Here is a 115,343-nt window from a genome sequence, read left to right as displayed (position 1 = left end):
GATCCCGACGAGGTCGAGAACAAACAGCGCGGTGCCGACTACGAGCGGAACCTCGAGTCTCACTTCGAGGGCGAGCGAGGCGACGTCGAACGGGCGTTCGATCGAACGGACGACGACCGGGTGATCGAGACGGAATGGGAAACACCGTACCAGTCACACTGTGTCCCCGAACCCCACACGACGATCGTCCACACGGACGAGGACGACCGGTACTCGTTCATCACCGCGACGCAGGTTCCGTTCCACACCCGTCGGCAGATCGCGCATCTGTTCGACGTTCCCATTCGCGACGTCCGCGTCACGAAACCGCGCATCGGGGCCGGGTTCGGCGCGAAACAGGAGATGGCGATCGAACCGATCGCGTTCGCACTCCATCTGGCGGCCGACCGGCCGGTCAAGCTGGAGATGACCCGCCGCGAGGAGTTCTACGCGCTCCGGTTTCGCCATCCGATGCAGATGCGCATGCGGACAGCGGTGGACGAGGACGGAACGCTCGAGGCGATGGAGCTGTACACGCTGTCGAACTCGGGGGCGTACGGCACCCACGGGATGACCGTCGCGACCAACGTCGGAACGAAACCGCTCCCGCTGTATCCGCGCGTTCCGAACGTCAGGTTCGAGGGCGACGTCGTCCACACGAACCTGCCGATGGGTGCGGCGATGCGCGGATACGGCGCCCCGCAGGGCCATTTCGCGGTCGAGTCGCACATGGACGAGGTCGCGCGCCGGCTGGACTTCGATCCGATCGAGTTCCGCAAACGCAACGCCGTTCGAGAGGGCGATATCGACCGGAACGTCACCATACTGAAAGACGGCGAGCGGTTCAGCCGGGAGATACGGTCGTGCGGACTCCGCGAGTGCATCGAGCGCGGGAAGGAGGCCATCGGCTACGACGATATCGAGCAGCCCGCGGAGCCACACCGCCACCGTGGCGTCGGAATGGCGATGATCGCCCAGGGCAGCGGCGTCGCCGGGCGGGAACTCGGCGCGGCCCAGATCAAGATGAACGAGGACGGCTCGTTCCACCTCCAGGTCGGCGGCGTCGACACCGGCACCGGCTCCGACACGATGTTCAGCCAGGTCGCCGCGGAGGTTCTGGGCTGTGAGCCCGCGGATATCGTCGTCATCTCCTCGGACACCGACCTGACGCCGTTCGACTACGGCGCGTACGCCTCCTCGACGACCTACATCAGCGGTCAAGCCGTCAAGGAAGCGGCCGAGGACGCGCGGGAGCGGCTCGTTCACTGGGGGTCGAAGATGCTCGACGAATCCGTCGAGAACCTGAAGACGGGCGACGGGCAGGTGTACAGCGAGGTGACCGGCGACGGCGTGTCGCTGGAGGAGATCGGGTACGAAGCGACGTACGGCCACGACGACCGCGAACACATCCTCGGCAAGGGTAATCACTCGACGGACGAAAGTCCGCCGCCGTACGGCGCCCAGTTCGTCGACGTGACCGTGAACGAAGAAACCGGCGAGTACGAGATCAACGAAATGGCGTTCGCCGCCGACTGCGGCGTTGCAATCAACCCCGCGCTCGTCGAAGGGCAGATCGAGGGTGGTGAGCACATGAGCCTCGAGTACGCCACCAGCGGCGGACTGGAGTTCGACGACGAGGGGAATCCGGAGGTGCTCGGTTTCCGGCAGTACGGAATGCCGCGAACGACCGATCACCCGCCGATGGAGACGATTATCGTCGAAACGCACGAACCGACCGGGCCGTTCGGCGCGAAGTCGATCGCCGAGCTCCCCACGAACGGCGTTCCGCCGGCGCTCAGCAACGCGATCCGTGACGCCGTCGGCGTCCGCGTCGACTCCCTTCCCGTCACGGCCGACGACATCAAACGGGCCCTCGACGAACGCGACGACTAGTCGCCGTTAGTACGACGCTGTCTTCCGAAATACCGTCTCCCGCCCCGAATCTCTCGAGGCGTACCGGAGTCGTCCGAACTATTATTATCGCTACTCCGCTATGGTAGAGCATGGCTTCCATCGGGATTCTACTGACCGGCGGGCCCTTCGACAGCGAGCGCTGGCGAACGGCGTACGAACTCGGAAAGGCGGCGCTCGGGAAAGGCCACGAAGTTTCGTTCTTTCACTACCTCGACGGGGCACTCGTGCCCGTCGACGGACAGACGTTTCCCGACTGTTCGGACACCGGCCTCTACGACGAGATGCCGACGGAGAAGTTTCAGGAACTCATCGCTGATGGAGCCGAAGTGATCTGTTGTGGCCTCTGCGTCGACGCCCGCGGTATCGACGCGCCGGACGACTATCCGGACGGCGTCGAGGTCGGACTCCTCCCGGATCTGGCGGACATGATCGGCGACGCGGACCGAGTGATATCGCTATGAAACGCGACGTCGTCGTGTTACTGACTCGAGCGCCGTACGGACGCGTGCACGTCCCGGAGGGGCTGCGAGCGGCGCGGGGCGTCGCCGCGGGGTTCGACCAGCACGACGTCACGGTCGTCTTCACGGAAGACGGCACCTACGCCGCCCGAAGCGACGTCGACCGAGACGCGCTGAACATGCCGGGCCACGTCGCCGATCTGCGGGAACAGGACGGAACGATGATCGCCGACGCCGCCGCGATGACGGAGCGCGGTATCTCCGCCGACGAGATCGCCGACGACGTGACCGTTCGCGCCGGCGACGAGGTTTCGGCGCGCATTCGGGACGCCGATTGCGTTCTGGACTTCTAACCATGCTATACCTGATAGACGAACCCATGGCGGATATCGGACTTCGAACTGCGGCGGACGACCCGGAGGCACGCGTCGTCCTCGTACAGGACGGCGTGTTCCTGTCTCCGGCGCTCGACGCGGAACTCTACGCCGTCGAGAAAGACGTCGCCGTCCGCGGCGTCGACCTCCCCGAGGAAATCGAGGAGATCACGTACGACGATTTAATCGACCTGATAGTCGAGAACGAGGTGAAAAACTTCGTATGAGCGTGTTCGAACGAGTCACCGAACTGGTCGACGACGGCGAGCCGGCTGCGATGCTGACGATCGTCGACAAGGACGGGAGCGCACCCAGGGACGTCGGGGATCGAATGCTCGTCACCGCGGACGGCGACTACGGCACGATCGGCGGCGGAACGGTCGAACACCTCGCCGTCGAGGACGCGCGAGCAGTGCTGGACGGTGAGGTCGACTCCGGCGTTCGAACGTACGAACTCGAGCCCGGCGGGAACACCGGCATGGTCTGTGGCGGCTCGATGGACGTCTTCATCGAACGAATTCGCGGACGGGCACGCCTCTACATCGCCGGTGGCGGCCACATCAGCGTCGAACTCGCGGCGCTGGCGGAGCAGTTGGGGTACGACGTTACGGTGATCGACGACCGCGAGGAGTACGCCGACCCTGATGCGTTCCCGAACGACACGAACGTCATCCACGGAGAGTACGGGGAAACGCTGTCCGAGCTCCCGATGACGGCCGAAACATCGGTCGCGGTGGCGACGCGCAGCGGGACGTTCGATCAGCGCGCCGTCGCGGCGGCGCTCGACGGAAACGCCGGCTACGTCGGCCTCGTCGCCAGCGACACGAAGGCGGAACACGTCGTCGATTCGCTCGCCGAGGAGGGGTACAGCCGGCGACAACTCGCGCGGGTCAGGGCACCAGTCGGGCTCGATCTCGGCGGGAGCGGCCCGGAAGACGTCGCGCTGGCGATCCTCTCGGAGGTGAACATGGATCGGTACGGTGCTGACGGACAGCGCGCGACGCGACTGAATCTCGACGACCTCGTCGTCGTCCGGGGCGGCGGCGACCTCGGAAGCGGCGTCGTCTACCGACTGCACCAGGCCGGGTATCCGGTCGTGGTGACCGAGGTCGAGCGACCGACCGTCGTTCGACGGAAGGTGGCGTTCGCGGCTGCGATGTACGAAGACGAGGTTTCGATCGAAGGCGTCGTCGGCCGCCGAGCGGCCGACGTGGACGAGGCGATCGAGATACTCGAGGACGATGCGGTACCGGTCCTCGAGGACCCGGAGGCTTCGATCGCGGCGACGCTCGATGCGGCCGTGGTCGTCGACGCGATACTGGCGAAAGGTCGGACCGATACGGGCACCCGCCGCGACGACGCGGACGTGGTCGTCGGTCTCGGTCCCGGATTCGAAGCCGGCGAGGACGTCGACACCGTCGTCGAGACGGACAGAGGCCACGAGTTAGGTCGCGTTTTCTACGACGGCCGGGCGAGTCCGTACGACGGCGAACCGGGCGAACGGCGCGGCTACACGCACGAACGGGTCCTCCGCGCGCCGGATGAGGGGCTGTGGGAGCCCGTGGTCGAAATCGGCGATCTCGTTTCGGCGGGCGAGACCGTGGGTCACGTCGGCAACGCCGACGTGGTCGCGGAAATCGACGGCCTCGTTCGCGGTCTCGTCCACGGCGGACTCGAGGTCAACGAAGGGACGAAACTCGGCGATATCGATCCGCGCGGCGACGACGTCGACCCGGCGAAAATTTCGGATAAAGCGCTCTGTCTCGGCGGCGGCGTCCTCGAGGCCGTCCTGAAACTCCGCTAAGGGCGGTCAGTTGTCTCGTTTCTCCCGGCTGATCGGTTCTATCGTCGGATCGCGCAACGTCACGTCGTCGCCGTCGGTGACGCGTCCGATACGACGGTAGAAGACGTCAGCGTCGTCGAGACGGGACTCGAGCGTCGGAGTCCGCGACTCGGGGACCGACAGGAGCAAGCCGCCGCTGGTTTCCGCGCTCTCGCCGTCCTCGAGGCCGTACCCGAACAGCCTCGAGAGGTCGTCGGTTCCCTCGATGATCGGCAGCTTAGTTACCTCGATCCCCACGTCGGCGTTGTCGGCGAGGACCTGCACCTGTCCGACGAGACCGAACCCGGTTATATCGGTTGCCGCGGTCGCGACGTCGCGACTGGCCATTGCAGCGGCCCGGTTCGGGGTCGTCATCCAGGCGAGCGCTTCGTCGCCGATCGTTTGAACCGACCGTTCCGTGGCCGCTGCGACGACGTCGGCGAACTCGTCGTCCGAAACGCGCAGTCCTCCCATCGCCGACTGCGTTCCGAGCGGTTTCGTGAGGTAGAGAGAGTCTCCGGCCGTCGCCTGCCGCGACGGCAACAGCGCCTCTGGCGGTGCAGTCGCAGAGATGGCACCGCCGGCGAACGGCCACGGGCTGACGATCGTGTGGCCGCCCGCGATCACGCCGCCCATGTCGTCGATCGCATCGGCGATACCGGCCAAGATCCTCGGGGCGGTGTCCGTCAATTCCTGTGGGAGCCCGAGGACGACGAGACAGTCGAGGTTGTCGACGGCCCCCGTCGCGAACGCGTCGCTCGCGGCGTTACACGCTGCGACGCGACCGAAGTCGTAGGGGTCGTCGATGATCGGCGTGAAGAAATCGACCGTCGAAACGAGCGCCAGATCGTCGGTCAGTCGCCGCGCGGCGGCGTCCTCGCCGACGCCGAACAGCAGTTCGTCTCGAGATTCGGTCAGCCCCGCGTCCCGAAGGAGATCGTCGAGATCGCTCTGACCGACCTTGCAGGAGCAGCCGTGGAGGTCGGCGTACTCGGTGAGCTGTACGGTGCCGTCGTCGGAACGGTCGCTCATCGACTACGCCTCCGGAATCTCGGCGTCGTCGGTCACTTCGATGCGCAACTCGAACGCGTTCTCGTCGCTTCCGTCCTCGGTCTTCGCGACGGTGAACCCGCGTTTGCGACACATTCGACAGAGGTTCCGTTCCGCCGGGGGGTAATCGCCTCGCACGAGTAACTCGTCGCCCGTCTCCAGTTCGGCGAGCTGCTGGCGGACGATCAGCGCCGGCCGCGGACAGATTTCTCCGCGCACGTCTACTCGCGTCATGCGTCGACGTATGCGAGTGAGTCGCAAAACAGTATCGGCTCGATCTACTCCGCGGCTCGCACTCCGATGAGGCAAATCTATTTTCGCTCTCGTCGCACAGTGACGGTATGGAACTGTCGACCGCGCTGGGCCTCGGCGACCGAGCGCTCGTCGCGTTCGTCGGTGCCGGCGGCAAGAAGACCGCCATGCACCGACTCGCGACAGAAGGAACCGAGCAGGGGTACGGCGTCGGGTTCACGACGACGACACAGATGCCGCCACCCGATCTGCCGCTGACGGTCACGAACGCCGAGCGACTGCCGGACGCGCTGCTCGAAGTCGAGCCACCGGTCGCGTTCGCGAGCGAATGGGTCGCCGATCCCGAACGAGTCGACCGGAAAGTTCGCGGGTTCGATCCCGAGCCGCTGACGTCGGTTCTCGATCGTGGGTTCGTCGACTGGCTCCTCGTCAAAGCCGATGGAGCTCGACGGCGGGAGTTCAAGGCCCCCGGAACCGACGAGCCGGTGGTTCCAGACGAGGCGACTCACGTCGTCCCCGTTGCCTCAGTGCACGCCGTCGGCGAACCGCTCGCCGAAGCCGTCGTTCACCGTCCCGAACGCGTCGCCGCGATCACCGACCTCTCCGTCGGCGACACGATCACGCCCGAAACGATCGGCACCGTGCTCGCAAGTCCCGACGGGGGACTACGACACGTGCCCGATACCGCAGTCGTCACACCCGTAATCAACAAGGCGGACACGCCGGACCACCAAGAGACGGCGCGAGCGGTACTCGAGCACGCGCTCGAGGAAACGACTCGATTCACCCGAGGCCTCGTGACGTCGTTCGACCGAGACGTCTGCCTCCCCGTCGAGAGCGAGTCGTCGTGAGAGAGGGTCGAACTATCGGTGCTGCGTCTCTCGAGCGTACTCGCTGTCAGGGTGCAAGTCGACAGAGATGGCGACGGGAAAAGAACCAGTACGGTCCGTCACGAAATGGTCGTATGGCAGATCGGTCAGACACGGCTCGGGCTGTCGACGGGCCGGATGGCGGTAATGAAGCCGATACTATCGGTGGTGTGATCCTCGCGGCGGGGAAGGGGACCCGGTTCGAGGGAGGGAACAAACTCCTTGCGGACGTCGAGGGGACACCCATCGTGAGACGTGCGGCGGAGACGCTGTGTCGGTCGTCCGTCGACGATATCGTCGCCGTCGTCGGTCACGAGGAAGACCGTGTGGCGGCGGCTCTCGCCGATCTCGATCTCTCGATCCACTCGAACGAGAACTTCGCGTCGGGACAGAGCGCGTCGGTCCGAATCGGCGTCGACGCCGCACGCGACGCGGACTGGGACGCTACCGTTTTCATGCTCGGTGATATGCCGTTCGTTCGTCCACAGACCGTGGACGCGTTGCGAACAGCGTACGCGACCGGCGACGGGAGCATCGTCGCCCCCACGTACGAGGGTCGGCGTGGGAATCCCGTCCTGTTCGGTCGACAGCACTACGACGCGCTGTCGACCGTTTCCGGCGATCGAGGCGGTCGAGACATCATCGAGAACCACGAAGGAACCGTCTTCGTCGATGTAGACGATCCCGGCGTGACGAGAGACATCGATTCCCAGACGGATTTGGAGCGGACCACCGACTGACGCCTCTTCTAGATGAAAACGATTCGGCACCCGAGGGGGACGGCGGTCCAGCATCAGACGGGGAAACCGTCCGGGACCACAGTAACGACTGCCGGTAGAGCGCCATTGGCCGCATGTGTCAGGCGTTGCCACGAGCGTCTGGCGGCGTGTCCGTTCGAGTAACTATATACCTCGATTCCGACTGTACTGTCGACAGCCGCGGATTCCCGGCAGCGTCCGGACTGCAAACCGTGGCGTCAGGAGAAACTATGCGCGAAAACTCGAGTCCAACTAGCGGCGTGGTACGGTCGAGTACAGCGTCGGTAACCGAAATCGACGACGAGGAGCGACGGACCGTCTACGAGTACGTCGTCGAACACGGTCCAGTTCGTCCTCGTCGCCTGCAGGAGGCACTGTACCCCAACGACAGGCGCGCAATCGATCATCATCTAGCGCTCCTCGAGCAAAACGGATTGCTGGTCGAGACTGACGACCGGGTCCGTGTGACCGCCGATCTGAAGCGCGCGGCGGAGCCGAAAACGGTCGGCCTCGCGAGTTTCGATTCGCCCGTCGAGTTTCGACCAGCGACCGAGAACGATGAGGCGGAACTGGTCGACGTCATGCGGTCGATGACCGACGAACAGCCGTCTGTCGAAACGACGTCGACCGGGGCAACGGTGACGGATGACGGGACGCTCCACTGTCGTGACTCGACGGGCGAGTGCGCAGTCTACGTGGCAACCATCGAGGACGCGGTCTGTGGGTGGGTTCACATCGAGGCGACGGACAGAGCGCAAACCGCCCACACGGCGACGGTGACCGGTGGCGTCGCGGAATCGCGACGCGAGGCGGGACTCGGGACCAGACTGTTGGCGTACACACGGCAGTGTGTCGACCGCTGTGGCTACGAGAAACTGTATCAGCACCTCCCCGAAACGAATCAGGCGGGAATCGATTTCCTCGTCGATCGGGGCTGGACCGTCGAAGCCACGCGCGACGATCACTATCTGCTGGACGGAACCTACGTGGACGACGTGATCCTGTCCGCTGCGGTCGACCGGTGAGCGACAGCGCGTCAGAGCTCACTGACGCTATCGTCGGGAACCGACCTCCGGTCGACGTCAGGGCCCTGCTCCCCGGCTTGCTCCGACACCGTCACGTCCACGTACTGGCCGTCCGTGACGTCAACGAGGCCGTTGTTCGTGAGCCGATACGTCGGAATTACCTCGAGAGCGAGGAAAGAGAGTTCCATCAGCCCGGTTTCCGCCATTCCGATCCGCGAAGCGTGGGACTCTACGGTTTCGAACTGATCGTAGACGGTTTCTATCGGCTCGCTCGACATCAGACCCGCGACCGGGAGCGCGAGCGAAGCGAATTCGTCGCCGACTGGGTCGTACGCGACGATGCCGCCGTCTAATTCTTCGAGTCTGTTTGCCACCGCCGCCATAGAGGCGTGATCGGCACCGGCGACGACGCAGTTGTGCGCGTCGTGAGCGATCGTCGACCCGATAGCACCGCGGTCGAGTCCTAACCCGTGAACGAAGCCGCGGCCGATCTCTCCGTTCCCACCGTGTCGTTCGATGACAGCGAGCGAGAGCAGGTCTTCGTCCGGATCCGGCTGTAGCGTCCCCTCCCGTACGGGGACCTCGGCGATCATGGGTTCGGTCTGGAGGCCGCCGATGGCGTCGATGACACGAACGCGGGCGGTGCGACCGCGGCCGTCGGGAGCCGTGATCGCGAGGTCTGACGCCGAGACCGAGGGGAACTCGACCGTGTCCGTCGGGATGTTGGTCGGGGACGGGGTAGTCCCGTCCTCGGTCGGATTCAGTTCGCCGTCGATGAGCACGTCGTCGACGCGCCAGGAGTCCAGATCCTCGAGCAACACGAGATCCGCCGGTGCACCCGGTTCCACTCTTCCGAACGGGAGGTCGTAACTCTCCGCCGTGTTTATCGTCGCCATCTGTACGGCGTCGACCGGGTCCGCACCTTCCCGGATCGCTTTCCGAACGGCGAAGTCGACGCCGCCTTCGTCGACAATATCTGTGACTTCACGGTCATCCGTACAGAGCGAGAGCCGGCGTGTATCGACCTCTTCGGTGAGCGGCAAGAGCTCGACGAGATTCTTGCTGGACGACCCCTCGCGCAGGTAGACGCGGAGACCGACATCCGCTTTCTCGCGGGCTTCGGCGAGCGTGATACTCTCGTGGTCGTTGTCCAGATACCGTGCAGCCTCGTGTAGTTCGTCGCCCGTGACCTGTGGCATGTGTCCGTCCACAGTCAGTCCGCGCTCCCGTGCGGCGCGGATCTTCGCGTGGATTTCCTCGTCCCCCGCGACCAATCCGGGGACGTCCATTACTTCGCCGAGCGCGATGACGTTCGGTTCCTCGAGTAGATCGGTCACCATTTCGGCGGGGAGTATCGCCCCGCAGTCCTGGAGGTCCGACGCTGGGACGCTGGAAGGGACGGTGAATCGAGCCTTCAACGGCGTCTGTTCGGCGTCTTGAATGACGGCGCGCACGCCCGCGGCACCGACCACGTTTGCTATTTCGTGGGGATCGTGGACGATGCTCGTCACGCCGTTCGGGACGACCGCTTCCGCGTACTGTGGAAGCGTCACCATGCTCGATTCGACGTGCATGTGAGCGTCGATGAGTCCGGGCGTGACGTAGTTCGCGTGGAGTTCACGTTCGGCCGGGCGCTCTTCCAGCGCGACGATGATCCCGTCGTCGATCGCTACGGCGCGATCCTCCACGTTTCCGGTGTTCACGTTGACTAACGTCCCGCGGACGAGGGTGTCAACGCGTTCGGTCACGATACATCACCCCGTTCCAGAACATTTCATCCGCCGCGTCTTCGCGGAATCGGCGATGAGACCGTTCGGTGACTGCGTACGGGTTGAACTGCATAGCGGAATGTCCAGTGCGATCGTGAAATAGATTGCCATGGTGTGGCATGACTGGCCGACTGGCGGTACACGTTACGTGTGAGCACACCAGACTATTGCGAACGGAAGCGATATGCCGCCTAGACGGCAGTAGATGGCAAAGAACCCCTGTTTCAAAGAAACGAAATTGTCGTATTAATCTTCTGAGGGTCCAACTGCATCGGTACCCAGGCCTTCGTCGAGATCACCCGTCGTGGCTGCATCCTGGAGATCGGCTTCCGTCTCGCGCGGGACCAGCGTGTTGAGCAGGACCGCCGTGATGGCAGTCATGATGATCGCGTTTCCGAAGAAGATCGTCGCCTGGTCCGGCAACGCGCTGAGCGCGTCGGGTCGGACCTCGACGCCCAGTCCGGCCCCGATCGAAGTCGCGATGATGACCATGTTCCGTCGGTTCATCCGTTCGTTCAGGAAGATGAGCCGGAGCCCGCTCGCCATCACCATTCCGAACATAACCAGCACGGCGCCGCCGAGTACCGCACTCGGAATGGTCGTCACGATGGCGCTGATTTTTGGCACGAAACCGAGAATCAGCAGTACGGCACCGCTGATGCCGACGACGTAGCGACTCATAACGCCGGTGAAGTTGATGAGGCCGACGTTCTGAGAGAACGTCGTGAGCGGGAACGCGCCGAACAGTGCGCCGATCGAGCTGCCGATTCCGTCGACGAAGAGTCCGCCCGTCACCTCGTCTTCGGTCGGGGTGCGCCCTTCGGCGGACGTGATGCCGGAGATGTCCCCGACGGATTCGATCGCTGCGGTGATGTGAATGGCGGTGAACGTCAGGATGGCCACCGGTTCGAAGGAGAACCCGAACCGACCCGGGACGGGAACGGCGAACCAGCCCGCATCCGCGACCGGCGAGAAGTCGACGATACCGATCGCGATCGCAGCCACGTACCCGACCATGAGCCCGGCCAGGATACTCAGTGTCCGTAAGGCGCCGTCCGTGAAGAGATTCAGTCCGACGGTTACGGCTATGACGAGCAAGCCCAGCCCGAGGTTGTGGTACGCGCCGTAGTCGGAGGCGCCAACGCCACCCGCGAGGTAATCCATCCCCACCGGAATCAGGTAGAGGCCGATGATCATGACGATAAGGCCGGACACCAGCGGCGGGAAGAACCGTTTGACCCGACTGAACTGCCATCCGATCAGTACCTCTACCAGCGCCGCGATGACGATCGCGCCGAAGACGGCATCGAGACCGTATTGGCTTCCGATGGCTATCGCCGCGCCGACGAACGCGAAGCTCGTCCCCATCACGACGGGTAAGCGGGACCCGACGGGACCGATAGGGAACACCTGCACGAGCGTCGCGAGTCCAGAGAACACGAGCACCATCTGAACCAGGAACGCCGTGTCAGCTGAACCGACCCCGACGCTTCCTCCGACGATGAGTGCTACCGCCGTCGCCGGAACGATCATGGCCGCTACGTGCTGGACACCGAGAAAGAGCGCCTTGATCGCCGGTGGTTTGTCTTCTAATCCGTACGCCAGTTCGATGGATCCGTCACTCTCTGACATGTGCTGTCGATTCACATAGACATGGGTTTGGCATAAATAGCTTATTGAATATATATTTTCGTACATAAGTGGCTCCTGTCTTTAGATAGCGGTTCGGCACGACGAAATCGTGCGAATGGTCGATAACGGTACGCTGGCTCGAATCAAACGTGGCGAGTGCGATGGTAATTGAATGACCTGTTGGCGGCCTCTCTTCCCGTTTCGAGGAGTGGCTCCCGTTAGGAGAGAGTTCCCGTTCGGCTGGAAAACGGACGAAAGGGGTTTGTGATAATATACCCAACTCATTGGTATGGCTCACGACCACGAATCGATGCTATCTCGTTCCGAGGCCGTGCGGGAGGTTCTCGACATCCTCGACCGAGCGCTGTCGAACCGCGAGACGAGAGAGTTGAGCGTCGGAGACGGCGTCGCCGAACGGTTTCTCGCAGAGTCGATAACTGCTCCCCGAGACCTTCCGCCTCACGACCACGCGACCATGGACGGATTCGCCGTCGACGCGACCGAGTCGTATCCCCTCACGGTCAGTGACGGAGAGATATTCCCGGAGGACGAGCCACCGTCGCTAGCGGCCGGGGAAGCTGTCCGCATCGCCACGGGGGCACCGCTCCCAGAGCGCGCAAACGCCGTGCTGAAGATCGAGGAGGCATCCGTCGAAGCGGGTGAACTCAGGGGGAGTACTCTCCTGCCGGGTACGTACACTTACGAACGGGGAAGCAACGTGTCAGCTGGTGAAGTGCTGTTTCGGCCCGGTGAACGGATTTCTGCGAAGGATCTGATTCTGCTCAGAGACCTCGGTATCGAACGCGTCAGCGTGTACGAACCATTCTCAGCGGGGTTACTGGCAACCGGATCCGAGATTCACGAGGGGAAGACCGCCGATCTCGACTCCCCGATGCTGGCCGCGCTCGTCCGTTCGTGGGGGCACAGTGCTACGATAGAGGGAACGGTTCCCGACGAATACGAGAGGACGAGAGACCGAATCGCGCAGTTGGCCGACGAACACGATGTGGTCATCACGACCGGCGGAACGAGCGTCGGCAAGAAGGATTACGTTATCCGAGCCCTCGAGGCGTTGGGCGAGGTAGCGTTCCACCGCGTCCGGATTCGTCCCGGCAAACCGATCGCAGTCGCGCGACTCCCCGGTCACGATGCGGTCGCCTTCGCGATTCCGGGAAAACCAGTCGGCGCGCACACGGTTGCGACACTCGTCATGCGTTCGTTCTTCGTCGGCGAGACGGAACCGGTCCCGACGATCGATGCGACCCTCACGAGCGACGTCGGTATCGGAACGGCCGGATTCGAATACGCAGTGCCGGTGACGGTTGACGACGGGAACGCTATCCCCTTGGGCCACGTTGATTCCCCGCTCGAAGTGTACGAGGAGACGTTCGATCCGAGCGTCCTCTCTTCGAGTACGCGCGCGACGCGAGCCGACGGTATCGTCATAACGGAGTCGGATCTCGCGGCCGGGGAGTCGGTACGCGTGATACCGTATCCGGTCATCGAGTAGACGGTGCCGTGACCGAACGATGGGGAACCGTGTGATCTCTTCGTCGCTATCGGCGATTGAGAACTAGAAACGCGAGTACACCGCCGACGAGCGTGGCCGCCCCCCAGAACAGCAACGAAAAGCGATACCCGGTCACCGGTTCGTCGAAAGCGGCGCCCGCGAAACCGGTGAACGCGATCGGTCCGACGGTCTGTCCGAGCCAGAGCATACTCGTCAGGACCCCCATCATGCTCGCGCGGAGCTGGCCCGAGACGAGGCTCACGACAGTCGTATCGAGGGAGGGTAGCACGAGCCCGAATCCCAGGCCGAAACAGAGTAACATCGCACCGATCAGTATCGGCGTGGAAGCAGCCCAGACGCCGAGGAGGCTGACACCGAATCCGACGAAACCGAGGGCGATCAACTGCCGTGCGTCGAAGTACTGGGAGATGCGCCCGTACTGAGACGCCGTGGTCGCGTTGGCGATGGAAACCATGCTGAATAGCAAGCCGATCTGTCCAGCGGAAAGGCCGTGAACGTCGCTCAAAAGCAGAGAGAGAACGGTTAGAATGCACCCGTAGAACAGGAAAAACGTGAGAAACGCTGCGGCCCAGAGACCGAGCGCTCTCGAGATGAGGACCGCAGAGATCACCCGCGATACGTACGTTCCGATCGCGGGCGGATCGGCTATCGCGGGTTCTTCGAGGGTGAAGAGAGCGATAGTACCGACGACGAGACTGAGGCCGAAGAACGCGAACGGAATGTTCCAGCGGATAGCGGCTAGCGCTCCACCGAGCAGCGGATACGTGGCGGCACCGATGCCGATGGCACTGCCGTTTACGCCCATGATCTTATGCCGTCGTTTTCCCCCGTAGAAATCGCCGATGAGCGTTATCGCCAGTACCATCAGTCCGCTGCCGCCGATCCCCTGAATGAACCGAAGGGCCAGCACTCCACGAAACGACGGCCCGAGCGCGATACCACCGCCGGCGAGGCCGAAGAGGACCAACAGAGGGAGAACGACCGTCCGGCGTCCCAGACGGTCGGATAACAGGCCGATAAACGGCGTCAGAAACACGCCGGGGAGCGTATACGCTGTGATCACGAACCCAATTTGCGCGTCGCTGATCTCGAATACTGAGCGGAGGTCCGGTAGAATGGGACTGATTAGGGGAACACCCATCACGCCGATGAGCGAACACGCCAGCACCGTCTGAAAGATCGTAGAGGTCCACGGAACGTCTCCTCGTGTTTGCCGTGAGGACACAGGTGTCATGTAAGGCCGAGATATCCGCGCTATCGAGGTGGTGGGGTCGTCTGTCGTCTTCCCGGGACATCGCTCTCAACCGTCCGAAACGAGCGCCGCGATAGCTATCCCATCACACCTCCGGCAGTCACGTAGAAATAGAGGATAAACGCTCCCGCGAGCACCCACTGTGCAGTGTGGATGTCTTGGTGGTCCCCTTGGGCCGCTTTGACGATCGGATAACTGATGATCCCCGCCGCGATACCGTTGGCGATCGACGCCGTCAGCGGCATCATCACCATCGTCAGGCCACCGGGGATCAGCCAATCGGACTGTTCCCAGTTCACTTCGGTGATGCCCTCGAGCATGATCAGACCGACGACGACCAGTGCTAAGTACGACGCGTACGTCGGAATGGCAGCGACGATCGGAATCGCGACGAGCGAGAGTAGGAACAGGAGGCTGACGACGAGAGCGGTCATCCCGGTCCGGCCTCCCTCTTCGATCCCCGTGGAACTCTCGACGTAGGTCGTGACAGTCGTCGTTCCGACTATCGCTCCGAAGGTCGTCGCGATCGCGTCCGCCATCAGCGGCTTTTCCATCTCCGGTAGGTTCCCGTCGTCGTCCAGAAACCCGCCGAACTGGGAGACGCCGATGAGCGTTCCAGCCGTGTCGAAGAAGTCTACGAAGAAGAACGTGAATACGACGATCACGAACGTGACCGGTTCGATGTTCTGGAACCCTTGCAGGAATGCGCCGAACAGCGGCGTAATATCGTAATGTGGTTCGGGGACGGAACCAGGGGTGAGGAGACCATCGTTGACCACGCCGGAGATCGTCAGCCCCCAGCCGGCAACGGCCGTGGTGAGGATCCCGATGATAATCGAACCGGTCACGTCACGCGAATAAAGGATGAGCGTAAACGCCAGGCCCACGAGGGAGAGGATAGCGACCGGATCGGAGGCGACGTCCCCCAAGGTAACCAACGTCGAATCGTGTGCGGCCGCGACGTTCATCTCGATGAGTCCCAGCAAAAGGAGGAACAGCCCGATACCAGCCCCGACGGCGAACTTGACCGGTTTCGGGAAGAACTCGATGATGTACCGCCGCGCGCCGACCGAGGACATCGCCATGAAGATGAGTCCCTCGACGAACACCGCCGCGAGCGCAGTTTGCCACGGGACACCGAGCGTGATGACGACGGTGAACGCGAAGTACGCGTTGAGTCCCATTCCGGGTGCGAGTCCGAACGGGCGGTTCGCGTAGAAGGCCATGACGGCCGTTCCCACGACCGCTGCGAGAATCGTCGCGATCGCGATCATCTGGAACACCTCTCCGTCGGAGTAGCCGTCGATGCTGATCGCCGCTGAGAGGATCACCGGATTGACGACGATGATGTACGACATCGTCAGAAACGTCGTTACCCCGGCAATGACCTCCGTTTTCGTGTCGGTGCCGTACTCCTCGTAGCCGAAGAACGATGCCACCGTCGACTGTTGCTCGTTAGATTGTGTCATACGTGGGGTGGTGTGACACGAACTGATAGTACTTCCGGATAACATAACTAGCAACGACGGACAACCGCCGTCGTCGCAGTGCCACAGTTTGCCAGATCTGTGTGCTGGGTTCGAACCACAGCCGCAAATTGTGTCGGGAGCCACCCGACACCAGAACGCGGAGATTGATGGTGTCGTACCGGTAACCACGAGAGTGAATCGCCATGCGAGTCATCGTACCCTTCGACGGTCGGGACCCGAAAACGAGGCTGTCGGCGCTCCTCGATTACGGCGACCGGAACGAGTTCGCGCGGGCAATGCTACGAGACGTCGTCTCCGTCGTTCGGGACACCGGACGGGACCCACTCGTTCTCTCTTCGACGCCCCTCGAGATCGGGAACTGTCCCGTATCCGTCGACGAACGGTCGCTTTCGCGTGCCGTCAACGAACGACTGCAGGCCGCTTCGTCAGCGGTAGCTGTCGTCATGGCCGATCTGCCGTTGATTACAGACGCAGCGCTCGAGCGACTGTGCACCAGGGAGGGGGATGTCGTGCTCGCGCGCGGCATCGGGGGCGGGACGAACGCGCTCGTATCCCGTACGTCCGACTTCGAAGTCGATTATCACGGTACCTCCTATCTCGCCCATCGGTCCGCAGCGCGCGAAATAGGCGCCGCGGTGGCGGAGATCGATTCGTACCGTCTCGCGACCGACGTCGATGAACCGGACGATCTCGCAGAAGTACTGCTTCACGGAGAGGGACACGCGACCCAGTGGCTGCGCGATCAGGGTTTTCGGCTCGCATCGGGAGCCGGCCGGACCACCGTTCGGCGCACAAACGCCACACACGAGCCATCCCAGTAGTCGTCTCCCTTGTCGGAGAATACTATTAAGAGGCAAGCCTGGGACTCTCTCCGTATGAAGCGAGTTATCAGCTCGAACGATGCTCCAGAGGCAGTCGGTGCGTACAGTCAGGCGACGACCGATGGCGACCTCGTGTTTACCGCCGGTCAGATACCGATGACGCCCGACGGTGAGTTGCTCTCCGACGAACCGATCGCCACGCAGGCCGAACAGTCTCTGTCCAACATCCAGGGCGTTCTATCGGCTGAGGGACTGGATATGAGCGATATCCTGAAGGTGACCGTGTTCCTGGACGATATCGACGATTTCGACGAGATGAACGACACCTACAGCGAATTCTTCGACGACGAACCTCCTGCCCGTAGTGCAGTCGAGGTTGCAAACCTCCCCAAAGGAGTCGGTGTCGAGATCGAAGCGATCGCGTCGAGCGAGTGAACTGACGGTCAGAGACCCGCTCGCGGAACCCCGCTTCCGGCTCGAGGACCCGAACTGATTCCGTGCCGGTTCGTCACGATTTTGCCGCGCTGGTCACGCGGATTCGCAGCGCGAACTCCGACTCGGAGTCCGTGGTGGACGCCGTCGATACGCCGTACCCGTGTTTGTGACACGAGCGTCGGATGCTCCGCTCTGCCGGCGGATAATCCCCGACGACCGTGAGTTCGTCACCGGGCTCGAGTTCCTCCAGACACCGTTTCACGATTAGCACCGTCCGGGGGCACACTGTGCCACTCACGTCGATCTCCATATGACACGACAGCGCACACACACCCATAACGTTGTCCCAGCACCGAAACGGCACGAAGTGGCACACCGACTATCCGCTGGGGTCTCCTCCGGAAGATTGCTGTCACGGCAACCTATTCATACTCCGCTCGAGATAGATAGGATCTGTGACCACTGTTAGAACGAGACGGGCAGTTCTCGGATCGGTTGGGACCGGCCTCGTCGGCGGTTGCCTCCAAACCGGACAGCGCTCCCCGACGCTCACTATGGGAGTCATTCCGGACGTCGACCCCGACACGGCTATCGAGCAAAATACCGAACTCGCCGCGTATCTCGAGTCCGAACTGGACGTGTCAGTCGACCTGCGCACGACGTCGGATTACGCCGGCCTCGTCCAGGCGATGACGGCTGAACAGGTCGACCTCGGCTACTTTGGGGGCGTCTCCTATATTCTCGCTCACCAGCGGGTGAACGCGACACCGATCGTCGTGGGGAGCAAAAGCGGGAGGACCGACTGGCACTCCGTGTTCCTCGCACACGAGTCGACGGCCGTCACCTCGATGGACGACGTGAAGCGGACCGCCGATTCGGTAGACCTGGTTTTCGGCGACCCCCTCAGTACTAGCGGAACGGTGATGCCGACCTATTATCTGCGCAGGCGTCACGACCTCTTTCCGGATCGAGCATTTAAATCGGTCACCCACGTCGGAGCCCACGATGCCGTCGCGGAAACGGTGTCCGGCGGTAACAGCGATATCGGCGCGCTCAACGCCCGTATTTACGACCGACTCGTCGAGACGAGTTCCGTCGACGAGACGGTCACCGAAGTGTGGCGGACGCCCGGGTTCGCCGACTACCCGTGGGCAGTCAACGACACCCTGGACGAGGAAACCGTTTCGGGAATCAGTGACGCCTTCATCAGTCTCGATGAGAAAGGGAGAGACGCCATCCTAGACCAGCAGAACGTCGACAAGTACGTTACGACCGGGCACGAGGATTTCGAGGCGTTAGATGACGCTGTCAGGATGATGGGGCTGCTGAACGATGACAGCGACTGAGCAATACCGCGAGTTACGATTCGACGGGGTGACCAAAACATTCGACAGCGACGTCGTAGTCGACGACGTGACGCTCAGCGTCACTGCCGGAGAGCGGGTCGCCATCGTCGGTCCCTCGGGCGCCGGAAAGACGACGCTGCTTCGACTCGTGAGCGGTGCAGTGGCCCCGGACAGTGGTACCATTCGACTCGACGACGACTACCTACGTTCCGCAGACGTCGCACACGTCTATCCCGGTCACACGCTCGTCGACCGGCGGACTGCGCTGGCCAACGTGCTTGTCGGCAGTAGTTCGTCTCGCTCCTGGTGGCGCGGGTTGCTCGAACCGCTCGCGCCGCGAGATCCGACCCCCGCACTCGAGTTGCTCGACCGCGTTGGGATCGGCGAGAAGGCAGACGCGCGAGCTGATACGCTCAGTGCGGGCGAGCGCCAGCGAGTAGCGTTCGCTCGAGCGCTGATGCAGGACGCACCCGTCATCGTCGCGGACGAGCCGACGGCCAATCTCGACCCGTCGTCGAGCACCACCGTCCTCGGCGTCCTCGAGGATGTCGCGGGGAGCCGGACTGTGATTACCGTCCTCCACGACATGGACCTCGCAGTCGCTCACTACGACCGGATCGTCGGAATCGTCGACGGCTCGGTTCGATTCGATCGTCCGACGGGGAGCACCACAGCCGCCGAATTGGAGGAGTTGACCGCCCGGGACGATGCGAACACGCCTGCAGTTTACGCTACCGAAAATCGGTCGCTCGCAGACGCAAATGCGCCGAAACAGGGTACGGAGAAGTGGTCCGGGCCAGCGAGATACTGGAAATAACGGTTAAGCGCGACGCGGTGCGTTTGTCGCCGCGAAACTCGACGATCCCCGATTCGTGGCCGGCTGCCACGGTGTCACGTACTCGACCAGGAGGCTAGTTTAGTCGCGATCGAGAGCGACCCACAGCGGTCGAGAGCAACCCACAGCGGTCGAGAGCAACCCACAGCGGTCGAGAGCAACCCACAGCGGTCGAGAGCAACCCACAGCGGAAACAGTCGTCCGGAGTCACGGTTTCACTTCCTTTGCCGCCTCCCGGTGAGACTCGAGCGAGAGTCCGACATCGTCTGCCTGCTGGCGAATGGTTTCTGCATCGACGGTCGTTACTTCGCCGTTTTCGACGAGGACGTCGCCATCGACCATCGTGAACATCACGTCCTCCCCGTGAGCGCCGAACACGAGATGAGAGAGAACATCGTGTAACGGCGTCGCACGCGTGATGTCCGTCCGAATGCCAACGATATCGGCTCGCCATCCTTCTCGGAGTGCTCCGAGACGGTCGAAGCCAGCCGCTTTCGCGCCGTTTATCGTGGCCATTTCGAATATTTCGCTGGCAGGAGTGGCAGTTGGATCGAGGCGATCCACTTTCTGCAGGAGGCTCGCCTGTCGCATTTCCGTGAACGGATCGAGAGTGTTGTTACAGGGCGGCCCGTCGTTGCCGAGTGCGACGTTGATATCTCGGTCGAGGTAGTCCCAGATTGGGGCGATGCCGCTCGCGAGTTTCATATTCGAGGACGGACAGTGGGTGACGTGAGTCCCCGTTTCTTCGAGGACCCGTCGTTCGCTTTCGTCCGTCCAGACGCAGTGGGCGAGGACGACATCGTCACCGGTGAGGCCGACCTCGTCTAGCCAGTGAATGTTTCGCATTCCGGTATCTTTCTTGACGGTTTCGATTTCACTCTGATTCTCGCTCGCGTGCGTGTGAATTCTGACGCCCTCGTACTCGTCGGCGAGTTCGCGAGCGCCGCGCAGACACTCCTCGGTACAGGAGACGGCGAACCGCGGGGTGACGGCATACCGAATGCGGTCGTCGAACGAACCGTGGTACTTCTCGATGAGGCGTTCCGACTCCGCTAGTGCCTCCGACGTGTCTTCCAAGAGGCCCTTCGGTGAGCGACGATCCATCAGTACTTTGCCGAGGACCCCCCGAATGCCGATCTCTCCCGCGGCCTCGAACGCCTCGTCCGCGTGGTCGACCGAGAGGTGGTCCACGCACGTCGTCGTTCCGCTTTCGATCATCTCGAGGTATCCGAGCTTCGCCGCCACTTCCATCTCCTCGGCCGAAAGCGACGCTTCCATCGGTAGAATATAGTCGAACAACCAGTCGAGGAGTTCCGTATCGTCGGCGATTCCACGACCGAGACTCTGTACGGAGTGAATGTGCCCCCCGACGAGGCCGGGCAGAAGAACGTCGTACTCCCGTTGCTCGTGATCGGGATACCGGTCAACGAGATTATCTCGGTTTCCGACGCTCTCGATGACCGAATCATCCACGACGACGGCACCGTCACGGATGATGGTACTGGAGTCGACGATTACCGTGCCAGTGATTAACATCTGTTAGCAGCAACCACATATATCTCCAAAAATCTTTCTTCCTTTTCTCTTCGAGACGGTCGAGTCTCGATGACGCGGCCGGATCCCAAGGGATCGAACGTATAGAGTGTGTAGCTGTTTCGTATCGAATGTGTGGCTTCGCCGTCGTGTACTCGTGACCCGTGGAAACTGTTCTCCTGATACCGTGGATTAACATGCTTAGTCTATTAAACAGTGGTCGGCGCGTACGGACCGCGATTGGATGTTCCGTTCTCGATCGGACGTTGATACGCAGTCGTCCGTCAGCGCAAATTCTCCCGAACGAGCGAGCGAAACCGATGGTGGACAGCATTGATATACGCACGACTGCGCCGATTCTGAAGGGTGGAGCAGTTCACGAATACGTGCACAAAATCGGCACAGGACGCGAACTGGACGAAAGTCAGATCCAGAATCGAACTCCGAAAACAAGTGGCGTCGGATTAGTTTTCGGCCCGCTTTCGGGTTATGTACCCAGCTATCCTGTTTCTGATCCGTGTCGACCCGACGTTGGTCATCTTCGCTACTACCTGATTATTCGTACTGAAGTCGTTCGTGAACGATTCGGGATGCTGACGTAACAGGCGATCTCCGATGCTGATAATATCTTCTGGGTCTGCCGTCATCAGTTACCGTCTTCGGTCATTTTATTCTTAAGTCCTTTGGTCGAACGGGCGTCTTACCGGTTCTTCAAGCGGAAATCGACACATTCCCGTTATTTTCGATAGCCTGTGTATGGCTCTTCACGTTGGCGACAATCATAAGGAGTTTTATAGTTATTGCCGGAATCGTTAGGCGGAAACCGAGCCGCTGGCTCTGTGATCAGTGAGTCGGACGTCGTAGTATTCGACGAATTTGATCAGGTCGTACTGTACGAGCTCTGTAGCGATTTCGGGATCAACCCCGGCCGTGATCTCGTTCTCGATCGTCCGTAGAAGACAGTCTTTCGCTCGTTCCGACAGTTCGTCGAAGTGGCAGACCCGAGTCTGTTCGGTGGGCGTTTCTCTACTAGTTATCGTGACGCTTCGTGTCATGGGAATTTCTCACATCCTCCTTCTGACTAGAGGGCAATTAATATACCGGCGACACATGCCACTCCGAAGATCGACAATCCCTGGCTGCGAAGAGTTGGATTCCACAATCGGAATCACAACTGCGTCTGCTCGCAAAGTCACTCGTTATCAACTACCAACACAAAGTTTGCCAAAGAACTATTGTCAATGCTATCGTGCTATCACTATGCCCTCGAACGCCAACGAAATCATGTCTATCGGTGATTCGTTAGTCGAACAACATCCCAGCACTTTTACCGACGACTTCGAGGAGAACAAGGTTCGTGTCGAACAATTAACCAGCGTAGAAGCCAAGCGGGTGAGAAATCGAATCGCTGGTTACATTACCAGAAAGATGAAAGAGCGCAACTTATAGTACGATCGCCGCTGGTCACTCCCGATCGGATTCAGGCGATTCAGAGGGAAAATCTGTCCTGCGTCTTTTGCGATTTAATCGACAAATTTCCCAAGAGTGTTACGACTGACAGCACCGAAGGCTATGGATCATACCGGATCACGCCATCACAATTCCCGCGACGCTCGTCGATCTGGCCCAGGCTCGAGGTTGGACTTCACCATCACAGATTCCGATTGCAGGACGCAGGGCATGTCTATCAATTATCTAAATTACATGTACTCTTGTATATGTATCCGTATACTACCTAGTACAGAAAGAGTTTGAGAATGCTAATCAACGACTACCGAAACGTGGTTGCAGATTGATGTGAGGTGTGTGGCAAAATCTATAGAGGTAGAAACACTGGCAAAATGATCGTTTAAAAGACTCATTTTAGGCTAGTATGATAGCGATATTCACCGGACGTGAGACGCTCATTCTAATAGTTGTGCATATTTTCGTGGCGCTGTTTCGGTAAGCGTGAAAAGTGAGGCGGTACGATTTTGTGGTTCTCTATGCCAAAAATTCACCGCCTCAGTGGGTGTAGCGATTGGATCGATTTGAGTTTTGTGGAGCGAGAGCGGACACCGCTTCAACTGATGGAGCTCGGTATTCGACTCCATCTCGCTGATCTCCCGCTTTCGAATACCGTTCGGGAATTAGAGGAGTTCGGTGTCAAACGTAGTCGTAAAGCAGTCCAATACTGGGTTCACAAGTGCAATCTAAGCCGGCAGTTGATGAGAATCCGAATCACGTCGCGTCCGACGAAACGGTGATTCAACTTGACGAACATCGCTATTGGTTGTACACTGCCGTCGATCCTGGATACGAACAATATTCTCCATATACGGCTGTATTCGACGACTACTACCCATTGGCGGAACGGTTTCTCCACGAACTTACTGAGAAACATGACCTCGACGATGCCGTGTTTCTCGTCGATGGAGCAAAACATCTTCAGACTGCACTCCGTCGATCTGGGCTCCGATTTCGATACGAAAAACATGGAAATCGGAACGCTGTTGAACGTGTCTTTCGAGAGATAAAACAACGAACCTCCTCGTTCTCAAACTGTTTCAGACACGCACAACCGTCGACAGCCGAATCATGGCTCCAAGCCTTCGCCGTCTGGCACAATGCTACAAACTAAACACGACCATTTTCGTGAGGTTGGAGATGGCGGCAATAGGTGCGATAGCTACCTCCTCAGCAGTAGGTCTAACAGGACCGCCAATCAAGAGAAACAGTTATTTTCTCGACATTGGCGACCGACGATGGGACCGATTATCGAAATGCTCGAGAAGAGAAGTCGGCTGTCGACGACGACCGAGGTGGTGAGCGAGCGATGAAGAGTGGAACCGGAAGCGAACCGTTCGCGGACGGTGGGGACGATAATCCGCCGGATGAATCGATCGGTGAGGGTTCCTGGCTTCGGCGGCGTCGTTTCACCGGCGTCGACCGCGTCGAACTCTTCAGCCGTGATCCGAGTGAAGTTCGGCATCGCCTCCTGCAACGGCTGTCCAGGATTGACCACGTAGGTGGCCGTATTCAGATTCTCGAGGAGTTGCCAGTCGACGTCGAATCCCACGAGCCGTCCATTTCGTTAGTCGATGTCGATGAGGAGAGTCACACGCAATTCGACGTCGACGTTCCCGATCCAGCGGGACCAGACGGTACTCGCCACCTTCGCTCATGGTTGACAGCATCTTCGAGGAAGTTTCGGGCAGAAGAAGGATGGATTTCGGCTCACAGGTTCACGAGTTCGCCGAGGACTATGCGCTCGGCAAGGCGTGACTCCTGCCAGTGACGACGAAGAACGCACCGAAGCGTTCTTCGACAATCTTCCGGGAGAGCTGCGCGCCGAGGAGTACGCCTACATCCCGCTCGAGAGCCCGCGTCCGTGCGAAGTTCATCGTTCGTGATTCGGAGAGGGGACGGACTCTTGCAAAATAACACTTGATTATTGAGCTAATCAAGTGTGTAGTCCATTATGGTGTATTCTGCCAATGTTAGCCGTTTCAGGGCGTTAGAGATAGAATCTTGACTCAATAAACCATTGGGTGCTATATAGAACGCATACGGGTGAAGTTGAGACTACAACTGGTTTCGCGGAGCTGTGATGCGTGGATTCGGCCGAATTAGTGAACGGAAACTGCTCCGAACCGTTTCTCACCCACCAGTTCCTGTTGTTTTAGAAACTATTCGGGCGACTTTCTGAGACCAGCAGCAGCGTTGCCACTCAAACATCAGCGCTCACCGAGCTAAAGCGTCTTTCTACCCGATTCCCGTCTTTTTCTTCAACAGCGTCAGCATATTATCTGCCGTCACGATCGGCGCATGTTCGTACTCTCCAGTTAATTCGACCTGCACGAGCAAATCCACTGCTCGCCAGATCGAGTACAACAGACAGGCGAACGCGAAGTAGAAGAACCGGAGCCCAAAATTCTTCGAGGTCGTCGCAGCCATGAACCGCTTGATCGATTTGTACCCGCTCTCGATCTCCCAGCGATAGCCGTACTCAGTGAGGTGCCCGCTCCCCCGATTCGTCATGAACACCGAATACTGCCGGTGATCGTCGTGTTCAAAGTTCTCTTTCCGGCGGTAGATCAGCGACGTGTGGTGCCACTCGTTGTCGCCGAGATGCAGCTTCCGCTCGGTCTCGTACCGATCCTTTCCGCGCTGGAGCAGTCGTTTCGCCTGAGCTTTCTCACTGGTCTGCATCCGCTTGGGCACGACGTACGAGAGCCCACGCTGGCTAAGCATCTCCAGGACATGCTGGCTGTCGAACTCCCGGTCCATTAGCACGTTATCGACGTGAATCATCTCCTCAGCCGAATCCAAGAGGTCCTCAACGATTTCTAGTCGGGACTCTCCTTTCCGAACTGGCCGCGCGTCCAGCACAATCGGCACTGTATTGCCGACTAACTGGACTGTCGCCCACTGGTAGGTGTACTCGTCGGTCTTCTCCTTTGTTCCGATGATCTCGTCTTCGTAGCCCGTTCTATCACCGGTAAACGGGTCAGCTTCGGTGATGTCAATTGCGACGATCCCCGCTCGGAAGAACTCCTCTGTCCTACCAACTTCGTTTAGGAGCCTCCTGACGGCCTGTCGGTACATCACGCGAATTTTCGCGATGGAAAGGTCACGAATCTGGTCGCGATGGATGTGCCCTAACGGTGTCCGGTCACGCGTCGATTCGTAGACGAAACTGCGAGCGCCCTCGTTGGCAGCGAGATTCTCACGGAGCCCCAGATGGGTCTGTAAGCCCCAGTAGGCGTTCTCGTGGATTTCACAGCCCTCACCACGGTCCAGCGAGAATACTGGGAAGACGACCCGACTGACGTGGTCCGTGATCGTCTTCGCCTGCTCCAAGATGCCCTGCTCGTCCGGGGTCGAATCTCCGTCGTCGCTGTCTAGGTGACGGACCGTCCGCTCAGGATCACGCGGAACCTCGACCCCCGCATCCTGGGCTTTGATGAGAATCGTCCGCGCAGCCGCCTCAACTGTCTTGCGAAGGTCAGCTTCGAACCGCTTGTGCCAACTGCGCCACAGCGTCGATTGGTCGGGTACTGTATCCAGACCCAGTTGCTCACCGAGGTCAGCGTGGTGATTGAGGTACTCGACGAATGCTGTTTCGTGATTCCAGCCGTAGAGTTCTTTGAGCAGAAACACCCGAAAGAGCTGAGACATCTCGTACCGCGTTGCACCAGAATATCGGTCTTTCGGCTGGAAATCGACGTATGCCAGCGGGTAGTGGCAAACGAATTCCTCGACCGACTCGTGAGTATCATGATCAAACCAGACCGGTGCAACGGTTCGAATGTCCGCTTCGAGACCATCGAGTGAGCTCTGGTCGTACAGCGGTGATGAATTGTAGACAGGCCACTCGGAGTAGGGCGTCTGTGCGATGGTCCGGAAGATTGCGCGTCGAGATACCTGCGTTGATGGCACTAGCTGGCACTAAAACACTACAGCATCAAGAACTCGTCTAAGGGTGCCCGAGATACGTTAGTCTAAACTAAGTTAGTTCAGACCCCTTTAGAGGAACAGTTTTACGTGTCCCCTTCGAAGCGGGCACAATGACTGGATTTGTAAATCGGAAACGGGAACTGAAACGCCTCGGTAAACTCTACGAGAGCGATACCGCAGCACTGGCGGTAGTTTGGGGACGACGGCGGATGGGAAAAACGACGCTTGCGATCGAGTCGATCCGAGATCGCAACGACGCCGTCTACTACCAGGCGACTAGAGGGACTGCAGACCAGCAGATTTCCTCGTTCATCAACGACGCTGCCGAAGTGTATCCAGGGATCACGCGGATCCGTGAAGAGTGGGAACCCCTCTTCGAATTTCTTGCCGAGCAGGATGCAGTCATCATCGTCGACGAGTTCCCGTACCTCGTCGAGCAAACGGACGCACTCCCGTCGATCTTGCAGCGCGTCTGGGATCATACCGCTGAGAAAACTGCAACGACCTTCGTGCTGACCGGGTCCGCTATCGGAATGATGCACGAGTACGCCCTTGAAGGAACAGCGCCGTTGTACGGTCGCGTCGCCAAGAACCCGAACGGGGAGATTGAAGTTGGCCCGCTCCGCTTCGGGGCGGCGATGTCGTTTTTCCCCGACTATTCCCCCGTTGAACAGGTGATGACCTACGGTGTCTTCGGCGGGACGCCAGAGTATTTGCGAGCCGTCGAAGACGACGAGACGCTCGAGAAGAACGTCACGAGAACGCTGTTACGGCGTGACGGAGGGCTCCACGAGGAGCCCGAAAACGTGCTCCACCGGGAACTGGACGAGGTCGACCGTTATTTTGCGATATTGAAGTCGCTTGCGGAAGGAAACCGAGTCAAGAACGAAGTCGCCCAGGGTGCCGGAATCAGTAATAGTAGTGTCGGCTATTATCTCGACCGACTGAATGACTTGCGCATTATCGAACGAAACTACCCAGTCACCGTCGATCCGGATCGGAGCCGGAAAGGTCAGTATTCGATCACAGATCCATTGTTCCGGTTCTGGTTCAGATTCGTCTATGGGCGGACAGCGCGGTACGAGGTATATGGCGAGGACGCTTACACCGACCTCATCGACCCAGAACTGCCGGACTTCGTCAGTGGGACGTTCGAGCAGTTATGCCAGCATGCTGTCCTGTACGCGTTCGGCGACGAGTATCGCTTCGTAGAGGAACCTGGGAACTGGTGGGATGGTAGTGGAAGCGAGATCGACATCGTGGCTCCGACGAATGGAGAGATACTCCTCGTCGGTGAGGTGAAGTTCCGACAGGACGCGGTTGGATACGATGTCCTCAGTCAACTCGAATCTGAAGCCCCGAAAGTAGACTGGCATCCAGACAGCGGTGGTGACCCAGAGTACACGTATGCGCTATTCAGTCGGTCTGGATTCTCGTCCGCAGTCAAGGAAGCCGAATCGGAACGGGACGATCTTCACCTGTTCACTGTCAATGACGTCGTCGGACTGATCACGGAGTAGCGATCGAAGTGAATTGAATTGCTACCAGCTATGCATTGAGAACACCAGCCTCAACTTCTGATTCCGGTGAAGGGAGACCCTACAGTAGGTTCAACAGATCTGTGATGTGAGAGTTTTGGACAAATCCGTAGTCAGAAGTGCCTCGGAGCCTTCTCAAGTAGGTGATCTTGTTGCAGTTTCAACCTTTCGGCGAATGTTCCTTCGACTTTCGATAATGCTTCACTCGGAATTCGGCTATTACCCATGCTGAGCGACTATCTGCACGATATAGGGGACTCCCTCTTCAATAACGGATGCGTGTTGTCTGCGGTAATTAGCGGTGATAGTTATACTCGCGGCCAACTCAACCTGTATAGCCCTGCTCCCCAAAGTAAGTACTGTGGTCAGTTCGCCACTACGGTGATACTGCTCGCTATGAGCGCACGTATCATACTCCCGGCATCAGCACTGAAGTTTAAACTGGAATCACTGGCTATAGACCTCATCGTAGTCACAATCGACGGTGTGTGTTATGCTTTGTATGCAACCGACGCTTGCTCAACTACCCAGTTGAAGACACTAGAGAATGTTTATAGTGTGATTTGTCAGTGTCGTTTCCTTCTCATTCAGCCATTGTAACGATTACCGGCGTTTCAGCACTGAGCAGGACGGACTGCGTGACACTACCGAAGAGTACCTTTCCGGTTGGGCTGCGTTTTCGACCACTGATAGCAATATAATCGGCGTTGACGGAGTTAGCCTCTGCGATGATCTCCTCGGCTGGTTCTCCGTGCGCTCGTTTCGGTCGAATTGTTGCTCCGCCCTCTTTGAGGAGTGAGATCACCGTCTCCATGCTCTCCGGGAAATCAGTTTCGTCGTAGAACTGGTCCGAAGAAACCTTCGTTCCCTCGTCGGCAACATCGAACTCGGTGAAGACGTTCAGAACGATTACCTCGAGTTCGCTGGTCTCTCCAGGGAGATCCAATACTGCCTCAGCGACCTGTCGGGCGCGATCCACATCTTCGCCGACCGGTAATAATACGACAGTCATGTGCTATCATTAGCTGATATCTACTAAGATGTTTGGATCGACGCAATAGCGCTGCTTCGTTGAAGCGTGAAAAGTGAGACGGCACAATTTCAGATACTGTCTTAACAGATGGAACCCGGTATTCGCCTCCATTTTTCTGCCCCTTGATTTCGTATCTCGTTCTATAGTTAGAGAAGTTAGGCTCGATCCAGCCGAAAAGATGTCCACGATTAGGTTTATAAGTCCGATCTACAGGCGACAGTTAAGATGATCTGTATCACATCACACTTGATGGGACGGGGATTCACTTGATGAACATCGCTGAGTTGCTACACTAGACAATCGGTACAGAAATGGATCTCCACCGGAACCATACCGCGAGTTTCGGAATCAGTGATACAGAACTAGAAGCGATTGATTCCTCAATGAGGACGCGCGGGCTACACAGATATCCCATCTAAACCGGTGCAACAACTGCTTTCGGCGATCTAATCACTGCATTGCCTCCAGCGGGAGTAACCAATAGATATTTTTCTCTGGTGAAAGTTGGCGTTCGGGATCGGAGTGAAACGAGCGTACGACGGTGAGGAGAGTCAGCTATGAATCGAACGTCACCCGGTCCAATCAATCGAATATTGGGCCTCGTGACCAGAAACGATAACTACATGGGACGGGTTCGAGTTGTGTATGGACGCTCGACCGTTAGCAGATATTACGCTCGTAGATGCCTCACAGGGAGTCGCTGGTCCGACAGCTGGTGTCATCTTTGCAGATCTCGGTGCAGACGTCATCGCTGTAGAACCGCCAGGCGGAAAGACCGCACGACACTATCGCGGTGGAATCCCAATGCCGAACGTCGCCCGAAACAAGCGATCGGTGGTCCTCGACCTGAAGACACCTGAAGGGGTCGCAGCCCTCCACGACCTTGTTGAAGACGCCGATGCATTCATCCACAACAACCGTCCAGAGAAGAACGCTGAACTGGGCTGTGACTACGGTACGCTCGCCGATATCAACCCCCAGCTGGTCTACTGCTCAGTTACCGGCTACGGCGAGGCTGGGCTCTACAGCGACCGACCTGCGGTGGATCCGCTCGCCCAGGCGATCTCTGGTATGATGTGGTCGACCGGTGAGCCTGACCGGACCCCATCCCGGATTAGCGTCTCCGTCGCCGACTACGCGACCGGTATCTACGCGGCGTTCGCGATGCTCACGGCCATCCGCCACGCACGACGAACCGGCCAAGGGCAAAAAGTCGAGACCTCGTTGTTCGACACCGCCGCGGGCTTCATGGGCCACTGGTACACGCTCTACGATAAGACGGGCGAGCAACCACACCGCCAGGGCGATTCGTGGGACACCTACGCCCCTGCCGGCATCTTTGAGACCGCAACAGGGCCAATCTACCTCGCCACGCCGTTCCAGTTCCTCTGGGAGCGGGTTCCCGAGGCGATCGACCGACCAGACTTGCTCGAAGATCCTCGATTTGCCTCGAATGAGAAGCGCCTTGAGCACCGCGACGTTCTCACCGAGGAACTCGAGTCGGCATTCGTCGAGTACGACCGCGAAGAACTGCTGGAGCGACTGCTGGCGGCGGACGTCCCCGCATCGGAACTCAAGACGGTAGCCGAGGCCACCCATGACGAACATCTTCACGAGCGCGGAACGCTCAAGCGGATCGAGGATGTCGACGGCAAGGAGGTGATCGCCACAATCAGTCCAGTGCGGTATAGCAAGACTCCGGTCGAAGTCGAGCATGGGCCGCCCCAGGTCGGCGAACACACCCATGAGGTGCTCTCGGAGCACGGGCTTTCCGAGGAGGAAATCGACCGGTTGCTCGAGTCCGATGACTGAGACCGAATGCGGGAGATCGAGAAGAAAATCCGGAGAGTGAGAATTGACCCGAGACTCTTCGATTATAACCGGCCACGGTTATGGTGATGAGTAGGTTCGTACTCCAGAGAACGACGGCTGGATGAGCATTTCTCCAGCAGGCTTATTCCGCGTTTACCGTTTCGCTATTTGGCAAATTTCCTTCCTCGTGTCACTGATCGGTCAGTACTCTCAGCAAGTCGAAACGAACCACCGTTTCAGATAGTATCGAAGCAGTCGTGTTCAGCAAACCTTTTCAGCAAGACCTGCTGACAGAATGATACTTGCTCTAAACGACGAGATGGCCGGAGATTGTCTCAAGTTGCCATGCCCATTGAGGTAATGGTAATGAATTAATTCACTGGAATCCATATACGGTATCGTGGTGCTTGCTGGAAACGGGACTAGCCGATAGCGGTGGTTTGCGGTTCACAATTCCGCATCACCAGTCTGAAGATTGATTTCGATCATGTTTGCAGCCTCTACCATTCGTTCCGGATACTCTTGCTCGAACGTGTCGCCCTTGAGTCGGCTCGTTGGCCCAACGAGACTGATCGCCCCCACGACACCGTCATCGGCACCCAGAACGGGCGCACCGATAGTGCGGACTCCGTTCATCTCTTCTTCTCGGCTCAACGCGAAGCCCTGCTCTCGGACGACTTCCAGCTCGCTCCGTAACTCGTCCGGATCCGTGATCGTGTTCGACGTAAACTCGACGAGGTCCTGCTCCTCGAGGATCGTCTCGAGGTGTTCCTCGGGCAAGTGAGCGAGGATCGCTTTTCCGCTGGCGGTGCAGTGGAGATACTTCGTCGCCTCTGCCCGCTTCTCGATGTGGTATGATCGACCGATCGCGTTATCACCGAATCGCTCGTGAATGACGAACAGTTTCCGGTCGTGTTCGAGGTGTAGGCTAGCAATTTCACCGGTTTCGTGGGCGAGTTTATCGGCAACTCCTTTCCCGGCCTGTATCAGACCGCTGTTGTTGCGGATATGTGCGCCGTATAGCAGAAAGTCAGGACCGAGTCGGTAGGTTGTCCCGTCTTGTTGAACCATATTCTGCTGTTTCAGAGTTGTCAGATGATTGTGCACACCGCCGGGAGTAAGCCCGACGCGGTCAGATAGTTCTGTGACCGTCAGACCACCAGACCCCCGGAGTTCATTGAGGATCGTACAGGTGTGTTCGACGGCTTTGATCGTTTTTGGGGGAGTGCTGGTCATTGGAAGAGTAATAGGCCGCATCGACCATATATTTTCGTGTGGTAAAAACCATACGTCAGAAGAGAGAATCGAATATCGTTCGGATAATGGAATTCTGCCCCGCAAACAGGCCACTCTGAACGATATCCAGAAGTAGAGCTCGACGAGAGGGGTTTCACATGGGCCCCCTCGAGAGCTGCAGTGACTTTGCGACCGACTCTCGTTCTCTGTGTGATTAGCTAACGACGCATAATGGAAATCTCAACCTTCTTTCGGTCGCCAACGGCACTTTCTTCGGGTACGCCGCCATTCGGTCTGCCCGGTGGGCCCGCTTTCACGGTGAACGACAATCGGCCCTCATCATCGGCCGTAACGACACCTGGATTAACACTCGATGTCTTCCCGTCGGCAGTGATAGCAAAACGGCCCTGGGGCTCGTAGAACCCTGGTGTAACGAATTCAATCTTGCCTCTCCCAGTGACGGTAAACCTGTCGGCAGTCACGTTCTCAAGGTCGAGAAACTCGGCAGTCTCTCGAGTGAGTGCTGGACGATTGACCTGCCAATCCCACACGTCGAAGCATGGCTCGATGGATCGGTAGTTGAAGCCCGACGGATCGACGGGGTCGCGCTGGAATACATCCAGGAAGTCGTCCTGTAAGCGTTTGATATCCTGGTGTGTCCATTCGTAGCTGTGACCACGGTCGTGGTTAACGTAGAAGTCGTGCTCGACGTTCGCAGCGTCTAGCCGTTCCACGAGTTCGACGCCGAATTCATACGCCCGCGGTTCGATGGGCCCGTCGTTGCCAACGGCGATATGGACTCGGGTATTTTGGAGGTTTTCCGTAATGTACTGCGCGTTGTGGCCCTTCCAACGCGTCTCTTGTTCGCGTGGATCTCCCCAGGCTCCGAGTCTCCCTTCCATTCCTGGCCCCCAATCGCCTGATTCGACTACCTCTTTCGCGTAGTCTAAGAGATAAGGTGTCCCAGAGAGGGCGTACACGCCGGCGTACAGATCCGGGTGGCGAGCCCCCAACGTCAACGAACCCACCCCGCCCATCGAGAACCCAGCCGCGATCCGGCCTTGCCGGGTTGATCGTACCCTGAACTCGTTCTCGATGAAGGGGATGAGTTGCTCGACGTGGTACGTCTCCCACTTCGGCGGTCCAAACGCTCCGTCGTTGTACCAGTCGGAGTGCCAGCCATCCGTCCCATCCGGCATTACGACCACGATATCGGCGTCGAAGTAATTTTGCAGCGGTCCAGGGCCGCTGTCATCTGTTGTCCAATCAGCAGCTGATCCCGGTCCCCCGTGGAACAGGTACAACGTCGGATACGTTTCTTCTGACTCGTGGTATCCGGAGGGTACGAAGACTCTCGTGTTCGTCTGGTCGAGTGGAGGGTCAACTAATGGGTTATCGAACGTGTATTCCACGAGCCGGTCACTGAGCCACTCTTCGTCGACTACATCTAGCGATTGGGCCTCCGGGTCGTCATTTCCGTCCTTGGCGCCGGCCGAGGGAGGTCCGCTGCGTGCGGACACGGACCCCACGAGGCCGAGTCCTGCAACGGTACTCGCAGTTGCCATGAACCGTCGTCGATCGATACGATAGTCTCTACTAACCGCATGTGGGTTTTGTCCACCCATATCACACTCGAGAATGCTCTGTCTATTAATTGTTGTGGGGACTATCAGATTGTGATCTTTTGTGGGTTAGCCGATTGTTAGGTTGGATACTCATATGGGCTGGAACTGATCGCGCTCTCCCAATGGTGGGGTCGGCACGACGATTGATTCTCATATATTTCCGACGCTTGAGTTTCGATAGGCGGTCCTTCGTTGTCTCATCCGGACCTAACGTATCGGCGTCTGATTGCCCCGGTGCTCAGTACACAACCGAGATGACTACCCTGATTGAACCCGCTCCTGAGAGTAGAATACCAAGCCGTTAGCAGTATCATGCTTATAGACGCGTTTCACGGCGTCGAGAGCTGCTCACGATCGTGATGATCTACTGCCACCCGATGTGGTCAACTGATCCAAACTGTTTTGTTGATCTATCAGCTATATCGTGCCATGTCCGAGAACCCTTTAGGGGACATTACAGTTATCGATCTGACACAGGCCGTTGCGGGCCCGTGTGCAACAAGTTTGCTGGCAGATTTCGGCGCGGACGTTGTTTCGATCGAACCACCGGGCGGCGGTTCTGAACGGGAATACGGCGGCGGGTCAACGATGCCGAACTTCGGCCGGAACAAACGGTCTCTCGTGTTGGACCTCAAGACTGCCGAGGGAACCGATGTCCTCCACCGCCTCGTCGAGGATGCCGACGTTCTCGTCCATAACAACCGGCCGGGGAAGATGGCTGACCTCGGTGCCGACTACGAGACTCTCGCTGAGATCAACCCCCAACTAGTCTACTGTTCGATCACTGGCTACGGCGAGGAGGGCCCCTACCGCAACCGACCGGGGTTCGATCCGCTCGCACAGGCAATGTCCGGACTAATGTGGGTGACTGGCGAACCCGATCGGAAGCCTTCGCGTATCGGTGCGTCGACGATCGACATCGGAACCGGAATTTATGCTGCCTTCGCTATCTGGCCCGCACTCCGACATGTGCGTCAGACTGGAGAAGGCCAGAAAATCGAAGCCTCGCTGTTCGATACTGCGGCCGTATTCATGGGTCACTGGTACACCCAGTACGACAAAACCGGCGAGCAACCCCAGCGTCAGGGGCACTCTTGGGAATTATACGCCCCTTCTGGCATCTTCGAGACTGGAACCGACCCGATCTACCTATCAACGCCTTTCCAACACCTCTGGGAGCGCGTTTGTCACGCCGTTGACCGCCCAGACTGGATCGACGATCCACGATTCGAGACGACCGAAGATCGGTTAAAAAACCGAAGCGAACTAATCGCTGCACTCGAGTCGGAGTTTCACGACTACACTCGCGACGAACTAATCGACACGCTTCTCGAGGAGGGGGTGCCGGCAGCAGAACTCCAGACAGTGGCCGAAGCCGCCAGAGACGAACACCTACAGCAACGTGGGACGCTCACGCAAATCGAGGACGTCGACGGGGAGGAGGTGACCGCCACCGCTACGCCCGTCGTCCTCTCGGAGACGCCGGGTACCATCGAGCGGGGCCCGCCAGCACTCGGCGAGGATTCGGCAGACATTCTGCTCGAGTACGGCTTTGACGACGAGACAATCGACACGCTCCTCGAGCAGGAGGTCATCCGTGATGGGAAACGCGGGGGCGAGTAGGGATAGCTGACGGCTCGCGAGAAATTAAATCACTGACGGAACACACCCAAACAATTTTGACAGCTAGGATGAAAGCGACGGTATGGGTCAGACACCACTGACAGCGACGACTGTACTTGACCTCTCGCAGGGGATCGCCGGCCCGATGGCAGCGACACTGCTCGCCGATTTTGGCGCCGATGTTGTCTCCGTAGAACCGCCGGGCGGTGCGACCGAACGGAAACTCTCTGGCGGCGCGGCATTTCCGAACGTCAGTCGAAACAAGCGCTCGATCGTGTTAGATCTCAAGAGCGAGGAGGGGACTGAGGTCCTCCACCGCCTCGTCGAGGATGCTGACGTCCTCATCCACAATAACCGGCCAGGGAAGATGGCTGACCTCGGTGCCGACTACGAGACTCTCGCTGAGATCAACCCTCAACTAGTCTACTGTTCGGTCACCGGCTACGGAGAGGAGGGCCCCTACCGCGACCGACCAGGAATCGATCCACTGGCGCAAGCTGCCTCGGGGATGATGTGGACGACAGGGGAACCCGACCGGAAGCCCTCACGTATCGGCCCCCCGACGATTGATTCCGGGACCGGTACCTACGCCGCCTTTGCCATCGTCATGGCGCTGTGGCACGCGAACCAGACCGGTCAGGGCCAGAAAGTCGAAGCGACCCTCTTCGACACCGCAGCTACGTACATGAGCGACTGGTACACCCAGTACAGCATGCACGGTGACGTCCCAAGTCGGCGTGGTCACTCTTGGGAGCAGTACGCGCCCTCAGGCGTGTTCGAGACAGCCACCGACCCGATCTACTTGGCCACGCCGGCTCAGCCGCTGTGGGAGCGGTTCGCGAACGCCATCGACCGACCCGACTGGATCGACGACTCGCGATTTGAGACAAACGAGAAGCGACTCGAGAATCGCGAGGTCCTCTTCGAAGCGATCGAGGAAGAGTTCGCCTCCCAAGACCGCGCGACGCTGCTGGAGCAGTTACTTGAGGCGGGTGTGCCGGCCGCAGAGCTCCAGACGGTGGCCCAGGCCGCAATGGACGAGCACCTCCACGAGCGAGGCACCCTTCGTCTGATCGAGGACGGCGACGGCGACGAAGTGATCGCCGCGACAACGCCCGTCAAGCTCTCGGAGACGCCGGGAGAGGTGATGTCGGTCTCGCCAGACCTAGGCGAACACACCCGCGAGGTGTTGGCGGAGTTCGCGTACAACGACGAGGAGATCGACCGCTTGCTCGACGACGGAATTGTACAGGGAGAGTAAGATCGATCCCAGTTACTCCTCCTCGCACACCGTCTCACCCGAGATGCTGCCGCGTTCGACCATGAACGATCGCGCGCGGCCAACCCACTGTCGCCGGTAGAACACGATGCCGACGAGACACGTCCGACAGATGTAATCCGCCACGATTGCCGCGTAAACAGCGGTGACACCGTATCCGAGTCTGATGCCGCCAATGTATGAGATGCCGAGTAAAAAGACGCTGGTCCCGGTCAGCCGTGAGAGAAACGGCGTCACGGTATCGCTGCCGCCTCGCAGCGACCCGGCCATGACGACCGCGGCCGCGATGAGGAAGGCCGTGATGGCGTATATTCGAGTAAACTGGACGGCGTAGTCGAACGTGCCGGTGTCGGTCGAGAACACCCCCACGAACCCCTCGGCACCGAAGTAGAGTCCGATTCCGACGAGGCCAATAGTTCCGACGGCCAAAAGCGTCGTCGTCAGACCATCGGCATAAGCTTGGACGGGGTCGTCACGGCCGAGAGCCTGGCCGACGAGAACGTTCGCAGCGACGCTGTACCCCCGTGACAGTGGGGCAGCAACCTGCTGGTACAGTCGTTGGCCTATGTGGTAGGCCGCGTTCACCTCTGTACCGAAGACGAGTAGGATCGCATTGAACGGGAACTGGGCGGCAATCTCCGAACAACCCTCCGCGATACGCGGGCAGGCGAGCACAAGGAGTTGTTTTGTCAAGACCATCTGGGTGGGTGCCACAAACGTGAACGGACTCTGCGGGCGATAGATGATGCCGAGAAAGAGCGTCGCGGCGACGATATCGGACACCGCGCTTGCGACGGCGACGCCGACGATCGACAATTCGGGTGCTGGGCCGACGCCGAACGCCAGTGTCATCGATCCGATGATGTTGAGGACGTTCGCGAACGCGTTGACGAGCATTGCCGTATACGTATCCCCCGTTCCTTGTATCGCGCGCGCACCGATCAGCGTCACGATCGACGCGGGTGCAGCGGCCATGATAATCGTGAGGTACGCCGCGCCAATCCGGACCACGTCAGCCTCGGAACCCATCACAGCGATTGCCTCTGCGCTGAACGCGAGGCCGAATAATGAGAGCGGCAGCCCGAAGACGGTGCCGAGGAGCAGCGCCTGGGTGATCGCTTCGTCACGGTTGGTCGTCGCGTCGCTGCCTGTGTCCTGACTCGAGAGGACGATTGCACTATCGCCGATTCCGAGTCCGATCTGAAGCGAAATCCGCGCGTATAGGTCGGCAAGACCGACCGCGGAGATGGCTGCGGGAGAAAAGAATCCGGCGATGACGATATCTGTCGTCCGCATCAACGTCCTGAGAACCTGCTCGGCCATCACCGGAGATGCAAGAGCGAAGACGCGTCGCCACTGCTGTCCGAGCATTCGAAGCCAAGTCTCTCTTTCCGTCACTACAGTGTGCTCACGAGGAGTCCAGTTGATTATTTTGGTTTTGGTATCACTGTTGTCGCCGACTTTCGGTACGTCGTTTGGGGCATTTACCATCGCTCGTACCCTCACTGTCACCACGCTGTGCGGAGAGGGGCCAGAAGCTGAGGAGACCGGTGACTTTCTCGGTACCGACTCGACATCCGCATCGGCTCTCAATAGAGTCTGGTAATCCCATCGACCAGATATCCCTGAATAGTATTCACCATGGGTAAAACGCTCATGGAGAGCTAGCGAGCGGATTCGAAGTCATTTACACACATACATCTGTAATACAGTTACGCTTCATCTGGTATAGAGTTTGCATTGCTGTATGATAACGATGTTAAGGTGTCGGAATTCACCCAATTGGGACTCAGTAACGTACCATCGTATTGATTTACCCCTCGTAAAAATCGACTAGGATATGTTGGACTCCGTTACATTTCTTGGAAAGAGGATCACTGTCTTGAGCATCAAGCTTTGTGCCGATTTGAACGTTCGAATCCAAATCGTGGAGATTCACCGGCCTACTGGTCTGACGAGGGGGTCCTCGAGTTACGGGAGTCAAGTACCCCTCGGGGATTCACCACTAGAAAACCCATACGTGACAGGTATTACTCGACAACGAAGAGGATAACCTCACGAGCCAGTTCCTCATCGAGATCCCTGTGCATCTCCGGGGTTGTGGATTTTCTGTAAGTACTGGACGCTGGCAAACGGCTAGATGGTTGGTGAGCAGTCAAGGACGACTGTCACTATGGAAATGTATGAAGTGCGGGCCTACGAACTGCAGGGAAATGGTGAATGAAGAAGATGTTGAAGTTCCACCTCACGGTACCCGCGCACTGATTTTGTACGCGCGCGTTTGCGTGCGTATCAGGGGATCACCGCTTGCTACATTTGACCGAGAGCATCGCGCAGACTCTGTTGGGCAGTCTGCTGTCCAGTTGTGACGTCTCGTTCGAGGTCACCGGTAAGAATCTCGAGGCTGACCAGCCGTATCGGGCAGCAGCGTTCACTGTCACGCTGGTCTACGGTGTCGGAACGACCGTGTAAGTAGTCTCCAGCTTCCAAAAACTCCAAAAAGTGCGCGTTAGATCTATCAAGACGACCGATCATGTCTTCGAGCCGCGTTCATCGCGACCATCTTCTACCTAATGGTGTCAGTTTCTAAACCTGAAATCAATCGATAGTCACTAGGAATCAGCGAACGCTGCGAGGAAACCTCTAGAGGGCCAGGTTTGATACTGAGGCTATCGGAGATCTCGTTCAGAACGCTATCGTTGTTACCTATGTAACAGCAAATGTCTGGCTGAATACCGTCATTAGACACCATGTTCAACCGATCACAATATTTATTGTGGTACATCATCACAGTAGCAGTAGAGCATACAATGAACCGCGATAACTATTCACTAGTGAGTCGTCGTAACGCTCTTCGAACAGTAGGTGCAGCTGGTATCGCTTCCATCGCTGGTTGCAGTTCTGGCGGCGGGGGATCCGAGAACTGGGTGATGGGGACAAGTGAACAGGGTTCTTCAACGTTCTCGATAGGGCAGGCCCTCCAGAGCGTTATTCGAGAGCACAGCGACCAAGTCAATCTCTCCGCCCAATCCTCGGGCGGACAGGTAGCCAATGCCCGATCGCTTGGGAATGAATACGATCTGGCCATTATTTCGAATAACCTTCATTATGATGCCCTCCAGGAGACGGGCCCCTTTGCGGAACAACCCCCAAGTAATCCACTTTGGACCGGTTTCTCCGTTACTGGTGCAGAGTGTTTCATGCTGACCACTGCTGACAGTGACATCGAAACGTACGATGACCTCACGGGCCGAACAATCACAACCTTCGGAACTGGTTCCGCGCTCTATCAATTGACGATGACCGTGTTCGAAGAGCTCGGTATTCAAGGCGACTACGAGCATCGTGAGATTCCACTAAATGAATTTGGATCCGCGCTGGAAAACGGCCGTATTGAGGCCTGTGGTGGTTATACCACACTCCGCGGTACTTCCGCATCCGGTGGTATGCAAGAACTGATGAATCGAGTTGACCTGAAAGCTGTCAAGATGACTGACGAACAACGGGAACAGGTCTCTGGCCTCACGTCTCCACCGATCGAAACAATTCAACCAGAACCGTTCGGAAATGTAGACGAAGTTACTGCTTGGACCGACACTGCAAATATTATTTATGGCAACCACCTTTCCGAGGATCTTGTCGAACATGTGACGGAGACTTGGATTGAGAACTGGGATCAAGTCAAAGAAACTTACAGTGGTGTTCTAGATGCAACCGACGAAGCCCTCGTAAGTGGTTTCCTCCCCAACTTTACTATCCATCCTGGTGCAGCGGCATACCTCGAAAGCCGAGGTATTTCTCTTGACGAATGGTCAATTGGATCCCAGTGACTGTTCAATTACATATCGTATACATCCCAAATTAGTAAATAAGATGATACCGCCTGAGGTTAAACCGTAATAACATAATGAGTTCCTCAAAACAGTCAGCAAAATTTGCATCCCTGCAATCGATACCTCGGATTGCTGCAATTCAGTATATAATTGCCATTGCCTTCTGGGCATTCGTATCTTGGCAAACAATTGAACAGGGACTTGCAAGGCCCCTATTCGGTGTTATCGTGCTTGGGGGCGCAATTACGGCTTATACTATCGAAAATACCCACGAAGCTAGACAGAAAGAACAGACTGGTCGGACTGTAGCTCTGGTTATCTCACTAGTAGCTAATATAATTACCACTGTGTATGTGATTACGAATTTCCAAGAGCTCCAGACAGTCCGTGTAGGATACGGTACTCAGGTCGATTATGTCATTGCAGCTGTGTTTATCGCTACCATTCTCTACCTAACCTACGACGCATACGGTACAGCGTTTGTAGGAATGATTATTGCAGTCATTCTCTACAGTCAGTTTGGGTATCTCTTCCCATCTTGGCTCTACCACGGTGGCCTAAGCATCGAACGTGGCCTTCAGGTGGGAATGCTGGACTTTCAAGGAATCTATGGGTCCCTCACTCAAATCATGGGAACGATGGTTGCACCATTCCTTTTACTAGCCGGCTTACTCCGTAGTTTCGGCGGTTTCGGGCTGATTGTCCGCGGCGCATTCTGGCTTTCAAGTCGGGTGAAAACCGGCGTCGGCCAGATGGCCGTCGTCAGCAGTCTGTTAATTGGATCGATCAATGGCAGCGCCTTGGCGAACACAACAATCACCGGATCCTTCACGATCCCGGTTCTGAAGAGTACGGGCATCAAGAAAGAACAGGCTGCTGCAATAGAAGCTGTCGCATCCTCGGGTGGACAGATTATGCCTCCAGTGATGGGTGTCGCTGCCTTCCTTATGGCTGACATCCTCGCCCGGCCCCTTCTGGATATTTTTGTGGCCGCTGCTGTCCCAGCATTGATCTTCTACCTCACAATCTCCATATCTGTCTACCAGATCAACAAACAAGAAACAGACACCCAGTTACTCTCGCGATCCCGCGTTATTGAAGAGATTCCCGAGATGCGGGATTGGCTGGAGACAGAGCATCCCCGCCAGGACGCATTTGGTTATCGCCTTCTTGAGGTTCTACAATTCCTCATCCCAATTGGGGTTCTCTTCTATCAATTAGGCGTCGCTCGAACGACTGTGATGCGTGCAGGGATGTTCGCTGCAGGTACAATGGTTCTCACTGGGTTTGTATTCCTGATTGTAAGCAATCTCCTTGACCCGACAACGGAACTCAATGCAGTTCCGCAATCAGCACTTTCACAGTTCGGAACCGGGATCCGAGATGGCATGGAGTCGCTCGCCCCACTTACAGTCGTCGTTGCGGCGATTGGACTGATGGTCGATACGTTGTTCACCACCGGATTGCCTGCTACTCTTGCGTTTGCTCTCATTGACATATCTGGCGGTGTATTACCTATTTTGCTAGTCATGACGATGGTCCTCTGTATCATCCTTGGGATGGGTATGCCAACAAGTGCATCATATCTCGTCGTTGCACTACTCATCGCGCCTAACCTGATTGAGTTCGGTATCCCAGAACTACCAGCACACTTCTTCGTGCTCTACTTTGCGATTTTGGCTGCCATCACTCCACCAATTGCCCCAGGAATTGTTATTGCCAGTGGAATTGCTGATGCTGACTTTTGGAAAAGTTGTGCCGAAGCGATGAAAATAGCAATTCCTGTATTTATCCTTCCCTTCGCATTCATTTATAACCCTCAACTGGTTTCACCAAATGTCACACTGAACACCATCGTAACGGCGGTAGCAGTGGTCATCGGTACGGCTATACTCTCTATTGGTCTCAACTCGAAGGGATTCAGCTCTCGGTTGTCATCAAAAGCAACGCCAGTAGTCGGCAATCTCGCTCAGATAGGGGTGATTCTCGTCGGGATCGTGATTATGGTAGTTCCAAAATAATTGGGATGAGCGCTGTGGATTCTGTGAATTCTCCGGTCTCTCCGGATTCTTCGATGAGAGTAGTGTTTATTTTGTAGCATTGTGCTAGACGCCGAAGGCTTGGAGTCACGATTCACCTGTTGACGGATCTGCGTGGCTAAAACAGTTTGAGAGCGAAGAGGTATGTCGTTTTATCTCGTAAAAGATACGTTCACCAGCGTTCTAATTCCCATGTTCTCGTATCGAAACCGTAGTCCAGGTCGACGGAGTGTCATCTGGAGATATTTTGTGCCATCGACGAGAAAGACGGCATCGTCGAGGTCATGCTTCTCAGTGAATTCCTCTAGAAACCGTTGTCAACGTGGTTGTAATCGTCAAAAATAGCCTTATGTGGAAGATTATATTCGTTTCTAGATCGACCGCAGTGTACAGTCAATACCGATGTTGGTCGAGTTGAATCACTGTTCCAGGCGCGACGTGATTCGGCTTCTTGCCATCTGCCGGCCGTAGATTCCACTTGTGGATCCAATCATGGACTGCCTTGCAACTGCGTTCGACAACAAACTTCTCTAACTCTCGAACAGTGTCCGAAAGTGAGAGATCAGCAAGATAGAGTCGAATACCGGGCTCCATTAGCTGACGCAGTGTCCGCTCTCGCTCCACAAAACTCAAATCGATCGAGTCGATACACCGACTGAAGCGGTGGGTTTTTAGCATAGAGCACCAAAAATCACACCGCCTCACTTTTCACGCTTAACGAAACAGCGCCATTGAATGGGTACTGTTGGGTATATCATAATACGGTTTCTGACGTTGATACTGCGATATCTGTTTCTAAACCCATAGCTCAGAGAGGTGTAAAAACACCTATGTCGTCCTTCTAAGTTCCAATTTATGAGTTGTGATCAAATCGTGGGTGAAAACGCTGAGTTTCGGCCGCAATGGACTCACTCGTTTCCAGACTGGCGTCGTTCCTCGAGTACAAGTTTGGTAATTCGTTCCAGTTGTTCGGTAGTGAGACGAAGGACAGCATCGTGAATTTCACGGGTCTCCTCGTCGATGACCGACGCCTCGGCGAGTTTCGGACCGATCGTCGTCCGAATCTGGTTCTCGAATGCCCGTACTGTCTCGGTCCGAGCATAGAACGGTTTCTGTTTGACTTCACTGTACTCGGATGCTGGTCCCTTTTCTCCAGGCGATGGCGACTCAGCACCGGAAGATGACGACAACTCAACACCGAGTTCGTCAGGAGAATTCTGATCGACTATAGGTTCCTAGGTCGATTCCGTGCTTGGATTTGAGGAGGGAGACTCTGCCGTCAGCGATTCGTCGACAGGTTGTTCCGAATATCTAAAAGGGGTCGAGTTAGCACCGCTACCGCAGATGGCGCCTATATCTCCGTGATTCGGGCGTGCTCTGTCTCAACCGCCTGCGCATCCTCTTCCAGTAGCGCAACGACGAGGTATGGCACGTGGGTCTCGAAGTAATCGAGTAAATTCACGATCCGCTCTGAGTCGATCGCCTCAAGTGAATCCAACAGCATGAAGGAGACCGTTTCGTAGACGTCATGGACGAGATAGCCGGCCAGCGCGAACACGAGCCCGGTTACCTCGCGTTCGCTTTCGCTTAGGTGGGTGATCGTGTCTTCGTAGGCTACGCCGGAATCAGTACTCCAGACGATCTTAAGGTCGAACGACGACTTCGTAACCTTCCGGCGTCCCTCGCGGACTTCCCGGGTGGTGCGGTCGATCCAGATCCGGTCGAGGTTGTCGTACCCGAGGATTTCGAGAAGGTTTTCCATGTGCTCGTTGAAGCTCTCAACGGCGGTCGCCTCTATTTGGTCAATCCGCGTCCGGAGGTCAGTCAGTTCGTCAGTGATCTTCTCACGGCGGCTTTCGAGCCCTCCTCGCTCGTCGAGTCGCTGTTCGATCGACGCGATCTCGTCTTCGATCTCGTCGCGCTCGCGCTCCTTTCGCTCGAGTTCGAATTCCAGCCGGTTGACTTCCTTGTGTTGGTCGAGTACATCATTCTGGTCGGCCGTCTCGAGGTCATCGATCTCTGCCTCAAGGTCGTCGATCTCGCCGGTGAGGTCCTCGCGATCGGCCGTCAGATCCTCGATCCGATTGCGACGACGGTCGATCTCGTCGTCGATCGAATCGAGACGCTGCTGTGTCTGCCGGTATTCGGTTCGGTTCTCGTTGATCTCCGAGAGCGTTTCGCGACGCTCCTCGAGTTCGGAACTGATCTCCGAGCGTTTCTCGAGTCGCTCCTGGTGCACATCCTGCAACTGCTCGACTGTCGTTTCGATCTCCTCGCGCACGACCGACGAGCCACAGGTCCAACAGGTGACCGTCTCTTCGTCCACGGCCAGCCGATCCGTGATGGATCCGTCGCTCCCGGTTCCGCTCTGTTCGTTCTCCGGCAGAATTGACTCCCCTTCCTCGAGGAGTTGTCTGTTGAACTGTATGGTACTCTGGAGTTGGGAGATCTCGCCGGAGAGTTCGGCTTTCTCATCCTGTAGCGTCTCGATTTCTGACTCGATGCGCCCGATGTCTTCGTCCTTGCCTGTCGAAAGTTCCTCGAGTTGCTCTTGGACCTCTTCCCGTTCGTCCTTGAGGGCGTCAATGCTCTCGCGTTCGGTCTCGATACGATCGCGGACGCGTTCGAGTTCCGAGCGCATTCTGCGAAGTTCTACGAGTCGCTCCTCGAGTTCGGACTGCTCCTCGCGGTGCTCTTCGACATCGACGTTCGTCTCCTCGAGCTCGTCGCGCGCGGTCTCAAGTTCCTCCTCTAGCGATTCAATCTCGTCGGTAACGCGCTTTCGTTTCGCCTCCAGATCGGGAAGTTGCGTCTCGAGTTCGTCCAATTCCTCGAGTTGTTCGTCGATTTCCTGTTTGCGCTGCTCGAGGCGTTGGATTTCGGCCTGAATCTCCTCGGTGTCGACCGGCCGCATGATCAGTTCCTGAAGGTCATCGTCACGAGCGACAGCCTGTCGTGCCTCGTTAGTCTCGGGTAAGAAGGCGAATAGGTCCGCGAGTTTGTGATTTTCGAGGTACGGATCACCGTCGGTGACGATTGTTCCGTTTCGTCGCTCGAGAGTTCGGTGATAGGTCTCGTCGCCGAACTCAAGCGACGCGTGCCCCTTATCTGCGTCGGCCTTTAGGCTGACGCGATCGCTTCCGAGTGCCGCCATGAGTCCTTGGAGGAGCGATGTTCGGTTCGTCGCGTTCCGTCCGGCGAGAACCGTTACTCCCTCCTGAAACGTCACCTCTGTCTCGTTAATTCCCCCAATGTTGTCGACGGAAAGTGTTGCCCTTTCTGGGAGCTCTTGATTCTTCTCAGTTAATTCGTTCTTCATACGTTCTATCCCACAGCCATCCATTTAGATGTTATCTGAACACGGCTATCTGAGTAGCACTGTCTAGTTTAGTGTCGCCACTGGCACACAGTTATTGAGTGTATGATATTTCGTTATGAGTTCTAGTAGTGTACGAACTGCCAGAATTTCTCTCGCACGCTCGCCCGACGAAAGAGGTTGAATCAATCCCAGTAAGGAAAAGAACCATTGTTATCGTGCGGTCCAGCCACCGTCCGCTGCGAGAACAGTCCCAGTCACGTAGCTCGCAGCATCACTCGCGAGAAAGACCGCCGGACCGGCGATCTCCTCGGGGTCAGCGAATCGGTCGAGCGGCGTGCGGTCGATGATTGACTGTCGAAGCTGTTCGTTCGATTCGAGGTCATCGGTGAGTTCCGTCGAGACGTATCCTGGTGCGATGGCGTTAACACGGACGTCGGGCGCCCAATCGAGTGAGAGGCTCTTCGTAAGACCGACGAGGCCGTGTTTCGAGGCGACGTATGGATGCTGTCGCGGGAGGCCGACCAAGCCACCGACGCTGGCGACGTTGATCACCGAGCCTCCGTCGCTCTCGAGAAGCCCGTCAGCGGCCGCGGTCGTCACCTCGTAGGCTCCGTTCAGATTGACGTCGAGGACGCGATCGAGACTCTCAGTCGGGACGTCGTTCGGACGGCCGAGCGCATCGTCAGGGTTGAAGCCGGCGTTATTGACGACGACATCGATACCCCCGAACTCGTCTTCGGTTTTGTCGATCACGTTCGCAACGGCGTCCGGATCAGTCACGTCCGCCGGAACGGCGAGCGCTTCTCCGCCGTCGTTCCTGATTTCGTCTGCGACCGCCTGGATCTCGCCAGTCGAACGGGCGCTCGGAACAACTGCTGCGCCGGCGTTTGCTAGTTCGACGGCAATGGCGCGACCGATGCCACGCCCGCCGCCCGTTACCACTGCGACTCGTTCAGAGAGGTCAAATTGGTCACTCATTGGTCGGATTTCTGTTGATCTGGTTGCGAAGGGCTTTCTTATCAAACTTTCCGGTCGCCGTCTTCGGAATTATCTGGACTTCCCTGATCTCATCAGGGTACCACCAGTCGGGCTGATCGAGTTCGTCGTCGAGGAAGTTCAGTAATTCATCCTCGTTCGTTTCCGTTCCTTCAGCAGTTACGACGCATGCGAACGGCCGCTCCTGCCACTTTTCGTGTGGGACACCAATTACGGCCGCCTCGACGACCGCATCGTGGGCCATCAGGGCATTCTCGAGCGCAATCGAGGAAATCCACTCACCGCCGCTCTTGATGATGTCTTTTGCGCGGTCGACGATCTCGATGTAGCCGTCCTCGTCGACAGTAGCGATGTCGCCGGTCTTCAGCCAGTCGCCGTCAAAGTCTTTCTCGTTAGCTTCAGGACGGTTGTAGTATTCCGTGACGACGGACGGGCCGCGGACCAGCAGTTCGCCGGCGGACTCGCCGTCCCAATCGATCTCATCGCCGGCGTCGTCGACGACGCGCATCTCGAGGCCCGGTGAGAGCAGCCCTTGCTTGCGGCGTTTCTCATACTTGCGGCTACGGTCCCACTCGTCCATCCGGGCCTTCGGTCGGGAGACCGAGCCGATACTCATCGTCTCAGTCATTCCCCACGCGTGCTCGACGGTGACGTCGAACTCGTCGTCGTAGCGCCGCATCATTTCCTCGGGAGCAGCACTACCTCCGACGATAATCCGCTCTAAGCTAGAGAGGTCCCCGCCGTGTTCGTCGATGTGTTCGAGGAGGTCGATCCAGACCGTCGGCACGCCGGCGGTCATGGTGACGCTTTCCTCTTCGATTAACGCCAGCAGGTCGGCCGCGCTCGGTGCGGGTCCAGGATAGACCTGCGTTGTACCGGCCATCGTCGCGGCGTACGGAAACTCCCAGGAGTTGACGTGGAACATCGGCACGACCGGCATCACCACGTCGCGCTCGCTGACGTCGAGACCGGCGGGCGTCATTACCATCATCGCGTGGGCATAGATCATCTTGTGGGAGTATTCGACGCCTTTTGGCCGTCCAGTTGTGCCGGACGTATAGCACATCCCGGCCGGATCGTCTTCCTCGAGGTCAGGGAGATCGGTCTCCGCGACCGGATCGTACTCGTCGACGAGGTCCTCGTAGGCGACGGCGTTAACGTTGGTCTCGGGGATCGATTCGGACATCACGATGACTTCGTCGACCGGTAGGTCGTCCCACAACCGCTCGATCGTCTCGAACGGTTCGCCTGGATCGACGAACAGGATATCGTCGGCGGCGTCTTCGACGATGTAGACGATATCGTCGTCGCCCAGTTGAACGTTGATCGTGTGCAACTGGGCACCAGACAGCGGAGCTGCGAAGTAGGTCTCGAGGTGGCGGTGGTGATTCCACCCGAACGTACCGATCCGATCGCCGGAACCGAAGCCGCGGTCCTGGAGTGCAGCGACCAGCGATCGGACGCGGATACCGACCGCGCCATACGTGTAGTCCGTGACGCCATCGGCAGTTCGCGAGACAATCCGTTTCTCTGGGAAGAGCGCCGTCGGGCGCCAGAAAAACGGTTGGAGAGTCAGATCAGACATCGTTCCGGTTTGCTAGCCGATGAACCGTCGTCTGTCAGAAGTCCATTCACGTTTCCGAGTCCCAATGGTGTGCTCGGTTTTCCCATGCTCTGTTTCCGTAGTATTGACGTTCATCACTATGAAACATCGGGTCCATCTAGCGCGGTCACAGTCGTGGGATGCGGTCGACTCCTCTCTCAACTACGGAGCTGAACGACAACCTAACGGTACTAATCGGGCGGCTCACAGGTTTCGTTCCCCCTCGATAAGTGCGACCGTCTGTTCGGCAAGCAGCGGCACGCCCTTTTCCATCTTCGGATACAACGGATCGGCGGAGTTTCCTTCCAGATATCGCCGGAAGAACATCTCTCCGAGTCCGGCCATCTTGTACGCCGCGAGTACCTGATAGAACCGTCGATTCTCGAATTCGACGCCCGTCTGCCGTTCGTATCGAGCGACGAGTTCGTCTCGAGTTGGATACCCCTCCTGAGCCATGACCGTACTCATCAGTTCCGGCATCGGCGGAGCCGGATCGGACGGATCGTGCCAGAAGAGCAGCATCCATCCAAGATCCGTTAACGGATCGCCGAGCGTCGACAGTTCCCAGTCGAAAATGGCACCTAGTCGTGGTGGCACGCCCGGTTCGAACAGCACGTTGTCAAGTTTGTAATCACCGTGAACTAGCGTGTGTGCGTGATCCGCCGGGACGTTCTCCTGCAACCACTCACCGACGCGGTCGAGTTCAGGGACCTCACGCTCGGCTTCGGTTACTTCGAACGCCCACTCGAGTTGTTGCTGCCACCGATCGACCTGTCGTTCGGTAAAGCCGGCGGGACGTCCGAAGTCGCCGAGTCCGACCGCCTCGTAATCGACGGAATGGATGCTCGCGAGCGCATCGACCAGTTCTTCGCCGATCGCAGTCCGGTGATCCGGCGTCGCGAACCGCTCGGGCTCTGTGTCTCGGAGTACGTCTCCGGCCTCACGACCCATGACGTAGAACTCACTGCCGATCACTGACTCGTCCTCGCACGCGAGAACGGTTTCGGGAACCGGGACGCTCGTCTCCTGGAGTGCGTCGATTGTACGATACTCTCTGAGGACGTCGTGAGCCGTGTCTGCGGTTTCTCCAGCGGGTGGGCGTCGCAACACGTACTCGCGGTCGTCCCACTCGATGAACAGCGTCTCGTTCGAGTGGCCTTCGTCGTGGCGCAGCACCGAGACCGACTCGGCCTCGCCGAGGGTCTCCCCGAGGTAACTCCGTAACGCGTCCTCGTCGACGAGTCGATTCAGATACTGGTCCTCATCCGTCACGGTGATCACCACTGCCGCTCGTGGAACGGGCCCTCATAACGATTAAAGGTACGGGAAATCCGGTTAAGTAAGTTCGGGATTAGCCAATTATCACGATATCGTGATACAGTATCAGTCGACCGTGGTAACGGCTGTGATTTCCCAACCGCTCCATAATCGATCAACGGTAAATAACGGACTTAGGGTATTATGTTCAGTAGTAGGTCGTTGCATGCTAAAAACAACTGTTAGTGATACCCACAAGAGTTGAAAGTCCTGAGACGCGGATGTCGCGGAAACTACCGGCGAGACGGCCGCTGGGCACCGAATCGATCACCAAATCATTATAAGCTAGTCTGACCACGTACTTCCTATGTCATCGACTGACGTTCTCGTAATAGGCGGTGGTCCGGGCGGATACACCGCTGCGATTCGTTCCGCACAGCGTGACCGCGACGTCACCCTGGTCGAACGAGACGGTGTCGGTGGGACGTGCCTCAACCACGGCTGTATCCCCTCGAAGGCACTGCTAACGGCCTCGAACCTCGTCACCGAACTCGAGTCCGCCTCGCAAATGGGGATTTATGCGGAACCGTTCGTCGACGTCGGTGAAATGGTCGAGTGGAAGGACGACGTCGTTGAACGGCTCACCGGCGGTGTTGAGAGCCTCTGTGAGGCGAACGGTGTCACCGTGAGAGAGGGGACGGCACGCTTTGCGGGCGATCACGCCGTCGAAATCGTCTCGGAAGACGGTACCGTCGACGAACTCGAGTTCGAAACGGCAATCGTCGCGACCGGCAGCCGTCCGATGAGCGTTCCGGGCTTTTCGTTTGACGACGACCCGATTCTGAACTCCCGGGAGGCACTCGCGCTCGAGGCGGCGCCGCGGTCGCTAGCCGTCGTCGGTGCGGGATACATCGGGATGGAACTCTCGACGGTGTTCGCGAAACTCGGAACGGACGTGACGGTCGTCGAGATGGAAGGCGACATCCTGCCGGGGTACGAATCGGATCTCTCTCGGCCGGTTCAGAAACGCGCTGAATCGCTCGGCGTCGACTTCCAGTTCGGTCAGGTCGCGACCGAGTGGTCTCGAGCGGACGACGGGAGCGTTATCCTCCAGACGGAAGACACGGACGGGAACGAACAGGAGACGGTCGCGGAGCAAGTCCTCGTCGCGATCGGTCGACAGCCCGTTACCGAGACGCTCAATCTCGAACCGATCGGAATCGAACCGGACGAGAGTGGGTTCCTCGAAACCGACGACCAGATGCGGACCACTCGCGACCATGTCTTCGCAGTCGGTGACGTCGCCGGCGAGCCGATGCTGGCACACAAAGCGGCTGCGGAGGGTCTCGTCGCCGCGGAAGTCGTATCCGGGGGCGATGCCGAACTCAATGAGGCTGCGATTCCGACTGCGGTGTTCACCGATCCGGAGATTGCTACCGTCGGACTAACGGAGGCTGAAGCGCGCGCTGTCGGTCACTCGCCGGTTGTCGGGGAGTTCCCGTTCGACGCGAGCGGCCGAGCGCTTACCCTCTCGGAGACGGAGGGGTTCGTCCGCGTCGTCGCCGAGGAGGACGCCGGCCGACTCCTCGGGGCGCAAATCGTCGGTCCGGACGCGTCCGAGCTGATTGGTGAACTCGGGCTGGCGGTCGAGACAGGGCTGACTCTCGAGAACGTCGCCGGAACCGTTCACATGCATCCGACGCTCTCCGAAGCGGTCATGGAAGCGTGCGAGAATGCGCTCGATCAGGCGATACACACGCTAAACAGATGATCGATCGCAAACGGTCGTCCGGAGAAGTCGATCAGGGTTCGACGAGCACTTTGATTTGATCGCTATCGGGATCGCGAAGATCTTCGAACGCCGCTTCGACGCCGTCGAGCGGTACCGTATCGGTGATCATCGGCTCAGGATTGATGCGGCCGTCGCCGATCAGATCTAACACGGTCGCAAATTCGGACCGCGAGGCCAGCGGTCCGCCCTGAAAGCCAAATGACCCGACGAGTTGCCGTTCTGCCTGCATAATATCGTTCGGATGGATAGAAACCTCCTCTTCGAATACGCTGAGAACGACGACCGTTTCGCCGTACGCGGTGCTTCGAAGAGCATCCGTCAGCGTCGTCGCCGTTCCAGCACACTCAAAGGACACCTCTACGCGGTCGGTCTCGCGCTTAATGCGTTCGACCGCATCGATGGCGGTCGGATCGATAACAACGTCGGCGCCGAGCGCTTCTGCGGCCTCCCGACGGGCCGCTCGTGGTTCGCTGACGTAGATCTCGCGTGCCCCGCCTGCCGCCGCGGCCGCAACGACGCCCAGGCCGATAGGGCCAGCTCCGAACACTGCAACGCGATCGGTCGAATCGAGCCCCGATCGGCGGACGCCACGGAGGGACACACCGAGCGGTTCCGCCAGCGTCGCGTGACGCAGCGATACCTCGTCCGGGATGGGCACTGCCATCGACTCGGGAACGACGATTCGATCGGCGAATCCGCGACTAGAGACGACGCCGCCGTCGCCCTGCTCGCAGAGGTGGTACTTGCCCGTCGCGCAGTAGCGGCAATCGTGGCAACCGGCCACCATGTTCAACGTGACGCGATCGCCGACGTCGATGCCCTCGACGTTCTCACCGACAGTCGAGACGGTGCCGGCGATCTCGTGTCCCATCGGTTTCGGCAAGTGCTCGTCCCAGTCCGACTCCGGTATCGAGTGATCGGTTCCCTCTGCCCGGATCGGAACCGGTCCCGCCTCGTACTCGTGGAGATCCGAGCCGCAGATCCCTGTGTACTCGATATCGACCGCGACCGTTCCTGGAGCGACGTCCCGCCGGTCGGCGTCCTCGACACGGAGGTCTCTCGGTCCATGCAGGTATACAGCCTTCATCATCCTGTGTGGTTGTATCACACGCACGATGGTAAATCTACGCGTTCACGAACGCGGTCCCACGTCTCTAGAGTCACACAGAGATTCTTCGAGAGTTCGAGCGTACGGCCGAAAAACGATTTGCTGTAGTCCGCGGTCGGAACGGAAACGGCGATGCGTCAGGTCACGCCGATGTACGCGTCGCGAACGTACTCATCCTCTTGGAGCTCTTCCGCCGGGCCTTCGAGGGTGATTTCGCCGGTCTCGAGCAGATAGAGCCGTTCGGCGTGACGCATCGCGAAGGTGGTATTCTGTTCGGCGATCAGGATGGTGAGCCCTTCCCGCTGGAGTTGCTCGAAGGTATCGTCGAGGTCGTTGATGATGACCGGCGCGAGTCCGAGCGTCGGCTCGTCCAGAATGAGCAGTTCCGGATCGCTGACCAGTGCCCGACCGATGGCGAGCATCTGCTGCTCACCGCCGCTCAGCGTCTCCGCGTCCTGCTCTCTGCGCTCGTCTAACCGGGGGAACAGCTCGTAAACCCGGTCGATCGTCTCCATAGCGGCCTTCTGATCCTTCCGAGGGTATGCGCCCATCAGGAGGTTTTCGTGGACGGAAAAGAAGGGGAAGAGATCGTGTTCCTCGCTGCAGTGGACGAGACCCCGGTCGACGATCTCTCGTTTGGAGAGATCGGACAGTTCTTTTCCGAACAGTTTGATACTCCCGTCGTACTCCTTGATGCCAGAGAGCGTGTCGAACAGTGTCGTTTTTCCCGCGCCGTTCGGACCGATAACGCCGACCGTCTCGCCTTCCTCTACTCGCAGCGAGACGTCGTCGAGCGCCTGGGTCTTCCCGTAGGAGACGTCGAGATTCTCGATTTCGAGGACCGGATCGGCCATCAGCCACTCACCTCCGTTCCTGCGAGGTACGCTTGCTGGACCGTCTCGTCGTCCGCGATTTCCTCGGGCGACCCCTCAGCGATCTTCTGGCCGCTGTTGATGACGACGACGCGATCGACGATCGGCATGAGTCCCTTCATGTTGTGGTCGACAATGATTATCGGACGTCCCTGGGCGTTAATCTCGCGGATACGCTCGGACAGGTCGCGAATCTCGGCCTGATTCATTCCAGCGAACGGTTCGTCGAGCAAGAGCATCTCCGGTCCTGTCGCCATCGCTTTGGCCATCTCGAGCTTTCGCACGTCGGCGTGGGGAAGCGAATCGGGGAGCGTATCCATCTTCTCGTCCAGACCGAACATGCGCGCGAGTTCGAGCACCTCACTCTGGTTCGCACCGCCGGTTAGCGAGAAGATGTTGTTGGGATACGTGAACAGCTCGATATTCTCGCCGACCGTCGACGACGGGATCGGATTCGACTCCTGTGAGACACGTGCGATACCGTTATTGACGATATCGTGTGTGTCCATGTCCGTGATATCGTGACCTCTGAATCGGATGCTGCCGTCGGTCACCGAGTAGATACTCATGATGCAGTTGAAGACTGTTGTCTTCCCCGACCCGTTGGGGCCGATGAGACCGAGTATCTCGTCGTCCTGGACGTCGAACGAGAGGTCGTCGACCGCGACCAGTCCGCCGAATCGCTTCGTCAGCCCGTCGACCTCGAAGACCGATTCGCTACTCATCGTCGGACCCCCCTATCGAGCCGAGTTTCGACCAGATGAACGGGAAGAGGCCGTCCCTGAGGAAGACGAGGAAGAGCAACACGAGTACCCATAGGGAGAACCAACGCCCGGTGGATCCGAACGTTGTCAATACCTCATCGCGGAGGAAGACGAAGACGAACGCGCCTCCGAGCGGACCGGCGATCGTTCCCATGCCGCCGAGTACCGCCATCGCGACCATCTCCAAGCTCCGGTCGATTACGAGAACCGTCGTGGGATCGACGTTCCCGTAGAAGTGAGCGAGCATCGCCCCGCCGATCCCCATCGTGATCGAACTCAACAGGAACGCCCAGAGTTTGAACTTCGTCGTGTCGATTCCCGCCGATTCGATCGCTTCTTCGTTCTCGCCGATCGCACGGAGAATCCGTCCGATGTTGGACTGACTCACCACGACCAACACGGCGCCGATGAGCAGCATCGGAAGGAGCGAATAGTAGTACATCTCCGTGAAGTTGTACGTGAGCGTCTCGACGGCGGTAATTCCTAACTCACCACCGGTGTACTGGCCGTAGATGTAGACGAGCTGTGTCAGGACCAACACGGCGACAAGCGTGATGAGCGAGAAATACGGTCCCTTGAGTCGCAGCGTCGGCGCTGCAAATAAGAGGCCGATAGCGACCGCTGCGAGGACCGAGAGCGGAAACGTGATTGACATCGGGAGCCCCGGATCCACGTTGTAGATGAGGATACCAGTGGTGTACGCCGCTCCGCCCGAGAGCGCCGAGTGGCCGAAACTGATGTAGTTCGTGTGTCCGCTGATGATATCCCAGCCCATCGCGAAGATGGCCCATATGGACGCGAGCGCGAATACGTACTGGTACCGGGCTCCCCAGAACGGCAGTGTGAGGAGCGCGATCAGGGCGGCGCTGACCGCGCCGATTTGGTACCGATTCGGTTCACCGAGGAATTCCCTCGAGAGCCGTTGCAATACTGGTTCGCCGGAACTATCGTATTTGTTACTCAAGGTATTCCCTCCCGTAGAGGCCTTCGGGTCTGTACATGATCACCGCGATGATGACCAGCAGCGCTACCACAGTTCGATACGGAGCACCGATGAGTTCGACCGTCAGTGTCTCGAGATAGCCGATGAGGTAGGCGGCGATGATCGATCCCTTGATCGACCCGACGCCGCCGATGATAACGATGATGAACGCGAGCGTGAGCGGCTCGAGCCACATTTCGGGGCTCGTCTGCTGGAGGCGGCCGATGAAGATACCGGCGACGCCCGCGAACGCGCCCGCGATCAGCCAGGTCTGGCGGCGGACCTTTGGGAGGTCAACGCCGGTGAAGATCGCACCGCGTTCGCTCATCGAGGTCGCGAGGATCGCCCGTCCGTTTTTCGTCCGCTTGATGTAGTACCACAGTAGCCCGATCAACACCCACGAGAGGACGAATGCCAGTATCTGGTCGTACTGGATACGGGTCCCGGCGACCGCGATGGATCCCGGAAGCAGGGACGGCAGGATCCGCGCCTGCTGTGAGAACCCCATCGTCGTCGCTTCCTGTATAGCGAGCGCGGCCAGGATCGTCGCCATGAACGTGATTACGACGTTATCCTCGATGTATCTGACAAGGCCCATGTAGATGGCGTACGACGAGACCGCTGCGACGAGAACGCCGGCGATGACGCCGCCAATCCGTCCGACGTACGGGTACGCAACCATGAACGTGTACGCACCGGCCATGAGCAGGACGCCGTGGGTGAGGTTGAGGACGCCGCCGACGCCGAAGACCATGGTGAACCCAATCGCGATCAACGCGTAAATCGCGCTGATCATCGCACCGACGATGAGTATCGTTATGATATCTCCGATCATATGTCACGGACTCACATCCAGGACGGTGCCTGATGGTCACCGTTTGCGTACTCCTCCGGCCACACACAGAATTTAGTTCCGTTCGTGTCCCCGATCCCGTTACCGCCCTCCGCTTCTTGCCACTGCGTGACGGTAAAGGGCGCGAACTCATCGCCCGGACTCTCGCCTGGGTAGACGTCGTTCGGGTACTCGTCGTCTTCACCCTGGAATTGAATCTGTCCGTACGAGCCCTCGAAGTCCGTCGCCTGAAGTTCCTCAACGATCGAATCGATGTCCTCTCGGTGGTTGGCGGTTCCGGCGCGCTCGACGGCTTCCGCGTAGAGGTTGATCGCGTCGTGGGTGATGAACCCGACGAACGTCGGCGTCGTCGGCCGAGAGTCGTATTCGGACTGATAGGCGTCCATCACCTCGCTCGTTTTCGGCGTGATGTCCGCGAACCCGTCCGCCGCCGCCGTCGCCGTAGCCAAGTACTCTGCCGTGCCGTCGGTGTCGGACCAGAACTGTGGCGACTGCGCCGCGATCATGACGCCGTCGAGCGAGAACGGGTACTCGTTTCGCGACCACGCTGCTGTCATGCCGGTGATCGGAATGTGCGAAAGGGCGCCGATCATCGTCTGCGCGCCGGAGGCTTCGACGTCGTCCAGAATCGGGGCCCAGTCGTTCGTGTCCAGTGAGACCCGCTCGTTGACCGATACCTCGATCCCGTTCTCCTGGAGTCGGCTCGCCGTGATATCGGTGATGTCCTGCGTCCAAGCAGCGTCCTCCGAAACGACAGCCATCGTGTCCCAGCCGTGTTCCTCGGCGAGGAATTCGCCGTACTGGGCGAGATATTCGGCCTGTTTGATCGAATTGACCGGCCCCGGACGGAAGACGCTCTTGTATTGGTCGTAGTTCTGCTGGTGGTTGTCGGCGAAGATCCGCGGTGACGCTGCACCCGTGATCAAAAACGGCAAGTTGTTCTCAGCCGTCAAATCCACGAGTTGAAGCGCAACCTCGCTCACGACCGTCCCGACGAGCATGTTGATGTTCTCTCGATTGATCATCTCCGTGACCGCAGAGTGGGCCTCCGAGGGCTGGGCTGCGGAGTCGGCCGTAACGAGTTCGACGTCCTGATCGAGGATTCCGCCGTCTTCGTTCAGTTGATCCACCGCCAACTGTGCAGACCGCTCCGAACCGAGTCCGTTGTCCGTCTCGACGGGCATGATGTGCCCGATCCGTATCGCATCGCTGTTACCGCCACCTAGGCATCCGGCAACCGATGCAACGGCTGTACCCGCGCCGATCGTTTTCAGTACTGTTCGCCGACTCGTCCTATCAGTCCCACCACTAGCGTAGCGAGAGTTCTCGCTAACCTCCTTGTACATTGGTATCGACTACCAGTACATGCTGGAGATTGCCTTATATCACTTTCTATAATACAAGAGACATTAGAGACGTGTGCCGGTCTACAGTTCTGACGGGTGACAGTTTTCGCCTCGAATAAACTGTGAAGTGATCATATCGAAATTAGTTCACCGATTCGCCTCGTCGATGCTATCGTAGATAATGTTTTTCTGAATCTCGCTCGTTCCTTCGACGATTTTCTGTACGCGTGCGTCTCGATAGAATTTCTCGGGCGGGAATTCGCGCGTGTACCCGTAGCCACCGTGGATCTGGATCGCTTCCGAACAGACATCCTCGCAGATCTCGCTCGCGTAGTACTTGGCGATAGAGGCGAGGTGTCTCGGATCGTTTTCGGCCATCACCTCGCCCGCCGCCCGGTAGGTGGTCGAACGAGCCGTTTCGATATCGGTCTTCATGTCCGCGAGTTTCCACTGGAGGCCCTGAAAGTCGCTGATCTTCTGGTCGAAGGCCTCTCGCTCCTGTGCGTACTCGTACGCGTGGCGGAACGCTCCGGCGGCGGCGCCGAGAGCGTTAGCTGCAACGAGGATTCGATTTTCGTTGAAAAACTCCATCAACTGCGCGAAACCGCGATCGACCTCACCGACGAGGTGATCTTCGGGAACGCGTGCGTTCGAGATGTTAATTTCGGCGGTCGGACTCGCTCGGAGTCCCATCTTCTCGATGTCGCGTTCGACCTCGAACCCGTCGGTCTCGGTCGGAACGATGAACGCGCTGATTCCGTTGTGGCCGGCGTCGGGGGTTGTCTTCGCCATGACAACCATGAACTCCGCAACAGGACTGTTGCTCGCCCACGTCTTACTCCCGTTGAGAACCCACTCGTCGCCGTCCTTCTCGGCCGTCGTTCGCATTCCGGCGACGTCGCTTCCGGCGTCCGGTTCGCTGATCGACGTTCCACAGACGGCCTCGCCCTCGAGCACCGGCCGGACGAACTCGGACTTCTGCCACTCGTCGCCGTACTCGAGGATCATCTCGGTTCCGAACTTGCCGGTCAGGACGGCGGTCCCGATTCCGGGATCCGCACGATTAAACTCCTCGTGGACGATGACCGACCCGAGGAAGTCCATCCCCGCACCGCCGTACTCCTCTGGGTAATGTGGCGCCAGAAAGTCCAGTTCGGCGGCCTCCTGAAAGACCTCTCGCGGGAACTGGACGGCGCCGGGGTCATCGTACTCTCGAGCGATCGGTTCGATCTCGGTCTCCGCGAACTCACGGACTGCGTCGCGAATTGCTTCATGCTCCGCTGTCAATAACGTCATGTACGTGTTCTGGTTCTCCGGTTCGTCGTTCGATTGCCGCTCGATTCAACCGTCGTTGAGCGTGCGTTCACTCTCTCGGGCCGGCGGCCCGTCGAATCGCGGTCGGTCACGATCACGTCCCCCGAGCAGAACGTCCGGTCGGTCGATCTCGAGGGATGCATCCTCGAGAGTCTGCTCTGTCATAGGCTCGCATAGACGCTCGAAGCAATGTCAGTCCATCTAATAAAACCCGGGGCCAGCGACCGCTTCGGACGAAAGAGCTAACACGGTGATTCCGGAAACGTTGAGTCATGGGTTATCTTCCCACGCTACCGGAGACCTTGTCGCGGACGACGCGGAAGTATCCTGATCGGGAGGCGATCGTCTACCCGCGAAAGGACGTCCGGCTGACCTACGAGGAGTTCGACGACCGAGTCGATCGGTTCGCGAACGCGCTCGCGGATCGCGGCGTCGAGAAGGGCGACCGCGTCTCGCTCCTGCTTCACAACTCCGCGGAGTTCGCGATTGCACTGTTCGGACTCCTGCGGGTCGGCGCCGCGTTCAATCCAGTGAACTACCGCCTCGCGCCCAGCGAGGTCGGCTACATCCTCAACGATTCCGAGTCGACAGTCCTCATCTTCGAGGAGGCGACGCGGGAGACCGTCGAGCGCGGCCGCGACGAGTTCGGAACGGTCGAGGAGTACGTCTACGTTGACGACGATGTTGAAGACGGCCCCGAGTACGCCGACGGATTCCACGAGATGCTCGAGAGCGCGGACGCGAGTGCGCCCGAGGTCTCGATCGATCCGACGGACCAGTACGCGATCATGTACACGAGCGGCACTACTGGCCGTCCCAAGGGGGTCGTCCACTCTCATCGGGACGCGACCTATCACAACATGCTCTACGGCGGCCAGATGGGACTCAACTTTACGGACGTCGGAGTCTCCGTAATGCCGCTGTATCATAACGCGGAGCTCAACTGCGGGCTCCTTACCCGAATCAACCTCGGTGGGAAGTCGGTGATCCTTCACGAGTTCGACGCCCGACGGGTCCTCGAAGCCGTCGACGAGGAGCGGGCCACTCATCTCTTCGTGGCCTCACGCATCTGGCGGCAGCTGCTCGAGGAGTCCCGGGAGATGGACGATTTCGACGGTTCGTCGCTCGAGCTCGGCGTCTACGGCGCCGCGCCGATGCCACCGTCGCTGCTCGAGGAGTGCATCGAGACGTTCACCGAGGACTACGCTACGGCGTACGGAATGACGGAGATGGGTCCGTGTGCGACGTTCATCCTTCCTTTCGAGGTCCGGGAGCACTTGGAGAGCGTCGGTCGCGCCGCGCCGAACCACGAAGTACGCATCGTCGAACCAACCGAGAACGAGGATCCGAACGATCCCGTCGGTCCGGAGGACACGGTCGAGACCGGCCAGACGGGCGAGATAATCCTCCAGGGGCCGCCGATGATGGAGAAGTACTGGAACCAGCCGGAGAAGACGGCGGATGCGATCCGCGACGGCTGGTTCTTCACGGGCGACGCCGGGTATCTCAACGAGGACGGGTACCTCTTCCTCGTCGATCGGATCGACGATATGATCATCAGCGGTGGCGAGAACATCTATCCGACGGAAGTCGAGAACGTCCTCTATCAGCACGATGGCGTCGCCGAAGTTGCGGTAATCGGCGAGGAGGACGACCAGTGGGGTGAGCGCGTCGTCGCCTACGTCGTTCCGGACGGCGACGTGACTGCGAACGAACTCGATGCGTTCTGTAGGGACAGTAACGACCTCGCCGAGTTCAAACGGCCGCGGCAGTACGAACTCCGGGACGAACTCCCGCGCAACCCCAGCGGCAAAATCCAGAAGTACAAACTCCGCGAAGAGAACTGACCACAGATGGCAGTGTACTAACAGCTGGTGACGGACTGCAACGAACGAGCGAACACCGATCAGTCGGACGGTCTCGTCCCCTTGTTCCGCTCGTTCATGTACTCGAGCGCCGCGTCGAACCCCTCAGTCGCCGCGATGCGGTAGTACTCCTTCCCGTACTCCGTATGGTGACCGAGCGCGTCGAACAATTCTCCGAACGTGAACATCGGTTTCGCGCCTTGCATCTCAGCGGTGCCGTTGAGTACCTGCTTGAGTATACGAACGTTGTTCCCGGGCATCTTTCGTATCTCCTCGACCTCCGCACGGACGACGTCCTCGAGTCTATCCCGTGGAACGACGCGGTTGATCATGCCCAGTTCCCGCGCTCGCTGCGCGCCGACGATCTTCCCGGAGAGTAGCAACTCTTTCGCCTCGTGAAGGTTCATGACGAACGGGTAGATCAGCGTCGGCGGAACGCCCGCCATCCGCAGCCCTGGATACCCGAACTCCGCGCTCTCGGTTGCGATCACGATGTCACTCGCCATCGCCAGGTCGCTGCCCCCGGCGAGACAGTAGCCGTCGACGGCGGCGATTACGGGCTTGTCGCACTCCCAAACGGCGTGGACGTGCTCGGTCGCGGCGTCGAACTCGTCGAGGAGATCGTCGATCGACGGAACCGGGTTGGATTCGTCCCCCTGTGGGGTGATATCGTAACCGGCCGAAAACGCCTCCTCCCCCGCACCTCGGAGGACGATCACCCGCACTTCGTCGTCGGACTCGGCTCGAGCGATCGCCTCGACGAGTTCTTCGATCAAGTGATCGTTCAGCGTGTTCAACGAGTCGGGGCGGTCGAGTGTGACGTGCGCCGTTGCTCGATCGGAATCGACGGTGTATTCGATGCTCGATGTCACGTGGAGTGTCACCACGTACGCGGTTAAACGCTTTTCGCGGCCCGGAACGCGGGCGACCGATCGGCGTACCGGTCACTCATCTGATGGCGCGTCTTCGACCGTTCGACGTCACCTTCCGTGAACCGCAGTTATATGCCACCAGCGTCCGATCAAAACGATATGCGCGCCGCAGCGTTCACCGGATTCGGTAGTCCGGAGCACGTGACGATCGAATCGTTCGACGATCCCGAACCGGGTCCTGAAGAGGCAGTCCTCGAGGTCGAGGCCTGCTCGATCAACCACCACGACCTGTGGATCCTCAACGGCGACTTCCGGGTCGACGAGGAGGACCTCCCGTACGTGGCCGGCATGGACGTTGCAGGAACCGTCTCGGCTGTCGGCGACGACGTCGAAGGTGTCAAGGTCGGGGAACGGGTGCTCCTCTGTCCGAACCAGACGTGTGGTTCCTGTCGGTTCTGCCGGGAGGGGCCGGAGAGCTACTGCGAGCGATTCAGTCTCTATCACGGCGGGTTAGCGGAGTACGCGACTGTTCGAGCCGATCGGCTGATCCCGCTCTCGGACGCCGTCGAACCGGCGGATGCGGCGGCGCTTCCCGTCTCGTACATGACGGCGTTTCGAATGCTCGACGAAGCGGAGGTTGGCCCCGGCGACCTCATCTTCGTGCCTGGGGCGACCGGCGGTGTCGGCGTCGCGACCGTTCAGCTCGCGGATATCCTCGGTGCGCGGACGATCGGCACGTCGACGTCCCGCGAAAAACTCGATCGACTCGAAGCGTTCGGCGCCGACCACGTTGTCGAGTCCGGCAACCCCGATACGATCCGAGATGCCGTCCTCGAGGTCGGCCGTGTCGATGCGACGATCAACCACCTCGGCGGCCCCTTCTCCGAGGTCGGGCTGAACGTTCTCCGCCGCGGCGGACGGATGGTGATCTGCGGACAGACGGCAGGTCCAACCTCGACGCTCACGCTGGGGGATCTCTTCCTGAATCAGAAGCGGGTCATCGGAAGCACGATGGGGACCCAACGCGACCTCGAGCGACTCGTCGACCTCGTCGAAAACGGCCGACTCGAGCCGGTCGTCCACGAGCGCTACCCGCTCGCGGAAACCGATCGCGCGTTCGCCGATATGGCCGATCGCGAGACAGTCGGAAAGCTGGTCGTGGAGCCCGGGCGCTAACGCTCAGGCGAGTTCGCTCTTCAGGACCTTTCCAGTCGGGTTCCGCGGCAGTTGGTCCCGGAACTCGACCTCGCGGGGCTTCTTGAACCCAGCCAGGTTCGACTCAACGTGGCCGACGACGTCGTCCTCGGTCAGCGCACCCCCGTCTTCGGGGACGACGACGGCCTTCACTCGCTCGCCCCACTGGTCGTCGGGGACGCCGACGACCGCGACCTCGTCCACGCCCTCGAGTTCGTGGAGGACCTCCTCGATCTCAGCGGGGTGGACGTTCTCACCGCCGGTGATGATCATGTCGTCGGCTCGGCCGACGAAATGGACGAAGCCATCGTCGTCGATCCGAACGAGGTCGTCGGAGATGAACCAGCCGTCGTCGAACACCTCTGCGGTCTTCTCAGGCATCCCGTAGTACTCCTTGAACACCGTCGGACCGCGGTACGCGATCCGCCCGATTTCGCCAGGGTCGACCTCGTCGCCGGTTTCGTCGACGACCTTGACTTCGACGTTGATGATCGGCCGACCCACCGTTTCGGGTTTCTCGAGGACGTTCTCCGGACGCAGCATCGTCGTCGAGGGAGACAGTTCAGTCTGGCCGAAGACGTCGTAGAGCTTGCAGTCGAAGGTCTCGATGATCTCCTTCTTGAGCGATCGCTCGGACGGCGCCGCACCGGTCATGTAGTGCTCGAACTGCGAGAGATCGTACGCCCCGGGATCGGCCCCGAGCACCGCGCGACTCATCATCGGGACCATGAACGATGCCGTCACCGACTCCTCCTCGAGAATCGAGAGGACCGACACCGGCTCGAAGTCGTCGACCAGGATCGTCGTTCCGCCGACGTAAAACGCCATCATGAACAGCCCGAGTGCGGCGATGTGGAACAGCGGCGTCACGACCATAAATCGGGCGTCCCGGGAGAGGTTTACTTCGTAGAGTGAGTTCTCCGCGGCCTGAACGATGTTGTCGTGAGTGAGCACGCACCCCTTCGGCTTCCCGGTCGTTCCGCTCGTGTACATGATGGCTGCGTCGTCGTATCGGGACGGGACGACCTCGACGGGATCGGCGGACGCGCCGCTCCGAACCGCCTCGTAGTCGTTCGCGAAGTCCGGCGTCGATTCGCCGACGTACAGGTACTCTCCGACGGACGCGTCGAACTCCTCGTGGACGCCGGTGATCGCCTCGCGACCCGCCTCGTCGAAGATACACAGCGTCGCGTCGCTGTCCTCGAGGACGTAGCTCACCTCACCGGCCTTGAACCGGTGGTTGATCGGTACCGGCAGGGCGCCGAGTTTCATCGCCGCGAGATAGCTCTCGACGGTTTCGATCCGATTCCCCGTGTACGTCGCGACGGTGTCGCCCGCTTCGATTCCCCGGTCGGCGAGCGCGTTCGCGAGGCGGTCGATCCGACGGTTGAACGCCTCGAATGTCACGGTTTCGGTCCGCTCGCCGCCCTCTCGTTGTACGATCGCCTCGGCGTCCGGCTGGGTTCTCGCGTTCCGTTCCGCGAGGTAGCCGACGGTAAGCCCGTTCATACGCTGGTAGACGATAACATCCGACAAAAGAGTATGGTTCAGTCCAGACGCCTGTTGACGCCGAGGACCGCGCTACTTCGCCGGAGCGGTTGATCTACAGCGCCTCGAGGTCGATCTCCAGATCGTGGAGGATCGGATCCGTCTCTCGAGCGATCTCGTGGTCCATCAGGACCGCGCAGTTCGGACAGTAGAACCGGCGGAACTCGAGTCCGTGATTCTCCCCGAGGATGTCGGCGGGCGCGTCGAACGCGGGGCCGATCTCCTCGACGGGAGACGTTTCCATCGCACAGTACTCCTTGAAGTTCCGATCGGCGTCACAGAGTTCGTGACCGCACTCGCGGCACGAGAAGACGCGCGCATCGGGTTCGAGTTCGAGGTATTCGTGGACTTCCATCTCAGTTCTCCGCTGGGATCGTGCTGTTCGCGAGTCGTTCGTCGCGCAGTTCGTCTCGCCGGTCAGCTGTCGCATCGAGGTCGGACACGATTCGTCCGCCCGCCTCCGTCAGCACCACGCCGTAGGTGTCGGCGGCGACCGACTCCGAGACGTATCCGTTCCGGACGTCTTCGGCAACGTCCTCCGGATCGCGTTCGAGCGGGTCGCCGTATCCCGGCGACCCCGCGGTCCGGACCTCCCAGATGTCGTCGGGTTCCTGCGTGTCGTAGGACTTCGAGGGCAGTTTCGCCACTGCTCCCTCGGCGTCGGTCGCTCGCTCGGGAATCTCCCCGGCCTCGAGGCGTGATTCGATGTCCGAATCGCGGACGATTCTAGGGCGAAGCGTGGCGCCCGGCTCACCGGAGACGCCGCGCGAGAGCGGCACCGCCCCGCCAACGCCGGCGAGCACGTTCTCGATCTGCGACGTGTTGTGAGGGATCCAGCAGTAGTGCATCCCGACGCCGCCGCGGAACTCGCCGGCACCCCCGGAGTCGGGAACTTCGTCCCGGTAGAGGTACAGGATCGGGTAGTCCTGTTCGTTGTGCTCCATGTTCGGGATCGGCGCCTTCGGGGCCCAGTAGGCTCCGCCGGTGTCGATGCCGTCCTTGTGAGGAGAGGCACCGACGCCGCCGAGACCCATGCAGTCGAGGTTCATCGTCCCGAACTCGTCGCCCCACTGGTCGATACCGGCCTGTGCGACGGCGCCCGATGACTCGTGGGTTCCGTTGATGATGTCCCGCTTGTGTTCGTCGGAGGACGCGAGCATCCGAGCGACGACGTCGTTGATGAGACAGATAGCGAACTCGATGCCGATCTGCCCGCCGGTCGAGACGGCCGAGGGCCACTCGGCGTGGGTGAACGTGCCGGGCGTCGTCTCGATATCGATGTGTCGCAGCGCGCCGCCGGCGACCCACATCGCGTCATACATCATCATCGGGTTCAACACGCTCATGATCGCGGTCCGGAATCCGGCGTACGTGAGGTTCATCGCACCGGCCTCGTCTTCCGTTCCCTCGTTCGTGAACGTGAGCGTGTCACCCTCCTTGGTCAACTGCACCTGGCCTACGTAGAGGTCGGTATCGCCCGTCTGCGACCCGTCCATGTATCCGCGGGCGCGCCACGTGCCGTCGGGAATCGTCTCGAGCTTCTCGGTGAACGACCGCTCCGCGTCGTCGAGCACGTCGCGCATAACGCCCTTGACGGTCGACGCACCGTACTCGTCGACGACCTCAGTCAGGCGGTCGCGGGCGACGTTGACGCCGGCCAGCTGTGCGTTGAAGTCGAGACCCACCATCTGCGGGAGCCGCGACTGGCGTAGATAGAGCTGTCGGAGGTCCTCGCGACGTTCACCGCCTTCGACGATCTTAATGGGCGGAATCGGCGACGGTTCGTGGAAGACGTCATCAGCACCTGGACAGAAGCTGCCGGGATCGATACCGCCGATGTCGTACTGATGGAGCGTGTTGACGACCCAGGCGAAGAGCTCGCCGTCCTCGAAGACCGGAGCGATGAAGTGGACGTCGGGCTGGTGGGTCGCACCGATCCAGGGGTCGTTCGCAAGGAACACGTCCCCGGGCTCGATTCCGGGATTGTCCGAACGATTCTCGAGGATCCACTTGACCTGTAGCTCCGCGATCGGCGAGAAGAACTGAATGTACGGCCCCTGAAAGATGACCTCGCCGTCCTCGGCGAGGATGGTCGGGTTGAAGTCCTGCGCGTAGTAGGCGACCGGCGACCCGGAGACGTTCTCTAGGGTCTGGCCGTGCTCTTCGTTGATGCTGTACAACCGATGCCTGAGGACTTCGTGAGTGACGGGGTCAATATCATCGTTGGCTTTCGCGTGCAGCGAGAGGCTCGGATGAACGTCGAGCTCCTCGTCAGGTACGTATCCGCTCGTGAAGTCCTCCCAAATGTCGGAACCGGTGTGCTGGCTGTCACTCATTGGTGATCACGTAGTTGTTGAGGTGGTCGATCTCGCAGCGATCGCCGGGCGGAATCGCGATCGTCGTATGCTCCATGGCGACGACGGCCGGGCCGTCGAGACGTGCGCCCGGGCCGACGTCGTCGTCGTGGTACCGCGGTGTCTCGACAAACCGGCCCTCGTCGGGCCAGTACACATCGGTCGTCCGTCGCGGTTCGGGCTCGTCATCCGCCATGGACGTCTCGAGGTCCGGCTTGACCGTCTCACCGTACCCATCACAGCGGATCGTGACGAGTTCGAAGCCGGACTCGCTGTAGCCCGCCCCCTCGCCGTATCGGTCCTCGTAAGCGCGCTCGAATCGGTCGATGACCGCGTCCATATCGTCCTCGTCGAGCGTTCCATTCGGGACTGGAACCGACAGTTGATGGACCTGCGCCTGATAGCGGAGGTCCGCATACCGGTCGACGTCGATCTCGTTGTCGTCGAACCCCTCATCGCGGAGGTCGCTCCGGACGTCGTCCTCGAGGCTCCGAAACTGGGCCGTAATCGCCGACGGATCGAACGGTGCGGATCTGATGTCCGAGATCTCCTCTCGGTGAAGGACGTCCGACGACGAGACGCCGACCGCCGACCAGACCGACGCGGTCGAGCCGCCGGGGATCACGACCTCGTCGATACCGAGCTGGGGGGCCAGCGAGGGCACGTGTAGCGGTCCCGCGCCACCATAGGCGTACATGACGAAGTTCCGCGGGTCGTGGCCCTCGTTGACGGTCCGCTGTCGGATCATATCGGCCATCTTCGCGTTGGCGATTCGGACGATTCCGCTCGCAGCTTCCATGACGTCCATGCCGAGATCGTCGGCGACTGGCTCGACGGCGCCACGCGCCCGGTCGACGTCGAGCGTCATGCGGCCGCCGAGGAAGTCCTCCTCGTCGAGGAAGCCGAGCAGCAGGTCCGCGTCCGTCACCGTCGGTTCGGTACCGCCCTGGCCGTAGCAGGCCGGTCCGGGGTCGGCCCCCGCCGACTGCGGTCCGACTTGCAGTCGGTCGGCCCGGGTATCGGCTGTGGCGATGGAGCCCCCGCCGGATCCGATCGACTCCGTCGTGATCGTCCGCATCATATATTCATACTGGTTGATCACGTTCGTCGGCTCGGTCAGCGGCTCGCCGTCGGTGAGCAGCCCGATGTCGAAACTCGTGCCGCCCATATCACCGGCGATGACGTCGTCGTGTCCGAGCTGTTCGGCGAGGTACTGACAGCCGATCAGTCCGCCGACCGGTCCGGAATCGATCGTCCGAAGAGGCTCGTCGACCGCGTCCTCGGCCGACATCACGCCACCGCCGGACTGCATGACCAGCAGCGTCCCATCGTAACCGACTTCCGCCAGGCGGTCGTCGATCTTCCGAATGTACTCGGCGGTCGTCGGCCCGATGTAGGCGTTGATGGCCGTGGCGGCAGTTCGTTCGTACTCGCCCCACTTCGGGATGAGTTCCGACGATTGGGTGATGAACGCGTCGTCGAGCTCCTCCTCGAGAATGGCCGCCATTCGATCCTCGTGCGAGGCGTCCAGGAACGACCAGAGAAAGCTGATCGCTACCGAATCGACGCCCTTGTCGGCGAGCTCGCGAGCAGCTTCGCGGGCGCGGTCCTCGTTGAACTCGACGACCGTCTCGCCCATACAGTCAATTCGTTCGTCAATGCCCTCAACACGGCGTTTGGGGACGATGGGGTCGGGTTTCGTCGACTCCTGAAACCGGAGCACTTCCTCGGTCGGAAGTCCCGTCGACCGCCCCGCGGCGGCCCGCATGATGAACAGGACATCCTCGGCACCGCGAGTCGTGACCAGTCCTGCGCGGGTCCCCTCCCCCTCGATGATGGCGTTGGTCCCGACGGTCGTCCCGTGGGAGACGAGGTCGGTGTTCGACAGCAGGACCTCGAGCGATACGCCCAACTTCTCCGCTGCGACTTCCAGGGAGTTGAAAAATCCCCGTGAGAAGTCGTCCGGCGTGGACGGGGCTTTTGCCTCCGTCACCGCTCCGTCGTCGTCGATGACGACAGCGTCGGTATGGGTACCGCCGGTATCGACGTTGCATAGGTATCCCATAGCGCATGCTATCGAACAGAATGCGGCGTGAAAAGCGTTCGCCTCGCCGAGACCGTAACGCCCGACCGACTCGTCGGTGCTCTCCGAATTGGGCTCAGAACCCGGTTCGGACGTACGAATGAAAGAGATGCGAACTGACGGCGGCTTTCATCGGTCAGGGGCGTCGGACAGAGTATCCAACTCGAGCCAGTTATTGGTGCGCCCGGTCCCGTAGGCGTACGGAAGGAACGATTCGGGGTCGACGGTGGTCACGTTCTCCTGCCTCGAGTGGAGGTTCGCTTCGGTGTACGCCGCTCCCAGAATCTCCTCGATCTCGAGTTCGCCGAGGGGATTGTCGGGACCCGTTCCCAGCGAAAGCGAGCCAGATCCGGATTCGTACGCGTGAAGGTCGGTGTCTAGCGTGACGCGGACCAGCGTCGGATCGAACTGGAACCCCCGCCCGGTTGCGTCAGGGAGCGATTTGTAGTGGTAGATCGTCTGCGGGTTCGGATCGGGCTGGTGTTCCGTTTCCATGGTTGCGTCTATCTCGATGAGCGACTCGCCGCTCCGGGACACCCGTCCTCTCACCTCGTTTCCGCTCCGCTCGAGCGAGATGGTGGCCTTTTTCTTCGGTTCGCCGAACAGCTCCCGTCCCCACGTGATCGCGGCTTCGGTCGACATCGGCATTGTAAGACAGTACTCGCCGACGTGACCGTCGTGATGAGCCCGCACGTAGACGCCAGCCCCGAGGAACGAGCCGACGCAGTTACTGCGTCCGACGTCGACGACGTCGACCCGTACCACCGGCTCCTCGGTCGGCTCCAAACCGGGCGGGAGGATGCGGTCGACTATCGACTCTCGAGTACGGAACTGGATCGCTACCTGCGTCGCGTCGTAAAATCTGTTCTCCGCCATTCGCTCCTGAATCGCTTCGATTTCGTCTTCCGATCTCACGAATCCGGACATGGTCGGCGGTCATCGGCACGGATATTAACGGTTTGGCTCGTCAGGACCCTGTAGGGTCGGTACGCAATTTTCTGCTGTCTCCATTCCACGCGTTCGGAGACGAACGCGACCTCAGCACTCACCCGAACGCTAATGTATCACGTCGGAATGTCACTACGTATGGACTTCCGGATCCCGGAGCAGCTCCAGCAGTTGCTCGACGAGATAGACGCGTTCATCGAAGACGAAATCGAACCGCTCCAGCAAGAGCACGAACGATTCTTCGATCACCGCCGCGAGGACGCGCGCACAAACTGGGAGGATGGCACGCCGACGGCCGAGTGGGAGGCGCTACTCGAGGAGATGCGCCGTCGCGCCGATGAGGCGGGACTGTACCGGTACATGCTCCCGGAGGAGTACGGCGGGCGAGACGGGAGCAACCTCGGGATGGCGGTGATCCGAGAACACCTCGCGAGGAAGGGGATCGGCCTCCACAATGTCTTGCAGCAGGAGGCGGCCGTGGTCGGGAACTTCAACGTGCCCGAACTGCTAATCGAGTTCGGTAGCGAGGAGCGGAAGGAGCGCCACCTCGAGGACTTAATCACCGGCGAGACGACCGCAGCGTTCGGCCTGACAGAACCGGAGCACGGTAGCGACGCGACGCACATGGATACGACCGCCGAGAGGGACGGCGACGAGTGGGTGATCAACGGAGCAAAGCGGTACAACAGCGGGATGCACACCGCTGACTACGATGTCGTCTTCGCTCGCACCGACGGCGACGACGGCGATCACGAGGGCATCACGGCGTTCTGGGTCCCGACGGATACGGACGGGCTAGAGGTCGACTACTTCCACTGGACGTTCAACATGCCTACGGACCACGCCGAGGTGACCCTCGACGACGTCCGCGTCCCCGAGGACGCGATCCTAGGTGAGGAGGGGAAAGGGCTCCAGCAGGCGTCGTACTTCGTCCACGAGGGCCGCATCAGGCAGGCCGCCTCGAGCGTCGGGGCGGCCCAGTACTGCGTCGACCGGGCCGTCGAGTACGCGAAGGAGCGCCACACATGGGACGAACCGCTCTCAAAGCGACAGGGAATCCAGTTCCCGCTGGCCGACCTGCACACGGAAGCCGAGATGGTGCGAAACCTCGTCTACAAGACGGCGTGGCAACTGGACGAGGACAGTCAACAGAGCGTCAGCGATAAGGTATCGATGGCGAACTACCGTGCGAACCTACTGGCCTGCGACGCCGCCGACAGGGCGATGCAGGTCCACGGCGGGAAGGGGTATACCCGCCACGAACCATTCGAACACATCTACCGGCACCATCGGCGCTACCGGATCACCGAGGGCTCGGAGGAAATCCAGAAACGCAACGTCGCCGGCCACCTCTTCGGCTACCTCGGGTAGCGAGACGGAGCCAACCCGCAGTTATTTGTAACGGTCGCGTAATATACCACGGTATGCCATACCTCGATCCGGAGCTCATACTGGACCGATTCGCCACGTTCACCCGCGAGGAAATCCGACCCGCTGTCGACGATGGCGTCGACGAGTTCGTCCACGCCCAGGTCGGTTCGATGGCGTCGACGCTCCAGTTCCTCGCAGGGGAGATCGACGGACGGGAGACGGCCGTTCGTGACCAACGTCGTGCCCTTGACGAGTGTCTGGACGAACTCGAGGCGGTCCTCGAGCGGAACGAGATCGATTCGACTGCGGTACGCACTGCGGTCGACGGTGCCCGCGACGACGTTGCCGGCGCGGACGAACCGACACGAACCCTCGAGGAAACGCTCCTGCCCGCCGCCGACGACGTACTGACCGCGATCGATCGGGAACTCGACGGGGAGCGGGCCGCACTCGCCCGTCGACCGATGTACGACTTCCTGCGAACGCGCGTTGACCGACAGCTGCATCTCCTCGGTCGAGAGGGTGAGGAATGACTGAGTTTTCCTCCGACGCTCTCGAAGAGTACCTCTCAGGGTCGTTCACAGACGGACCGGTGTCCGTCGACGACGTCGTCGCACACACCGAGGGGTGGTCCCGAGACACGGTATCGTTCACGGCCCACTACCGCGAGAACGGCGACGACCAGTCCGATCGACTGGTCCTGCGGGCCGAGAACGAACTCCAGCACGACGCCGACAATGCGGCCCTGCCCGGGAACGACATCGAGACGGAATACGAAACGGTGGCGGCAGCCCAGGACGCCCCTGTCCCTGTGCCGCGGGTTCGCTGGTTTGACGCGGACGGCGGCCCGTTCGATCGCGGACTCTTCGTCATGGACCACCTCGAGGGTGAACCGCCGATCACGTGGGATCCGCGGGATCGACAGGAATTGTACGATGCGTGGGATTCCTCAGACCGCAAGCTCCCCGACCAGTTTGTCGACGCCGCAGCGGGAGTGCACTCGATCGACGGTGCGGCGGTCCCGGGGATCGAGGACGTACCGGCCGACGAGGTGGTCTCACGCGAGATCGACCGCTGGGAGGAGCTCTACCGGACTGCCGAGCTGAAACGGGAGCCGGCGGTCGAGGAGGCGATCCGCTGGTTCCGCGCGAACGAACCGACGGTCCCGGAGACGACGCTGATTCACGGTGACTTCCGGATTGGTAACGCTCTCGTCGACGGTGACGAAATCACTGGACTCCTCGACTGGGAGTTCGCCCGCGTTGGCGATCCGCTGTTCGATCTCGGCTACGCGAGCACCCGATACTTCGCTGGAAAACTCGTCGAGCCGATCGAACGACCCGAACTCGCCTGTTCGCTGCTCGAGCGGGAGTGGTTCTACGACGAGTACGAACGCCGGACGGGACGGACTGTCGATCGGGAGCGCGTCCGATACTGGCAGGCCTTCTCCGCGTTCGTTATGCTGACGATCTGCTGTTGGGGCGCCCACCAGTACAAGACAGGGTCGAGCGACGATGTCCGCAACGCCTGGTTCCAGTATCCGATTCCGGGACTGATCGAGGACCTCCTCGAAATAATCGAAGGCGACCGGCTCTGATCTCGATCGACGCGAGCGCGCAACTCCGACGCGTAACTCGGCCGTCAGCATTCCTCGCCTGGATGCCCGAAAATCCCGATAGCGTTGCCTCGACCGCCCAGTTGAATCCTGTTACCAGACCACAACATATATCGGACCGTCCGTGGACGCCCCTAACGGACGATATATGCACACACTTGGCATAGATATCGGCGGGACGTTCACCGACTTCACGCTGGTCGATCAGCGGTCGGGCGATGTCACCGTCGACAAGGAGCCGACGACGCCGGCGAACCCGGCCGAGGGCGCCCTAACCGGCGCCAGTCGAATACTCGACGAGAACGGCGTCTCGTTCGACGATATTGACAGCGTCATCCACGGTACGACGCTGGTCTCGAACACGCTCATCGAGGGCACGGGGGCGACGACGGGACTGCTCACGACCGCCGGGATCCGCGACACGCTCCAGCTCCGTCGCGGGTCGCGCTACGACATGTTCGATTGGGAGATGGAGTACCCCGATCCGCTGGTCCCCCGGCAGCGTCGCCTCGAGTTGAACGAACGGCTGGACGACGACGGCGAGGTCGTCGAACCGCTCGACCGCGAGGAGGTACGCGAGCGGGTAGGAACGCTGGTCGAGGATCACGACATCGACTCGATAGCGGTCTCGCTATTGCACTCCTACGAGTCCGACGTCCACGAGCGAGCCGTGGCGGAAGTCATCGACGATGAGTATCCCGATCTGAACGTCTCGCTATCCGCCGACGTCGTTCCGGTCATCAGGGAGTACGAGCGAACCTCGACGACAGTCATCAATGCGTACGTCGCGCCGGTGGTGGCGGACTACCTCAGCTACCTCCAGTCGGAGTTGCAGTCTGAGGGATTCGCAGGTGAAGTGTACATGATGACGTCGTCCGGCGGCGTCGTCGACGTGCGGACGGCGAAGGCTGAGCCGGTTCGCCTCGTCGAGTCCGGTCCGGCAGCGGGCGTCCTCGCATCGCGCATCTTCGGTGAGAAACACGGGAACGACGACGTGTTCTCGTTCGACATGGGCGGCACCACCGCGAAGGGATCGATCGTCGAAGACGGCGACATCCGGATGAAGTACGCCGCCGACGTCGCTCGGGTCCACCGGTTCAAGGAGGGCAGCGGCTACGACCTCATCTCGCCGCTGATCGACCTCACCGAGATCGGCGCAGGCGGCGGCTCGATCGCCTCGGTGAACGACGTCGGACTCGTCGAGGTCGGCCCCGAGTCCGCCGGATCCGATCCCGGCCCCATCTGTTACAATCAAGGCGGCGAGGAGCCGACGGTGACGGACGCGTCGCTCCTGCTCGGCTACCTCAACCCCGAGAACTTCTACGGCGGCCGTATGGACCTAGCCGCGGAGAAAACCGAGACCGTCTTCGCCGAAGAGCTCGCGGACCCACTCGAGGTTTCGGTCACCGAGGCCGCGTGGCGGGTATTCGAAGTGGTAAACGAAAACATGGCCACGGCGTTCCGCCGCTACGCTGCCTCCCGTGGGATCGACACTCGCGGGCTCTCGATGACGGCCCTCGGCGGGGCTGGTCCCTCGCACGCGTTCCGCGTCGCCCGAAAGCTTGGCATCGACGAGGTCGTCTGCCCGTACGGTGCGGGCGTCGGCTCATCGATCGGCCTCACCGAAGCACCGCGCATGTACGAGGCCAACTCGACGAGCCAGGCTGTTCTCGCGTCGCTCACGGCCGAGGACTTCCGACAACAGTTCGAGTCGCTGCGCGAGGAGGCCGCGTCCGTCCTCGAGCGGGCCGGCATCGATCCCGACGCGACCGAGGCATCTCTCAGCCTCGACATGCGCCACGTCGATCAGGGCCACGAGATCAAGGTCCCCCTCGAGGACTGCGATATCGGCGACGTGACTCCTGATGTCGCCCTGGAGGCGTTCGAGCGCACCTATCGAGAGACGTTCAACCGCGAAACGCTGGAGTTCCCCGTCGAGGTGCTCACCTACCGACTCGAACTCAGAGAGGAGGCAGGAACCGGCGAAACAGCACAGCTCACCGCTCCCGAAGGCGGGAGCGCCGAACCTGACAGCCGCGACGTCTACTTCGGTCCCGACTACGGGACCGTCGCGACCGACGTCTACCACTGGGACGGCCTCGATGCGGGCCGGACGGTGGACGGTCCCGTCGTCGTCGAGGCCGACCAAACGACGGTCGTCGCCGACCCGGACTCGACGCTGACCGTGGCAGACGACTACGACATCACCATCGAACTATGACCGAGACAGATAACACCGAGACGACCGATTCGGCGGGGTTGGAGACACAGGTCCTGTGGAACCGACTCCAGGCGACCGCCGACGAGATGTACGACGCGACCGAACGGCTGGCGTACTCCTTCTCCATCAGGGAGGCGGCAGACGCCTCAACGGCGGTGATGACCGCCGACGGCGACGCGATCGGACTCTCCGACCAGTCCGTCCCCGTTCTCTCGGGGGCACTCTCTCGGACGACGAGGTTAATCCTCGAGGATCACTTCCCGCCGGAGACGCTGGAACCAGGTGACACGATAATCACGAACGATCCCTGGATCGGCGGCGGCCACCTCTCGGACGTGGTCGTGCTGAACCCCGTCTTCCACGACGACGACCTCGTCGCGATCGTAGGGAGCCTCGGTCACACCGATGACGTAGGCGGGAACCGCGGCGGCTGGTCGACCGACGCGGAGCAAGTCTACGAGGAGGGAATTCTGATTCCGCCAACGAAGCTCTACGAGGCCGGCGAGCGAAACGACGCGATCGACGACGTCATCCGGAGCAACGTCCGGATCCCGCATCAGGCGATGGGCGACCTCGAGGCGCTGCGGTCGGGGAACACGGTCGGCGAGGAACGCGTTCGCGAAATCGTCGACGAACGAGGCGCGGACACGTTCGACCGCGTCGCCGACGAGATCGTCGATCGCACCGAGCGTGCGCTCCGCGAGCGACTCGCCGACCTCCCGGACGGCACCTACGAGGACTCGATCGAGTTCACCATCGCCGACCACGACCTCGAGATACGGGTTGCCGCGACGATCGACGGCGACGCACTCGAGGTCGACTTCGACGGGACGTCGGCGCAGGTCGACGGCGGGATCAACTGTCCGTTTGGAAACATCGTCACGATTACCGAATACATCGTGAAGTGCATGCTCGTTCCGGACCTGCCCAACGCCGAGGGATTCTTCCGACCGATCGAGGTGACTGCGCCCGAGGGATCGATCCTCAACTGCGATCGACCGAAGGCGACAATGGGACGTCACCTTACCTACTCGCGGGCGGAGGACGCGCTCATCCGGGCGCTGGGACAGGTCGTCCCCGAATCGGCGCTCTCGGAGATGGCGGGGATCCAGCTCGCACCCTTCTCGGGTGCCGACGAGAACGGCGAGGAGTTCATCGCCGTCGGCGGGACGGCCGGGGGGATGCCCCCCAGCGCCACCAAGGACGGCATTCCGGGCGTCTACTTCCCGTACAACGGACAGAACACCCCGATCGAAATATTCGAGCGGTACAGTCCCATCCGCTGGGAGGAGACCGCACTGGTCCCCGACACGGAGGGCGCCGGCGAACACCGCTCCGGACCGGCGATGCGGACGTCGTACCACAACCCGACTGATCACCCCGTCTACTTCGCGCTCACGTCCGGTCGTACCGACCGCGACCCCTCGGGCTTCCGCGGGGGCCGGTCGGGGAAACGGGCGACGACGAACTCCTCGGACGAGAACAAGGAGGTTCCACCGAACGGTCCCGGAACGCTCGAGCCCGGCGAGACGCTCACGCTCGTCTCCGCGACACCCGGCGGGTTCGGCGATCCGGAGGACCGTGACCCCGATCGCGTCGCTGCGGACGTCGAGAAGGGCCTGATCACGGAAGAACGCGCCCGCGAGGTCTACGGCTATGATCCGGCCGACGACTCATGAAGTTCGGCGGGTTCGTCGCCACCGATTCGATCGACGACGCGACCGAGTACGCCCGGTCCCTAGAGCGGTGGGGCTGGAACGCCCTCTGGGCCATCGACTCCCAGCAACTCTACACCGATCTGTACGTCACGCTCACGGCGTGTGCGACGGTCACCGATGAGCTTACGCTCGCGCCCGGCATTACGAATCCGAAGAGTCGACACCCGTCGGTGACGGCTAACGCCGTTGCCTCCCTCGACCAATTCTCCGAGGGCCGAGCAGTACTCGGTGTCGGAGCCGGCGACAGTGCAGTCTACTCGGTCGGCAAACGACCGGCTTCCGTCGACGAGCTAGCAGAGAGCGCCGAGAAAATGCGGCGTCTGCTTCGCGGGGAAGAGGTCACGCTCGGCGGAGAGCCGTTCCAGCTCGAGTCACGACAGCGCGACGTCGACGTCTACGTGGCCGCCGAAGGGCCGAAGACGCTGCGAGCGGCCGGTGAGGTCGCCGACGGCGTCATCTTCGGAGGTGGTCCGAACCCCGAGACAGTCGCGGAGCTGGGACTGGCGAACGTCCGCCGAGGAGCCGAGCACGCCGGACGGTCGCTCGACGAGCTCGATATCGTGACGCTCACGCCGACCTGCGTGGCCGAGAGCCGGGCCGACGCGGTCGAGAAGCTGAAGCCGGTCATCGAACCGATCGCCTACCACAACTTCAGCTTCTCCGTCGAGGAAGCGCCGAACGACGTGCAGGCGGACCTCCGGGCGCTCGTCGACGCCCATGACATGCAGGAGCACGGCGACGAGGAAGCCGACGCACTGGACGAGATTAACGACGAAGTTTGGGAATACCTCGGCGATCGCTTCGCGGTCGCGGGACCGCCCCCGGCGTGTCGAGAGCGTCTGTGGGCGCTCGAGGAACTCGGCGTCGATCACGTCATGTGCCTGTTTCCGCCCGACCGGCGGACGGAGACAGAGCGGTTTCACGACCGCGTCCTCGCGGACACGGCCCTCGCTCCCTGAGGGAGCGTCCTACTAACTGCAGCTGTGTTCCGCGATCATCACACGGCGTCGAACGCGCGACCGGGATACTCGAGATACTCGGCGAGACGTTCGAGAAACGCGCCGGAGTCCGCGCCGTCAAGGACGCGATGATCGATCGTGAGGCTGAACGTGATCGCGCGCTCGAACGCGACCTCGCCGTCACGCTCGACGGGGATCGGCTTGCGACGGCCGAGCGCGAGGATCGCGACCTCAGGCGGGTTGATGATCGAGTAGGAGACGTCCATGTCGAAGACGCCGACGTTGGTGACGGTGAAGGTGCCACCCTGCAGGTCCGACGACGAGTGTTCGTTCTCCAGAACCGACTCGACGAGTCGCCGTCGTTCGTCGGCCAGTTCTTCGAGGTCGCGGCCCGGAACGTCGTCGATCACCGGCACCATGAGTCCCCTCTCGCTGTCGACTGCGTATCCCACGTTGACCTCGTCGATGAGACGATGTTCGCCGTCTTCGAAGTGGGCGTTGAACTCGGGGAGATCCTCGAGCGTCCGACCGACGAAGTGGAGAATCAGATCGTTCAGGGAGACATCGACGCCCTTCTCCTCGAGTCGATCCCTGACCTCTTCGAGGCGTTCGATCCCGATGTCGCGGGTTCCCATGACGTGGGGCTTCTCTCGAGCGCTCTCGCTCAGACGCTGTGCGATCGTCTTTCGAGCGCCGGTGAGTTCGCGCGACTCCGTGACGGTGAGTCCGTCGGCGGTCGTCTCGTCGCTCGCGGTCGTCGGCGGTCCGGCGGTATCGCTTCCGTCACTGCTCGCGAACTCCGTAACGTCATCTTCGGTGATCGCTCCCTGCGGTCCCGTCCCCTCGACTCGCGTCAGGTCGACACCGTCCTGCTCGGCGCGGCGCTTCGCGCGCGGCGTCGCCTTGACGTCCGTCGCGGATGCAGCATCGGTATCGGACTCATCGCCGTCAGTCCCCTCGTCCGCGCCATCCGTCGTCGATTCGCCCTCGCTTCGTTCGAGGTGGTCTTCGATATCGTCCTCAGTGATCGCACCCTGGGGTCCGGTCCCCTCGATGCCCGCGAGTTCGATCTCCTCTTTGTTGGCGCGGCGCTTCGCGCGCGGCGTCGCTTTGACGTCGACGGTCGCCGCACCCCCATCGGCCGTCGCACCGTCGGCGGATTCTGAGTCTGCCGCGCTCGCCGATTCGTCACCGCTCTCGGACCCCGTTTTGGTATCGCTGTCGTCCTCGAGTTCCGAGAGCGAGGGAACTGACTCGCCCTCCTCACCGATCACCGCGAGGGGTTTCCCCACCTCGATAGCGATCTCTTCTCCCTCCTCGACGTACTGCTCGAGCAGGACGCCGTCCGTTGGCGCTTCGATCTCGGCGCTGGCTTTGTCCGACTCGAGGACGGCGACGACGTCGCCTGCGTCGACGCGCTCGTCCGTCTCAACCTCCCAGGAGACGAGGTCGCCGTAGTCACTGAGCCCGAGCTTCGGAATTCGCACTACCTCTACCATGTTTGCTACCATGGTTCACCCATCTATTTAAAATCTCACCAACCCGATTCTACCGCTGGTGCGGGTCCGTACGACAGAGTCGCCCAATGCCTCCGCGTTCGAGAACGCGGTCGAGGGACCGACCGTTCGCCCCAGCCGTTTTATGCCATTCGGTGCTACAGGGTAGCATGAATCACGGTGTGGGATTATTCCCCGAAAGCGTCTCCGCTGCCGTATCGTTCGTGAAGTACGTCGACGACAGTCCGTACGAGAAGCTCTGGATCACCGATTCCCACCGGCTATACACGGATCCGTATGTGACGCTGGCGCAGTGCGCAGAGGCGACCGACCGGATCGAACTTTCGACCGGCGTGACCAACCCCATCACTCGTCATCCGACCGTGACGGCGAACGCAATCGCGTCGGTCAACGAAATTTCGGACGGGCGAACGACGCTCGCCATCGGCGCCGGCGACAGCGCCGTCTACTCTATCGGAAAGACGCCCGCTGGCGTCACGGAACTGGCCGATTCCGTAACGGACATTCGCGCGCTGTTCGACGGCGAAATGGTCGAATTCGATGGCGAACCGTTCGCCCTCGAGGCCGGTGAGCCACCGACGGCAGTCCACGTCGCGGCCGAAGGTCCGAAGACGCTACGGATGGCCGGCGAAGTGGGCGACGGCGTCATCTTCGGCGGCGGGACCGACCCCGAGGCGGTTGACGCCGCCTTCGAACGGATCGCCGCGGGCTGTGCCGATGCCGGCCGCTCGATCGACGATGTGACGGTCACCGCGCTCGCCCCGACGTGCGTCGCCGAGACGACCGCCGAGGCCGTCGACGAACTGCTCGACATCTTGGAGCCCATCGCGTATCACAACTTCAGCGTCTCTACCGACGACGCACCGCCGGATCTGCGTCTGGAACTCGAGCGACTGGTCGACAGACACGACATGGCCGAGCACGGCCAGTCGGACGCGGCTCCCGCCCGGTCGCTCTCGGACGATCTCAAGCGGTACCTGGGCGACCGCTTCGCGATCGCCGGTCCGCCCGAGCGCTGTCGTGACCGGATCGCGTCGCTCGCGGATCGCGGCGTCGATGCCGTGTATCACGGCTTTCCGACTCGGGACGTGCCGGGTCACGCCCGCACGTTCGCCGAGCGTGTGCTCGACGAGTGATCGCAAGCCGCCGAACCGACCGCGGGGATCGCGCGGTGCGATCCTCGCCGAACGCCGTTAGAAGAGCGACTCGATTCCGTCCGCGATTCGATCGGCAGAGGGGAGGACCTCCTGTTCGAGGGGCGGACTGAGGGGGATCGGGACGTCCTTCACGCCGATGGTCTTCGGTGGCGCGTCGAGACTGAAGAAGTCGTTCTCAACGATCTCGTTCGCGATATGTCCCTGCGTTCCGTATCGTTCGACGGTCTCGTCGACGACCACCAGCCGCCCGGTCTTCCGGACGCTCTCGGCGATCGTCTCGGTGTCGAGCGGCGCGAACGTGCGTGGGTTGACAATTTCGACGTCGGCATCAACCTCGGCGGCGGCTTCCTTCGCGCGGTGGAACATGAGCTGGGTCGCCACGACGGTGACGTCCTCGCCTTCCTCCTCAACCGCGGCTTCCCCGAGCGGGAGCGTGTACTCCTCGTCAGGAACCTCGCCTTTCGTCTCGCTCAGCATTTTGTGCGGGAGGAAGAAAACGGGGTTATCATCCCTGATGGCGCTCTTGAATAGCCCCTTCGCATCGTACGGCGTCGTTGCGGTGACGACGACCCACCCCGGAACGTTTCCGAGCCAAGAGTGGACGGACTGGGAGTGCTGTGCGCCCGCTCCGATCCCGGCGCCGGACGGGGCGAAAATGGTGAGCGGTGCCTCAATCTGACCGCCACTGACGTAGGGCTGTTTCGGGATCTGATTGAAGACCTCGTCGCCGGCCGTTGCCGCGAAATCCGCGAACTGCAACTCCGCAACGGGACGGACGCCCCCGACGGCGGCACCGAGCGCCATGCCAGCGATCCCGATTTCGGACAGCGGCGTGTTCCGCACCCGATCGCGACCGTGTTTCTCGTACAGTCCCTCCGTCTCACCGAAGTTGCCGCCGAACTCCTCGACGTCCTCCCCAAACAGAATGACGTCGTCGTCCCGCGACAGTTCCTCGTCGAGCGCTTCCGCGATCGCCTCCACGTACGTGATTTCTCTCGCCATCGTCACTCACCCTGCCCGTAGAGGGGCATTCGGTAGACATGTTCGTAGGCCGCTTCCGGTTCCGGTTCCGGACTCTCGCGAGCGAACTCGACGGCCTCTTCAACCTCCGTTTCGATGTTAGCGATCATATCTTCGATTTCGGCCTCGGTGACAACGTCGTTCTCGATCAGCCGCTCGCGGTAGTTTTCGATCGGATCTTTCTCCTCTTTGAGCCGTTCGTACTCCTCCTCATCGCGATAGGTCTCCTTGTCGCCCTCGAAGTGGGGCACCAGCCGAACGACGCGGCTCTCGATGACCGACGGACCCTCGCCGTTGCGGGCGCGTTCGATAGCGTCGGAGACCGCGCGGTACACTTCTTCCACGTCGCTCCCGTCGATGCTCTCGGTCGGCATGTTGTGCGGGATCCCGTAGTCCGAGAGGCTGTCTGGCGGAAGCGACTCGGACGGCGTCGATATCGCCCACTGATTGTTCTCGATCACGAAGACCACCGGCAGGTCCCAGTACGCGGCGAAGACGAGCGCCGTGTGGAACGAGCCGCGGCTCGTCCCGCCGTCGCCGATGGTCGTCACGGCCACGTTGTCGGTCCCCTTCATCTCCTCAGCCAACGCGAGTCCGACGGCGGGGTTCTGGCCGGAGCCGATGGTCGCCGCGTGCCCGTACAGTTTCCGATCGACGTCCGAGACGTGCATCTGGCCACCGTGACCCTTGTTCGATCCGTCGACGCGTCCGTAGAGCTCCGCCATGATCTCCGGGAGCGGAACCCCCTTCGCGATGTACTGTCCGATAAGTCGAGCACCGCCGACGGCCAACCAGTCTTCGTCTCGCATTGCGGCGCCCATCCCGACATGCGATCCCTCGTGTCCCCCGCTGAGGTGAACGAATCCCGGAATCTCACCTTCGCCGAATCGGTCCTTCGTCTCCTCCTCGAAGACGTCGATGCGAAGCATCTCCTCGAGGAAGCGCCTCGCTGTCTCGTCGTCGACGCTAATGTTTCGTGTCATTCGGTCCCACGTCTATGAGTCCCTCAGTGTTCGGCATAAAACTACCCCAACCCAGGAATAAAATGCCACGACTATCGGGTGGTACTCCTCGAGAGTGGCGTTCGGTGGACGAACCAGGAGCGGATCGGCGTTCGTGGATACTTTCTTATGAACCGACCGCGTTATCGAAATTCATGCGAGGGCTACGAGACAAGACTGCAGTCATCACTGGCGGTGCCTCCGGGATCGGCCGCGCAACGGCATACCGACTGGCTGAGGAAGGAGTCGACGTCGTCGTCACAGACGTAGACGAGGAGGGCGGCGAAGCGACCGCCGAACGGATCGAGGAGGCGGAATCGGTCGGCGGAACGGCCGAATTCCGACCGCTCGACGTCAGCGATTACGATCGGTTCGAGGAGTGTCTGATCGCCGTCGCCGAAGATCACGACGGGCTGGATATCCTGTTCAACAACGCCGGTATCGGCGAAGAACGATCCTTCCGCGAAACGACCCGGGAACACAGGGACCGATTGATCGACGTGAACCTCAAGGGCGTCTGGAACGGCTGTCACGCCGCGCTCCCAATCTTCGAGGAGGACGATGGCGGAGTCATCGTCAACACGTCCTCGATGGCCGGTTGGAAGCCAGCACCGATCACGAGCTACGCACTCACGAAGGCAGCCGTGCTCCACTTCACGCGATCCGTCGCGGGCGAACTCGCACAGTACGACGTTCGAATCAACGCCGTCTGCCCGGGGCTGATCGAGACGGCGATGACCGACGAGTGGTACTCCGAGGAGGAACAAGAGATGATGCGTCAGCAGACGGCACTCGGACGGTGGGCTGATCCTGACGAGGTCGCGTCCTGCGTCGCCTTCCTCGCTAGCGAAGACGCATCGTACGTGACCGGTCGGGCGCTGAAGGTCGACGCCGGCTACATCTGAACCGGTAGCGCAGGTCGCTCAGTTCGGAACGTCGTTCGATCGATCGCAATGGAATCAGTCGTCGGAATCGAGCGAGCCCGGTACGAAGGCGGTAGCGTCCCACGAGTTATTTCGATGTGAATATACAGCACTCCGTTACCGTACTCCGAACGCGGGGGTGACTCGAATGACAGTCATTGCGGTGGGAGAATCACTCTACAACTCCACCGCTCTCGTCAATCGTTAGCGCTGGCTTCCTCGGTTGTATCGTCGAAGTACTCCTCTTTGCGGGCAGCTTTTCTCTTCTTCCGCTGTCTCTGTGCTTCTTCGGTCATCATTTCCGTGTGCCAGTCGACGCCCTCGTCCGTCTCGAGAGTGACGGAGAGCACCTCGTCGACAGCGCCGACCCGTTCGTTGACCAGCCGAGGCGCGACAATCGTACTTGCCACCGGTCATGCGAGTGGTTCACACGCAGCCAGTAATAGTTTCTGACGCTCGACAGATAGTGGGTCGGTGACCGTCAAACAACCGCTGACGGTCATCGAGGGTTACCTTCTCCGTTAGACGCGCTCGAGGATCGTCGCGATCCCCTGCCCGAAGCCGATACACATCGTCGAGAGCGCAGTGTCCTGACCAGTGCGCTCAAGTTCGTGAGCCAACTTCGTCATGAGCATCGCCCCGGTCGCGCCCAGCGGGTGACCGTGGGCGATCGCTCCACCGTTGACGTTGACGTCCTCCCACGATGCACCGGTCTCCTCAAGCCACGCCGCGACAACCGAGGCGAACGCCTCGTTGACTTCGAACAGATCGATGTCGCCGACCGTCATGTCGGCCTTCTCGAGGACGCCCTCGGTCGCGGGGATCGGTCCCTTCAGCATCGTGATCGGGTCGACGCCGACGACTTCCGTCTGGACGATCCGGGCCATCGGATCCCAGCCGTGTTCCTCAGCGGCCTCCTCGCTGGCGATCAGCAGTGCAGCGGAGCCGTCGACGATTCCCGAGGAGTTGCCGGGATGATGGCGGCCCTCGCCTTCCTCACGGAACGACAGCGGCAGTTCGGAGAGGGTCTCGAGGTCGGTTCCGGGGCGCGGGTGTTCATCCTGTTCCACGACGACTTCTTCGCCGTCAAGTTCCGTCTCCACGGGAACGATCTGGTCGTCGTAACGCCCCTCGTCCCAGGCCTCGCCCCAGCGGCGCTGGGAGTCGACCGCAAGCTCGTCGAGTTGCTCGCGGCTGAACCCGTACTCCTCGGCGATCCGCTCGGCGCCTTCACCCTGGTGGGTCACCTCGTCAAAGTGTTCGAAGTAGGTGTCGGTGAGACTGTCGCTGCTGTCTGCCCCATCGGCACCGTCCGATCCCATCGGGACACGGGTCATGTGCTCGACACCGCCGGCGACGAGGACGTCGTGCTGGCCGGCCATGACGTTTGCCGCGGCGAAGTTAGACGCCTGCTGGCCCGATCCGCACATCCGATTGAGCTGGACGCCCGGTACGATATCTCCCCAGCCGGCGACCATCGGTGCGAGTCTAGCGATATTGAGCCCCTGTTCGTCGACCGGCGTCACGCAGCCGTAGATGACGTCTTCGATCGTTTCGGGCTCGAATCCGTTGCGCTCGCGGAGTGCCTTCAGGGGTTCTGCTGCGAGGTCTTGTGGGTGAGTATCGCGAAACGATCCGCCTCGCTTACCGAACGGCGTTCGTACTGCATCGACAATTACCGCGTTTTTCATTGGTACGTGTATTCGTAACACCCGAGATGGTAATAGGTTTTGCCTACGTTACGTTACATATTCGCTCGATCGGGATGATCGACCAGACGATAGTAGACACCGTATGTGCTCGGCCGTTTGCTGTCCGTCTCCCAGGCGACTGCAAGCGACGACAAGGCCCCGGTCCTGGGACGCTGTCTCGACCACGATTATAGTTTGATTATCCATAGCACACTAGCACGGGCGGACAAATAGATAACACCCTTAGTTCGTTATTACCGGAGATATAGGTTGGAAGGCAAATTGGATAGTGGTGTGTTAACAAACACAATAATACACTATCCATCCCTCGTAACGATCGCCGTATCCCCGGCGCGAATCCCGTCGGTTCGGCGTTTATCTGTCGCTGTGATGGCCCACGGTCGCGGTGTCCCGACGCGACCGGTTCACCAACCACAGACCCATCGCAACGGCTGCGTGTGTGAACGACCGCGGATCGTAACCGTCCTGCGGACGCAACGGCCTCTCGTCTGAGAACACGATACTCTCTGAACTCGCTGTCCCGGACGCCTTCGACCCATCGCGTCTGACGGAGACCGCGAACGGGGAGAAACACGTCGAGATCACACGTACAGCCGGGATGGACCCGGAATCGCTCGGCTACGGGCGACAGCGGCGGGTCACGAGTCCGCGATTCCCTCCCGCTCGCGGAGGGACTGACGGCGGACCTTCCCGGTAGACGTCTTCGGAAGATCGTCTATGAATTCGATTTCTCGCGGGTATTCGTAGGGAGCCAAACGGTCCTTGACGCGCGTTCCAAGCGTCTCCTTTAACTCGGTCCTCGGCCGCTCGTCGACGGCAACGACGAACGCCTTCGGAACCGTCCCTCGCTCCTCGTCCGGAACGCCGATAACGGCGACATCGGCGACCGCGTCGTGGCCCGTAATCGTCTCCTCGAGTTCCTCGGGACTCACGCGATAGCCCGACGTGATGATCACGTCGTCTTTGCGGCCCTCGAATGAGAAGAATCCGTCCTCGTCGACCGATCCGAGGTCCTCGGTCAGTAGCCAGCCGTTTTGGACCTTGCGCTCGGTCAGTTCCGGTTTCTCCCAGTACTCCTCGAAGCAGACCGGGTTGTCCTCGTATCGAACTGCTATCTCGCCGATCTCCCCCGGTTCGTCGATCGGTTCGGCCGTCTCCGGATCGACGATCGCCACCTCGTGGCCGGGCACTGCGAGCCCTATCGTTCCCGAACGCGGTCGCTTCAGCGAGCGACAGTCGGCGACGAGGAGGTTCGCTTCGGTCTGCCCGTAGAGTTCCTCGACGGTGACGCCGTCGAACGTCTCTCGAACCCAGTCGACGACGCTTTCACCGACCGCTTCACCGCCTGCACCAACGCGTCGAACCGACTTCAGATCGTATCGTTCCGCCGGATCATCGATCTGCATCATCATACGGAGGGCAGTTGGCGGTGCCCCGAGGTCCGTCACCTCGTACCGCTCGAGGAGTTCGAACGCTGATTCGGCGTCGAAGCGGTCGGTGTCGTATGCGACCACGGGTCGACCGTAGTACAGCGCCGGCATCACAAGCGAGAACAGCGAGCCGATCCACGACCACTCGACTGGGGTCCAGAACACGGTTCCGTCGGTCGTTCCGTCCTCGAGGAAACCCTCGGCGAACGCCGGCAGGTTACCGAACAGCAACTGATGTGCGTGAAGGACGCCCTTGGGATCGCCCGTCGTCCCACTCGTGTAGATGATGATCGCGTCGTCGTCAGCGTTCGTCTCCGCCGTCTCGAATCGTCGCGACGACTGCCCCATGGCCGCATCCCACGCGGTCTCCGTCGGAGCTGGGTCGGTCCCGACGGTCAGCACCGTTTCCAGCGCTTCGAGGTCGTCGCGGATCGATCGAAGGGTCTCCACGCTCGACTCGCCGACGATACAGGCCGTCGCGCGGCAGTCGTCGAGTCGGTACGCGAGGGCATCATCCCCGAACTGGGTGCTGAGCGGCACCGAGACGGCGCCGAGTTTCCACGCCGCGATGTGGGCGATAGCGGCCTCCGGCCGCTGTCCGAGACAGATCCCGATCCGATCGCCCGCGGTGACCCCTGCCTCCGAGAGGTGGTTCGCGAGGCGATTCGCGTCGAGTTGGACGTCTCGAAACGTGAGCGTCCGGCTGTCGCCCGACTCATCATCGGCGAAGAACGCGACGCGTCCGCGCTCACGAGCCCAGCGATCGCAGACGTACTCCGCCATGTTGAACTGCTCGGGGACCTCCCACTCGAAGGAGTCGCGAAGCCGCTCGTAACTGTCCCAGTCCCGTTCGTAGAAGTGGTACTGGCCGATCCGTGTCATGATGTGACAAGACAATCACTGCGCTCGTATTAATAGTGTCGTCCGTCGGCGTCCCACCGTGCCGCCCGGAAGCGTTCACCTCGAGCCGACCAAGACGGACTCGCTCGCAAACTGTACGAAGCGATCGAACCGCTGGGTAATCGGGCTGGTTATCCCTTCAGGGCGGACCGCTTGATCTTTCCGCTGGCAGTCTTGGGGAGTTCGTCGAGGAACTCGATCTCGCGGGGATACTCGTGTTTCGAGAGTTCGTCACGGGCGAATTCCTGTAGTTCGTCGGCCAGTTCGTCGTCGGGTTCGTGGTTCTCGACAAGGGTAACGTAGGCTTTGACAATTTCGCCCCGCATCTCGTGTTCCGCGCCGACGACCGCCGCCTCCTCGACCGCGGGATGGTCGAGCAACGTTTCTTCCACTTCTGCGGGGCCGATACGGTACCCGGCGGAGATGATGACGTCGTCCGCACGACTGACGTACCAGTAGTAGCCGTCCTCGTCCCGACGTGCGAGGTCGCCGGTCCGGAGCCACGGACCGGTGAACGTCTCGAGCGTCGCTTCGGGTCGCCCCCAGTACGATCCCTGTGCATCCTCGTCGCGCTTGATCGCGATCTCACCGACCTCGCCCTGCTCGACCTCGTCGCCCTCTTCATCCAGCAGCGCTACCGCTTCGCCCGGCGTGACCTTACCCATGCTCCCGGGCTTCACCTCCCAATCGTCGAACGCGAAGTTACAGATCGCCATGCCGGCTTCCGTCAGTCCGTAGGCGTCCTGCGGCGGGGCACCCAGTCCGTCCTCGCACCAGGCGACGGTCTCTTCATCGAGGGATTCGCCCGCCGAGACCAACACGCGGAGGTCGACGTCGTACGCGTCGAGGTCCATACCGGCGGCCCGCGCCTGCCGCAGCGCCGTCGGCGGGATCATGGCGTTGTCGACATCCCACTCCGCGAGCGTCTCGAAGAACGCGTGAGGGTCAAACTGGCCACGATAGCAACCGATCGCCGTTCCCCTGATTCCGGACATAATCGTGCCCATATTGAGGCCGTACGACCACGACGGCGACGCGGCGACAAGATAGACGTCGTCGGGACGGAGATCGACGACGTACTCCGTGTACGCGTAGAGTTCGATCGGCCCGCGGTGTGCGCTTAAGACTCCCTTCGGCGGACCGGTAGTTCCGGACGTGTACGTCAGCGTGTATGGATCGTTCGGGTGCGTCTCGACGGTTTCGAAGGCGGCGGATCGATCGCGGACCGCGTCGTGGTCGTCGACGGTCACGTCGCCCCCACTATCGACCCCCTCTTCGTCCCCGCCATCGACGATGACGACGCGTTCGAGCGTCGTGAGAGTTTCGTCGACGGTTTCGCGTCCGTCCGGCGTCGTGAACAGGACGGCCGCTCCCGAGTCTTCGAGTCGATAGTTCAGCGCGTCGGGTCCGAACATCGGTGCGAGCGGGAGGTAAATCCGCCCGGCTTTGATCGTCCCGAAGACGACGGCGTACAGTTCGAACTGGGTCGGAAGCATCGCACCGATCCGATCGCCGCGGTCGGTGTGTGCCTCCAGGTAATTGCTCACGCGGTTCGCTGCAGCGTTGAGTTCGGTGAACGTATAGGCGTGCGTCTCGCCGGTCTCGAAGTCCCGAATCCGGAGACCCGTTTCGGACGACGACGCGTGTCGACCGAGCGCTTCGGTCGCGACATTGAGCGACTCCCTGTCGCCGACGTGAGCGTGTTCGTCCCAGCTCATGTCCGTCTCGTACTGATCGTATACGGCCTCGTATACGCTCCTGTATGTCATATGATACCACGTAATATGATATCTGGTATAGCTTTTTCGACTGTCAGGAAATCGCGAGTGTCACGGTGGTTCGTCAGCAGCGAACGCTCTCCGATCGGCTAGTACGAACGAGGGAGGCCGAGGTGGTGTTCCGCGATGTAGTTTTTCGCCATCTCGTTCGAAACGGGAACGGTCTCCGTCACGCGCGCGTTCTGCCAGAGCTCGTATACCTCGTATTCCTTCGTGAACCCGTTGCCACCGTGAGTCTGGATCGCTCTCGACGCGGCCTCGGTACTGAACTGGCTGGTGAGGAGTTTGGCCGCGTTCGTCTCCATCCCGCAGTCCTCGTCGCGATCCCACTTCGCGGCGGCCTCGTAAGTGATCTGGCGTGCAGCGAGGAGTTTTGCGTAGCTCTCGGCGAGCGGATGCTGGATCGACTGGTGGGCTCCGATCGGCTGTCCGAACACGTCGTGATCGTTAGCGTACTCGACCGCGAGGTCGACGGCCCGGAGTCCGTCGCCGAGGGCGCTCGCCGCACCGGCGATTCGCTCGGTGTTGAGCGTATCGAACATGAGCCTGAATCCCTCGTCTTCGGTGCCGAGGACGTCGTCCTCGTGGACGCGCAACCCGTCGATGTTGACCTGGTACTGGTGCTCGAACCACGGCACCGCGGTATCGAGCGTCGATAGTGAGATTGCCTCCTGATCGGCCGGGTCGGAGACGAGGAAGAGCGTCCCGCCGTGGGTCGGGTCTGCAGGGTCCAACGGCGAAGTGCGCGCGACGAGTAGCATCTCGTCCGCGTTCTCGACGCTACTGATGAACGTTTTCTCGCCGTCAATCACGAACTCGTCGCCGTCGCGTTCGGCCGTCGTCTCTATCGAAAGCGTGTTCGTTCCTGCGTTCGGTTCGGTCAGTCCCATACAGAAGCGACAGTTTCCGTTTACGATCGCTGGGAGGAACTCCCGCTTCTGGGCCTCCGTCCCGTGTCGCTGAATGCTAATGCCGTCGAACACGGGCGTAAGAATGAAAATAATCCCGCCCTGCCCGCCGGCCCTCGAGAGTTCCTCGATGACGATTGTCATCTCCTGCATTCCCATCCCTTCACCGCCGTACTCCTCGTCAATCGCGACGCCGAGCCAGCCGTTGTCCGCGAGGTCCTGCCAGTATGACTCAGGGAAGCGTTTCTCGTCGACGTGTTCGCGCCAGTAGTCGGCGTCGTAATCAGCGGCAAGTTCGCTGACCGAACTCCTGATCAGGTCGTGGACTTCCGTCTCGGAACCGGGCATATCTTATCTTTCCCACAAGACATCATAAAATGACATCCCCATTCGGGACTTATGGCTCGCGAAGTTCCGAACGAACGTCCCGAACCGCCCGATAGGGCGACTGCGGTAGCGTCGAGTCGGTACGGCCTCCCGGGCAGTCGACTGTGTTCGAAGTTGTCTCGAACCGTTCAGTTTCGCTCATAGAATCGAACCCCGTCCTCGAGTACGCTCCGAACGTCACCTCGATCCTCGAGGTATCCGACGAGTCCGACGGTTTCCGCGAATATTCGACTGATTCCGCGTTTCGTACCCGCCCTCTCCGATGCGATCTGAAAGGCCGTCGCTCGGTCCGATTCGATCCGCTCGAGGCACCGATCGAGTTTGGACTCCAGATCTGCGATAGATCGGTCGAGACACTCCTGGTACCGATCATGTACCGGACCGTGACCTGGGAATACTCGCTCGAACTGATACGTCTTGAGGCGCTCTAGCGTCGCCCGAAACGTTCGGACACTGTCTTCGACACCGTCGTCGAAGTTGACGAGCAGCGCCGGCGCACGGAACGGTTCCATCGCCATATCGCCCGAAAAAACGACCCGCTCACCGTCGAGAGTCGTCCCAAAGCAGAAGTGACTGATGTGGTGTCCCGGCGAATAGATCGGTTCGACTTCGCGTGTACCGACGGTAAATGGCTCATCGTCGATCCAGACGTCGACCGCGTCCGCTGGAAGCGACTCGCGTACCGTGCGTCGAGCTGAAAGCAAGCGTTCGCTGGCGGAATCGAGGTATTCGGGCTCGAGGCCAGCCTCGAGCAGGTTCGTTCGCGTCTGCTCGGCGACCGTTTCCATATCCCGCTCGTATCGATCCCGAATCTGTCGGGGCGCGTAGACAGTCGGCGACCCGGCCTCGACCAGCGTCGGCGTCTGGCCGACGTGATCCGCGTGACCGTGCGTGAGCACCACGTGTTCGATGTCCGACGGATCGTACCCGTGGTCGCCCAGTTCAGCGCGTAACTCTTCGGCGCCGCGCTCGCCGGGCGTCCCCGCGTCGACGAGAATCGGCTCGTCACCCGGGATCACGTACGCCGCCGCGTGACCCGGCGGCCAGTCGACGGAAAACTCCAACTGGTGAACTCTCACGTCGCGAGTAGTAGTGGTCCGATCTGATCTGCTCATGGAGATAGATACGATGACCCACGATGGATAAGTTTCGATTAGCGGCAAAGCCATCCCGTAGAAACGCTGCTGGACAGTGAGAGGGTCTCGCTACCGTATCGTGGCGCTAATAGCGGCTCGACGAGCATTCCGATACCGGTTCGAGAATCCCAAAATAACGCGGGACATCGCTGGTCGCTGACGAACGTTCCGCCCGAAGGGTGGCGATCGATCCCGATCCGTGACGATCATATCGTCGATCGTCCGGCCCAGCAGGCTTTCGAGTGCCTCGTTCCTCGTCCCGAACTACGTTTTCACGCCGTACTGTTTCGCGATCGTGTTGAGCTGGATCTCGTCGGTTCCCTCAACGATTCGCTGGATACGAGCGCGGTGGAGGCGGTCCATGAACGGATTCTCCTCAGCGAGGCCGTTGGCGCCGTGAATCTGGACGACATCGTCGGCGATCTCCCAGAAGGCGTTGGTGGCGAACCACTTGAGAATCGACGACTCGGCGATCGCAGCCTCGCCCTGATCAAGCAGCCACGCGCACTTGAGGCCGACGGCGTCGGCCGCCATCGCGTTTGCTCGGCCGCGAGCGATTTTGTGCGAAATCGCTTGATACTGGCCGATCTGATCGCCGAACGCCTCTCGTTCGTTCGCATACTCGGTAGCAGTATCGAGCAGTGACTCCGCGTGGCCGACCGCCGTCGCGCCAATTTCGACGCGACCGAGTCCGAGGAACGACATCGCGTCGTAGAACGCGTTATCGACGCTCCCGAGGACACGGTCCTCCGGGAGTCGGACGTCGTTGAAGTGGACTTCCGCCTGCATGCCGGTCGCACCGACGGCGTTGTTCAGGGACCCGATCTCGTACTCGTCGGACTCGACGATGAAACACGTGATCCCGCCGTGTCTGCCGGCCTCCTCCTGCGGCGAGGTCCGCGCGAACACCTGGATGAAGTCCGCGTACGGGGCGTTCGTGATCCACTGTTTCGTGCCGTTTAGCACCCACTCGTCCCCGTCCTTCTCGGCTCGCGTTTCCATGTTCGGCGAGTCCGAACCCACGCCCGGCTCTGTCTGTCCGAATGCAGTCGTCTTCTCCCCTCGCATCGCCGGCTCGAGGTATCGTTCGACTTGCGAGCCTTCCGCCTGCGCGAGCAGCGGCTTCGGCCCCTCCGGACCGGCAAGTACGTCCGACGCCAGCGGCACGTCCTTCGTCGCGAGATGCTTATTCGCCCGGTACCACGTCACGGCCGACACGTCTTCGCCGCCGACCGTTTCGGGCATGTTCATCGCATAGAATCCGGCCTCCGCACTCTTCCGTCGTACTTCGCGTTTCGCCTCGAGCACTTCATCGGTCAGGCGACCGTTCGGTTCGTGTCCGAGTCGAGGGTTCGTGAGTGTCTCGCCGAGTTCGTCTGCGAGCGGCTTTACTTCCTGCTCGACGAACTCGTCGAGACTCTGTAGGATGAGATCCGTTTCGTCGTCAGTCCCGAACGAAACGCCGGGACTAGTCTCCGCTGATCGTGCCATGCGTACACAGACCATTATCCGAATATACATATAAATCCCGTCATTGGTATGAGGATTCTGTCACGATCCGTCGGCGGTAGAGCGGTCGCCAGCGATCGAACGGTTCCTCGCGCGACCGTCGGAAAACCTATTTGTTCGCCCATTGACGGGCACATGTATGCAAGAGACGTTCGACACGACGAGAGTCGAGTTCGACGAAGAGACCGGTATCGGCCGCCTCACGTTGAATCGGCCCGATTCGCTCAACGCTCTCAGCGGCCAACTCCAGACGGACATCATCGACGGACTCCGGCTGCTCGAGGCCGAAAACGACGACCGAAACGGGATCGCACTGAGAGCGGTCATCGTCGAGGGTGCGGAGGGGAACTTCTGTGCCGGCGCCGACATCACCGAGTTCAGCGAGACGGAACCCGGCGCCAGTTCTGACCCCGAACACTACGAATTCATTATGGATTTCCCGGTACCGGTCATCGCAAAGATCCGTGGCTACTGTCTCGGCGGCGGCCTCGAGACGGCGATGGCCTGCGACTTCCGGTTCGCAGCCGAGGACGCTCGGTTCGGCCTTCCCGAAGTCGATCTTGGGATCATTCCCGGCGCGGGCGGGGTCCAATTCATCAGTCGACTCGCCAACCCGGCCGCAGCGAAAGAAATTGCAATGACCGGCGAGCACATCGGTGCCGACCGCGCGCGTAACCTGGGAATCGTCAATCGGGTCCCCGACGACCTCGACGAGGCGACCCAACGCTTCGCGGAAACGATCGCGTCGAAACCACCGCTCGCGATCCAGGCAATCAAGGAGTCCGCGAACGTCGCCACGCAGACCGGCCTACGAGAGGGACGACAGTACGACCGGCGTCTGTTCGAACCGTTGCTAGACACGGAAGATCACGAAGAAGGAGCGAGGGCGTTCGCCGAAGACGATTACGAACCGGAGTTCTCGGGTCGGTAGCGCTCCACGCTCGATGCCGAAGTAGTCGATCGAGCGATATTTTGAAGGCGCAGGATAGCGACGAAGAGATATGCGACTCGATGGCATCAGCGTACTCGACCTCACTCGATTGCTCCCTGGACCGTACGCGACGCAGTTACTCGCCGACTCGGGTGCCGACGTAGTGAAGGTAGAAGACACCGGCGCAGGTGATTACGCTCGACACGAGGAGCCCCGCTCCGACCGCGACGTCGGTGCGCTCTTCGAGATGGTAAACAGGGGCAAGCGAAGCGTCTCGCTCAACCTCAAAACCGACGACGGGACGGACGCGTTCTACCGGCTCGTCGAGACGGCCGACGTCGTCATCGAGGGGTTCCGACCCGGTGTCGTCGACCGCCTCGGGATCGATTACGAGACGCTTAGAGAGCACAACGACGACCTCGTCTACTGCTCGCTCACGGGGTACGGTCAAGAGGGTCCGTGGTCGGATCGCGCGGGCCACGACCTCAACTACGTCGCTCTGGGTGGATTGCTCGATATGACTCGCGAATCGCCGACGACCAAACCACAGATGCCGGGGTATCCGATCGGGGACATGGCCGGCGGACTGTTCACCGCGTTCGCCGTCACCGAAGCGCTTCTCTCGCGTGAACTGGGGAATACCGGCGGCGAGTACATCGACATCGCAATGACCGACGTGATCGCCTCGTTCTCTCAGTCGGTCGCCTACCAGGCGCTGACGGGGGATCCCGCCGAGCCGCGTCCGGGACAGACCGCGCTCACCGGCGGGCTGCCGTGGTACGATAGCTACGAGACGGCCGACGAGCAGTGGGTGACCGTCGCAGCTCTCGAGCCGAAGTTCTGGCGGACCTTCTGCGAAACCGTCGACATGGAACACCTCATTGATGCACACGGCGACACCGATCCCAGCGCGCTCGAGGACGTCACCGCAGAGCTCGAGGAACTGTTCCAGACGCGGACGCGAGACGAGTGGGAGGAGATGTTCGACGGCGTCGACGCGGCGGTCGCCGGGGTCTACAGCCCGGCGGAAGCGGTCGATCACCCACAGATAACGGCCCGGGACCTCGTCGAGCGGCCCGACAACGGGCCGCCGCGGATCGGATTCCCCGCGCATTCGAGCGAACCGCCGGAGACGACCGACGAACGGGTCCCGGGTCAGGGAGAACACACCGCCGACTATCTCGCGGCTGTCGGATACACCGACGATGAAATCGAGTCGCTCCGCGAATCCGGCGCCGCGAAGTGAGTGCTGAGCTCCGCCGGTCGCGAATCGATCAGTCAGAGCTGGGCAATACAATTAAGGGCGATCTCATTGACACCTTGGTATGAGAGAAGTTGGCACTGGTCACGTGCTCGTGGATGTTGACGGTCACCGCGCCGATATCGTCCTGAACCGTCCGGACAAGCGAAACGCGATGAACGAGGACGTCCTTTCTGATCTGAAGCGCGCGTTCGAGGACGTCGATGCAAAGGAGAGCGTCCGCGCAATCGCGTTGCTCGGAAAGGGTCCCGTTTTCTGTGCGGGGATGGATCTCGAGATGATGCGAGATCGTGGCGAACAGGCCGGACACGGAGAGGGTACCAGCGGTACGCGCGCTGGCAACCTCCTCGGGGAGGTCGTCGAGGCCATCGATACTGCGCGCGTTCCGACCGTCGTCGGTATTAAGCGCGCCGCGCCCGCCGGTGCGTTCGAGCTGTCGCTCCCAGCGGACTTTCGAATTATTTCCGAGGACGCGAACTACGGCGTCATCGAGGTCCAGCTCGGCACCTTCCCCCACGGCGGCGCGACCCAGCGGCTACCCCGCATGATCGGTCTAGCGAAGGCCAAAGAGCTCGTCCTGAGCGGGGAGTTTATCGATCCCGTCGAGGCCGAGCGGATCGGTCTCGTCAACGATGTCTGCGAGGCGGACGCGGTCGACGATCGTGCTCGCGAGTTAGCCGATAACCTCGCCGAGAACGCACCGCTGGGGATGGAACGTGCGCGAACAGCGCTCAACGCTGCCCTCGAGATGCCGCTCGACGAAGGACTGGCCTACGAGCGATCCCTCGGCGCGCAACTCGACGGGACCCACGACTACACGGAGGGATTCACGGCGCGCCTCGAGGGGCGCGAACCGGAGTTCGAAGGCCGATAGGAGTGCCGCTTGAGTGACGGCCGACGGTGACGGTTCTTCGAACGGTACTACCACCTAGCCTCAGTCGATTGTCAGTCGATATCGAAGGGGGCATCCCGCTGTCGGATCCACTCACCGAACCCTTCCTCGGCGAGAACCTCGTTCATCTCCTCGTGCCACTCGGTCCACTCACGGCTGAGATGGGCGATCTGGTGGACCATGAAGTGGTACTTCCAGGCGTCTCGCAGTCCCATCTGGCTCTCCATGAAGTTGAACGACCGCTTGGACAGCTGGAGGGTGAACGGCGGCATGCGGGCGATCTTTGTTGCCAACGTCATCGTCTCGTCCGCTAACTGTTCTCCCGGAACGGCCCTGTTCACCATCCCGAGGTCCACCGCTTCGTCGCTGGATATCTCCTCGCCCGTCCAGAGGAATTCCTTTCCTCGCCTGAATCCCATCTCCCACGGCTCTAACAACAACTCAACGCCGCAACCGCAGAACCGCATCACAGGGTTCTGGAACACGGCGTCCTCGCTGGCGACCGCGAGGTCGCAGGCGGTCATTAGCATCAGGCCGGCACCCCCGCAGTAGCCGTGTATCTGCGCGATGGTTGGGACCGACAACTCCTTTATATTGATACACTTCTCGAAGTACATCTCTTCCTCGTGGGGGATCTGCCCGTCGGCGATAAACTCGGTAACATTACCGTCGGGAATCTCCGGAATTGCGTCCTCTTCCTCCAGATACTCGAGGTCGTCCCCGGCCAGTTCGTGTCCCGTCGAGAAGTCGGGGCCGTTCCCGGATAAGACGATGACTCGGGTTTCGTCGTCCCCATCGTACTCCTGGGTCGCGTCGTCCAGTTCCTCGATGAGTTCGAAGTTCTGTGCGTTTCGCGACTCGGGACGGTCCAGAGCGATCTCTACGATACCTTCACCGTGCTCGGTAACCTCTAGCGTTTCCCAGCCCATGGCCAATTCATCCCGACGAGGTGTGATAAGTATTCCCCAGAGACCGACCAATGCGGTCTCCCGTCTACGCCCGACTCGAGACGGCTTACCCAGACCGCGTTCCCGCCCGGCCGACACCCGCGATCACGGAAGATGGAAGAGACGGTCTCAGAACGAGAAGAGGTCGATACCGCCGGTCACACCAACGATCTGTCCGGTTACGTATCCGGCCTGCTCTGAGCTGAGATATGCGACCATGTTCGCGACGTCCTCCTCGCTGCCGAGGTGTCGCATCGGCGTCGCTTCGGCGATCCGCGCGTAGTACTCGTCGACGTTCTCGCGGAGTTCGTCGGGCGTCATCTCCGACTACTGATCGACGACGATGTTCGGGGCGATGACGTTCGACGTGACGCCGGACTGAGCGCCCTCGAGGGCCATCGTTCGTCCGACCCCGATCATCGCCGCTTTCGTCGCCGAGTACGAGAGTTGGCCGAACCCGCCGTACCAGCCCGCCATCGACGACATATTGATGACGCGACCCCAACCGCGTTCGCACATCCGCGGGAACACCTCTTTGCTGATATTGTACGTCCCGGTGAGGTTGATCTCGACGTCTCGGTCCCAGGTCCCGTCGTCGTAGTCATCGATACGCGAGCGCGCGTCGACCATTGCGGCGTTGTTGACGAGAATGTCTATCCCGCCGAACTCGTCTCGGACAGTCTCCATCGACTCCCGCACGTCTGCTCGATCCGTCAGGTCACACCGTATAGCCATCGCGTCCCCACCGTTGCCCGTCTCGTTGATCTCGTTGGCGACGCTGGATGCGCCGTCCTCATCGACGTCGAGGACGACGACATCGGCACCCTCGTTCGCGAGCGTTCGGCAGTCTTCGCTTCCGATCCGTCCGGCGCCGCCGGTAACGACGGCGGTCCTGTCACTGATACCTAGATCCATTGCAATATGTGTGTATTTGCCAACCACAATAATGGTTGGTATTCGGGAAAGAGGACATTCACAATCGCGTGACTGATGCAAGCCTGACGACCCTCGTGACGGTCGTCTCGAGTCCGTCTTCGATGGGGCAACCGTCGCGCTCACCGGTTCGGCTGCTGGTACCGAACAGGAGAATTATACCGTTGGACTGTATGCATGGTATCATGGCACGAGCGCTACCGGAGTGTGAAAACTTCGTCCTCGAACGAGACGACGGCATCGTCTCCATCACGATCGATAGCACGACGAAATTCAACTCGCTCAACGTGACGATGGGCGACGAACTGCTCGAATTAGCGGCGTTTCTCAACGCCGACGACGACGTTCGATGTGCCGTTATGACGGGGTCGGACGGCGTGTTCTGTGCCGGCGCCGATGTTGAGAGCTTTCACGAGGAGGGCCACGGATCGGAGTCGGTCCGACGTCAAGCGTCGATCCTCCACGACGCGATCATCCAGTTCCACCAGGCGAACGTCCCACTAATCACCGGCGTCAACGGCGTCGCGACCGGCGCCGGTCTCGGGATCGCACTGCTTGGCGATCTCGTTCTCATCAGCGACGAGGCCCGGTTCGAATACGGGTATCCGCGCATCGGACTGCCGGGCGACGGCGGCGCGACGTTCCACCTTCCGCGGCTCGTCGGCCTCCGAAAGGCAAAGGACATCGCCCTGCTCGACAGACCGATCTCGGCGGACGAGGCCGTCGAGTGGGGACTTGCGACCGAATCGGTTCGCGACGGCGAATTTGATGAACGACTCGACGAACTGACTCGTGAATTAGCGTCCGGGCCGACGCAGGCCTACGGAGCCGCGAAGCAACTCCTCACGCGGAGTTTCGATCGATCGCTCGAGGAGCAACTCGCCGCGGAGACGGACGCGATCGCGAGGGGGGCGGACACTGACGACCATTCCGAGGGTGTCGCGGCGTTCGTAGAGAAGCGCGAACCGGAGTTCGAGGGTCACTGAGACGGAGTCGGCCGACAGGCTCGAGAGCTCGAACGCGTTTTTCCGCCGAGGAAATATACAAACGCTCTGAGCACACAGTGTGTAATCGAGTACCATGACAGAGCGAATCACCGTCTCGCAGGTAGATCGGGTTCCGGCGGACGCGAGGATACACCATTACGACGAACTCCCCGAGCGTGCGAAAAACCACCTGCCTCGACTGGTCAAAGCCGACGCGTCGAACGTTACCGCTTCTGAACGACTCGCTGCCGTGTTCGAGGAGTACGACCACGTCAAGTTCACCGACTACTATCGAATTACGGTCGGGGAAGAGTCGCCGACATCTCCGGATTTTCGCTGACGGCCCCCTTGGCTCTCGGTTCCGAGCGATCCGATCGATTGTTTCCGTTACGAAACCGTTCGCTGCCGTCAGCGCCGACGTTATCGCCCCGTGGTAACTTGTATCACGCACCACACGGGTTTGATTTCACATATTCCGCAGCGTCGCCGCCCAAATGATAACACCCTTAGTCCGTTATTTGCTGATGTGTCGTTTTGATTCCAAATGGCGTAATTGGAATTGTACAGCAACTATCGGCCGTGAAAAATACTATAACGCGACTCACGTGAGCAATACGCATGGAAGGGTTGACTCTCGGTGATCTCGCTGAGACGAATGCGCGCAAGTATCCGAGCGATGACTGCCTCGTTTCGCTCGTCGACGGGGCTCGAGAACGGATCACGTTCCGCGAATTCGACGAACAGGTGAATCAGATCGCTCAAGTGCTTGCCGACCGCGGCGTCTCGGAAGGTGATCGAGTTGGGGTCTACATGCAAAACCATCCGGAGACGATTCAGTCGTACTACGCAGCGATGAAGCTCGGCGCTCTGCCGGTACCGATCAATCATCGGTTCAAAGACGACGAAGTGGGATACGTTCTCCGAGACAGCAACGCATCGTTCTGTCTCTTCGATAGCGACGCGAGAGAAACGATCTCGTCCATCGCGGCGCAAGACGAAACGGAGATCGACGACTACCTCTACCTCGGCGCAGACGTCCCCGACTTCGCCGAGGGATTCCACGATGCTCGTAATGGTGTTTCCACCGATCGAATCGATGTGGTTCCAAATCGCCTCGACGCCGCCGCCCTCATGTACACGAGCGGAACGACTGGGAAGCCAAAAGGCTGCGTCCTCACCCACGATAACATCATCCAGAATTCCGTAAACACGGTGTATAGCTGTCAGTTCGATGAGAACAAGGACCGATTCCTCGTCGTCACACCGCTGTTTCATATCGCCGCGTTCGCGCTGTTCAACAACACCTTCTACTGCGGTTCGACGACGTATCTGATAAACGATTTCGATCCGGTTCGCGTGATGGAGGTCATCGATGCCGAGGAGATTACCGGGTCCTTTTTCGTTCCGATGATGAGTCGTGCGCTTCTCAACGTGGACGGCTTCGAGGACTACGACATCGACTCGTTCGAGCACTACATGACCGGCGCCGCCCCGTCCGGTGAGGAACTCAAAGCGGAGCTCATCGAGTCGTTCGACGCGAACCTCTACGAGGTGTTCGGACAGACTGAAACGTCACCGGTCACCTGCCTGCTTGATCCGGAAAATGCCCTCGAAAAACCGGATAGCATCGGCAAACCGATCGTCAACGTTGCCGTCAAAATCGTCGGCGATAACGGTGAGGAAGTCGAACCCGGCGAGATCGGCCGAATCGCGTATCGAGGGCCGACCGTCTTCGAGAAGTACCTCGGGATGCCGGAAAAGACCGAGGAAGTGTTCGACGACGACGGGTACTTCGTGTCCTCGGACCTCGTTCGTCGAGACGAAGACGGATTCCTCTATTTCGTCGGTCGATACGACGATATGATCATCTCCGGTGGCGAGAACATCCACCCCGCCGAGATTGAGGAAGTCCTGCACGAACACGAGCGCATTTCGGAAGCAGCCGTCGTGGGCGTTCCCGACGAGGAGTGGACTGAACGGGTGAAAGCGGCCATCGTCCTCCGCGACGGAGCGTCGATGACCGCCGAGGAGGTTGCGGAGTACGTCGGCGATCGCATCGCCGACTTCAAGAAACCTCGCGAGATCGAGTTCCGGGACGAACTGCCGCGCAATCCGACCGGAAAGATCGTCAAAGAGAATCTGAAGTGATCCGTCTACGCCGCTCGATCTTGAGTATCGTGGTCAGCGCTGTCGCTGACAATCCCTTCTAAACCCCTCATTCACAGCGGTACAACATGGAAGTCTGCTCCTTGAAGAGCCAGAAGAGGAGTCCGACGCTCCACGGTGTTAGCCGTGGGGTGACGACCAAATACGGCCGCACTCGTTCTTGGCACGTCCTCTCCTGTATCCGCGAGAAGAAACGAAGGCGATAGGCCGCCGATCAGTCCGCTTAATCCTCGCCGCTTACACCGACAATCTCGCCGTCCTCCCAGACGTAGAATCCCTCGCCGGTCTTCCGGCCGAGTTTCCCGGCCCGGAGCTTGCGTTTCAGTAACTGAGGCGGTTTGAACCGTTCACCCAGTTCTTCGCGGAGATACTCCATCACTTCGACGTTGACATCAATACCAGTGTGGTCAACGAGTTCGATTGGTCCCATCGGGAGATTGTATCCCAGTCGCATCGTCTCGTCGATGTCCTCGATGCTTGCCACCCCCTCCTGAGCCATTTGGATCGCCTCGAGGCTGAACATCGCGCCGAGGCGAGACGACGCGAACCCAGGTACGTCGTTGACAGTCGTCGGTGTCTTCTCAATGCTCTCGACGTAGTGATCAGCGAACTCCTTCGTGTCGTCGCTCGTCTGCTCCGCGACGACGATTTCCACTAGCGGCATGATGTGGGCCGGGTTGAAGAAGTGAAGTCCAATACAGCGGGACGAATCCTCGAGAACGCTCGCGATTTCCGTCACCGACAGCGACGACGTGTTCGTCGCCAAAATCGCATCGTCGGGAGCGAACTCCTCGACGTCCTCGAACACGTCCTGCTTGATATCGAGCTGTTCAGGCACCGCTTCGATGACGAGATCGGCCTCCTCGACGGCCGCCTCAAGCGAGACCGTTCCGGTGAGTCGCTCGATCGCATCCTCTTTCTGGGCCGGCGTGATCTTCTCACGCTCGATGCCTTCCTCGAGGTTCATCTCGATCTGCTCGAGGCCCTCGTCGACGAGTTCCTGTTCGACGTCGCGAACGATAACTGAGTGTCCACCGAGAGCGCTTACATGGGCGATGCCGTGGCCCATGGCTCCGGCTCCCAGGACTGCAATATTCATGCTAGGTCAACCCTCACCACTACCATCTGGACCCTCCGTAATATAATTACTGACGGCAGGGACGCTCGACGGTCGAAACGGACGGCCGCAGTACCCGGACGGTTAGCCGAACACCGGCGCTGGCGCATCGTCGGCCTCGAGCGTTCCCTGAAGACGTACCTCGTCACCGATCTCCGCCGTCCCGTCGATCCGAGCCATCACACGTGCGGTATCCAGTTCGATGATTGCCACCTGATAGGTGTCGTCGGTGAACTGTCGCGGCGGGACGGTGATCGTGGTCTCCGAATACACCGTCCCCGTTGTCGGCAGTTCAACCGCCTCGAGATCGCGGGATCCGCAGCGGGCACAGGCGGCTTTCGGCGCGCCGGTCGCGTGACCGCAATCGGTGCACTCCTGTCCGATGAGAGCTCCCTCTCGAAGCGCTCGCTTCCAGGACTCGTACGTGAGTTCGCCGTCGACCAGTTCGCCACCGCTCATGCTCTCGCCTCCATGACCGTCACAAGGGTCGTTCCGGCGTCGCCGCCGAGGTTGTGTGCGAGTCCCGTCTCCGCGTCGGCGATCTGTCGGTCGCCGGCTTCTCCTCGGAGCTGCGTCGTTAGTTCGACGATCTGTGCGGTTCCAGTCGCGCCGATCGGATGGCCTTTTGCCTTGAGCCCGCCGCTGGGATTGATCGGTTTCTCGCCGTCGAGGGCCGTTCGACCGGCTTCGGCAGCGGGACCGCCCTCACCGTCGTCGAAGAAGCCGAGCGCTTCCGTCGCGAGTACCTCCGCCCCGGTGAAACAGTCGTGAACTTCGGCGAAGTCGACGTCGTCGGGAGTTCGGCCGGCCTGCTCGTACGCGGACGCCGCCGCGTCGCGAGCCGGTTGTGTCGCCGTCAGCGAGACTTTGTCGGCAGCCGGGACGGTACCCGTGGCGTGACCGATCCCGGTCACGTCGACCGGCGAATCGAACGAGTCGGCGGCCTCGGGGCTGGCGAGCAGGACTGCGCTCGCCCCGTCCGAGAACGGGCAGCAGTCCATCAGCCGGAACGGATCCGCGATGAGTGGTGACTCCAGCACTTCCTCGACAGTCGTCTCCTTGCCGAAGTGGGCATGAGGATTGTGCCGTCCGTTCGCGTGATTTTTCACAGCGACGCTGGCGAGTTGCTCCTCTGTCGTCCCGTACTCGTGCATGTGCCGCTTCGTGAGCAGGGCGAACACGCCGGGAAACGTGATTCCCGACGGTTGTTCGTACTGTCTGTCCGACGCGCTGGCGAAGATCTCGGTCATTCGCGGTGTATCGAGTCCCGTCGCCGGTGTACACCGCTCGACTCCGCCGACGAGGACAACGTCGTGGACACCGTTCTCTACTGCCCGAACCGCGTGCTTCAATGCGTTCGAGGACGTCGCACAAGCGTCCTCGAAGCGCTGTGCGGGAACGCCGGAGATACCGACGTGCGTCGCTAACTTTGGTGCGAGGTGTGTCTCGTTTTCGGTCATTCCACCAAGTGTATTCCCGAGGTAGAACGCGTCGACGATATCGTTCGTCGTTCCTGCGTCGTCTAGCGCCTCGAGCGCTGCCTCGGCGAACAGTTCTGCAAGCGTTCGTTCGTGAGGACCGAATGTGGTCATTCCGGCACCTACGACACTCGCTCGTGTCATCGACTTCGCAGTGCGTTACCTGAGCGTATAAATCCCACCCCCGATTGCCTCCGGCGGCAGCTCCACGGTCGGATCGATGTCGAAGTTGTTGGTCGTAGTCTCGGCACTGGACACCGTTCGGCAGTCACCCGAAGCTATTTGACCGGTACGGTCCGTTTGATACCTACTGCATGAGTACGCCTTCTACCGAGAGCGGAGTCGCTTTCGATACCGACGACGAAACGCAGTTGATCCTCGAGAGTCTCGATCAGTTCATCGAACAGGAAGTCGAACCGCTCGAAGCGGAGCACGACGATATCCTCGCGAACCCGAGAGCCGGTCACGAAGAGAACGGCTATCTCACAGACGACTATCTCGAACTCATCGAGACGGTCCGAAAGAAGTCCGCTGATGCGGGCTTCTACGCGATGAACATGCCAGAAGACGTCGGCGGCTCAGATGTGTCATTCGTGACGTGGTATCGAGCGATCACGCACGTCTTCTCTAAAGGGCGCGGACTGAACCGACACGTACTGGCTGGGCCCGAAGGACCGAAGCCGCTGCTGTTGCTGGCGGACGACGAACAGCGATCCGAGTACGTCGAACCCGCCGTGAGGGGGGAGAAATCTACGGCGTTCGCACAGACCGAACCGGTGGCGGGGTCGGACTCACCTGCGATGCAAACGACGGCAGTGCGAGACGGTGACGAGTGGGTGCTAAACGGCACCAAACAGTGGATCACGAACGCTCCGTACGCCGATTTCGCGCAAGTGTTCGCGAGAACGTCCTCCCGAGAAGAGGCCGGACGGTACGGCGGAATCACGTGTTTTCTCGTCGAATCGGACGAATGGGAGCTCGGGTCGCTCAATAACACCCCCGCAGAGGTCGGTCAACAGGCCGAGCTCCGGTTCGATGATGTCCGACTGCCAGACGATCGAGTCCTCGGCGAGGTCGGGACCGCATTCTACGAGGCGATGGACTTCCTCTCGGTCGGCCGGCTCGAACTCGGCGCACAGGCTGTCGGTCTCGCGGAGTACGTATTGGATCGATCCACCGAATACGCGCGCGAACGCGAAGCGTTCGGTCAGGAGATCGGGAGCTTTCAGCAGATCTCTTCGAAGGTCGCTCGTGGACGCGCAAAGCAGTACGCGGCCGACTCTGCAGGGCTTCGATGCGCGTGGAAGATGGATAGGGATGACTCGGTCGTCGAGGACGTCTCGATCTTCAACTGGTTTGCGACGCAGACCTACTGGGACGCCGCGGATTCGGCCGTCCAGATCCACGGTGGCAACGGCCTCAGTGAGGACTACGGCTTCATGGACCACCTCAACTACGCGCGGCTTCTTCGCATCGTCGAGGGAACCGACGAACTTCAGCTCAACACGATCGCCAAGCAGAACGGACTGTTGCAGTGAGAACGAATCCTCGCCGTCCCCTCACCTGGCCATGATACCCATGTGAGACGGTAGCGTAATTTTATTGCCGATGAACGCTTCGTGACGCACATGACCGAGAGGGACGTCTTTCTTCCGGTCGGTGCACAGCCCACGCTCGATGACCTCGTCGACCAAGCCGTCACCGCGGAGGAGTTGGGATACGACCGTGCCTGGTTCCCGGAGAGCTGGGGGCGAGACGCCGTCACGGCGATGGCGACCGCCGCCGAGCGGACCGACGAGATCGGGATCGGAACGAGCATCGCCAACATCTACTCCAGATCACCGGCCCTGCTCGGTCAGACGGCCGCAACGCTCCAGGAGGCCAGCAACGGTCGCTTCCGTCTCGGCGTCGGTCCCAGCGGTCCGATCGTCATCGAGAACTGGCACGGGATAGAGTTCGGAAATCCGCTACGCCGCACCCGAGAAACGGTCGAAATCGTCCGACAGGTGCTCTCCGGCGAAACGGTCTCGTATGACGGCGAGTATTTCGACCTCGACGGCTTCCGACTGCGTTGCGATCCGCCCGACCCGGCTCCACCGATCGACGCGGCGGGTCTCGGGCCGAAAGCCGTCGAACTCGCCGGCCGCTTCGCCGACGGCTGGCACGCCGTCAACTACACTCGAGACGGACTCACCGAACGACTCGAGGATCTTCGCCGGGGTGCCGAACTCGGCGATAGGACCCTCGACGATCTTCGCGTCACACTCTCTGTGGGCTGTTGTGCCCTCGAGGACGGCGATCGGGCTCGCGAGCTCGTCGCCCAACATATCGCCTTCTACCTCGGTGGAATGGGAACGTTCTACCGCGACAACCTCGCGCGGCAAGGATACGAGGACCTTGCTCACGAGATCTATGATACGTGGCAGGACGGCGATAGAGAGCGCGCAACGACGCTCGTTCGGGAGGAACTACGCGACCAGATGGGGGCTGCGGGGACGCCCGAAGCGGCGCGCGATCAGCTGGAAGAATTCGTCGATCTCGACGGGGTGGATGCTATCAACGTGTCCTTCCCGCGAGGTGCCGGACCGACGGAGATTCGAGAAACGATGGCTGCTGTAGCGCCATAAGTATCCGTCGTAGCAAACGATTCTTCGGCACCATATTTGAACTTACTAGGTGTTTATTCGATTATCGGTTCACAAGAACTGCTCGAGAACCATATCGGACAGTGATTATCTAGCGATTTTAAGAGGTGCCAGGAATAGTACTCGACCATGGCGGACCACTCCGACGATGACGTCCTCGAAATAGACGAAATCGATCGACGGATCCTCGAGATCCTCGCGAACGATCCACGGAGTCCGTACGCTGATATCGCGGACAAGTTGGGCGAGTACGACATCGAACTCAGCAGCGAGGGCGTCCGCCGACGCGTGACGTCGCTGCTCGAGAACATGACGAGTTTCTTCTTACCGCGCCCGGAGCGTAACAGTTGGGAAATCGTCCTCGTAACGGTCGAAACGGCCAACGAACCGCAGTCGAAGCGAACCGTCTTCGAGGCAATGTCGAACATGGACTTCTGGTTCGTCGCTGAAGGGTTCGGAACCGTCGATCTATACGGAATCGCTACCGCACGATCGAACGCGGAGATCGACGACTTACTCGTCCAAATGCGGGCGCTGGAGTCCGTAACCGAAATCGACTACTTCATCGAAACCGATCGCGCGGTGAATATCAGAAACTACCTTCCAGTTTACTGAATTCTCTGACTACTGGGGTATTCTCGGATCGCGTCAGTTCCGGACGGGAGATTCGAACAGTACCGTATCGAACGCAGTATCGACGGCGTACTCCGGATGGACCGTCGCGACCAGATAGTCGGTTTCGTCGGCGAAGTAATCGACCAGTCGGCGAGTCCGCTCCGCGTCGAACGCACCCAGCGAGTCGAGGACGAGGACTGGCGTCACGTCGTCGACGTCGTAGGTGACAAACCCGGCCAGTGCGAGAACGAGACCGATCATCTCCCGCTCGCTCTCGGCGAGGTTGTCGATCGTATCCGAACGAACCTGGCCGTCGACCTCCCGAGCGATCACAAGTTCGAACTCGCCGTCGAGCCAGACACGTTCGATCCGCTCGAACTCAAGCGCGTCCAGCAACTCGTCCATCGTCTCGTTGAACACCGTTCGTAGTTCGTCCTCGAGGTTTTCGATCCGATCCGTTAACGAGGTGATCTCGTCGGAGAGTCGTTCGACCTCCTCGCGTTTCCGCTGCAGGTCCGTACGCGTCTCACGGAGTGACTCGCAGGCGTCCTCGAGTCGTTCGATCTCTCGGCGGAGCGTCTGTATTTCGACCCGCGTCTCCTCAATCTCGTCGGTGAGGTCCGACCGTTCGGCGTGCTGGTCGGCTGCCCGTTCGCCGATTTCATCGTCGAGTTCGCCGAGGCGGTCCCGTAGGGACTGCCGCCGATCCCGATGCTCCTCAAGGGAGTCACGACGGCTCTCTAACTTCTGCTCGACGTCCCGTTTCTCCTCCTCGAGTCGCTGAATTTCGTTCTTGGACTGTCGAACCTGCTCGATTCGCTCGGTGATTTCATCGATTTCGGGCTCGCGTTCTCGCTTCTTCCGTTTGTCCGCTTCGACGAGTTCGGTCACCTCTTCGATCGACTCCTCAAGATCATCGACCGGCGCCGACCGGCCGCACGTCCAGCAGGTCACCTCGTCGCCCATTAGCCCCGAGTCGCGGCCGACTACGCCCGTGAACTCGGAGTTAAGCATCTCGCGGTTCGCCGTAAGGACTGACTGAAGCACGTCGAGGCGTTTCGTCACGTCATCGAGTTCCGACCGGAGAGATTCCCGCTCCTGTTTGAGGGACTCGATGTCGGTCCCTTCAACGGCGTCGCGTGCTTCATCCAGGTCGGCTTCGACTTCCTCGCGTCGGTGCTCAAGCCGATCGATGGCGTCTTCTAACTGTTCGATCTGGGATTCGCACTCGGCTTCGTCGGACCGCAGATCGGCCCGTTCCTCGCGCAGTTCCTGCAGTGCATCGTCGGTGTCAGTCGTCTCCTGTCGATCGTAGAGATCCTCGAGCGTCGACTCGAGTTCGTCGAGTCGGTCGCGCTTCTCCGCGAGTTCCCGCTCTCTGTCCTCGAGCCGCTCGCCGACGTCTCCAGCCGATTCGATCTCTGCGGTGAGCTCTCGCTTTCGGTCCATCTTCGCCGATCGCTCCCGCTCGAGGACTTCGATGTCCATCGGCTCTTTCAGGAGCGACTCGACGTCCTCGTTGCGGGCCACGGTGCTCCTGAGCGAGTTCGTCTCCAGCAGCCCTGCGAAGCGCTCGAGGAGCGTAACGTCATCGGGGTTCGTGATCCACGCTTCGCCGCTTGTCTCGATACCGGCGTCGGTTCGACGCGCGACCCGCTCGACGCGTTTCTCGTCAGACGAAAGCACTGCACGGGCTTCATCCGCGCCGCTTCGAATCGGAACCGACCTGCTCCCGAGGGCGAAGAGGAGACCCTTGAGGAACGAGCTCTTGTTCGCTGCGTTCGGTCCCTGAATGAACGTCGGACCCTCAGAGATCGTGATCTCTTTTCGCTCGATGCCACCGATGTTTTCCAGTTCGAGGTGAAGTGTTCGATCAGTCATAGTTAGTCATCGCATTGACAAACGTATTCGCGTCGGATCGCTCTCTCGGCGGGGACGCGAGAGTGACAGTTTTCGCATTCGAGTTCAATGTCGACAGAAACGTTCACGTCGCCGCCGGCGGTCAATCGGCCCTTATTACGGATCGATCGAACCGCCTCTTCGATCTTCTTGGCTGCGTGGTTTCGAGAGATTTCGATTGCGTCTTGTTCCCACTCCCCGCTCGGGAGATCAACGTCTGACTCAAGGCACTCTTTGAGGTGAGTTCGAATGACGCCGTAGGAAACGAAGTCGTCGCGCAACTGTTCGATCGGAATCCCGGCATTCGCCAATTCCGTCGCGACCTCCTCGGCGATCGCCTCGTCGGATTGCAGTCGCTCGTACTTGGACTCAGCTTCGTCACCGAGAGTCGAAATCCCTGCACGGTCCATCTCACGGCGTAACATGAGCGTGTTGAACCACTCCGCAAGTTGCCGATACCCCTTTCGCTGGGATGAGTCAGCCTGCCACTGCTCGAGCAACCGCTCCTCGTACCGCTCCATTCCGTATTCATCTAATACTCGGCAAACTTTACACCCGTACTCGCTCATCGGTCGTATTTTGCCGCCTGTTCTAAATAAGAACGGCGATTCGAACCCGCACAATAAACGGTAGTATACCGAAGTGCAATCGCTACCGCGACATCGTCTCGCGCTTGTATACTGGCGGACCATCGGTCTCTCGCGACCGTCGCTCGGATTTTTCGTCGCTCCCGCACGAGATGGTATCAGTTTCAGTTTCGGACCCACTGTGTCGATATCGTTCCGATTCCGTCGAGATCGATCGGCCTATCAATCGTCGACCGCTGCGGTACGAAGCCGCTCCCGGAGTTTCGTCTTGACGATTTTCCCGACGGGGTTCCGGGGGATCTCCTCCACGACTTCCAACCGTTCGGGGCGCTTATAAACGGCGATGTCGTCGCCCATATACTCCGTAATGTCTTTGAGCGCGAGCTCTTCGGCCGGCTTCGGAACGGCGAAGACCGCGACGCGCTCCCCAAGGTCATCGTGCGGTTCGCCGACGACGGCCGCATCCGCGACCTTCGGGTATTCAATGACGATGTTCTCCACTTCCTTCGCGCTGATGGTGAATCCACCCCGGATAATAACGTCTTTCTTCCGGTCAAAGAAGCTCATGTATCCGTCCTCTTCGACTCGAAAGAGGTCTCCGGTGAAGAAGTACCCGTCCTCGTCGAACGCGTCCGCGGTGAGCTCGGGTTGGTTGTAGTAGCCCGCCATGAGTCCCGGTCCCCGGAACGCCACCTCACCGACTTCGCCCGGTTCGGTGACCTCGTCACCGCTCTCCGGATCGACGATTCGAACGTTGACGGTGTCGATCCGTGGGTCGTCGATACCCCAATCGATGTCCGCTGTGAACCGTGGGAAATCCGTCGCGCGGCGCTCTATCGGTGTCGTCTTCGGGCCGCTGATCGCAGACGTCCCCTCGTTTTGCCCCCAGATATTGATGATCTCGATCCCCCAGCGCTCGTCGAACTCCCGCATTGCCCACTCCGAGGGGGCGGCCGACCCCGTCGTGATCGTATCGACGTCGCTCAGATCGAACTCGTCAACATCAGGGTGTTTGAGCAACTGATTCAGCATCGTCGGAACCAGGATGGTAAACGTGACGTCCTCCGCCTGCATCTGCTCGACCATCAACCCGAGATCAATGGGATGGTGGAGCACGAGCGTTCCGCGAGTGAGGAGCCACGGCACGTAGTTGACGCCGAGCGCCGTCATGTTGACCAGCGGCGCCGCACAAAGGACCACGTCCCCGTCTTCCATATCGCAGAGCAGCGGCGTCGGGTTCGACTGCCAGTTGTTGTGCGTCATCGGGCACGCCTTCGGATCCGCGGTCGTGCCCGACGTCCACTGAACGTTAAACACCTCGTTGGCACCGATCTCGACCGTATCAAGCACGGAGGTGTCCGGATCGCCGTCCGCAAAATCACGGATCTCTGACAGCGAGACGATCCGCTCGAGCGTATCAGATTCGTCCGCGAACGCCGTTGCCATCTCGACGTAGTCGAACCCATCGAAGTTTTGCGGTCCGACGTACATGACGGCCTCGGTCGTCTCGACCACGTGTTCGAGTTCGTGCCGCCGCCACTGAATCGGCATCGGTGACGTGATGGCTCCCGCTCGAGCGACCGCTAGATACAGCACGGCAAGTTCCCATGTGTTCGGCGACTGTACGACGACGAAGTCGTCCTTGCCGAGACCGCGCTCGCGAAGCGATGCCCCGACTGCGTCTACGGCGGAAGAGAGTTCCGCATACGTGAGTCGTTCCGGCTCTCGGTCAACCAACGCCTGCGTGTTCGGCGGCTCCACGACTGCCGTCCGTTCGGGATGCCGATCGGCGGTCTCCGCGAATCGCTCGAGCAGCGTTTCGTCTCCCCAGACGCCTGCCTCCTCGTATTCCGCAATCCGGTCTTGATCGTGTAACTCCATATACATCGTCGGGTGACAACATATACCATGATAGATGTTTCGCCGAGAGCACGTGTCGCGGTCGATCTCTCGGGAACGCTTCCGATCGAGTCGTCTGTCGCGGAGATCGGGGATTCGAAACGAGTGCCGGGCCCTCCGCTCAAGCGATGCTCGTTATCGGCGGCATTAATGGTGGTCGCCGGCAAAGGAGCGAGCATGGAAGTCATCGAGGTCCCGGAACACGGGGAGAGTGACGTGCTCGAATTGACCGACCGATCCGTCCCCGAACCGGGTCCCGGCGAGGTCAGAATCGACGTCGAAGCAGCGGGGGTCAACTTCGCGGACATCATGCAGCGTCGCGGCACGTATCCCGGCGGTCCTGAACCACCGTACGTCCCTGGCGCGGAGGCTGCAGGATCGATCGATGCGGTCGGTGACGGGGTCGATTTCGACGAGGGCGATCGGGTCGTCGCGATGCTCGGAGGCGGCGGCTACGCCGAGTACGTCGTCTCGGATACCCAGTTACTCTTTCCGGTTCCCGACGGAATGAGCTTCGCGGAAGCGGCCGGCTTCCCCGTGCAGTTTCTCACGGCTCACGCCTGTCTCTTCGAATGGGGCGGGCTCGAGGACGACGAGTCAGTATTGATTCAGGCGGCCGCAGGCGGTGTCGGGATGGCCGCTGTCCAGCTCGCATCCCACGCTGGCGCAACGGTGTTTGGAACCGCGAGCACTGCGGAGAAACTGGAGCTCGCCGCCGACCTCGGCTGTGAGTATCCGATCGACTATACCGAGACGGACTTTCGTGATGTCGTGGCTGAAGAAACAGGCGGTGACGGGGTCGAGCTCGTCCTGGAAAGCGTCGGCGACGACGTCTTCGAGCGCAGTATCGACGCGCTCGCCCACTTCGGTCGCCTCGTTACCTACGGTGTCGCCAGCGGGACGCCGGCAGCCGTCGAGAATAAACGGTTACTCTTCGAAAATAAGAGCGTCATTGGCTTCCACCTCGGTCAGGCCGCCGCTCGCGATCCCGACCGAATCACGGCGGCCGTCCCCGACCTCACGGAGGCCCTTTCGAGCGGAGACCTCGAGGTGATCGTCGGCAAGTCGTTCGAACTCGAGGATGACGCCGAAGCGCATCAGTACATCGAGGACCGCAAAAGTACGGGGAAAGTCGTACTGACCCCCTAGAGTACGCGGGTCCAGTCAGCCGCGAAGGCGCCGAACGGCGTCAAGACGGGCGGCAATGAACCGGTTTCCGTCCGTGGTGGGCACAGTGTCCCGTTCACTGATCGCTCCGGCCGTCCAGCCAGGGATTTTGACTGCTCTCACTGGCGTCCTCGGACGGCGAACGACCGACCTTGTATATGCCTCGAGCCGTCGCCACGTGCGTTTCGGCGGCGTCGTAAACGTCGACATCGACCGAGGCGACCTGTCCACCCCGTCGAACGACGGTCGCGGTCGCCCGGAGATCACTGCGAGCGAGCGCAAGATAGTCGATTCGCATATCGATCGTCGGACAGACATCTTCGACGAGCGAGATAATCGCCATTCCGCCGACATGGTCCGCCAGCGCATAGGTCACTCCGCCATGGGCGATGTCCGCGTGCTCGCTCGAAGAGAGGTCGTCCCGAAGGGAAAGTTGCGCCTCAGCGTGACCATTCGTTGCTTCCACCAATTCGATTCCGAGCAACTCAGCGAACGGGTTCGAGTCCGTGATCGAGAACGGATCCATAATTGACGCTACCACTCCAACAGCGAAAAGCCTCTGGGCTATTGAATGGGTGATGTTGCATATATCATAATGCAGTTTATGGCATTGATGCTGGGAAACCTGTTTCTAAACCCATACCTGAGAGAAGTGTAAAACGTCTCTGTCTGCCTTCTGAGTTTCAATAAATAAGTGGATATCTTCGATATTATTAGTAGCGATCAAAATTGTGGGTGAATACGGATGAGTTTCATCAGAACGGGTTCACTCGTTTCCAGACTGGCGTCGTTCCTCGAGTACGAGTTCGGCGATGCGTTCCGGTTGTTCGGTAGCGAGACGAAGGACTGCATCGTGAATTTCACGTTTCTCCTCGTCAATGATCGAGGCTTCGGCGAGTTTCGGAATGATGGTCGTCCGGATCTGGTTCTCGAATGCCCGTACCGTCTCGGTCCGAGCATAGAACGGTTTCTGTTGGACCTCGCTGTACTCGAATGCCGGTCCCGTTTCTCCAGGCGATGGCGGCTCAGCGGCGGCAGGTGACGACGACTCAACGCCGAGTTCGTCAGGAGAATTCTGGTCGACCATAGGTTCCTGGGTCGATTCCCCGCTTGGATTTGAGGAGGAAGACTCTGCTGTCGTCGATTCGTCGACAGGTTGTTCCGAATTTCGGTCTTGCTCCGATTCAGTCGTCGCTGTGGATTCAGGAGTCTCCGTTTCGTCTTCGGACGTCTCCGTTTCGTCTTCCTTGAGATCGTCGAACGGATTACTCATCGCTCGATCCCTCCAGCAGCGACGATCTCGGCGAGCTCCTCGTAGTAGGCAATTTGGTCGTTTTCCGGAGCATAATCCTGGAGTGGTTGATTGTGTTGTAGCGATCGCGACAGCGCTGATCGGTGACGGATTCCTGGCTTTGGCGGCTTCATCTCACCGGCGTCGATCGCATCGAACTCTTCAGCCGTGATCCGAGCGAAATTCGGCACCGCCTCCTGCAACGGCTGTCCGGGATTGACCTCGTAGGTGGCCGTATTCAGATTCTCGAGGAGTTCCCGGTCCTCAGTCTGCTGATCGATCCGATCGGAGAGCTTATTCGGAACGACAGCGAGGACATCGACGTCGATGTATTCCCGTGCCGGTTCGATCAGCCGTTCCATCGTTCGCTTGTAGCCGCCGATCGCGCTAGAACCCGGTTCGATCGGGATCATAACGTTCCCTGTGGCGACGAGGGCGTTGTTGTTGAGCATGCCAGGGTACGCCGGGCAATCGAAGACGATGTACTCGTACTCTTCACCGAGTAGTGGGTCAACAATCTTCGATTTGATTCGCGCCGAACCCTGCATTGCGCCTGCGAGGTCCTTCTCGACGTCTTCAAGGGTGTTCGACGATGGGAGCAGATCGAATCCGTAATCGGTCGATTGGATCAAGTCGTGTGGTGTCGCCTCCCCCTCGAGTATGACGTCCCCGAGATTGATGTCTCCCTGATACGCTGCTTCGAAGCCGAGGCCATTCGTCGCGTGACCGTTCGGGTCGAGGTCAGCGTAGAGGGTCTGGCCGTGCTCTGCGAGCTGGCGCGCGATATTCATCGAAGTCGTTGATTTGCCGACGCCGCCTTTCAGGATGACCACGCTTACGGCGCGTGGCTCGGTCGTTGTGTCGCTCATTGTCGTATGCACCCGACTCAATCGAATCGGAATAGGGACCTATTGTTCCGATAGTTCCAATCTCAGCCGGTGAAAAACACATTTCACCCCGTTACCTTAATTCTACCTACTGGAAATGGAATAGGTTGAGTAGATAGAATAGGAACAATAGGTGCAATAAGTCGAATAGGTAGGGTAGCTAAGGTAGATGAGGCACCTATTGTTGGTAGTTCACCCAGCACAACTACCCGTAGCGCTGCATCTACCGAAGGCAGTCCACAGAAGGCCCCTATCTCATCACCACATTCTGTTGTTCCTATCTTGCCATAGCTACCTATTGGACGTGTGGCGCCTATCCCAGCGCCACAATTGCAACTATTCTAGCGATTGTACTAAATGTCCCTATCACACCTATTGTGTCTGATCCACCTATTGCAACTATTCCATCCAATACCCCGGTACTTCTTAGACAATCCCGTGAACGCTCGAACAAGGGTAGCAACAAAAGCGAGATAGGCGTGATCGACAATCCATGTCTGAGCAAATGAGAATCGATTCCAATATGGAAGAGATAAGATGCTAATGCAATCACAGTTGGGAATCCCGACCTGCAGCGACCCAAAATTCGAAGGTCAATCGAATGTCCCGATAGATCGGACGAGTTTTGATGAATCTGATTGCGCTACTACACTCGATGAAACTAGAGCTGGCAAAAACAAGAGATGGATTCAGAACTCATTGAGGATC

94 protein-coding genes and 5 pseudogenes (1 of these 99 running past the window's edge) are annotated in these 115,343 nt (G+C 60.1%); 42 read left to right on the top strand and 57 right to left on the bottom strand.

Features of this window, described 5'->3' with window-relative positions; all coding sequences use genetic code 11:
* The 5 genes from J0X25_RS38140 to yqeB form a co-directional block, all read left to right on the top strand.
* Nucleotides 1-1,872 carry the 3' portion of a xanthine dehydrogenase family protein molybdopterin-binding subunit gene (locus J0X25_RS38140; protein WP_226777272.1) on the top strand. Its footprint begins 588 nt before the window's first position, so only the last 1,872 of its 2,460 coding nucleotides appear in the window; the start codon falls outside the window, past its left edge; its stop codon occupies nucleotides 1,870-1,872.
* A gap of 110 nt (nucleotides 1,873-1,982) precedes the next feature.
* Nucleotides 1,983-2,354, top strand: a complete 372-nt coding sequence (locus J0X25_RS38135) for a DsrE/DsrF/TusD sulfur relay family protein (protein WP_226777270.1) — start codon at nucleotides 1,983-1,985, stop codon at nucleotides 2,352-2,354.
* Entirely contained in the window at nucleotides 2,351-2,704 is a 354-nt protein-coding gene (locus J0X25_RS38130) for a DsrE family protein (RefSeq protein WP_226777269.1), read from the top strand. Before J0X25_RS38135 ends, J0X25_RS38130 begins: the two co-directional genes overlap by 4 nt.
* Nucleotides 2,705-2,706: 2 nt before the next feature.
* Nucleotides 2,707-2,952: a DsrH/TusB family sulfur metabolism protein gene (locus tag J0X25_RS38125; RefSeq protein ID WP_345778486.1), complete on the top strand. Its 246-nt coding sequence runs from the start codon at nucleotides 2,707-2,709 to the stop codon at nucleotides 2,950-2,952.
* A complete protein-coding gene (yqeB, locus tag J0X25_RS38120; protein ID WP_226777267.1) occupies nucleotides 2,949-4,529 on the top strand; it encodes a selenium-dependent molybdenum cofactor biosynthesis protein YqeB in 1,581 nt (526 codons plus the stop codon). The genes J0X25_RS38125 and yqeB overlap by 4 nt, the downstream gene beginning before the upstream one ends.
* A gap of 6 nt (nucleotides 4,530-4,535) precedes the next feature.
* Here the strand turns inward: yqeB and selD are convergent, their stop codons facing one another.
* Nucleotides 4,536-5,579 carry a selenide, water dikinase SelD gene (gene selD / locus J0X25_RS38115; RefSeq protein WP_226777266.1) on the bottom strand — a complete coding sequence of 348 codons (1,044 nt, stop codon included), beginning with the start codon at nucleotides 5,577-5,579 and terminating at the stop codon, nucleotides 4,536-4,538.
* Nucleotides 5,580-5,582: 3 nt separating this feature from the next.
* Complete coding sequence (locus J0X25_RS38110) at nucleotides 5,583-5,831, bottom strand: sulfurtransferase TusA family protein (protein WP_226042652.1); 249 nt, start codon at nucleotides 5,829-5,831, stop codon at nucleotides 5,583-5,585.
* Between the two features lie 107 nt (nucleotides 5,832-5,938).
* Between J0X25_RS38110 and yqeC the strand changes: the two genes are divergently transcribed.
* From yqeC to J0X25_RS38095, 3 genes are all read left to right on the top strand, one after another.
* Entirely contained in the window at nucleotides 5,939-6,700 is a 762-nt protein-coding gene (yqeC, locus tag J0X25_RS38105; RefSeq protein WP_226777265.1) for a selenium cofactor biosynthesis protein YqeC, read from the top strand.
* Between the two features lie 113 nt (nucleotides 6,701-6,813).
* Nucleotides 6,814-7,458: a nucleotidyltransferase family protein gene (locus J0X25_RS38100; protein WP_226777263.1), complete on the top strand. Its 645-nt coding sequence runs from the start codon at nucleotides 6,814-6,816 to the stop codon at nucleotides 7,456-7,458.
* Nucleotides 7,459-7,706: 248 nt separating this feature from the next.
* A complete protein-coding gene (locus J0X25_RS38095) occupies nucleotides 7,707-8,501 on the top strand; it encodes a GNAT family N-acetyltransferase (RefSeq protein ID WP_226777262.1) in 795 nt (264 codons plus the stop codon).
* An 11-nt stretch (nucleotides 8,502-8,512) separates the two neighbouring features.
* Here the strand turns inward: J0X25_RS38095 and ade are convergent, their stop codons facing one another.
* The gene (gene ade / locus J0X25_RS38090) at nucleotides 8,513-10,249 is read right to left on the bottom strand and encodes an adenine deaminase (RefSeq protein WP_226777260.1); all 1,737 of its coding nucleotides are present in this window, start codon (nucleotides 10,247-10,249) and stop codon (nucleotides 8,513-8,515) included.
* 267 nt (nucleotides 10,250-10,516) lie between these two features.
* On the bottom strand, nucleotides 10,517-11,902 hold the full coding sequence (locus tag J0X25_RS38085; RefSeq protein ID WP_226777303.1) for a uracil-xanthine permease family protein: 1,386 nt from the start codon (nucleotides 11,900-11,902) through the stop codon (nucleotides 10,517-10,519).
* A gap of 289 nt (nucleotides 11,903-12,191) precedes the next feature.
* Between J0X25_RS38085 and J0X25_RS38080 the strand changes: the two genes are divergently transcribed.
* Nucleotides 12,192-13,412: a molybdopterin molybdotransferase MoeA gene (locus tag J0X25_RS38080; RefSeq protein WP_226777259.1), complete on the top strand. Its 1,221-nt coding sequence runs from the start codon at nucleotides 12,192-12,194 to the stop codon at nucleotides 13,410-13,412.
* Nucleotides 13,413-13,458: 46 nt separating this feature from the next.
* Here the strand turns inward: J0X25_RS38080 and J0X25_RS38075 are convergent, their stop codons facing one another.
* Both J0X25_RS38075 and J0X25_RS38070 read right to left on the bottom strand, forming a co-directional pair.
* Complete coding sequence (locus J0X25_RS38075) at nucleotides 13,459-14,667, bottom strand: MFS transporter (protein ID WP_226777258.1); 1,209 nt, start codon at nucleotides 14,665-14,667, stop codon at nucleotides 13,459-13,461.
* Nucleotides 14,668-14,762: 95 nt separating this feature from the next.
* Entirely contained in the window at nucleotides 14,763-16,154 is a 1,392-nt protein-coding gene (locus J0X25_RS38070) for an NCS2 family permease (RefSeq protein ID WP_226777257.1), read from the bottom strand.
* Nucleotides 16,155-16,357: 203 nt separating this feature from the next.
* Here J0X25_RS38070 and cofC point away from each other — a divergent pair, with 203 nt between their 5' ends.
* Both cofC and J0X25_RS38060 read left to right on the top strand, forming a co-directional pair.
* Entirely contained in the window at nucleotides 16,358-16,996 is a 639-nt protein-coding gene (gene cofC, locus J0X25_RS38065; protein ID WP_226777256.1) for a 2-phospho-L-lactate guanylyltransferase, read from the top strand.
* A gap of 54 nt (nucleotides 16,997-17,050) precedes the next feature.
* Nucleotides 17,051-17,431 carry a Rid family detoxifying hydrolase gene (locus tag J0X25_RS38060; RefSeq protein WP_226777254.1) on the top strand — a complete coding sequence of 127 codons (381 nt, stop codon included), beginning with the start codon at nucleotides 17,051-17,053 and terminating at the stop codon, nucleotides 17,429-17,431.
* 73 nt (nucleotides 17,432-17,504) lie between these two features.
* On the opposite strand, the gene J0X25_RS38055 is transcribed toward J0X25_RS38060, so the two are convergent.
* Entirely contained in the window at nucleotides 17,505-17,741 is a 237-nt protein-coding gene (locus J0X25_RS38055) for a sulfurtransferase TusA family protein (RefSeq protein ID WP_226777253.1), read from the bottom strand.
* Between the two features lie 145 nt (nucleotides 17,742-17,886).
* On the opposite strand from J0X25_RS38055, the gene phnD reads away from it, so the two are divergent.
* Both phnD and J0X25_RS38045 read left to right on the top strand, forming a co-directional pair.
* Complete coding sequence (phnD, locus tag J0X25_RS38050) at nucleotides 17,887-18,777, top strand: phosphate/phosphite/phosphonate ABC transporter substrate-binding protein (protein WP_226777252.1); 891 nt, start codon at nucleotides 17,887-17,889, stop codon at nucleotides 18,775-18,777.
* Complete coding sequence (locus J0X25_RS38045) at nucleotides 18,764-19,594, top strand: phosphonate ABC transporter ATP-binding protein (RefSeq protein ID WP_226777251.1); 831 nt, start codon at nucleotides 18,764-18,766, stop codon at nucleotides 19,592-19,594. Before phnD ends, J0X25_RS38045 begins: the two co-directional genes overlap by 14 nt.
* Before the next feature lie 225 nt (nucleotides 19,595-19,819).
* Here J0X25_RS38045 and J0X25_RS38040 read toward each other — a convergent pair whose 3' ends face one another.
* From J0X25_RS38040 to J0X25_RS38030, 3 genes are all read right to left on the bottom strand, one after another.
* Entirely contained in the window at nucleotides 19,820-21,148 is a 1,329-nt protein-coding gene (locus tag J0X25_RS38040; protein WP_226777249.1) for a 5'-deoxyadenosine deaminase, read from the bottom strand.
* Between the two features lie 461 nt (nucleotides 21,149-21,609).
* Nucleotides 21,610-21,792, bottom strand: coding sequence for a 30S ribosomal protein S17e (locus tag J0X25_RS38035; RefSeq protein WP_226777247.1), 183 nt, complete (start codon nucleotides 21,790-21,792; stop codon nucleotides 21,610-21,612).
* 165 nt (nucleotides 21,793-21,957) lie between these two features.
* The gene (locus J0X25_RS38030; protein ID WP_226777246.1) at nucleotides 21,958-22,200 is read right to left on the bottom strand and encodes a DUF7979 domain-containing protein; all 243 of its coding nucleotides are present in this window, start codon (nucleotides 22,198-22,200) and stop codon (nucleotides 21,958-21,960) included.
* 229 nt (nucleotides 22,201-22,429) lie between these two features.
* Here J0X25_RS38030 and J0X25_RS38025 point away from each other — a divergent pair, with 229 nt between their 5' ends.
* Both J0X25_RS38025 and J0X25_RS38020 read left to right on the top strand, forming a co-directional pair.
* Entirely contained in the window at nucleotides 22,430-22,594 is a 165-nt protein-coding gene (locus tag J0X25_RS38025; RefSeq protein ID WP_425600941.1) for a 30S ribosomal protein S17e, read from the top strand.
* 536 nt (nucleotides 22,595-23,130) lie between these two features.
* Nucleotides 23,131-23,765 (top strand): annotated as a pseudogene (locus J0X25_RS38020) (IS6 family transposase).
* A 273-nt stretch (nucleotides 23,766-24,038) separates the two neighbouring features.
* On the opposite strand, the pseudogene J0X25_RS38015 reads toward J0X25_RS38020, so the two are convergent.
* Together J0X25_RS38015 and J0X25_RS38010 are read right to left on the bottom strand one after the other, a co-directional pair.
* Nucleotides 24,039-24,188: pseudogene (locus tag J0X25_RS38015) on the bottom strand (ParA family protein); the annotation flags it as partial.
* Between the two features lie 701 nt (nucleotides 24,189-24,889).
* Entirely contained in the window at nucleotides 24,890-26,566 is a 1,677-nt protein-coding gene (locus J0X25_RS38010) for a transposase (RefSeq protein ID WP_226777244.1), read from the bottom strand.
* Between the two features lie 128 nt (nucleotides 26,567-26,694).
* On the opposite strand from J0X25_RS38010, the gene J0X25_RS38005 reads away from it, so the two are divergent.
* Nucleotides 26,695-28,104: an ATP-binding protein gene (locus J0X25_RS38005; protein ID WP_226777243.1), complete on the top strand. Its 1,410-nt coding sequence runs from the start codon at nucleotides 26,695-26,697 to the stop codon at nucleotides 28,102-28,104.
* A gap of 601 nt (nucleotides 28,105-28,705) precedes the next feature.
* On the opposite strand, the gene J0X25_RS38000 is transcribed toward J0X25_RS38005, so the two are convergent.
* Nucleotides 28,706-29,134, bottom strand: coding sequence for a universal stress protein (locus tag J0X25_RS38000; RefSeq protein ID WP_226777242.1), 429 nt, complete (start codon nucleotides 29,132-29,134; stop codon nucleotides 28,706-28,708).
* Nucleotides 29,135-29,800: 666 nt separating this feature from the next.
* On the opposite strand from J0X25_RS38000, the gene J0X25_RS37995 reads away from it, so the two are divergent.
* Nucleotides 29,801-30,967 (top strand): CaiB/BaiF CoA transferase family protein, encoded by a 1,167-nt coding sequence (locus J0X25_RS37995; RefSeq protein ID WP_226777241.1) that lies wholly within the window; start codon nucleotides 29,801-29,803, stop codon nucleotides 30,965-30,967.
* A 447-nt stretch (nucleotides 30,968-31,414) separates the two neighbouring features.
* On the opposite strand, the gene J0X25_RS37990 is transcribed toward J0X25_RS37995, so the two are convergent.
* Together J0X25_RS37990 and J0X25_RS37985 are read right to left on the bottom strand one after the other, a co-directional pair.
* Complete coding sequence (locus J0X25_RS37990; RefSeq protein WP_226777240.1) at nucleotides 31,415-32,203, bottom strand: IclR family transcriptional regulator; 789 nt, start codon at nucleotides 32,201-32,203, stop codon at nucleotides 31,415-31,417.
* 218 nt (nucleotides 32,204-32,421) lie between these two features.
* On the bottom strand, nucleotides 32,422-33,828 hold the full coding sequence (locus J0X25_RS37985) for an alpha/beta hydrolase (protein WP_226777239.1): 1,407 nt from the start codon (nucleotides 33,826-33,828) through the stop codon (nucleotides 32,422-32,424).
* Nucleotides 33,829-34,257: 429 nt separating this feature from the next.
* Between J0X25_RS37985 and J0X25_RS37980 the strand changes: the two genes are divergently transcribed.
* Together J0X25_RS37980 and J0X25_RS37975 are read left to right on the top strand one after the other, a co-directional pair.
* A complete protein-coding gene (locus tag J0X25_RS37980) occupies nucleotides 34,258-35,451 on the top strand; it encodes a CaiB/BaiF CoA transferase family protein (RefSeq protein WP_226777237.1) in 1,194 nt (397 codons plus the stop codon).
* Nucleotides 35,452-35,533: 82 nt separating this feature from the next.
* On the top strand, nucleotides 35,534-36,712 hold the full coding sequence (locus tag J0X25_RS37975) for a CaiB/BaiF CoA transferase family protein (protein WP_226777235.1): 1,179 nt from the start codon (nucleotides 35,534-35,536) through the stop codon (nucleotides 36,710-36,712).
* A 12-nt stretch (nucleotides 36,713-36,724) separates the two neighbouring features.
* Here the strand turns inward: J0X25_RS37975 and J0X25_RS37970 are convergent, their stop codons facing one another.
* Nucleotides 36,725-38,128 (bottom strand): MATE family efflux transporter, encoded by a 1,404-nt coding sequence (locus J0X25_RS37970; RefSeq protein ID WP_425600939.1) that lies wholly within the window; start codon nucleotides 38,126-38,128, stop codon nucleotides 36,725-36,727.
* 1,352 nt (nucleotides 38,129-39,480) lie between these two features.
* Here J0X25_RS37970 and J0X25_RS37965 point away from each other — a divergent pair.
* On the top strand, nucleotides 39,481-40,560 hold the full coding sequence (locus J0X25_RS37965; protein WP_226777234.1) for a TAXI family TRAP transporter solute-binding subunit: 1,080 nt from the start codon (nucleotides 39,481-39,483) through the stop codon (nucleotides 40,558-40,560).
* Nucleotides 40,561-40,637: 77 nt separating this feature from the next.
* Complete coding sequence (locus J0X25_RS37960; RefSeq protein WP_226777232.1) at nucleotides 40,638-42,584, top strand: TRAP transporter permease; 1,947 nt, start codon at nucleotides 40,638-40,640, stop codon at nucleotides 42,582-42,584.
* A 105-nt stretch (nucleotides 42,585-42,689) separates the two neighbouring features.
* On the opposite strand, the pseudogene J0X25_RS37955 reads toward J0X25_RS37960, so the two are convergent.
* The 6 genes and pseudogenes from J0X25_RS37955 to J0X25_RS37930 form a co-directional block, all read right to left on the bottom strand.
* Nucleotides 42,690-43,280 (bottom strand): annotated as a pseudogene (locus tag J0X25_RS37955) (transposase domain-containing protein).
* Between the two features lie 230 nt (nucleotides 43,281-43,510).
* Entirely contained in the window at nucleotides 43,511-43,792 is a 282-nt protein-coding gene (locus tag J0X25_RS40055) for a DUF7970 domain-containing protein (protein ID WP_486606268.1), read from the bottom strand.
* 161 nt (nucleotides 43,793-43,953) lie between these two features.
* Nucleotides 43,954-45,921: an archaea-specific SMC-related protein gene (locus tag J0X25_RS37945; protein WP_226777231.1), complete on the bottom strand. Its 1,968-nt coding sequence runs from the start codon at nucleotides 45,919-45,921 to the stop codon at nucleotides 43,954-43,956.
* Between the two features lie 210 nt (nucleotides 45,922-46,131).
* Nucleotides 46,132-46,899, bottom strand: a complete 768-nt coding sequence (locus tag J0X25_RS37940; protein ID WP_226777230.1) for an SDR family NAD(P)-dependent oxidoreductase — start codon at nucleotides 46,897-46,899, stop codon at nucleotides 46,132-46,134.
* Entirely contained in the window at nucleotides 46,892-48,502 is a 1,611-nt protein-coding gene (locus J0X25_RS37935) for a long-chain fatty acid--CoA ligase (protein WP_226777229.1), read from the bottom strand. Before J0X25_RS37935 ends, J0X25_RS37940 begins: the two co-directional genes overlap by 8 nt.
* Nucleotides 48,503-48,724: 222 nt before the next feature.
* Nucleotides 48,725-49,798 (bottom strand): phosphotransferase family protein, encoded by a 1,074-nt coding sequence (locus J0X25_RS37930; protein WP_425600940.1) that lies wholly within the window; start codon nucleotides 49,796-49,798, stop codon nucleotides 48,725-48,727.
* A gap of 346 nt (nucleotides 49,799-50,144) precedes the next feature.
* On the opposite strand from J0X25_RS37930, the gene lpdA reads away from it, so the two are divergent.
* Nucleotides 50,145-51,548, top strand: a complete 1,404-nt coding sequence (gene lpdA, locus J0X25_RS37925; RefSeq protein WP_226777227.1) for a dihydrolipoyl dehydrogenase — start codon at nucleotides 50,145-50,147, stop codon at nucleotides 51,546-51,548.
* Between the two features lie 31 nt (nucleotides 51,549-51,579).
* On the opposite strand, the gene J0X25_RS37920 is transcribed toward lpdA, so the two are convergent.
* The 8 genes from J0X25_RS37920 to J0X25_RS37885 form a co-directional block, all read right to left on the bottom strand.
* Nucleotides 51,580-52,677: a zinc-binding dehydrogenase gene (locus tag J0X25_RS37920; RefSeq protein WP_226777224.1), complete on the bottom strand. Its 1,098-nt coding sequence runs from the start codon at nucleotides 52,675-52,677 to the stop codon at nucleotides 51,580-51,582.
* Nucleotides 52,678-52,814: 137 nt separating this feature from the next.
* A complete protein-coding gene (locus J0X25_RS37915) occupies nucleotides 52,815-53,531 on the bottom strand; it encodes an ABC transporter ATP-binding protein (protein ID WP_226777223.1) in 717 nt (238 codons plus the stop codon).
* Complete coding sequence (locus J0X25_RS37910) at nucleotides 53,531-54,274, bottom strand: ABC transporter ATP-binding protein (protein ID WP_226777222.1); 744 nt, start codon at nucleotides 54,272-54,274, stop codon at nucleotides 53,531-53,533. The genes J0X25_RS37915 and J0X25_RS37910 overlap by 1 nt, the downstream gene beginning before the upstream one ends.
* Entirely contained in the window at nucleotides 54,267-55,277 is a 1,011-nt protein-coding gene (locus J0X25_RS37905) for a branched-chain amino acid ABC transporter permease (protein ID WP_226777221.1), read from the bottom strand. Before J0X25_RS37905 ends, J0X25_RS37910 begins: the two co-directional genes overlap by 8 nt.
* Nucleotides 55,270-56,130, bottom strand: coding sequence for a branched-chain amino acid ABC transporter permease (locus J0X25_RS37900; RefSeq protein ID WP_226777220.1), 861 nt, complete (start codon nucleotides 56,128-56,130; stop codon nucleotides 55,270-55,272). The genes J0X25_RS37905 and J0X25_RS37900 overlap by 8 nt, the downstream gene beginning before the upstream one ends.
* Nucleotides 56,131-56,141: 11 nt before the next feature.
* Entirely contained in the window at nucleotides 56,142-57,494 is a 1,353-nt protein-coding gene (locus tag J0X25_RS37895; protein WP_425600938.1) for an ABC transporter substrate-binding protein, read from the bottom strand.
* A gap of 147 nt (nucleotides 57,495-57,641) precedes the next feature.
* The gene (locus J0X25_RS37890; RefSeq protein WP_226777218.1) at nucleotides 57,642-58,790 is read right to left on the bottom strand and encodes an acyl-CoA dehydrogenase family protein; all 1,149 of its coding nucleotides are present in this window, start codon (nucleotides 58,788-58,790) and stop codon (nucleotides 57,642-57,644) included.
* Between the two features lie 45 nt (nucleotides 58,791-58,835).
* A complete protein-coding gene (locus J0X25_RS37885; protein WP_226777217.1) occupies nucleotides 58,836-58,973 on the bottom strand; it encodes a hypothetical protein in 138 nt (45 codons plus the stop codon).
* Nucleotides 58,974-59,080: 107 nt separating this feature from the next.
* Here J0X25_RS37885 and J0X25_RS37880 point away from each other — a divergent pair, with 107 nt between their 5' ends.
* A complete protein-coding gene (locus tag J0X25_RS37880; RefSeq protein WP_226777215.1) occupies nucleotides 59,081-60,655 on the top strand; it encodes a long-chain-fatty-acid--CoA ligase in 1,575 nt (524 codons plus the stop codon).
* 59 nt (nucleotides 60,656-60,714) lie between these two features.
* Here the strand turns inward: J0X25_RS37880 and J0X25_RS37875 are convergent, their stop codons facing one another.
* On the bottom strand, nucleotides 60,715-61,545 hold the full coding sequence (locus J0X25_RS37875; protein WP_226777214.1) for an enoyl-CoA hydratase/isomerase family protein: 831 nt from the start codon (nucleotides 61,543-61,545) through the stop codon (nucleotides 60,715-60,717).
* Nucleotides 61,546-61,704: 159 nt separating this feature from the next.
* Here J0X25_RS37875 and J0X25_RS37870 point away from each other — a divergent pair, with 159 nt between their 5' ends.
* Entirely contained in the window at nucleotides 61,705-62,721 is a 1,017-nt protein-coding gene (locus J0X25_RS37870) for an alcohol dehydrogenase catalytic domain-containing protein (protein WP_226777212.1), read from the top strand.
* A gap of 3 nt (nucleotides 62,722-62,724) precedes the next feature.
* Here J0X25_RS37870 and J0X25_RS37865 read toward each other — a convergent pair whose 3' ends face one another.
* The 5 genes from J0X25_RS37865 to J0X25_RS37845 all read right to left on the bottom strand — a co-directional run bounded on the left by J0X25_RS37865 (nucleotide 62,725) and on the right by J0X25_RS37845 (nucleotide 69,651).
* On the bottom strand, nucleotides 62,725-64,248 hold the full coding sequence (locus tag J0X25_RS37865; protein ID WP_226777210.1) for an AMP-binding protein: 1,524 nt from the start codon (nucleotides 64,246-64,248) through the stop codon (nucleotides 62,725-62,727).
* A gap of 94 nt (nucleotides 64,249-64,342) precedes the next feature.
* Nucleotides 64,343-64,642 (bottom strand): acetone carboxylase subunit gamma, encoded by a 300-nt coding sequence (locus J0X25_RS37860; RefSeq protein ID WP_226777208.1) that lies wholly within the window; start codon nucleotides 64,640-64,642, stop codon nucleotides 64,343-64,345.
* A gap of 1 nt (nucleotide 64,643) precedes the next feature.
* Nucleotides 64,644-66,623 (bottom strand): hydantoinase B/oxoprolinase family protein, encoded by a 1,980-nt coding sequence (locus J0X25_RS37855; protein WP_226777207.1) that lies wholly within the window; start codon nucleotides 66,621-66,623, stop codon nucleotides 64,644-64,646.
* Complete coding sequence (locus J0X25_RS37850) at nucleotides 66,616-68,706, bottom strand: hydantoinase/oxoprolinase family protein (RefSeq protein ID WP_226777206.1); 2,091 nt, start codon at nucleotides 68,704-68,706, stop codon at nucleotides 66,616-66,618. The genes J0X25_RS37855 and J0X25_RS37850 overlap by 8 nt, the downstream gene beginning before the upstream one ends.
* A gap of 147 nt (nucleotides 68,707-68,853) precedes the next feature.
* On the bottom strand, nucleotides 68,854-69,651 hold the full coding sequence (locus tag J0X25_RS37845; protein WP_226777205.1) for an acetoacetate decarboxylase family protein: 798 nt from the start codon (nucleotides 69,649-69,651) through the stop codon (nucleotides 68,854-68,856).
* Between the two features lie 159 nt (nucleotides 69,652-69,810).
* Here J0X25_RS37845 and J0X25_RS37840 point away from each other — a divergent pair, with 159 nt between their 5' ends.
* From J0X25_RS37840 to J0X25_RS37815, 6 genes are all read left to right on the top strand, one after another.
* The gene (locus tag J0X25_RS37840) at nucleotides 69,811-71,043 is read left to right on the top strand and encodes an acyl-CoA dehydrogenase family protein (RefSeq protein WP_226777204.1); all 1,233 of its coding nucleotides are present in this window, start codon (nucleotides 69,811-69,813) and stop codon (nucleotides 71,041-71,043) included.
* A gap of 53 nt (nucleotides 71,044-71,096) precedes the next feature.
* On the top strand, nucleotides 71,097-71,576 hold the full coding sequence (locus J0X25_RS37835) for a hypothetical protein (RefSeq protein ID WP_226777203.1): 480 nt from the start codon (nucleotides 71,097-71,099) through the stop codon (nucleotides 71,574-71,576).
* On the top strand, nucleotides 71,573-72,640 hold the full coding sequence (locus J0X25_RS37830; protein ID WP_226777202.1) for a phosphotransferase family protein: 1,068 nt from the start codon (nucleotides 71,573-71,575) through the stop codon (nucleotides 72,638-72,640). The genes J0X25_RS37835 and J0X25_RS37830 overlap by 4 nt, the downstream gene beginning before the upstream one ends.
* A 166-nt stretch (nucleotides 72,641-72,806) precedes the next feature.
* Nucleotides 72,807-74,879 carry a hydantoinase/oxoprolinase family protein gene (locus J0X25_RS37825; RefSeq protein ID WP_226777201.1) on the top strand — a complete coding sequence of 691 codons (2,073 nt, stop codon included), beginning with the start codon at nucleotides 72,807-72,809 and terminating at the stop codon, nucleotides 74,877-74,879.
* A complete protein-coding gene (locus tag J0X25_RS37820) occupies nucleotides 74,876-76,558 on the top strand; it encodes a hydantoinase B/oxoprolinase family protein (protein ID WP_226777199.1) in 1,683 nt (560 codons plus the stop codon). The genes J0X25_RS37825 and J0X25_RS37820 overlap by 4 nt, the downstream gene beginning before the upstream one ends.
* A complete protein-coding gene (locus J0X25_RS37815) occupies nucleotides 76,555-77,556 on the top strand; it encodes an LLM class flavin-dependent oxidoreductase (protein WP_226777198.1) in 1,002 nt (333 codons plus the stop codon). Before J0X25_RS37820 ends, J0X25_RS37815 begins: the two co-directional genes overlap by 4 nt.
* A 38-nt stretch (nucleotides 77,557-77,594) precedes the next feature.
* Here the strand turns inward: J0X25_RS37815 and J0X25_RS37810 are convergent, their stop codons facing one another.
* Complete coding sequence (locus J0X25_RS37810; protein ID WP_226777196.1) at nucleotides 77,595-79,055, bottom strand: 2-oxo acid dehydrogenase subunit E2; 1,461 nt, start codon at nucleotides 79,053-79,055, stop codon at nucleotides 77,595-77,597.
* A gap of 167 nt (nucleotides 79,056-79,222) precedes the next feature.
* Between J0X25_RS37810 and J0X25_RS37805 the strand changes: the two genes are divergently transcribed.
* Nucleotides 79,223-80,209, top strand: a complete 987-nt coding sequence (locus tag J0X25_RS37805; protein ID WP_226777195.1) for an LLM class flavin-dependent oxidoreductase — start codon at nucleotides 79,223-79,225, stop codon at nucleotides 80,207-80,209.
* Between the two features lie 57 nt (nucleotides 80,210-80,266).
* On the opposite strand, the gene J0X25_RS37800 is transcribed toward J0X25_RS37805, so the two are convergent.
* Together J0X25_RS37800 and J0X25_RS37795 are read right to left on the bottom strand one after the other, a co-directional pair.
* On the bottom strand, nucleotides 80,267-81,232 hold the full coding sequence (locus J0X25_RS37800; protein WP_226777193.1) for an alpha-ketoacid dehydrogenase subunit beta: 966 nt from the start codon (nucleotides 81,230-81,232) through the stop codon (nucleotides 80,267-80,269).
* 2 nt (nucleotides 81,233-81,234) lie between these two features.
* Nucleotides 81,235-82,233, bottom strand: a complete 999-nt coding sequence (locus tag J0X25_RS37795; protein WP_226777191.1) for a thiamine pyrophosphate-dependent dehydrogenase E1 component subunit alpha — start codon at nucleotides 82,231-82,233, stop codon at nucleotides 81,235-81,237.
* A 173-nt stretch (nucleotides 82,234-82,406) separates the two neighbouring features.
* Here J0X25_RS37795 and J0X25_RS37790 point away from each other — a divergent pair, with 173 nt between their 5' ends.
* The gene (locus tag J0X25_RS37790) at nucleotides 82,407-83,156 is read left to right on the top strand and encodes an SDR family NAD(P)-dependent oxidoreductase (protein WP_226777190.1); all 750 of its coding nucleotides are present in this window, start codon (nucleotides 82,407-82,409) and stop codon (nucleotides 83,154-83,156) included.
* Nucleotides 83,157-83,371: 215 nt separating this feature from the next.
* Here J0X25_RS37790 and J0X25_RS37785 read toward each other — a convergent pair whose 3' ends face one another.
* The 7 genes from J0X25_RS37785 to J0X25_RS37755 all read right to left on the bottom strand — a co-directional run bounded on the left by J0X25_RS37785 (nucleotide 83,372) and on the right by J0X25_RS37755 (nucleotide 92,916).
* Nucleotides 83,372-83,584, bottom strand: coding sequence for a hypothetical protein (locus J0X25_RS37785; RefSeq protein ID WP_226777189.1), 213 nt, complete (start codon nucleotides 83,582-83,584; stop codon nucleotides 83,372-83,374).
* A 111-nt stretch (nucleotides 83,585-83,695) separates the two neighbouring features.
* Nucleotides 83,696-84,865 carry a thiolase family protein gene (locus tag J0X25_RS37780; RefSeq protein WP_226777188.1) on the bottom strand — a complete coding sequence of 390 codons (1,170 nt, stop codon included), beginning with the start codon at nucleotides 84,863-84,865 and terminating at the stop codon, nucleotides 83,696-83,698.
* Between the two features lie 659 nt (nucleotides 84,866-85,524).
* On the bottom strand, nucleotides 85,525-87,198 hold the full coding sequence (locus tag J0X25_RS37775; protein WP_226777187.1) for an acetate--CoA ligase: 1,674 nt from the start codon (nucleotides 87,196-87,198) through the stop codon (nucleotides 85,525-85,527).
* A gap of 149 nt (nucleotides 87,199-87,347) precedes the next feature.
* Nucleotides 87,348-88,985: an acetate--CoA ligase gene (locus tag J0X25_RS37770; RefSeq protein WP_226777186.1), complete on the bottom strand. Its 1,638-nt coding sequence runs from the start codon at nucleotides 88,983-88,985 to the stop codon at nucleotides 87,348-87,350.
* Nucleotides 88,986-89,083: 98 nt separating this feature from the next.
* Nucleotides 89,084-90,250: an acyl-CoA dehydrogenase family protein gene (locus J0X25_RS37765; protein ID WP_226777185.1), complete on the bottom strand. Its 1,167-nt coding sequence runs from the start codon at nucleotides 90,248-90,250 to the stop codon at nucleotides 89,084-89,086.
* Nucleotides 90,251-90,417: 167 nt separating this feature from the next.
* Nucleotides 90,418-91,458 (bottom strand): MBL fold metallo-hydrolase, encoded by a 1,041-nt coding sequence (locus tag J0X25_RS37760; RefSeq protein WP_226777184.1) that lies wholly within the window; start codon nucleotides 91,456-91,458, stop codon nucleotides 90,418-90,420.
* Between the two features lie 231 nt (nucleotides 91,459-91,689).
* On the bottom strand, nucleotides 91,690-92,916 hold the full coding sequence (locus tag J0X25_RS37755; RefSeq protein ID WP_226777183.1) for an acyl-CoA dehydrogenase family protein: 1,227 nt from the start codon (nucleotides 92,914-92,916) through the stop codon (nucleotides 91,690-91,692).
* 157 nt (nucleotides 92,917-93,073) lie between these two features.
* Here J0X25_RS37755 and J0X25_RS37750 point away from each other — a divergent pair, with 157 nt between their 5' ends.
* From J0X25_RS37750 to J0X25_RS37740, 3 genes are all read left to right on the top strand, one after another.
* A complete protein-coding gene (locus tag J0X25_RS37750; RefSeq protein WP_226777182.1) occupies nucleotides 93,074-93,865 on the top strand; it encodes an enoyl-CoA hydratase/isomerase family protein in 792 nt (263 codons plus the stop codon).
* A 70-nt stretch (nucleotides 93,866-93,935) separates the two neighbouring features.
* Nucleotides 93,936-95,111, top strand: coding sequence for a CaiB/BaiF CoA transferase family protein (locus J0X25_RS37745; RefSeq protein WP_226777181.1), 1,176 nt, complete (start codon nucleotides 93,936-93,938; stop codon nucleotides 95,109-95,111).
* Between the two features lie 79 nt (nucleotides 95,112-95,190).
* Complete coding sequence (locus J0X25_RS37740) at nucleotides 95,191-96,000, top strand: enoyl-CoA hydratase/isomerase family protein (RefSeq protein WP_226777180.1); 810 nt, start codon at nucleotides 95,191-95,193, stop codon at nucleotides 95,998-96,000.
* Nucleotides 96,001-96,071: 71 nt separating this feature from the next.
* On the opposite strand, the gene J0X25_RS37735 is transcribed toward J0X25_RS37740, so the two are convergent.
* Together J0X25_RS37735 and J0X25_RS37730 are read right to left on the bottom strand one after the other, a co-directional pair.
* Nucleotides 96,072-96,947 (bottom strand): enoyl-CoA hydratase-related protein, encoded by an 876-nt coding sequence (locus J0X25_RS37735; protein ID WP_226777179.1) that lies wholly within the window; start codon nucleotides 96,945-96,947, stop codon nucleotides 96,072-96,074.
* 147 nt (nucleotides 96,948-97,094) lie between these two features.
* Nucleotides 97,095-97,880: pseudogene (locus J0X25_RS37730) on the bottom strand (SDR family NAD(P)-dependent oxidoreductase).
* Between the two features lie 203 nt (nucleotides 97,881-98,083).
* Between J0X25_RS37730 and J0X25_RS37725 the strand changes: the two are divergent.
* From J0X25_RS37725 to J0X25_RS37715, 3 genes are all read left to right on the top strand, one after another.
* The gene (locus J0X25_RS37725) at nucleotides 98,084-98,884 is read left to right on the top strand and encodes an enoyl-CoA hydratase/isomerase family protein (RefSeq protein WP_226777177.1); all 801 of its coding nucleotides are present in this window, start codon (nucleotides 98,084-98,086) and stop codon (nucleotides 98,882-98,884) included.
* Between the two features lie 94 nt (nucleotides 98,885-98,978).
* Nucleotides 98,979-99,224, top strand: a complete 246-nt coding sequence (locus J0X25_RS37720) for a DUF7979 domain-containing protein (RefSeq protein WP_226777175.1) — start codon at nucleotides 98,979-98,981, stop codon at nucleotides 99,222-99,224.
* A gap of 278 nt (nucleotides 99,225-99,502) precedes the next feature.
* Nucleotides 99,503-101,032 carry a class I adenylate-forming enzyme family protein gene (locus J0X25_RS37715; RefSeq protein WP_226777173.1) on the top strand — a complete coding sequence of 510 codons (1,530 nt, stop codon included), beginning with the start codon at nucleotides 99,503-99,505 and terminating at the stop codon, nucleotides 101,030-101,032.
* A gap of 241 nt (nucleotides 101,033-101,273) precedes the next feature.
* Here the strand turns inward: J0X25_RS37715 and J0X25_RS37710 are convergent, their stop codons facing one another.
* From J0X25_RS37710 to J0X25_RS37700, 3 genes are all read right to left on the bottom strand, one after another.
* Nucleotides 101,274-102,149: a 3-hydroxyacyl-CoA dehydrogenase family protein gene (locus tag J0X25_RS37710; protein WP_226777171.1), complete on the bottom strand. Its 876-nt coding sequence runs from the start codon at nucleotides 102,147-102,149 to the stop codon at nucleotides 101,274-101,276.
* Nucleotides 102,150-102,251: 102 nt separating this feature from the next.
* Complete coding sequence (locus J0X25_RS37705) at nucleotides 102,252-102,626, bottom strand: Zn-ribbon domain-containing OB-fold protein (protein WP_226777169.1); 375 nt, start codon at nucleotides 102,624-102,626, stop codon at nucleotides 102,252-102,254.
* A complete protein-coding gene (locus J0X25_RS37700) occupies nucleotides 102,623-103,789 on the bottom strand; it encodes a thiolase domain-containing protein (RefSeq protein WP_226777168.1) in 1,167 nt (388 codons plus the stop codon). Before J0X25_RS37700 ends, J0X25_RS37705 begins: the two co-directional genes overlap by 4 nt.
* A gap of 170 nt (nucleotides 103,790-103,959) precedes the next feature.
* On the opposite strand from J0X25_RS37700, the gene J0X25_RS37695 reads away from it, so the two are divergent.
* The 3 genes from J0X25_RS37695 (at nucleotide 103,960) to J0X25_RS37685 (ending at nucleotide 106,905) form a co-directional block, all read left to right on the top strand.
* Nucleotides 103,960-105,183, top strand: coding sequence for an acyl-CoA dehydrogenase family protein (locus J0X25_RS37695; protein ID WP_226777166.1), 1,224 nt, complete (start codon nucleotides 103,960-103,962; stop codon nucleotides 105,181-105,183).
* A gap of 90 nt (nucleotides 105,184-105,273) precedes the next feature.
* On the top strand, nucleotides 105,274-106,272 hold the full coding sequence (locus tag J0X25_RS37690; protein ID WP_226777164.1) for a TIGR04024 family LLM class F420-dependent oxidoreductase: 999 nt from the start codon (nucleotides 105,274-105,276) through the stop codon (nucleotides 106,270-106,272).
* A 147-nt stretch (nucleotides 106,273-106,419) separates the two neighbouring features.
* Nucleotides 106,420-106,905 carry an Lrp/AsnC family transcriptional regulator gene (locus J0X25_RS37685; protein WP_226777162.1) on the top strand — a complete coding sequence of 162 codons (486 nt, stop codon included), beginning with the start codon at nucleotides 106,420-106,422 and terminating at the stop codon, nucleotides 106,903-106,905.
* A gap of 33 nt (nucleotides 106,906-106,938) precedes the next feature.
* Here J0X25_RS37685 and J0X25_RS37680 read toward each other — a convergent pair whose 3' ends face one another.
* The 3 genes from J0X25_RS37680 to J0X25_RS37670 all read right to left on the bottom strand — a co-directional run bounded on the left by J0X25_RS37680 (nucleotide 106,939) and on the right by J0X25_RS37670 (nucleotide 111,272).
* Entirely contained in the window at nucleotides 106,939-108,786 is a 1,848-nt protein-coding gene (locus tag J0X25_RS37680; RefSeq protein WP_226777160.1) for an archaea-specific SMC-related protein, read from the bottom strand.
* Between the two features lie 2 nt (nucleotides 108,787-108,788).
* Nucleotides 108,789-109,373, bottom strand: coding sequence for a rod-determining factor RdfA (rdfA, locus tag J0X25_RS37675; RefSeq protein ID WP_345778485.1), 585 nt, complete (start codon nucleotides 109,371-109,373; stop codon nucleotides 108,789-108,791).
* Between the two features lie 240 nt (nucleotides 109,374-109,613).
* Nucleotides 109,614-111,272, bottom strand: a complete 1,659-nt coding sequence (locus tag J0X25_RS37670; protein ID WP_226777158.1) for a class I adenylate-forming enzyme family protein — start codon at nucleotides 111,270-111,272, stop codon at nucleotides 109,614-109,616.
* Between the two features lie 195 nt (nucleotides 111,273-111,467).
* Between J0X25_RS37670 and J0X25_RS37665 the strand changes: the two genes are divergently transcribed.
* Nucleotides 111,468-112,439 carry a quinone oxidoreductase family protein gene (locus tag J0X25_RS37665; protein WP_226777301.1) on the top strand — a complete coding sequence of 324 codons (972 nt, stop codon included), beginning with the start codon at nucleotides 111,468-111,470 and terminating at the stop codon, nucleotides 112,437-112,439.
* Nucleotides 112,440-112,602: 163 nt separating this feature from the next.
* On the opposite strand, the pseudogene J0X25_RS37660 reads toward J0X25_RS37665, so the two are convergent.
* From J0X25_RS37660 to J0X25_RS37650, 3 genes and pseudogenes are all read right to left on the bottom strand, one after another.
* Nucleotides 112,603-112,983 (bottom strand): annotated as a pseudogene (locus tag J0X25_RS37660) (PaaI family thioesterase); the annotation flags it as partial.
* A 240-nt stretch (nucleotides 112,984-113,223) separates the two neighbouring features.
* Complete coding sequence (locus tag J0X25_RS37655) at nucleotides 113,224-113,730, bottom strand: DUF7970 domain-containing protein (protein WP_226777156.1); 507 nt, start codon at nucleotides 113,728-113,730, stop codon at nucleotides 113,224-113,226.
* Nucleotides 113,727-114,617, bottom strand: coding sequence for a ParA family protein (locus J0X25_RS37650; RefSeq protein ID WP_226777155.1), 891 nt, complete (start codon nucleotides 114,615-114,617; stop codon nucleotides 113,727-113,729). Before J0X25_RS37650 ends, J0X25_RS37655 begins: the two co-directional genes overlap by 4 nt.
* Nucleotides 114,618-115,343: the final 726 nt, after the last annotated feature.

This window comes from Haloterrigena alkaliphila, from assembly GCF_017352155.2.
GTDB lineage: Archaea > Halobacteriota > Halobacteria > Halobacteriales > Natrialbaceae > Haloterrigena > Haloterrigena alkaliphila.
This window is presented reverse-complemented; position numbering and strand designations above follow the sequence as displayed.

Excerpts from the sequence above, each read along its gene's own strand:
- J0X25_RS37715 (WP_226777173.1), top strand. The coding sequence starts at position 99,503 with ATGGAAGGGTTGACTCTCGGTGATCTCGCTGAGACGAATGCGCGCAAG.
- J0X25_RS37750 (WP_226777182.1), top strand. The coding sequence starts at position 93,074 with ATGCAAGAGACGTTCGACACGACGAGAGTCGAGTTCGACGAAGAGACC.
- J0X25_RS38040 (WP_226777249.1), bottom strand. The coding sequence starts at position 21,148 with ATGTTAATCACTGGCACGGTAATCGTCGACTCCAGTACCATCATCCGT.
- J0X25_RS37755 (WP_226777183.1), bottom strand. The coding sequence starts at position 92,916 with ATGGCACGATCAGCGGAGACTAGTCCCGGCGTTTCGTTCGGGACTGAC.
- J0X25_RS37805 (WP_226777195.1), top strand. The coding sequence starts at position 79,223 with ATGAATCACGGTGTGGGATTATTCCCCGAAAGCGTCTCCGCTGCCGTA.
- J0X25_RS37910 (WP_226777222.1), bottom strand. The coding sequence starts at position 54,274 with ATGAGTAGCGAATCGGTCTTCGAGGTCGACGGGCTGACGAAGCGATTC.
- J0X25_RS37915 (WP_226777223.1), bottom strand. The coding sequence starts at position 53,531 with ATGGCCGATCCGGTCCTCGAAATCGAGAATCTCGACGTCTCCTACGGG.
- J0X25_RS38025 (WP_425600941.1), top strand. The coding sequence starts at position 22,430 with ATGTCTATCGGTGATTCGTTAGTCGAACAACATCCCAGCACTTTTACC.
- J0X25_RS37895 (WP_425600938.1), bottom strand. The coding sequence starts at position 57,494 with ATGTACAAGGAGGTTAGCGAGAACTCTCGCTACGCTAGTGGTGGGACT.
- J0X25_RS38005 (WP_226777243.1), top strand. The coding sequence starts at position 26,695 with ATGACTGGATTTGTAAATCGGAAACGGGAACTGAAACGCCTCGGTAAA.
- J0X25_RS37850 (WP_226777206.1), bottom strand. The coding sequence starts at position 68,706 with ATGGGATACCTATGCAACGTCGATACCGGCGGTACCCATACCGACGCT.
- cofC (WP_226777256.1), top strand. The coding sequence starts at position 16,358 with ATGCGAGTCATCGTACCCTTCGACGGTCGGGACCCGAAAACGAGGCTG.
- J0X25_RS38095 (WP_226777262.1), top strand. The coding sequence starts at position 7,707 with ATGCGCGAAAACTCGAGTCCAACTAGCGGCGTGGTACGGTCGAGTACA.
- yqeC (WP_226777265.1), top strand. The coding sequence starts at position 5,939 with ATGGAACTGTCGACCGCGCTGGGCCTCGGCGACCGAGCGCTCGTCGCG.
- J0X25_RS38135 (WP_226777270.1), top strand. The coding sequence starts at position 1,983 with ATGGCTTCCATCGGGATTCTACTGACCGGCGGGCCCTTCGACAGCGAG.
- J0X25_RS38085 (WP_226777303.1), bottom strand. The coding sequence starts at position 11,902 with ATGTCAGAGAGTGACGGATCCATCGAACTGGCGTACGGATTAGAAGAC.
- lpdA (WP_226777227.1), top strand. The coding sequence starts at position 50,145 with ATGTCATCGACTGACGTTCTCGTAATAGGCGGTGGTCCGGGCGGATAC.
- J0X25_RS37945 (WP_226777231.1), bottom strand. The coding sequence starts at position 45,921 with ATGAAGAACGAATTAACTGAGAAGAATCAAGAGCTCCCAGAAAGGGCA.
- J0X25_RS37810 (WP_226777196.1), bottom strand. The coding sequence starts at position 79,055 with ATGGTAGAGGTAGTGCGAATTCCGAAGCTCGGGCTCAGTGACTACGGC.
- J0X25_RS37690 (WP_226777164.1), top strand. The coding sequence starts at position 105,274 with ATGACCGAGAGGGACGTCTTTCTTCCGGTCGGTGCACAGCCCACGCTC.
- J0X25_RS38080 (WP_226777259.1), top strand. The coding sequence starts at position 12,192 with ATGGCTCACGACCACGAATCGATGCTATCTCGTTCCGAGGCCGTGCGG.
- J0X25_RS38075 (WP_226777258.1), bottom strand. The coding sequence starts at position 14,667 with ATGACACCTGTGTCCTCACGGCAAACACGAGGAGACGTTCCGTGGACC.
- J0X25_RS37695 (WP_226777166.1), top strand. The coding sequence starts at position 103,960 with ATGAGTACGCCTTCTACCGAGAGCGGAGTCGCTTTCGATACCGACGAC.
- J0X25_RS37680 (WP_226777160.1), bottom strand. The coding sequence starts at position 108,786 with ATGACTGATCGAACACTTCACCTCGAACTGGAAAACATCGGTGGCATC.
- J0X25_RS37825 (WP_226777201.1), top strand. The coding sequence starts at position 72,807 with ATGCACACACTTGGCATAGATATCGGCGGGACGTTCACCGACTTCACG.
- J0X25_RS37885 (WP_226777217.1), bottom strand. The coding sequence starts at position 58,973 with ATGACAGAGCAGACTCTCGAGGATGCATCCCTCGAGATCGACCGACCG.
- J0X25_RS38070 (WP_226777257.1), bottom strand. The coding sequence starts at position 16,154 with ATGACACAATCTAACGAGCAACAGTCGACGGTGGCATCGTTCTTCGGC.
- J0X25_RS37820 (WP_226777199.1), top strand. The coding sequence starts at position 74,876 with ATGACCGAGACAGATAACACCGAGACGACCGATTCGGCGGGGTTGGAG.
- J0X25_RS37780 (WP_226777188.1), bottom strand. The coding sequence starts at position 84,865 with ATGAAAAACGCGGTAATTGTCGATGCAGTACGAACGCCGTTCGGTAAG.
- J0X25_RS37860 (WP_226777208.1), bottom strand. The coding sequence starts at position 64,642 with ATGGAAGTCCACGAATACCTCGAACTCGAACCCGATGCGCGCGTCTTC.
- yqeB (WP_226777267.1), top strand. The coding sequence starts at position 2,949 with ATGAGCGTGTTCGAACGAGTCACCGAACTGGTCGACGACGGCGAGCCG.
- J0X25_RS37790 (WP_226777190.1), top strand. The coding sequence starts at position 82,407 with ATGCGAGGGCTACGAGACAAGACTGCAGTCATCACTGGCGGTGCCTCC.
- J0X25_RS37900 (WP_226777220.1), bottom strand. The coding sequence starts at position 56,130 with ATGATCGGAGATATCATAACGATACTCATCGTCGGTGCGATGATCAGC.
- J0X25_RS37815 (WP_226777198.1), top strand. The coding sequence starts at position 76,555 with ATGAAGTTCGGCGGGTTCGTCGCCACCGATTCGATCGACGACGCGACC.
- J0X25_RS37770 (WP_226777186.1), bottom strand. The coding sequence starts at position 88,985 with ATGACATACAGGAGCGTATACGAGGCCGTATACGATCAGTACGAGACG.
- J0X25_RS38055 (WP_226777253.1), bottom strand. The coding sequence starts at position 17,741 with ATGGAGATCGACGTGAGTGGCACAGTGTGCCCCCGGACGGTGCTAATC.
- J0X25_RS38030 (WP_226777246.1), bottom strand. The coding sequence starts at position 22,200 with ATGACACGAAGCGTCACGATAACTAGTAGAGAAACGCCCACCGAACAG.
- J0X25_RS37710 (WP_226777171.1), bottom strand. The coding sequence starts at position 102,149 with ATGAATATTGCAGTCCTGGGAGCCGGAGCCATGGGCCACGGCATCGCC.
- J0X25_RS38035 (WP_226777247.1), bottom strand. The coding sequence starts at position 21,792 with ATGACGGCAGACCCAGAAGATATTATCAGCATCGGAGATCGCCTGTTA.
- selD (WP_226777266.1), bottom strand. The coding sequence starts at position 5,579 with ATGAGCGACCGTTCCGACGACGGCACCGTACAGCTCACCGAGTACGCC.
- J0X25_RS37935 (WP_226777229.1), bottom strand. The coding sequence starts at position 48,502 with ATGTCTGATCTGACTCTCCAACCGTTTTTCTGGCGCCCGACGGCGCTC.
- J0X25_RS37795 (WP_226777191.1), bottom strand. The coding sequence starts at position 82,233 with ATGACACGAAACATTAGCGTCGACGACGAGACAGCGAGGCGCTTCCTC.
- J0X25_RS37670 (WP_226777158.1), bottom strand. The coding sequence starts at position 111,272 with ATGGAGTTACACGATCAAGACCGGATTGCGGAATACGAGGAGGCAGGC.
- rdfA (WP_345778485.1), bottom strand. The coding sequence starts at position 109,373 with ATGAGCGAGTACGGGTGTAAAGTTTGCCGAGTATTAGATGAATACGGA.
- J0X25_RS37705 (WP_226777169.1), bottom strand. The coding sequence starts at position 102,626 with ATGAGCGGTGGCGAACTGGTCGACGGCGAACTCACGTACGAGTCCTGG.
- J0X25_RS37835 (WP_226777203.1), top strand. The coding sequence starts at position 71,097 with ATGCCATACCTCGATCCGGAGCTCATACTGGACCGATTCGCCACGTTC.
- J0X25_RS37720 (WP_226777175.1), top strand. The coding sequence starts at position 98,979 with ATGACAGAGCGAATCACCGTCTCGCAGGTAGATCGGGTTCCGGCGGAC.
- J0X25_RS37980 (WP_226777237.1), top strand. The coding sequence starts at position 34,258 with ATGTCCGAGAACCCTTTAGGGGACATTACAGTTATCGATCTGACACAG.
- J0X25_RS37940 (WP_226777230.1), bottom strand. The coding sequence starts at position 46,899 with ATGAGTGACCAATTTGACCTCTCTGAACGAGTCGCAGTGGTAACGGGC.
- J0X25_RS37995 (WP_226777241.1), top strand. The coding sequence starts at position 29,801 with ATGGACGCTCGACCGTTAGCAGATATTACGCTCGTAGATGCCTCACAG.
- J0X25_RS37760 (WP_226777184.1), bottom strand. The coding sequence starts at position 91,458 with ATGGCTTTGCCGCTAATCGAAACTTATCCATCGTGGGTCATCGTATCT.
- J0X25_RS37740 (WP_226777180.1), top strand. The coding sequence starts at position 95,191 with ATGAGAGAAGTTGGCACTGGTCACGTGCTCGTGGATGTTGACGGTCAC.
- J0X25_RS37735 (WP_226777179.1), bottom strand. The coding sequence starts at position 96,947 with ATGGGCTGGGAAACGCTAGAGGTTACCGAGCACGGTGAAGGTATCGTA.
- J0X25_RS37960 (WP_226777232.1), top strand. The coding sequence starts at position 40,638 with ATGAGTTCCTCAAAACAGTCAGCAAAATTTGCATCCCTGCAATCGATA.
- J0X25_RS37870 (WP_226777212.1), top strand. The coding sequence starts at position 61,705 with ATGCGCGCCGCAGCGTTCACCGGATTCGGTAGTCCGGAGCACGTGACG.
- J0X25_RS37990 (WP_226777240.1), bottom strand. The coding sequence starts at position 32,203 with ATGACCAGCACTCCCCCAAAAACGATCAAAGCCGTCGAACACACCTGT.
- J0X25_RS38130 (WP_226777269.1), top strand. The coding sequence starts at position 2,351 with ATGAAACGCGACGTCGTCGTGTTACTGACTCGAGCGCCGTACGGACGC.
- J0X25_RS37685 (WP_226777162.1), top strand. The coding sequence starts at position 106,420 with ATGGCGGACCACTCCGACGATGACGTCCTCGAAATAGACGAAATCGAT.
- J0X25_RS37800 (WP_226777193.1), bottom strand. The coding sequence starts at position 81,232 with ATGGCGAGAGAAATCACGTACGTGGAGGCGATCGCGGAAGCGCTCGAC.
- J0X25_RS38110 (WP_226042652.1), bottom strand. The coding sequence starts at position 5,831 with ATGACGCGAGTAGACGTGCGCGGAGAAATCTGTCCGCGGCCGGCGCTG.
- J0X25_RS38000 (WP_226777242.1), bottom strand. The coding sequence starts at position 29,134 with ATGACTGTCGTATTATTACCGGTCGGCGAAGATGTGGATCGCGCCCGA.
- J0X25_RS37775 (WP_226777187.1), bottom strand. The coding sequence starts at position 87,198 with ATGACACGGATCGGCCAGTACCACTTCTACGAACGGGACTGGGACAGT.
- J0X25_RS37840 (WP_226777204.1), top strand. The coding sequence starts at position 69,811 with ATGGACTTCCGGATCCCGGAGCAGCTCCAGCAGTTGCTCGACGAGATA.
- J0X25_RS37655 (WP_226777156.1), bottom strand. The coding sequence starts at position 113,730 with ATGAGTAATCCGTTCGACGATCTCAAGGAAGACGAAACGGAGACGTCC.
- J0X25_RS37965 (WP_226777234.1), top strand. The coding sequence starts at position 39,481 with ATGTTCAACCGATCACAATATTTATTGTGGTACATCATCACAGTAGCA.
- J0X25_RS37855 (WP_226777207.1), bottom strand. The coding sequence starts at position 66,623 with ATGAGTGACAGCCAGCACACCGGTTCCGACATTTGGGAGGACTTCACG.
- J0X25_RS37830 (WP_226777202.1), top strand. The coding sequence starts at position 71,573 with ATGACTGAGTTTTCCTCCGACGCTCTCGAAGAGTACCTCTCAGGGTCG.
- J0X25_RS37975 (WP_226777235.1), top strand. The coding sequence starts at position 35,534 with ATGGGTCAGACACCACTGACAGCGACGACTGTACTTGACCTCTCGCAG.
- J0X25_RS37765 (WP_226777185.1), bottom strand. The coding sequence starts at position 90,250 with ATGCCCGGTTCCGAGACGGAAGTCCACGACCTGATCAGGAGTTCGGTC.
- J0X25_RS37650 (WP_226777155.1), bottom strand. The coding sequence starts at position 114,617 with ATGAGCGACACAACGACCGAGCCACGCGCCGTAAGCGTGGTCATCCTG.
- J0X25_RS37890 (WP_226777218.1), bottom strand. The coding sequence starts at position 58,790 with ATGACGTTATTGACAGCGGAGCATGAAGCAATTCGCGACGCAGTCCGT.
- J0X25_RS37665 (WP_226777301.1), top strand. The coding sequence starts at position 111,468 with ATGGAAGTCATCGAGGTCCCGGAACACGGGGAGAGTGACGTGCTCGAA.
- J0X25_RS38045 (WP_226777251.1), top strand. The coding sequence starts at position 18,764 with ATGACAGCGACTGAGCAATACCGCGAGTTACGATTCGACGGGGTGACC.
- J0X25_RS37865 (WP_226777210.1), bottom strand. The coding sequence starts at position 64,248 with ATGAACGGGCTTACCGTCGGCTACCTCGCGGAACGGAACGCGAGAACC.
- J0X25_RS38060 (WP_226777254.1), top strand. The coding sequence starts at position 17,051 with ATGAAGCGAGTTATCAGCTCGAACGATGCTCCAGAGGCAGTCGGTGCG.
- J0X25_RS37985 (WP_226777239.1), bottom strand. The coding sequence starts at position 33,828 with ATGGGTGGACAAAACCCACATGCGGTTAGTAGAGACTATCGTATCGAT.
- J0X25_RS37745 (WP_226777181.1), top strand. The coding sequence starts at position 93,936 with ATGCGACTCGATGGCATCAGCGTACTCGACCTCACTCGATTGCTCCCT.
- J0X25_RS38100 (WP_226777263.1), top strand. The coding sequence starts at position 6,814 with ATGGCAGATCGGTCAGACACGGCTCGGGCTGTCGACGGGCCGGATGGC.
- J0X25_RS37845 (WP_226777205.1), bottom strand. The coding sequence starts at position 69,651 with ATGTCCGGATTCGTGAGATCGGAAGACGAAATCGAAGCGATTCAGGAG.
- J0X25_RS37700 (WP_226777168.1), bottom strand. The coding sequence starts at position 103,789 with ATGACACGAGCGAGTGTCGTAGGTGCCGGAATGACCACATTCGGTCCT.
- J0X25_RS38125 (WP_345778486.1), top strand. The coding sequence starts at position 2,707 with ATGCTATACCTGATAGACGAACCCATGGCGGATATCGGACTTCGAACT.
- J0X25_RS37725 (WP_226777177.1), top strand. The coding sequence starts at position 98,084 with ATGGCACGAGCGCTACCGGAGTGTGAAAACTTCGTCCTCGAACGAGAC.
- J0X25_RS37880 (WP_226777215.1), top strand. The coding sequence starts at position 59,081 with ATGGGTTATCTTCCCACGCTACCGGAGACCTTGTCGCGGACGACGCGG.